The organism is Microbacterium halotolerans (genome assembly GCF_003569805.1).
GTDB classification, from domain to species: Bacteria; Actinomycetota; Actinomycetes; order Actinomycetales; family Microbacteriaceae; genus Microbacterium; species Microbacterium halotolerans.
In genome coordinates, this window is sequence record NZ_KZ984051.1 from 182760 (window position 1) to 297125 (window position 114366).

A 114366-nucleotide genomic window follows, 5' to 3' on the forward strand; every position below is an offset into this window, starting at 1 on the left:
AACGGCGCCTCGATCTCGGCGCGACCGAGCAGCTCGGTCATCCGGCGGCGGCGCTGACGCGGGATCAGCGTGACGACACGCCCCTCGTTGCCCGCGCGGCCGGTGCGGCCCGCCCTGTGCAGGTACGTCTTGAACTCATCCGGAGCATCGGCCTGCACGACCAGGTCGACGTCGTCGACGTGGATGCCGCGCGCGGCGACATCTGTGGCGACGAGCACCTGCGCCTTGCCCTTCGAGAAGCGCTCGATGTTGCGCGTGCGCTTGGCCTGGTTCAGGTCGCCGTGCAGCGCGATCGCGCGCAGCCCCGCGTCGTCGAACTGCTCGGCGAGCATCTCGGCGTAGGCGCGGGTGCGGGTGAACACGAGCGTCTTGCCGTCGCGATTGACGAGCTGCTCGAGGATCTCGGCCTTGCGGCGGTGCTCGACCACGATCACGCGGTGGTCGATCGTGCCGGTCTCCTGCGTCTCGCCGGCGACCTCGTAGACGGCGGGCTCGGTGAGGAACTCGTCGACGAGCGAGGCGACCTCGCGGTCGAGGGTCGCGGAGAACAGCAGCTTCTGGCCGCCGTCGGAGGTCAGGCGCAGGATGCGCTGCACCGGCTCGAGGAAGCCGAGCTCGCACATGTGGTCGGCCTCGTCGATCACGCTGGTGGTGATGCTCGACAGGTCGAGTTTGCGCTGCTTGTGCAGATCCTCGATCCGGCCGGGCGTTCCGATCACGATGTCGACGCCCTTCTTCAGCGCGCCGACCTGACGCCCCTGCGGAACGCCGCCGTAGATCTGCGTCGTGAACAGGCCCACGGCGCGGGCGATCGGCTGCACAGTGCGGTCGATCTGCAGCGCCAGCTCGCGGGTCGGAGCCAGGATGAGGGCGACGGGTGCGCGGCCGAACTCGCGCTTGGTGCCCTTCTGCGCGCGCAGGATGCGCTCGACCAGCGGTGCGCCGAACGCGATCGTCTTGCCGGAGCCGGTGCGGCCTCGGGCGAGCACATCGCGACCGTCGAGGATCGACGGGGCCGTCGACGCCTGGATCGGGAACGGAGCAGTCGCTCCCATCTCGGTGAGCACCCGCACGATGTTGTCGCCCAGGCCGAGGTCGGCGAAGGTCGCCTCGGCGACCTCGCCGGCGTCGACCGCCTGCGCGGTGAGCTTCTCATGCACGACGTCGATGCGGTCCTCCTGCGCACGGGTGCGCGGCGCCTGCTGCTGCTCGCGGTTCTCGCGCCATGCCCGCTCGCCCGCGTGCTCGGTGCGGCCGGATGCGTTATCGCTGCGGTCGGAGCGGGCACCGGATGATCGTGACCCGCGGTCGTCGCGCGTGCCGGGGCGACGGTCGTCGCGGTCGAAGCGCGAGCCTGCTCCGCGGTCGTCGCGCGAGGCGGCGCTTCGGTCATCGCGACCGAAGCGCGATCCGGATCGACGGTCGTCGCGGCCGAACGAGCGCTCGCCTCCGCGATCGGGGCGACGGTCGCCGGAGCGCCCCTCTCCGCCGAACCGGCTGTCGCGGTGCCCGTATCCGCCGCGGTCTGCGTCGCCGCGGGTGTCACGGCGACGGTCATCGTTCGATGCGCGGCCGCGCTGGAAGCGGTCGGCCCCGCGGGCATCGCCGAAGCGACGCTCCCCGGCGGAACGGTCGTCGCGGTGCCCGCGGCCGCCGCCGTCGAAGCCGCGATCAGCGCGGTCCGCATCGCGACGACGTGCATCCCGGTCCGCGCCGCGGCGATCGGCCTCGAAGCGGCCGTTCCCGCCCCGACGGTCACGGTCGAAGGAGTTCCCTCCGCGCTCAGCACGGTCGCCCCGACGCTCGTCGCCGAAGGTGCGTCCGCCGCGGCGGTCATCGCCCTGGCGACGGTCGCGGTTGTCGGCGTCGAAACGGCTGCCGTGGCGGGTGTCGTTCCCGCGGCGGTCTCCGTCGAAGGAGCGCCCGCCGCGCTCGAACCGGTCGCCTCCGCGTGCGTCGCGGTCGTTCCCGCGATGCCCGCGGTCGTCGCGCTCCGCACCGCGGGCGCCGCGACGGTCGTCGCCGAACCGATCGTTCCCACGGCCGCCGAAGCGGTCGCCGGCGCGCCCGCCGCGACGGTCTCCGTCGAATGATCGGCCGCCGCCATCCCGCGAAGACGGGCGCGACTCGTCACGGCCGCCGCGCACGGGGCGACTCGACCCGCCGTTGTCGCGGGAGAAGGCGCGGGCATTGTCACGACCGGCGCGGTCCTCGTCCGTCCAGCGCTGCTTGCGCGCGCCGGGACGCTCGGTCGACTGGCCGCGGTGCGAGGACTTCTTCGCGTAGCGCGGATCGAAGTTCTTCGCGGGGCGCCCGCCTGCGGGCTTCTTGTTCTTAGGCATGCTGAATCAGCACCTTCCAGGTGTTCTGCGGCCTCATGCGGACCACAACCACACCCGTGCACCGTGCACGGCATCCCAAAGCCGACCCTTCAGGATACCGCCCCGCCCTGAGAAACGTCTCTGCCCCATCCGGATCCGCACCGTACGCCAAGATGGAGACAGCAGAGCTCACGAAGGAGGACGTCATGTCGACGCACGCCCCGGTCGATCCCACCGGCCAGCAGATCAGGCTCTCCCGCGGAGCCGTGACCGCCCGCATCGCCCAGGTGGGTGCGGCGCTGCGCGGGCTCACCGTCGACGGCGCCGACCTCGTCGCCGGCTACCCCGACGGCGTCAAGGCGCCAGGGGCATCCGGGATCGTGCTCGTGCCGTGGCCGAACCGCGTGCGCGACGGGCGATGGAACCATGACGGGGCGGAGCAGCAGCTGCCGATCAGCGAGCCGAAGTTCCGCAACGCCAGCCACGGCCTGCTGCGCTTCACCCCGTACGACATCGAGCAGACCGATGCCGCGGCGACGCTGCGCGCGCGGATCTTCCCGCAGAACGGGTACCCGTTCGCGCTCGACACCGCGGTCACGTACGCGCTGACGGATGACGGCATCCGGGTGACCCACTCCATCCGGAACATCGGCGCCGATCCGGCACCGGTCGCCGTCGGCGCGCACCCCTACCTCGCAGTCGGCGACGCCGATCCTGCGGAGGTCACCGTGACCGGCACCGGAACGACCTGGCTCGAGACCGATGAGCGCATGCTGCCGATCGCCGAGCACCCCGTGGGCGAGGCGACCGACCTCCGCGCGGGGCGCGCGCTCGGCGCGGGGTTCATGGACCGCTGCTACGCGAACCTCACCCGCGATGCCGACGGGCTCGCGCGCACGACGCTGACGGCCCCGGACGGCCGGGCCACCACGCTGTGGCAGGGCGAAGGGCTCGACTACACCCACATCTTCATCACAGACGGCTACCCCGGCCGCAGCCACGCGGTCGCGATCGAGCCGATGAGCGCCCCGGCCGATGCGCTCAACTCGGGCCGCGGGCTGCGCAGCCTCGCCCCGGGCGAAGAGCTGACGTTCGAGTGGGGCGTGGTCCGCACCGCCTGACGCGCGGGGCTCGGAGCGCTTCCACTGCTCGCGAGATGCGCACGTCTTCGACATCCGGGCGTCCAGAACGGCGCATCTCGGCGAAGAGTGCGCATCTCGGCAGCAGGGCATGCGTCAGCGGGGGCGGAGAACCTCGCGCAGTTCGGCGCGGCGGGTGACGCCGAGCTTGCGGTAGATGGCGGCCAGCTGGTTGTTCACCGTGTGGGGCGATACGCCGTGCCGCTCGGCGATCTCCTTCGTCGTGAAGCGTTCAGCGGCCAGTCGAGCGACCTCGCGCTCCCGTTCGGTCAGCTGCGCCGAACGATCGGGCTGCCCCGCCCACAACGGCATCCCCGGCGCACCCGTCAGCAGCTCCGCCGCGCGCACCGAGCACCTCCTCGCCTGCAGCTCCGCTGTCGCGTCCTGCGTCGGCCGGATGGACAGCCCCATCCAGATGTCGGCGGCCGTTGAGACGAGCCCGAGTTCGGCGGCCTCCTCGGCGAGCGCATCGAGCGCGTCCGCATCCCCTGACATCACTGCCTCAGCGTGCTGGACGAACAGCTCGAGCATGCCGCCCCCGGCCAGCGACGCCGCATGCCGCAGCACGGCCGCGGCGGCAGGCACGTCGTGTCCGAGCCTCGCGGCGCAATGAGCCAGCATGCCGCCGAAGTACGTGTGCTGCGCGGCCAGCAGCCCTTCGGCGGTCGCCAGAAGCGTCTCCCCCGCCTCACCGCGGCGCCCCTCGAGGTACGAACCGCGCGCACGGACCCAGCCGCCCAGCATCACCACCTTCGGGTCGTCGACCGCGGCATCCGGAACCTGTTCGAACGCCTGCGCCGACTGTGCGGCGCGGCCTGCGGCCGATGCCGCCGCCCCGGTGAGCGCGTGTGCGGCGGGAAGGAGCCCTGCCGTATCCCGCCAGTCGAGATGAGCGGTCGCGGACTGCGCCGCCCGAAGCGCGGCATCCGCGCCGGCGGAGAACAGCTCGAGCACGCCGAGCGCATACTCCCAGGCCCCGAGACTCTCCGGCGTCCGGGAGCCGGCCGAGGCGATCGCCTCGCGGATCCGGCGGCGCGTCGCGAGCACGTCGCCGCTGTACGACAGCGCCATCACCTCGGCGAGATCGATCAGCGAGGCGCCGCCAGGAACCAGGGCGAGCACCTCATCCGGAATGCGCCGCAGATCGGGCAGCAGCCGTTCCGCTTCGCCGAGCGGCCCGGAGATGAGCCCGCCCATCGCCGTCGTGATCAGCCCCAGCGCGGTCTCGGCACCCATAGCGCCGACGTCCGCCACAGGGCTCGCTTCGACGCGCTCGCTCTGCGTTCCGGCCACGGAGGCCCACCGCATCCGAGCCCGTGCCAGATGCGCAGCTGCGGTGTCGTCGTCGACGACGGCCGCCGCGTCCGTGAGCACCGCGAGCGCCGCAGCCGCGTCATGCCGACGGACCCCGAGATGCTGCGCCATGGCGAGCGCGACCGACACGCGCTCGGCATCGGTGCGGACGTGCATCTGCGCGGCGCGGAAGGCCGCATCCGCCTCGGATGTCTCGCCGAGAGCGGAGGCCGCCGACCCCACCACGCGGTGGGCCGCCGGGTTCGTCGGGTCGCCGGCGAGCGCCGCCTTCGCGGCCAGAAGCGCCAGGGGCTCGTCGAACGCTCCCAACGCGTGCTCGGCGAGCCCGACCGCCGCGTCGGGGTCGATCTCGTATCCGTACCGGACGGCGAGCGCATCGGCACGGCGCGCAGCATCCGGGCTGCCGCTCGCGGACGCATCACGAAGCGCCCTGATCGACTCTCCGGCCAGTTCCCGCCGCAGAGCAGCCGACCCGCGAGTTCGGAGGTGCTCGACGTCGAGCGGGTGGATCAGGCGAATCCATCCGGATGCCGTCGGTTCGATGAGCCCCGCATGTGCGAGCGCACGGCGATCAGCGGGGGCGATGGCCGCCGACGGATACTCGCCGGCGAGCGCAGCGCACGTGACGGCTTCGACGGCCGACAGGTCCAGAGCGGCGAGCTTCGCCTCCGCCCGCTCGGCCAGGCGCGGTGTCGGCATCGGGGCGTCGCGCAGCTCCCATCCGTGCTCGGATTCTACGAGCCGGTCGGAGTCGCGCGATCCGGCGATGAGCTCGGTCAGCTGCAGCGGACTGCCTCCGCTCGCGAGCGCGAGTTTCGATACGGCCGCGGGCGTCGCCGGGCCGCCGAGTTCGCGTTCGATGATCTCGGCGGCCTCGGCACTCGTCAGCGGAAGCACGCTGACCGGGGCCAGGTCACCGCTGTCGCAGAGCGCGCGCACGCCGTCGGGCACAGCCGCGATGTCGGTGGCGGTGAGGATCGCGGGGAGCCTGGTGGTCTGCACCAGCTTGAGGATCACGAACAGGGAGGCAGGATCGACGTGCTCGACGCCGTCGACCAGCAGCGCGCTGGTCGAGCGCCGACGGGCGAACGCATCGATGATCCCGGCGGGGCTGCTCGGCATGGTGACGGCGAGCTCGGCGACGCCGAGGAACAGTCCCAGCGGCACGTCGCCGCCGACGCTGTGGGCTGCGAGCACCGGGGCCGTCGAGCCGCGCCGCTGCAGCTTGGCGCTGGCGGCGCGCAGCATCCGGCTCTTCCCTGCACCGTGCGCGCCCGTGACAAGAAGCCCGCGTCCGGCCGCAGCGTGCTGCTCATCCAACAGGTCGAGCAGCTGCTCGCTCCCCATCGGTCCGACGGTCCACCCCATGGCCGTGCCTCCCTGCCTCCTCGCAACGATTCACTGCGGTCGGTGAGGGCTGCATAGTGCTTTTCTCACTATGGAGCCGAGTGTTCGGCTCAGCCTAGCGTGAGACCGCGCTTCCGCCCTCGGATGCGTCGGCGTTCGGCGCTCCGCCGCCGTCGCATCACCGAACGCGGCGGCAGGCATCGAAATCGTGCACGAAGGAGAGAACAATGACCGACTACGCGTCACCACAGCAGGAAGGGTCCGCCCCGCAGGCTGCGGGCATCGATCCCAAGGTCGGCGGCCTGCTCGCATACTTCACGTGGATCGGTGGGCTCATCATGCTGCTCACCCAGAAGCACTCTGAGGTCCGGTTCCACGGGGCCCAGTCGATTCTGTTCAACATCGCGCTGTTCGCGATCTACCTGGTGATCGGAGTCCTTCAGTTCATCGCCGGGCTGATCTTCTGGGCACTGGGCCTGGCCGTCGGCGTCCTCTATGCGCTTGCCGCCGTCGGCGGTCTGGTGCTCTGGATCGTGCTGGCCGTCAAGGGCTACGGGCTCGTCCACTACCGGCTGCCGGTGATCGGGAAGATCGCCGAGAAGTGGGCCGCCTCGTGAGACGTCGGCGGCTCCCCTCGATCGATGACGTTCCGCACGTGAAGAAGGACTAGGACATGCGCCGCACACCCGTGTTCGCACGAATCACAGGCATCGCACTCGGAGCCGCAGCCGTCTGCGCGCTCACCGGGTGCTTCAGCAACCCGCTCGACGACATGTCGGAGGGCCTCGCCCAGGGCGGCGCGGAGAAGATCGTCGAGGGCATCACGGAAGGCGAGACCGACGTCGAGTTCGGCGACATCCCCGACGACTTCCCCGATGAGATCACGCTCGTCTCGGACACCGTCGTGCAGGGCATGTCGATCAATTCGGATGACGGCACGGGCACGATGGTGATGGTGTCCGACTCCCGCAGCGTCGACGAGCTCGCGCAGCAGGTCAAGACGGATTTTGCGGACTGGGAGGAGACCGTGTGGAGCGACATGGGCGAGATGGTGACGGGGATATACACGCTCGACGAAACACTGTCGGTCACGGTCGGCATCGTCGAAGGCTCCGGTGACGAAGACACCATGGTCTCCTACACCGCCATCGTCACGGAACCCTGACCCGCTGAACGGCCGCCGGCGCGGTCGCCACACCCCGCCTGCCCCGCACCACCGGGCTGCCGAGATGCGCACTTTTTCGACATCCGGGGCGACCAAAGCGGCGCATCTCGGCGAAAGGTGCGCATCTCGGCAGCTGGGCGCGGGTCAGTTCTGGTGGCGGGCGCGGCGGGTCTGGACGGGTGAGGCCGCGGGGAGGGCGTGCGCCGACTCCTGGTCGTCCGGATGCTGCACGGTGACCGTCACGATCGGGGTCTCGCCCGGCACAGCGCCCGGGCGATGCACGTCGACGACCGTCTGGCCGCGCTGCTGCGCGCGGGTCATCGGCTCCGTCGGCGTCACGACCGTGCCGGTCGTGCGTTCGACGTCCGTACCCGGACGGGTCGTATGCGCATCTCCCCCGGTGCTGCGACTCCCGCCCGCCCCGGAGCCGATGGTGCCCGGTGAGGCGCCGTCACCTGCGGCACGGCCGTCGCCTGACGCCGCATCGCCGCCGGAGAGCACAGGGATCTGGGCGTCCGCGGGGCCTGCGGGCTCCGCGCGGTCGTCGTCCTGGCTGATGCCGTGCCCGCCATGGCCGCCGCTAGGTGCATCCGGAGCCTGGCTGCCTCCGCCATCCGGCCCCTCGCCGCGTCGGGCCCGGCGACGCTCGCGCGCGCCCTCGACGAGGTTGTACAGCGTGGGCAGCACGATCAGTGTCAGGAACGTCGACGAGACGAGGCCGCCGATCACCACGATCGCGAGGGGCTGCGAGATGAATCCGCCGTGACCGGTGATCCCGAGCGCCATCGGTGTGAGGGCGAAGATCGTCGCCAGCGCCGTCATCAGAATGGGGCGCAGACGCATCGACGACCCGGCGAGCGTGGCGTCGTGAGCGCTCAGCCCGTGCCGGTCGCGGTACTGGTTGACGAGGTCGACGAGCACGATCGCGTTGGTGACCACGATGCCGATCAGCATCAGCACGCCGATGAGCGAGGCGACACCGAGCGGCACGCCGGTGACCACCTGCAGGATGATGGCGCCCGTCGCCGCGAACGGCACGGAGACCAGCAGCAGCAGCGGCTGGCGCAGCGACTTGAAGGTCGCCACCATCACGACGTAGATGATCAGGATCGCCGCGAGCATCGCGATGCCGAGCTGTGTGAACGAGTCCTGCTGCTCGGTGGCGACACCGCCGATGTCGGCGCTGGCGCCCTCCGGCAGGTCGGCCGCGTCGATCGCCTGCTGCACCGACGTCGTCGCAACGGTGAGGTCGTCGCTGGACGGCGGCACCGTGATCGTCGCGGTCAGCCGCCCCTCGACGGTCGTGATCGACGCGGGCGAGGAGCTCTCGGTCACCTCTGCGATGTCGTCCAGCGCGATGACGCCAGTCGCCGTGGGCACGTCGAGCTCCTGCAGCTCGGAGATCGTCATCGGCGGCTCGTCGCTGGCGAGGTAGATCGTGACGGATCGGTCGTCGAGCTCGATCGTGCCTGCCTGCTGAGGCTGCATCGCCTGGTCGACCAGGTTGCCGACGGCGGCCTCGCTCAGCCCGCGCTCGGCTGCCGCTTCGCGGTCGACCTGCACCTGGATGAACGGCAGCGCCGCCTGGAGGTTGTGGGTGACCTCGCCGATTCCGTCCTTGCCGTCGATCTCCCCGACGAGGGTCTCGGTCGCCTCGCGCACCTCGTCCGACGTACCGGCGGAGACCTCGACGGTGATATCGGACGACCCCATGCCAGCGGAGGCCGCGACGGTGAGCTCTCCCGCATCGTCGCCGAGCTCGTCGAGCGCGGTCTGCACGTCGTCGCGCAGCTGCTCCTGGTCGGCATCCGGATCGGTCATCACCGAGAACGTGATGCCGCCGCCTCCCATCAGGGGCGAGCCGCTCGAACCGATCGACACCTGCACGTCGTCGACGCCGTCGACGGTCTGCAGCTGCTCCTCGACCTGCTGCGCGGCGGCATCCTGCTCATCGAGGCTGGCGGCGTCGCCGACCTCCTGCGAAACCGTCAGCGTGTTCTGGCCGGAGTCGCCGAGGAACGAGATCTTCATCATCGGAGCGAGCATCACGGTGCCGATCATCACGATCGCGGCGAGGCCGAGCGTCGACCACGAGTGCCGCAGCGTCCACCGCAGGATCGGCGCGTATGCCTTCTGCAGTCGCGACGGCGGCGCAGCCGGATCCTCCGGGTCGATCGCGCGGCCGTGCTCGTCGAGGAGCGGTCTGCCCGGCTTCATGAACCAGTACGCGAGCACCGGCACGATCGTGAGCGCGACCAGCAGCGAGGCGAGCATCGCGATCGTCACCGTCATCGCGAACGGCCGGAACAGCTCGCCCACCATGTCGCCGACGAAGGCGATCGGGAGGAAGACGGCCACGGTGGTGATCGTCGATGCGGTGATCGCGCCTGCCACCTCCTTGACCGCGAGCCGGATCGCCGCGCCCTTGTCCGCACCTTGGACGTAGTGGCGCTTGATGTTCTCGATCACCACGATCGAGTCGTCGACGACGCGGCCGATCGAGATCGTGAGCGCGCCGAGCGTCAGCATGTTGAGCGAGTAGCCGAAGGCCTGCATGCTCGCGAACGAGATCAGCACGCTCGTCGGGATCGAGATCGCCGTGACGAGGGTGGAGCGGATCGAGAGCAGGAACACCAGGATGACCAGCACCGCGAACACGAGGCCGAGCAGTCCCTCGACAGCGAGGGTCTCGATCGAGTCGGTGATGAACGGGGCCTGGTCGAAGACGACCGTATATTCCGCTCCGGGAATCTGACTGATCACGTCATCGAGAGCCGCCGTCACACCGTCGGACACATCAACCGTGTTGCCGTCGGGGAGCTTCGTGATCGAGATCGAGATCGCGTCCTCGCCGTTGACGCGCGAGACAGATGAGACGGGATCGTTCTCGAGTGCCACGTCGGCGACGTCGCCGATCGTCCTGGCATCCGGTGCCGTCTGCTCGCCCGTGAGCGGGTCGGTCTGCGGCTGGCCGACCAGCGGCAGCGCCCTGATGGCGTCGACCGATGTGAGACGGTCGCCGGTCTGCACGGTGAGCGTCTCACCGTCCTGCGTGATCTCGCCGCCGGGAAACAGCGAACCGTTCTGCTGCAGCGCGTCGGTGATGGCCTGCTGGCTGTATCCGCTCGAAGCGAGTTCGTCGGCATCCGGAGTGATCGTGATCCGTTCGCCCGTCGCACCGACGAGCGAGGCCGATGCGACGCCGTCGACGTCCTCGATCTCGGGGATCACGATGGTGTCGAGGCGGTCCTGGATCGTGCCGTCGTCGTCGTAGCCGCTGATGGCGACCTGCACGACGGGCAGATCGTCGATCGAGATCGCCAGCACGCGCGGATCGACGTCTTGCGGCAGGGTGTCTGCGATGCCGTTGATCGCCCGCTGCACATCCTGCTCGGCTGTGGCCATGTTCGTGCCGTAATCGAACATCGCCTGCACCGTCGACGCATTGGTCGAACTGGTGGCGCTGGTCGCGTCGATGCCGTCGACTGCCTGGAGCGCCTCCTCGATCGGCGTCGAGATGTCTTCCTCCACGACGTCGGGCGATGCGCCTGGATAGGTCGTGGTGACCATCAGGGAAGGCAGCTCGATCGAAGGGATCAGCTCCTGCTTGAGGTTGGTCAGGCTCAAGCCGCCGAAGATGGCGGCACAGATGGTGATGAGCGCGATCAGGGCGCGGTTCTTCAGGCTGAGGACGGCAAGTTTCGACACAGAAAGAGCTCTCGGTCGGGGTGCGAAGAAGCCGGAACGAACCAATACAGTCTTGTATCCAGCGCTCTCAGTCTGGCATACCAGGGCGCACGCCACCCTGTGGCTTTCCCCCGGATCGCGGGCGCAGCGGGACTCCCACGCGACCCTCGCGTCACGGCACCGGCGGCGCTCCCGCTACGAGGTACCCGAGCATCGACGCGGCCACGCACGCCGCAAGCGTGCCGACGGCGTTGCCGATCGCGCCGCCGCGCCGGCCGGCGAGCCACAGCCCCACCGCGTCGGCGTTCACCGTGCTGAACGTCGTATACCCACCGAGGAATCCGGCGGACGCCATCGCCGCGAACGGAGCGACGGGTTCGACCAGCGCGTGCACCAGCGCCATCGCGAAGCACCCGGTGACGTTGACGAGCATGATCGCCCAGGGGAACCCGCGCGGGGTCCGCAGCGACTGATCGACGATCCATCGCACACCGGCGCCGATGCCCCCGCCGACGGCAACGCACACGATCGCCCACACGGTCACTCCCGGCCTCCTCGTTCGCGGGATATCCGGCGCCCGAGCAGCACCCCTGCGAGCGCCGCCGCGAACGGCAGAGCGATCACCACGATCAGCCCGATCAGGCCGGTGAACGCCGCCGCCCCGGGTGAGTCACCGGCCGCCCTCAGCGGCCAGACGCCGAGCAGCGGCGCCAGCGCGCTGTACGAGGTGAAGCCGCCGAGCATGCCTGTGCCGAGGAACGCGCGAAGGCGCACACGGTCGCCGACGGCGCCGTTGACGAGGCCGAGCAGTGCGCTGCCGAGGGTGTTGACCGACAGCAGCATGACCAGCCCGGAGACGGACGCATCGGGCGGGTCGAACGGCAGCGTCAGCAGCCCGCGCGCGAGGGCGCCGATCGCGCCGCCGAGCACGATGAGCGGAAGCAGCCCCCAGCGGATCGGGGTTCGCTCGAATCGCACGGTCACGACGGCAACGCTACCGCGCAGGGCGGACCCCGTCTGCGCTGCTCGCCGGCCGCCCGCGGCACGGCGAGCACGATCGACACCTGCACGCGCGCGGAACCACTGGCACCGTCGGCGCGCGACGCGTCTAGCGCCAGAACAGCGCCACCGCGACGTTGGCCATGGCCACGATGCCGGTGACCAGCAGAATCGGCCTGAGCGACGCGTCGTCCTGCCCCTTCCTGGTGAGCGAACGCGAGCGTCCCCAGCCCACGGCGGCGAGCGCGAGCACGATGACAGCGATCGAGAGCTTGACGGTGAACTTCCATCGGTCGACGTCGAGGTCGCCGACCTCGCGCACGGCGACGAGGGCGAACCCGCTCACGAGCGAGACGATCGACCCGATCAGGAGCGGACGGAAGTCGAACCCGCGCCGCCACGGCATCTGCAGGATGTAGGAGCCGATGATCGCCGCCAGGCCGATGATGTGGACGAAGATCAGGGAGTAGCGCAGGAGCTCGATGGGTGACACGGTCGACCTTTCAGGGTGAGTGAGCGTTTACTTACCCATAGACTGATGCTCACCCGATGTGTTGTCAACCCGAAGGTGGTGCGCGTGAGTGCGAGGGAACGAATCCTGGACGCGGCGGCCGAGCTCATGCGGACGAGAGGCCTGGCCGAGACGACGACGCGCGCGATCGCTCAGGAAGCGGGCTGCTCCGAAGCCCTGCTCTATAAGAACTTCAGCGACAAGCAGCACATCTTCACCGCCGTGCTGAAGGAGCGGATGCCGCGCCTGAGCGCACCGGATGCCCTCATCGGCGAGGCGACGGTCGCCGCGAACCTCACGTCCATGGTCGCCGAGCTCATCGCGTTCTACCGCGAGAGCTTCCCGATCGCCGCCTCGATGCTGGGCAGCGCCTCCCTGCGCGCGGCGCACCGGGAGAGCGTCGGGCGTCTCGGCAGCGGTCCGGACGTGCCGGCGCAGATCGTGCAGCGGTACATCGACGGAGAGCTCGCAGCCGGTCGCATCCGGGAGAGCACGGACTCCATCGCCATCGCCCGCCTGCTCACGGGCGCGGCGCTGTTCGAAGCGCTCCAGGCCGCCTACAGCGACGATCCGCTCGACGACCCGCAGGACCTCGCGCACCCGATCGTCGCCGCCGCGCTCCGCGGACTGCAGTAGCCGGTTCGAGGCTTTGCCGCCTCGTGGGCGGCAGAGCCCCCGCCCGTCGCCGGCGCTCTCGCACCAGCAGCACGGCACGAGGGCGGGGCCTGTACATCCGACCCCGCCCTCGTTCGCTCTACAGGTTCGCCTCCGCGTAGATGCGCAGGGCATCGCGCACGAACGTCGCGCCGGCGGTGCCGCCGTAGTTCGCGGCGAAGCGGTCGTCGGCGACGTACATGTCACCGAGGCCGATCACGTAGCCCTTCACGTCTCCGCCGTGTGCGGCGGGCGTTCCGGGCACGCCGGTCAGCCACTCGACGTGGCGTCGCGCGAGCGCCTGCGCCTCCGCAGAGCTCGAGTCGATGCCCGCCTCAGCGGCGGACGCCCAGTCGCGGCCGAGCCGCGCGATGCGCTCCTGCCAAGCCGCCTTGTCTTCGGCCGACATCCCGCGCCACCAGCGGTCGCCCGCGGCGTACGCGTCGGCTCCCCAGCGCGACTCGACCTCGTCGCGATACTGCGTGTGGTCGAAGCCGTCGAACATCTTGTCTGCCATGAGTTCCTCTCCTTTCTCGCGCGCCTGGATTGTCGTCTCCACGGCGGCGATCTGCCGCCCGATCCGGTCGCGCTCCTGCTCCAGCCACCCGAGATGCGCCTTCAGCGCCCGCTTCTCATCCGCCTCGTTCTCGAGAACGTCGCGGATGCGCGGAAGCGACAGCCCGAGCTCGCGCAGCAGCAGAATGCGCTGCAGACGCACGAGCGCCGACTCGTCGTAGTACCGATAGCCGTTGCTTCCGATACGGGTGGCGGGAAGCAGCCCCTCGTCGCCGTAGTGACGAAGCGCGCGGCTCGTCGTGCCCGCGGCTCTCGCGATCTGCTGGATCGACCACTCCATGACTGCTCCTCTCCTCTTTCCCTCAGGTGAAGACAACGCTAAATGTTGACGCAACGTCAAGGTCAACCTCCAACTGCGATTCCTTCCTGCGAGCTTTCTGAGCAGTGTTGCATCTCGCGCTATATCGTGTTTCACTCGTTCATATCGAGATATATCTCGAATTTCGCGTGATCCGGTCGAACCGGATCACGAAGACGATGGGAGAGAACATGGCAGTGGAGAAGTGGCTCATCCACCCCGGCGACACGAGGGTGATCGATGTCGAGGGCGTGCTCTCCCTCAAGGTCGGGCTCGTGGGCGGACAGGTCGATCTGATCGCGCACGATGACCCGGAGACAAGGGTCGAGGTGCGCGGCGTGACCGTGAAGGACCTCCGGATCGAGATGGCCGGCGGCACGCTCGAGATCGACCACGCCCAACTCGGCTGGGACAACTTCCTCGAGGTGTTCCGCAACTTCGGCTCCGGCGGGCCGCGCGCCGAAGTGAGCATTGCCGCTCCCCGTGACGTCCTCGTCACACTCGGAGTGGTCAGCGCGGGTGCGCTGGTCGCCGGTTTCCACCGCGACGCGACCGTGAACACCGTTTCCGGCGACCTGCTCGTCGACGGCCACGTCGGCGACCTGAAGGCGAACGCCGTCTCGGGCGATGTGCAGGTGCGCGGGCTCGCCGGCAGCCTCTCGGCCAACACCGTCTCCGGCGACCTGACGGTTGCCGGCGATCTGGTGCGCACCGACGTCGACACGGTGTCGAGCACGACGTTCATCGACGCTTCCGGCCCTGTCGAGTCCATCTCGCACAACGGCGTCTCCGGCGCCGCGACGTTCCGGCTCGACGACGGCTACCCGGCGAACTACGCACTGCGTTCGGTGAGCGGGAACATGGTCGTCGACGGCGTCTCGCGCGGCGGACACGGGCCGTCGAGCTACGCCGGATCAGCCGGAACGCTGTCCGGCTCATTCGTCGATGTGAAGGTCCGCACGGTCGCCGGTGACATCACCGTGCTGCGGCGCAGCGGCTTCGCTCCCGAACCGACCAGGAGCGCCGATGCCGGTGCTGCGGCGGACAGCGCGGCCGGTGACGCCGATACGACATCCGGTTCCTCCGATGAGAAGGGAGCGCGCTGATGCCACCCGTCTTCTCGCACGGCGACCTGCGACTGTATCTGCTCCACCTGCTCGACGAGTCGCCGCGCCACGGCTACGACATCATGCAGGCGCTGTCCGAACGCACGGGTGGCACGTACACCCCCAGCGCCGGCACGATCTACCCACGCCTGGCGAAGCTCGCCGATGAGGGCCTCGTGACGAAGACGGCGGACGGCCGCAAGAGCGTGTATGCGGTCACGGATGCCGGGCGCGCCGAGGTGCACGGGCGTGCCGACGACGTCGCAGCCATCGAACGAGGCCTGTCCGATTCCGTCCGGCTGATCGCCGACGAGGTCCGTTCCAACGTGCAGGCCGCGATGAAGAGCCTGCGCGCCGACCTCGCCGCGGCCACCGCCGCGGAGAACAGGGCACCTCGCCAGCCGCGCAATCAGGACTCGCACATCGTCTCGCGCGAGCAGCTTCAGCGCGCAGAGGCCGTCATCGCGGAGTTCCGCGGCCGCATGCGAGCGGAGCTGCGCACGCATGTCGCCCGTGGGGGCGAGCTGTCGCCGCTCGTCGTCGACGACCTCTCCGCCGCACTCGACGCCGCGGCGGCCTCGGCGACCGGGGCACTCGAGCCGGCGGAGAGGATCTGAGGCTCAGTCCTCGGGGAACTCGTCGGCGTCGTCGAGCGGCTCGCCCTGCGGCACGACCAGCAGGGGCAGGTTCTGCCGATGCGAGAGGCGCGCCGCCACCGAGCCGGTGAAGAACTCGCGGATCGACTCACCGAAGCCGCGGTTGCGCGTGCCGACGACGATCAGCTTCGCATCGACCTTCTCCGTGAAGTGCTTGAGCGCGAGCGCCGGATCGCCGACGAGCTGGCGGGCTTCCCAGGTGACGCCGGAACCGACGAGCATCTCCGCCGCCTCGCGCTTGACGACGTCGAACTCCTCGGCGCCCGCGTCGACGTTGATGTCGATCGGCGCGGAATGCACGTATCCATCCGGATCCTCATACGTCACGAACCGTGTCACATCGACATGCACGACCACGAGCGTGGCTCCGAGAAGGCGCGCATAATGCGCCGCTTCCTTCACCACACGCGGATTCTGCCCGGGTGTCGCGCCGACGACAACCGCCCCGGCAAGTGCCGCGTCTTCCGCGGAGTTCTGGGGCTGCTCGCCCCCTTGTGCAGAGTTCTCCGACATCTGATTCGCCTCCTTCAGGTCGCCCGTCAGGCCGGTGCTTCCCGCCCTCGTGGTATCCTGAAGCCTACTCTTTCCGGCGGCATACGCTGGGTAACGTGAACGCATCGGGACAGTAACCCGTCAGCTTGATAGAGGGGGTCTCGCGCATGGGGCGTGGCCGTCAGAAGGCGAAGCACACAAAGATCGCCCGCGAACTCAAGTCGTATAGCCCTTCCGTGGACTACGACGCGCTCGAGCGCGAGCTCGCCAGCAAGAACGACGATGATCTGTACGTCGACCGCTGGGCAGATGAGTACGCGGACGAAGACGAAGACGAGGACTCCAAGGCCAACTACGCCTGAGACTTCGCCTTATGGCCGCGGGGTTCGCCCCGCGGCCATTTCGTGTGCCCATCCGCCTGCTGACGAACGCCACCGGATCCGACCCGGATGTCCGCAGCCGACCGGCATCAGCGCAAGCGCATCGTCCGCTTTGCCCTGACGACGCTCGAAGATCCGACCAGCCAGCGCCGGGCCGTGGTGATGCCGCGCGGCGGTCGACAGCCGCCCGCGTGCCAGGATGGTGACGTGAGCGCGCAGACGTCGGAATGGACCCCCACCGGGACCGGTTTCGCCATCGAGTTCACGAGCATCCGGATGTCGATGGCCCGGCTGACACTGGGGATCATCGGTGTCATCCTGATCGCCGCCGCGGTGCCGACGGTGCTGCTGATCCTGCTCGATCTGGTCGACGTGCTCACGGCGCATCGACGCGTGCTGGTTCTCGTGCTGTACGGGTTCGGCGTCGTCGCGGCGTTCGTGTTCATCCTGCTGTTCCGCCGCAGCGGGCGGGTGCGTCGCGTCGAGTTCTCGCAAGCGGGCATCGCGATCACCGACGGCACCGATCGGCTCGAGCATCCGTGGCACGAAGTGTCGCGCCTGACCATCCGAACCGACAGCGACTACGCCCGCATCGGCATCAGGTCGGCGCGCGGTCCGCTGACGCTGATGGCCGCCGTGCACACCATGTCGCTCAGCGCGGCAAGCGATCGCCCCGTGCTGCCGCCGGTTCCCGATGAGCTGCGCGCGCTCATCCGCGGCGCCGGTTTCGCGGAGACCGCCCCGCCGATGCGCGCACCCGGCTGCTGGCGCTACGGCCGCTGACGGGCGGACTTCGCCTCGCGCCTGCGCGCGCGAGATCTCCTCCACCACGCCCACGCCTTGGCGAGCTGACGTCTCAACCAGCGCGCCAGACGCTTCGCCCACGCGAATTCCGTGGCGAGGATGGCGAGCCCGCCGAAGACGATCAGCCATCCCGGCCCTGGAAGCGGCACGATGATCAGCCCGATCACGATGACGACGGCGCCGAGCAGCGCGATCAGCACGCGATAGGCGATCCGGATGACCGGATGGCGCCTGGCCAGCCATGTCCGGAATCGGTGCGTGCGGTGACGGGCCGCGCGCTCCAGCTCGTCGATCTCGGCGTCTGACACGCCCTGCGCGGTGGTGGTCACACTTCCATGACAGCATGCCGAGGCGATCCGCGCGCTGGAGATACCCCGCAAGTTCGATGAACGCGAGCCTGCAGATGGCCGCGATGCCGGGCCTGACGACAACGCCGCCAGGTGCCGCCCGCGGGTGCCGGGTGCGTGCATGGCAAGGCGAAGGAAGGAGGGGCACCGAATGTGCCCCGACTGACGACAACGCCGCCAGGTGCCGCCCGCGGGTGCCGGGTGCGTGCATGGCAAGGCGGAGGAGGAAGGGGCACCGAATGTGCCCCGCCTGACGACAACGCCGCCAGGTGCGCGCTCGGGGCCCGCGGGTCAGGACTCCTGGGAGGCTTCTACCCAGGCGAGGTACTCCTGCGTCACCGTCTCGGTGACGTACTCGCCGTTGAAGCAGCTCAGGTCCATGTCGTCGAAGCGGGCGCGCTCCTCGTCGGACTTGCACCCCTCGAGGATGGCGTCGCGGAGGTCCTCGACCTCTTGGTACACCAGGCGGTCGCAGCCGAGCTCCTCGGCGATCTCGGGGATCGTGCGGCCATGGGCGATGAGCTCGTGGCGGGAGGGCATGTTGATGCCGTACACGTGCGGGTAGCGCACGGGGGGCGCTGCGGAGGCGAACGTCACGCTCTTGGCGCCGGCCGCGCGTGCCATCTCGATGATCTGACGGCTCGTCGTGCCGCGCACGATCGAGTCATCGATCAGCAGCACGTTCTTGCCCTGGAACTCGCTCGACATCGCGTTGAGCTTCTGACGCACGCTCTTCTTGCGCACGGCCTGGCCGGGCATGATGAAGGTGCGGCCGACGTAGCGGTTCTTGTAGAAGCCCTCGCGGTACTCGATACCGAGCACGCGCGCGACCTCCATCGCCGAGGGCCGCGCCGAATCCGGGATCGGCATGACCACGTCGATCGAGCCCTCCCGCGTGTGCTTGGCGATCGTCCTGGCGAGCTTCTCCCCCATCCGGAGCCGCGACTCGTAGACGGAGATGCCGTTCATCACCGAGTCGGGGCGCGCGAGGTAGACGTACTCGAACGAGCACGGGCGCAGCCGCGGGTCTGCGGCGCACTGCCGCGTGTGCAGGGTGCCGTCGCCCGCGATGAACACGGCCTCGCCCGGTTCGACGTCGCGGACGACGTCGTAGTCGGCGTTCTCGAGCACGAGCGATTCGCTCGCGACCACCCACTCGTCGGTGCCGTCCCTGCTCGTCCGGTGCCCGAGGATCAGGGGGCGCACGCCGAACGGGTCACGGAAGGCGAGCAGGCCGTAGCCGGCGATCAGCGCGATCGCGGCATAGGCGCCCTCGACGCGCTCGTGCACGCGTGCCACGGCGTCGAAGACGCGATCCGGCTCGAGGTCGACGCTCGAGCGGGTGGACTGGAGCTCGTTGGCGAGCACGTTCACGAGCAGCTCGGTGTCGGACGACGAGTTCAGGTGGCGCCTGTCGCGCTTGGCCATGTCACCGGTGAGCTCGCGCGTATTGGTGAGGTTGCCGTTGTGGATCAGCGTGATGCCGTATGGCGCGTTCACGTAGAAGGGCTGGGCCTCTTCCTCGCTCGACGCGGTGCCCTTGGTCGCGTAGCGCACGTGGCCGAGCCCGACGTTTCCGAGCAGCGAGCGCATATCGCGGGTGCGGAACGCCTCGCGCACCATGCCGCCCGCTTTGTGCATGTGCATGACGCCGCTCGGTTCCACCGTGGCGATGCCCGTCGCGTCCTGACCGCGATGCTGCAGAAGGAGGAGGGAGTCGTAGATCCCCTGGTTGACCGGACCGCTTCCGACCATTCCGACGATGCCGCACATGGGGTGGTTATTTCGCTCCGTCTCGATATGTGCCGATGAGGCGGACCGCGCCGCCGTCGACGCCCTTGGCGCCGGATTCGAAGTCTCCGGATGGGCGTGAGCCCGTGCCGACCGTTCCGACCTGCCAGGCCGGGATGCCGTCTTCCGCGAGCGTCGCGATCGCCTCGCCCGCGACATCCGGTGACACGACCGCGAGGAATCCGATGCCGAGGTTCCAGGTGCCCTCGCTCGACTCCAGCGACGTGCCCGCGATGTCGTTCAGCACGCGGAACACGGGGGAAGGGCTCCATGTCGAGCGGTCGATCTCGCTCCAGCTGCCGACGGGCAGCACACGCGCGAGGTTCGCCGCGATGCCGCCGCCGGTCACGTGGCTGAGCGAGTGCACGCCGCCTGGCAGCCTCTCGACGAGTCGCAGCAGCGGAGCGGTGTACAGGCGCGTGGGCTCGAGCAGCGCCTCACCCCATGTGGCGCCGAGATCCTCGGAGCGGTCGCCGTAGCCGAGGCCGGCACCGGAGAGGATGTGCCGCACCAGCGAGTAGCCGTTGGAGTGCAGACCGGATGAGCCGAGCGCCAGCACGACGTCGCCGTCGCGCACCAGCTCGGCGCCGAGCACGCCGTCCGCCTCGACGACTCCGGTCGCCGCTCCGGCGACGTCGTAGTCGTCGACGCCCAGCAGGCCGGGGTGCTCCGCGGTCTCGCCGCCGACGAGTGCGGTGCCCGTCGCCGAGCATGCGTCGGCGATGCCGCGCACGATGTCGGCGATGCGGTTCGGGACGACCTTGCCGCAGGCGATGTAGTCGGTCATGAAGAGCGGCTTCGCGCCCACCACGGCGATGTCGTCGACGACCATGCCGACCAGATCCTGGCCGATTGTGTCGTGCTTGTCGATCGCCTGTGCGATCGCGACCTTCGTGCCGACGCCGTCGGTGCTCGTCGCCAGCAGCGGACGCCGGTAGTCCAGCAGGAAGCTCGCGTCGTGCAGGCCGGCGAAACCGCCGACTCCGCCCATGACCTCTGGTCCGTGGGTCGCCTTCACCGACGACTTCATCAGCTCGACCGCGAGGTCGCCCGCCGCGGTGTCGACGCCGGCCGCCGAGTACGTCGAACTACTGGCGCTGGTGCGCTGGCTGGTGGGCTCGGGTTCCACCAGAACAGCTTACGTCACCACCACCGCAGCGCCGCACCACCGCTGGGACGCCGTCCGGTCGTCGTTCTCGCGCCTGACGCCGCGCTCGAACAGCGCGCGCATAGAGTAGAGACATGCACACGGCAGGCTCCTGGCGGGTCGACGAGGGGACGGACTCCGCGGTGCTCGCCGCGCTCTATCTGCGTTCCGCTCTGGGCATTCGGGTTCCACCCGAGCTGCCGCCGCTGCGTGAGGCGCCGACGTCGATGGAACCCGCGGGCGAGGAGCTCGAAGCGCAGTGGCACCAGTTCTGGCAGATGACGGTGGAGCCGGAGGCGCATCCCGCCGACGTGCCGCTCGACCTGGTCGACGGCTTCGGCACGCTCATCGCGCTGCCCCGCACGGCGGAGGTGCTGCGCCGTGCGTCCGCACCGCTCGCCGCGGACGTGCTCGCGTTCGTCGAACGCACCCAGCGACGGCTGCAAGCGGCGGATCAGGCGACCGACCTGACCTGGACCAACGCGGTGCAGGCCGAGGAGCAGCGCAGGGGCCGTGCGGCGAGTCCGTTCCTGCTGCGGGTGCAGATCCTCCCGTTCGCCCAGCGGGGCGCGTGGTGGATCGGCCGACTCACGATCGCCGTCTCCGACGGGCTGCGAGGAGACGTCGTCGCATTCGGCGCCGCCATCCGGCCCGTCGTCGCCGACGTGTTCTGAGGGCTCGGTCGCGCTCCGGTCGGCGACGTCGCCTGCCTGGCGGTGCGGACATCGTGCCGGGCAGGACGGTCAGGCAGCCGCTCTCACGTGGAGGTCCGTCTTCGTCGCTCGCGGGACGGTCCGGTCATCCGGAGTTCAGTCCTCCGGATCCTCCGTGACCTCGTGCACGGCCCTGATCTGCTGGGTCCTGCGACCGATCGTGCGGTCGAGGACGAGCGCGACGAGCATGCCGAGGGCGATCCCGGCCGGCACGCACCAGAGCAGCACGAACCCGAACACCTGGCTGGTCGAGTACTCGACCTCGGTGTAGCGACTGGGCTCATCCGTGCCGTTGAAGACCGTCGTGAGGACGAGCGCGGCGACGATGCCCGCCATCGCCCCGAGCGCGGCGAAGACGCCGTACCTGGGAGCCCGCCGCGCGCGGACGACGGATTCGTCAGAACGCGACTCGGGCGTGGGGGAATCCATATCCCCATTGAAGCACCGTGCGGCTGGGAGATCGACGACCGGATGCTGCCGTGGGCACCGCTGGTCAGGGGCGAAGCGGGAGGAGGGGGGACAGGTCGGCCCTGGTGCCCGAAACGCTGACGGCGCCGGATGCGACGGCCTCGTCCCAGCCGAGCTCGCCCGTGGCGAGCGCGACCCAGGTCTCGGCGTCGGTCTCGATGACGTTGGGCGGGGTGCCTCTGGTGTGCTGCGGGCCCTGCACCACCTGCACGGCGCCGAACGGCGGCACCCTCACCTCGACGCTCTTGCCCGGCGCGCGCTCCTCGAGCAGCTGCAGCAGATAGCGAACCGCCGTCGCGGTCTCCGCTCTGCCTGCTCCGCCGCCGCGCACGGCGTCGACTCCCGCGCGCCCCTCCCCCATCTGGATCTTCCGCACCATCCGATGCCCCTTTCCTCAGTCACGCGGCGCGTGAGCGTGCACCTCGTATCCGAGCGTGCCGAGTTGTTGTCGCGAACAAGTGGCACGCTCAGCGGCACGTGACACGCTCGGCGGTCAGGAGGACAGCCGCGGCAGGTCGAACGCCTCGACGCGCGGGGGTTCGGCGGCGTAGCGCTCGACCTCGACGCGCGCGGTCTGCGCTGTGGGGCCCTGTGCGAGCTTCGAAGTGCCGCGGTCGGCGGTGAGCACGTTCGGGTTGCCGTGCCGCTCCAACCCCGAATCTCCGTCGAGGTCGAGCCATGCGCCGGTCGGCAGCGCGACGACGCCAGGCATCACATCAGCGGTGACGACGACGCCCGCCAGACAGGCGCCGCGATCGTTGAACAGCCGGATGACATCGCCGTCGGCGATGCCGCGCGCGGCAGCGTCATCCGGGTTCATGCGACACGCTTCGCGCCCGGCGACCTTCGCGGCACGGCTGAGCGCACCGACGTCCATCTGGGAGTGCAGCCGCGTCGACGGCTGGTGCGAGATCAGGTGCAGCGGGTATGCGGCGCCTGCGACGTCCTCGTGCTTGTCGAACCAGGCCGGATGCCCGATGCAGTCGTCGTAGCCGAACGAGTCGATGGTCTCGGAGAAGATCTCGATCCTCCCGCTCGGCGTGGGCAGCGGCGCGCCCTCGACGAACTCGCGCATCAGGCTGCGCGGCGGGCGAACGGGAACGCGTGCGTACCCCTGCTCCCAGAACGCGTCGAAGTCGGGAAGCTCGATGCCGTGCGCATCGGCGTCGGCGCGCGACGTCTCGTATACGCTCCGCAGCGTCGCACCCTCGTCGAACACGTCAGCGCACCCGAGCCTCGACGCGATCCGGTGCAGGATATCCCGATCGTCGAGCGCCTCGCCGACCGGGTCGATGGCTCGCTTCATCGCGAGGATCCAGGTGTCGTTCGACTTCGCACCGATGTCGTCGCGCTCGAGTGAGGTCGTCGCGGGAAGCACGATGTCAGCGCGCTTCGCCGTCGACGTCCACCACGGCTCCTGCACGATCACGGTGTCGGGCCGCTGCCACGCGGCCTGCATGCGCGTCAGGTCCTGATGATGGTGGAAGGGGTTGCCGCCCGCCCAGTAGATGAGGCGGATGTCCGGATAGGTGCGCCGCTCGCCGTTGAAGTCGTATTCGGCACCGGGGTTCTCCAGTGCGTCGACGATGCGGGCGACCGGGATCTCCTTCCCGGCGAGCGGATTGCGCAGCTTCGGCGCCTGCGGCACGGCGAAGGGCTGGCGCGTCGACCCGACGCCGTCCTCCGACCCGAATCCGATGCCGAAGCCCTCGCCGGGGCGCCCGAGACGACCGAGCATCGAGGCGAGGACGACCGTCATCCAGTGCGGCTGCTCGCCGTGCTCCGCGCGCTGCAGCGACCAGGTCGCGGTGATGAGCGTGCGCGTTCCGGCGAGATCACGCGCAAGTGCCCGAATGTCATCGGCCGGCACGCCGGTGATCGCGCTCGCCCAATCGGCGGTCTTCTCTTCCCCGTCTGTCTCGCCGCGCAGGTATGCGGCGAACCGGTCGAAGCCGACGGTGTGGGCGTCGAGGAAGGCACGGTCGGCGCGCTCTTCGTCGAGCAGTGTGTGCGCGAGGCCGATGAGGAGAGCGGTATCGGTTCCCGGCCGGATCGGCAGCCACTCGACTGCGTCGCCGCCGGGGGATTCGCCTCTGATCGGGTTGACGCTGATCGCACGCACGCCGGAGCGGAGCACCTTCTCGAAGCCGGGGACGCCGCGGTGGGCGCCCATGCCGCCCGACTCGACCTTCATGCTGCGCGTCGGCACGCCGCCGAGCATCAGCCAGGTCTCGGTGTTCTCGGCGATCTCGTCCCAGGTGTGCGAATCGGCGACGTTGGCGTCATAGCCGATCACCCGCGGCAGGATCACGCTCGAAGCGCCGTGGCTGTACGTTCCGGTCGATCCCGTGTACCCGCCGCTCGCTGCGAGCAGGCGCTTCAGCTGGCTCTGCGCGTGGTGGAAGCGCCCGGCGCTCGACCAGCCGTAGCTGCCGCCGTACACCGACGCCGGGCCGTGCTCGTCGTGCACGCGGGCGATCTCGCGGGCGACCAGGTCTGTCGCGGTGTTCCAGTCGACCTCGACGAACTCGTCGTCGCCGCGCGGAGCCTCGTCTCGGGAGCGGCCCTCGAGCCAGCCGCGCCGGACCGCCGGCCGCAGCACGCGGTTGTCCGCGTGCACGGCGCCCGGCATGTTCTCCAGCAGATCGGCCGGGAGCCCGTCTGCTTCGAAGGGCACGGCCTCGACGAACCTGCCGTCCTCGACGCGCGCGCGGAACGCGCCCCAGTGGGAGCTGTGGATCACGCCGACGTCTGCCATACAGCGATTTTCGCACGGACGGGCATCCGGGCGTCCTGACACAACGCAGTCGATCCGCGTGCACGGATTCTCCGAGGCGCGGCTTCTCGCCCCTCTCGGCTACCTGTCCCGCTGCCCCTCCTGCGTTGTGCTCGGTGCCGAGACGGGATGCCCGACACGTCGCCGACGCTACGGCCAGCTGGCACCGCAACGCCCCGAACACAACGCAGTCGATCCGGATGCTGACCGCAGCCGACCCACGGCATTCCGCAGGAACCGAGTCGCTGACCCGCCGATTCTCCTGCGTTGCGCTCAGGAGTGTTAGGTGCCCGTGGCGGGAAGTACCCTGGGAGGCGTGAAGATCCTGGTTCTCGGCTCCGGTGCACGCGAGCACGCCATCATCCTTGCCCTCGCAGGCGAAGGCGCAGGCCACGAGGTGTTCGCCGCTTCCGGCAACGCCGGCATCGCGCGCGACGCGACGATCGTCGACGTCGACATGCTCGACGGTGCGGCCGTGTCCTCGTTCGCGAATGAGAACGGCATCGGCCTCGTGGTCATCGGGCCCGAGGCGCCGCTGGTCGCGGGCGTCGCCGATGAGCTGCGCGAACGCGGCATCCCGGTGTTCGGTCCTGGGAAGGCTGCCGCGCAGCTCGAGGGTTCGAAGGGCTTCGCCAAGCGCATCATGGACGAGGCGAACGTGCCCACGGGCCGCGCGGCCCGTGCGGCGAGCGCCGATGAGGTCGCCGCGGCGCTCGATGAGTTCGGCGCGCCCTACGTGGTCAAGGCCGACGGGCTCGCCGCAGGCAAGGGCGTCATCGTGACCGAGGACCGCGCGGCCGCCCTCGCGCACGCCGAGGAGTACCTGCCAGGCGGCCCCGTGCTGATCGAAGAGTTCCTCTCCGGCCCGGAGGTGTCGCTGTTCTTCCTCAGCGACGGCGACACGGTGCGCGCGCTCAGCCCCGCGCAGGACTTCAAGCGTGCGCTCGACGGCGACGAGGGCCCCAACACCGGCGGCATGGGCGCCTACTCGCCGCTGCCATGGCTCGCCGACAGCTTCGGCGACGAGGCCGCGTTCGTCGACGAGGTGACGAACACGATCGCGATGCCGGTCATCCGGCAGCTCGACGCGGAGGGCACGCCCTTCATCGGCCTGCTGTACGCGGGCCTGATCATCACCGACGACGGCGTGAAGGTCATCGAGTTCAACGCGCGCTTCGGCGACCCCGAGACCCAGATCGTGCTGCCGCGCCTTGAGACGCCGCTGTCGCAGCTGCTGCTCGCCGCTGCCAACGGCACGCTCGAGGACCAGCCGGCGCCGACGTTCTCCGACGAGGTCGCCGTCACGGTCGTGCTGGCCAGTGAGGGCTACCCGGAGGCGCCCGTGAAGGGGCGCGAGATCACCGGCCTCGCCGATGCCGAGGCTGTCGAGGGAGTGCATATCGCGCACGCGGCGACGGCCGAGCGCGACGGCGCGCTGACCGCCACCGGCGGCCGAGTGCTGAACGTGGTCGCCCGCGGCGCCGACATCGCCCAGGCCCGCGCCCGCGCGTACGAGGCGATGGAGCGCATCGGGCTCGAGGGCGGTCAGTTCCGCACCGACATCGCGGCGAAGGCCGCATAGCACCGCACCCACGACGCGATCAGCCGCCTCGTGCTCGAACGCGGTCGCTTCCGCACCGATATCGCGGCGAAGGCCGCGCAGCGCCGCCGGATGGAGATCCGGCGTACGCTGACGGCCATGGAATTCACCGGCGTGGAAGACTGCGGCAACTCTCCGAAGAACCTGCGGCTCGCGCGGTGGGAGCATTCGCTCGCGCTCGGCGAGTGGGACGAGGTCGCCGCGATGCTCACCGACGAGACGCGGCTCGAGGTCGCCTCGCGGGGAGCACTCGACGCGACGACCGGCTCCGACGTTCTCGACCGGCTCCGCGACATCCGGGACGAGCTCACCGGAGGTGCCGTAGAGGCAGCCCTCACGCACGGCAGGGAGGGCGCGACCTGGGGCTCGTGGCAGCGTCCGGATGGGCAGGTGCAGTTCGCGCACGCGTTCCGGTTCGCAACTGTCAAGGCCGACCGGTTCGCGCTGATCCGATTCGTGCACTCCTGAAGCCCGCCGGTCCGCGTCGTCCGACGCCGGACGATCGACGGCGCACGCGGGCGGATGATGGGGAGTTCTGCCAGTTGCCTGCTCCGGCCGCATTCGCCACAATCGGAGACATGAGCGCGAACTCACCGACCTCACCGCATCAGGGCCAGCTGGCCGCGCTTCGCATGATCGCCGGCGCTTTGACGACAGCCGTCGTGCTGTTCGGGCTCGTAGTCTCGTTCATCGTGCCGAGCGGCAGCTGGTTCGAACTGCCCGGCGCTGCGGGGCTCGCCCTCCCGGTCGTCGTGGGCGTCGCGGCGGCGGGTGCCATCGCAACCGTGGGGCACAACGTACCTGCGATCCCGCAGGCCACGCCAGCCGAGACGGCCACCGCGAGGGGCGTGGCCGGCTTCCGGAGCAGCTTCTTCATCCGGCTTGCGTTCGCCGAGGTTCCAGCGCTCGTCGGTCTGGCTGCCGTGTTCATCGCTGAAACGCCCAGCATGATTCCGTACCTGATCGGCGGCGCGGTCTCTCTCGTACTGCTCGGGCTGTACGTCTTCCCGACCCGCGCCAGCGTGCAGCGCATCGAGCGAAAGCTGGATCGCGACGGCGGCCGTTCGCGCCTCGCCGAGGCGTTCGGATTCCGCTCCGTCCCCGGCGCCGGCTACACCGGCAGCGCGACCGTGCACTGACACCGGCGGTGCCGTTGCCTGGGCGCCATCCCGACGGGGCTGCTTGCTCGCTCTGCCCCTTCCCCTTCCGGTCTGCCGAACTGCGCCATTGCCTGCATCCGGGCCACTCCGGTGTGCGAAACCGCTCCGCCTCTCGCACGGAACCGCGATGCGCCACGCCCGCATCGGCGCCCGCCGCGCCCGACCCGACCACCGCCATCCGGAAGGCGCATTCGGCGCACCGGATCCGTGCCGCGATAATGAGGGCATGAGCGACGCCCCACAGATCCCCGGCTGGACGCACTTCTACTCTGGCAAGGTGCGCAATCTGTACCGCCCGGCTGACGGCACCAACGAGAAGATGCTCGTCGTCGCCTCGGATCGGGTGAGCGCGTTCGACTTCGTGCTGGAGCCTGCGATCACCGGCAAGGGCACGCTGCTCACCGAGCTGAGCATGTGGTGGTTCGATCAGCTCGCGGGTGCAGACGGCGGACCCGCCGTACCGAACCACCTCACAGGTGAGGAACCGCCGGCCGAGGTCACCGGCCGCGCAATGGTGGTGCGCAGCCTCGACATGCTGCCGATCGAAGCGGTCGTGCGCGGCTACCTCACGGGTTCCGGGTGGCTGGAGTACTCCGAGCGCGGCACGGTGTGCGACATCGCGCTGCCCGCCGGCCTGCACGACGGCGACCGGCTGCCCGAGCCGATCTACACGCCCGCCTACAAGGCGCCGCTCGGCGAGCACGACGAGAACATCTCGTACGAGCGCACGGTCGAGCTCATCGGCGCCGCGCGCGCGGCCCAGCTGCGCGACCAGTCACTGGCGATCTACTCCCGCGCCGCGGCGACCGCCGAGGCCAAGGGACTGATCCTCGCCGACACGAAGTTCGAGTTCGGCCTCGACGAAGACGGGGTGATGCGCCTGGCGGACGAGGTGCTCACCAGCGATTCCTCGCGCTACTGGGATCGCACCGCGTGGGAGACCGGCACGACGCCGACTGAGCGGATGGCGAGCTTCGACAAGCAGATCGTGCGCAACTGGCTCGCCGACAACTGGAACAAGCAGGGCACTCCTCCGCAGCTTCCCGTCGAAATCGTCGACCGCACCGTCGCCCGCTACCGCGAGCTGCTGGAGACGATGACGGCATAGGCGTCGTCGCGGGTCAGTCTCCGCCCCGGAACGACATGCCCCGTTCGGCCAGCGCCGCAGCCAGGATGCGAACCGCTTTCGGCCCGACGCCGTGAATGGCGAGCAGCTCCTTCTCCGTGTGCTCGCTGACCTTCGACAGCGAGTCGATGCCGGCGGACTGCAGCTCCCTTGGCGCAGTCTTGCCCATCTCGTTCGGGAGGTCGCCCACCGGCCGTACATCTGGTGTGCTCATCGCCGCTCCTCTCTGTGAGCCAGCGTGCCACGGGCATCCGACACCGCGCCGGTTCAGACGAACCGGAACCGGATGCGGGCGCCCGGTGGTGCCTGCGCCGCCCGACCGAGGTGCGCGCGAGTGACGACGCCGACGACCGGGTAGCCGCCCGTGAGCGGTCGGTCAGCGGTGAACAGGATCGGCTGGCCGTCGGGCGGTACCTGCAGCGCACCCGTGACGGTGCCCTCGCTGGGCAGCTCGCCCTCACGCACCCGTTCGAGCCGCTGCTCGCCCTCGAGCCGCAGCCCGACGCGGTTCGAGCGAGCGGAGACGAGCCAGTCCTGATCGCAGAACGCGGCGAGAGCGGCTGCTGAGAACCAGTCCTCGCGCGGGCCGGGAACGACGTCGAGCCAGACGTCGTCGCCGGATGTCGCCAGCGGAACAGCAGGGGCGGCCCACGGATCGACGGCGCCGGCGATCCGCGAACCGACGGGCAGGATGCTCCCCGCGGCAAGCGGTTCGGGTCCGAGGCCTGCAAGCACGTCGCGTGAAGAGCTGCCGAGAACCACATCCGCTTCGAGCCCGCCGCGGACGGCGACGTACGAGTAGACGCCGCGCTCAGCCGCGCCGACGACAAGTTCTTCTCCGTCCGACAGCGCGAACGGGGCGTCGAACGTCGCCGCGCGTTCCTCGTCGCTCCGGATGATCGTCAGCGGCACTGGCGCCCCGGCAACCGCGAGCGTGAGGTGCCCATGGGCGAGAAGACGCAGGCCGCCGAGCGCCGTCTCGATCACGGCGGCGTCGGTGGGATCGCCGACGAACCCGTTCGCTCGGCGGAGCGCGCCGCGATCCATCGCGCCAGACGGGGCGACCCCGAGGTCCGCGTGTCCCGGGCGCCCGAGGTCCTCGATCAGCGCGTGCGGCCCGACGGAGACGATTTCGACGGCAGGGGCGCGGGACGGTTCCGGCGCTTCGCCCCCGGGACTCCCCGCTGGCGCCGCCCCAGCGCCTGACGCGGCGTGCTCGTGGTCCGCGCGGGTGCTCCCGTCCGGACACGGCGTCGATCCCCGCCGTCTCTCGCGCCCGGCGCGTGCATCCGGTGCGATCCCATCGATCCGCCGAGCCGCCGGCGCTCCGAGTCGCGCGTCGGCCTGTGTCCGCCGCGGGGAAGTCGTGCCTTGAACTCGATCCGGTGTGCTCGCGTCTCCTGCCTCATCCGGAGCAGCTTCGGCATCGTGGACGTCAGTCTCGGACCCCGACACGACGGCGCCGTCACCGCTGTGACCCGCGTCAGCTGCGGCGGCACGATCACCGCGCACTGGGATCTCGCCCCCGTCATCCGGAGCCAGCGGCAGGAAGCGCACGCGCATACCGGGGCGGAGCAGCGCGGGCGGGGTGCGGTCGATGTCCCACATCGCGTCGGGAGTGCGGCCCAGCAGGCGCCATCCGCCGGGGCTCGAACGCGGGTAGACGCCGGAGAACTCGCCGGCGATCGCGACAGCCCCTGCCGGAATGCGCTGGCGAGGCGTCTCTCGGCGCGGCACGTGCAGTGCCGGATCGAGACCCGACAGGTACGCGAACCCCGGTGCGAAGCCGGTGAACGCCACCTCGTAGACGGCCGCGGCGTGGCGTTCGACGACCTCCGCGGGAGTGAGGCCGGTCAGCTCGGCGACCTCGTCGAGGTCCTCGCCGTCGTAGAGGACCCCGACCTCGACGGTCTCCGCGTCGTCCGGTGCGTGGGTCGATCCGGCGCGGGTGAGCAGGTCGCCGTGCACCGCGTCGCGGTCGGCGTGCGGTGCGAGCTGCACGAGCACGGTGCGCGCGCCGGGCACGGCGTCGATCATGCCGGGCACGGGCCGCGCCGCAAGGGACCGTGCGAGCGCGACCGCCGCGGCGAGGTCGGGCAGCTCGACCAGCACCGCGTCGTCACCACAGGGCAGGAACCGCATCATGACCCCGCATCGCCCGCTGTGGGTGAACCGCCCGGCTCCCCCGTGCGCCGGCGGGTCGCCCTCGGCTCACAGTGCTCCGAGACGCGGCATCTTCCCCGAGTCACTGCAGAAAGCACCCGATTCTGCCGCATCTCAGCGGTTCCGCCGTGTCTCGGAGCCTTGCGCTGCGCCGCCGCTGACCGCGCACCACGCCCGCCACCCTCACCAAGGCGACCCCAGCCGCGGCATTCTCCCCGAGACACTGAAGAACCCACCTGACTCTGCCGCATCTCAGCAACTCCGCCGTGTCTCGGAGCCGATAGCGCCCCGCGCCCCGCGCCACTCATCCGGCACCGCCTAATGGGCGAACGCCCGCACCTCGACGCCTGCGCCCTCGACGGTGGCGCGCACGGTGCGGGCCATCTCGACGGCGCCGGGGGTGTCGCCGTGCACGCAGATGGAATCGGCCTCGCACATCACGATGCGCCCGTTGACCGCGACGATCTCGCGGTCCGTGATCAGCCGCAGCATCCGGTCGGCGATCTCCTGCGGATCGGTCAGCACAGCACCGGGCTCGCGCCTATCGACCAGCGTTCCCGACGGCGTGTACGCACGGTCGGCGAATGCCTCGCCGATGGTGCGCAGGCCCGCCTCCTCCGCCCGCTGCACGAACCGCGAACGGGCGAGCCCCACGACGGCCAGCGTCTCATCGAAGTCGCCGACCGCGTCGATCACGGCCGGAGCGTGCTCGTCGTCGCTGGCGACCGTGCTGTAGAGGGCGCCGTGCGGCTTCACGTACCGGATGCGCGCGCCGACCGACCGCGCGATCGCGTCGAGCGCACCGAGCTGGTAGAGCACGTCACCGTAGACTTCGCGACCGGATGCCCCGAGCGGGCGCCTGCCGAATCCCGCCAGGTCGCGGTAGCCGGGCTGCGCGCCCACCACGACGCCGCGCTCGGCCGCGGCGCGCACCGTGTCGAGCAGGGTGACCGGGTCTCCGGCATGGAATCCGCACGCGACGTTCGCGCTCGTGACGATGTCGAGCATCGCCTCATCGTCGCCGAGCCGCCAGCGACCGAAGCTCTCGCCCATGTCGGAGTTCACGTCGATCGTCGCCATGAGCACACGGTACCGGAGCGGCCGGGGCTGGGGACTGGACGTGCAGCTGCGACACAGCGCAGTCGATCCGGATGAGCCGGACCAGTCGACAGGACGTGCGGCCCACGACACAACGCAGTCGATCTGGAAGAGTCGGGGCAGCTCTCCCGCGATGGCTCGGGCGGCCCACGCGGTGCGGAGCGCGGATCGACTGCGTTGTGTATCGCGGTCCTTCCGCATCGCCGCCCCGCGCCATCGCAACGGCGTCTGCCTCCGGCTTGTGCGAAAGAGACGCTGCCTATTGAATGATCGGATGGCCGGCGAACACCACAACCACGGAATCACCGACGCGCGCGACCACCTGCGCGCCCACAGCGACCTGGTGCTGCCGAGCGTCGATCCGCGGTCGACGCCGGGCTACGACGGCGACAAGGAGTCCGGTGCTGCCGACCTCATCGCGGGCCTCGCCGAGCTCTCCGAGTTCCAGGAGCGGCTGTTCGCGGCGGGGCAGAAGGGTGCGCAGGACTCGGTTCTGCTCGTGCTGCAGGCGATGGACTCGGCAGGCAAGGGCGGCATCGTGCGCCATGTCGTGGGCGGCGTCGATCCGCAGGGCGTCGAGCTGGCGGCGTTCAAGGCGCCGACTGAGGAGGAGCTCGCGCACGACTTCCTCTGGCGCGTGCAGAAGCGGGTGCCGAGGCCCGGCTTCATCGGCGTGTTCGACCGGTCGCACTACGAGGACGTGCTGATCGGGCGCGTACGAGAACTCGCAGAACCGGATGAGCTCGAGCGCCGCTATGGTGCGATCGTCGACTTCGAGCGACGGCTCGTCGCGCAGGGCACCCGCGTGGTGAAGGTGATGCTGCACATGTCGTACGAGGAGCAGGGCGAGCGCCTCATGGAGCGCCTCGAGCGGCCGGACAAGCATTGGAAGTTCAATTCCGCAGACGTGGACGAGCGGGCGATCTGGCCCGCCTACCAGTACGCGTATCAAGAGGCGATCCAGCGCACCTCAACCGACGAGGCACCCTGGTTCGTCGTTCCCGCCGATCGCAAGTGGTACGCACGGCTCGCGGTTCAGGCGATCCTGATCGAGACTCTCGAGGACATCGATCCGCAGTGGCCGCGGGCTGAATTCGACGTCGAAGAACAGATGGCGCGCCTTCGCGCCACGATGTGACCGCTGCCTATCGCGCAGAAGATACGATCGACCCGGAGGCTACGGCGATGCGCCGGACCACGAACCGATGGAGGAGCAACGTGTTCGAAGATCTCAAGGGCCGTGTGGCCGTCGTCACAGGAGGCGCCGGAGGAATCGGCTACTCGATCGCGACCGCATATGCCGATCAGGGCATGAACGTCGCGCTGCTCGATCTGTCGCCGAGCGTCGCAGAGTCCGCAGCGAAGCTCGCGGCGGACTACGGCGTGAAGACCACGGGACAGGTCGTGGACGTCACCGACCCTGACAACGTCGAGGCCGCCTTCGTCGCCGTCGACGCAGAGCTCGGCACGCCCACCGTGCTGCTCGCCGCGGCGGGGCTGACGATCATCGGCGACAGCGTCGACTACCCGCAGTCGAAGTGGCGCACCGTCATGGGTGTGAACGTCGACGGCGTCTTCTACACGACCCAGTCGTTCGCCAAGCGCGCGCTGAAGGCCGGCCGTCCGGCGTCCGCCGTCCTGATCTCTTCGATGTCGGGCTTCGCTGTGAACGTGCCGCAGCGTCAGGCCGCGTACAACGCGTCGAAGGCCGCCGTGCACCAGCTGGCCGCCTCGCTCGGAGTCGAGTGGGCCGCCGAAGGCGTGCGCGTGAACACGATCGCCCCCGGATACGTCGCCACGGACCTCACCAAGGAGGTCATCGAGGCCGACCCCGTGCTGGCGAACGAGTGGATCAGCCGCATCCCGATGGGTCGAATGGCCACGCCAGAGGACCTGCACGGCCTCGCGGTCTACCTTGCCAGCGACGCCTCGAGCTATCTCACGGCGCAGAGCATCATCATCGACGGCGGCTACACCGCGATCTGATCGGCGCGACGGTCCGGCTTCCTTCAGGAGGTCAGGCCGTTCGGAACAGAGAGACTCCGTCGACCTCGATCGCCCGCACGCCGCGACGTCAGCGCTCTCCACCACCGTCAACGAGCATCTGACCGCACACTGCTCGAGCATCGCGGCTTCGTCGGTTCCGCCAGCTCAGCCGTCAGCCGAACGGCGAGGGCGCGATCGATGGGGCTCGTGAGTTCGCCTGCGAGCGCCGCGACCGGCACCCAGCGCACTCCGTCGACCTCGTCACCCGGAACGAACTCCTCCTCGATGACGACTCGCATGGTCCAGTACCGCGTGCGCTTGAGACCGCCTTCCGGGAGCTCGTACTCGACGTCTCCCAGGTCGACGCCGAGCGCGCAGCGCAGTGCGGTCTCCTCCCACACCTCACGCAGTGCGGTCTCGGCGAGCGTCTCGCCGAGGTCGACTTTGCCCTTCGGGAACGACCAGTCCGCGTGCCGGGGTCGATGGATGATGACTGCCTCGCAGCCTTCTGCTCCGTGGCGCAGAACCACCCCTCCCGCTGCGAGCACAAGTGGCCGCTCAGCCAAGGATGCCCTTCTTTCCCGCATGCTTCACTCGGTCGAACCGGGTGATGGTGTCGGCCACGGAGCGGACTCGCCGAGTCGCGCCTCGACCGGTCATGATCACGCTCGTTTCGGGTGCGCGTGCGGCGATCCCGCTCACGACGGCTCGCTCGTCGAGCCAGCCGGATGCCACGGCGTGCGTGATCTCGTCGAGCACGATGAGGCCGTACTGCGCTGAGACCATCGCGTCGCTCGCGACTGTCCACGCTTCACCGGCCAGACGCACCGGGTCGCCCTGCGCCCAGGTCAGCGAACGCGTGAACGACGGCCATTCGATCCCGAGTCGGCGACCGGCCGTTGAGTCGGCGGTGTTCCAAGCACTCCCCTTGAGGAACTGCACCACGAGAGTCGACCAGCCGCGTCCAGCGCTTCTGGTCGCGTATCCGAGAGCCGCGGCGCTCTTGCCCCAGCCGTCTCCCACGAAGAGCATCACGATGCTGCTCACGATGCGGCCCTGTCTCGGGCACCGAAGACCACGACGCCTGTGGGGTCGACGGCGAGTGAGACGGTCTGACCGTCGCGAACCCACTCGGTCGATCGCACGGCGACCTCACCGTTGCCTGGCAGCTGAACTCTCAATCGGTATCCGCGCCCCTCGAAGGTGCTTCCCAGCACCCTGCCTGCGATGCGCGACTCGTCGCTGGTGGCAGCGTCGCACATGGTCATCCGCACCGAATCGGGATGGATGTAGGCCGCCAACGCTGCATCACGGTCGCCCGAGGCGCGTCCCTCGAGTTCGAATCCGTCGACACGTATCCGAGCACGGCCGGCATCTTGCGATGCCGAATCCGGTGCGATGCGGGTGCGGTATCCGGCCATCATGGCGACCCAGGGCGTCGCGGGGAGCTCCGAGATCTCGCGAGGCGATGCATGCTGAACCGCGACGCCCGAGTCCAGCACGAGCACGCTGTCGGCGAGTGCGAGCGCCTCGGAGACGTCATGTGTGACATAGACGGCGGTGGTGTCGAGCCTGCGGAGCAGCGACGCGAGTTCGGGGAGCATCGTCGTCCGCAACTGCACGTCGAGGTTCGACAGCGGCTCGTCGAAGAGCAGCACGGAGGGTTCCGTGGCGAGGGCGCGCGCGATCGCGACACGTTGCTGCTGCCCGCCCGACAGCTCGGCCGGTCGACGCTGTTCGAGCCCCTCCAGCTGCAGCATCGCCACGAGTTCGGCGACGCGTGCCTCGCGGCGGGCTCGACTCGTGCGATGACGACCGTGCGCCAGCCCGTACCCGATGATGTCGTACACCCGGAGGTGCGGCCACAGCGCGTAGTTCTGGAATACCATCCCCACGTCGCGACGATCCGCGTCGAGTGTGAAGCCGGAGCGGGAGAGCTCACGATCTCCCAGGCGGATACCGCCCCCGGAGATGGGCTCGATGCCGGCGACGGCCCGCAGGAGGGTCGACTTGCCGCAGCCCGACGGGCCGAGCACGGCGAGCGTCTCACCGTGCTGCACCTCGACGGAGAGCTCGTTCAACGCTGGCCGGCGCGAGCCCTCGTAGCGGCACGTCACACGGTCGATCGTGAGCCCGCTCCTGGCCACAGCTGCTGGGCGCGCGGCGTCGGCAGGTCGCGGCGGAGTCGCTTGCATGGTCATGGTGAGACCTCCGAAGGTGGGACGGATGCTCGCTGTTCGTAGGAACGGCGGATGAGGTGGCGCCCGACGACGGTGCCGATGGACGCGATCACGATGACGACCACAGCGGTGAGCATCGCCCCGGCGGTTGCGTACCCGTAGTCGCCGCGTTCGTACTCGAGAAGGATCTCCACGGGCAGCGTTGCGAAGCTCGGCGGCGCGAGCATGGTCGTAGCCGCGAGGTCGAAGACCCCTGATGCGAATACCGCGATCAGGGCGGAGAGCACCGCTGGTGCGACGATCGGCAGCAGGATGGTGCGCAGCCTCACCGCGAGGCCCGCGCCGGACAGCGCCGCCGAGTGCAGGAAGGCTGCGGGCACCTGTGCGAGTGCGCCCATCTGCAGACGCACGGCAACCGGCAGCGCCGTCGCGACGCCGGCGAGCACAAGGAGCGCTGGCTTGCCGTAGAGCGCGACGCCCCACTGAGCCAGCACGGGCTGATTCCAGACGAAGATGTAGCCGACAGCGAGCACGATGCCCGGCACTGCAAGGGCGACCACACCCGTGGCATCCAACAGCGCTCTCGCTCGGAAGCGCGTGAAAGTCAGCACGAACGCGATGAGGAACCCGAGCGCGGTTGTCATCAGCGCGACGACAAGGGCGATGACGAGGCTGTTGGCTGCTCCCTCGAGCATCGCTGAGCCCGAAGCGAGGATCGCAGCATAGTGCTCGAGCGTGAGGTTCGTTCCCGTGAGCCCGCCGGAGAGCGACTTCGACACCGAAACTTGGAGGGACGCCCCGAGCGGTAGGCCGATGGTGAACAGCACCGTGGCGAGTGACACTGCGGCCCACAGCCACGGCTGCTTCGCGCGCGGCCGTGGAGCGAGCGTCGCCTGCGCGGTGAGGAAGTCGTACTTGTTGCGCCGCAGGAGCCGCAGGTAGAAGAAGACCGCCACGGCGAGTATCACCACGAGGTAGAACGACAGCACGCCACCGAGTTCGAAGCTCACGGGACTCTGGCGCACAGAGGCGTAGATCGAATACGGCAGGGTGGGGAAGGAGTACGAAGCCGAGAGCGCCGCGGGCAGACCGAAGTCGCCGATCACGTCGACGAACACCAGGACCGCACCGGATGCCGCGGCCGGCAGCAGCAGCGGCATCCGGATGGTGCGCAGAACGGTCCATCCGCGTGCTCCGCTGAGTGCCGCCGCCTGCCGATAGACGGGGTCGTCCCAATGGAGCGCTGCGCTCACCGCAAGGTAGGCGAGCGGGTACTGGATGAGGCTCATGATGACGATGAGGCCGACCGGGCTGAAGACGACGTCACCCACCCACGCCATGCCGAACGTGTTGGCGGCGATACCCGACGGCGAGCCGAAGAGCACCCATCCCTGAGCGAGGATGAACGATGGTGTGACCAGGAGCGTCCATGCCGAGAGGTCGAGCAGCCGCGCTCCCGGAAATGCGACGCTGTGCCGGAGCACCGCGAGCACGAATCCGAGTCCGCCGCCGAGCAGCATCGAGCCGAACGCGAGCTCGAGCGAATTCACGAGGGAGCGCTGCCAGAGCGGTCGATCGAATATCTCGCCCAGGAGCTCCGGCTGGAATCCCCACGTCGCCGACAGTCCGACACCCGGGAACACCGACTGAAGCAGCACCAGGACCAGCGGCAGACCGATGAGTACGGCGAGCACCCCCACAAGTGCCCATCCGAGCACATCTCCAGCCGTGACGGCATGCAGGGGGCGCGATCGCGCAGGCGTCGCATACCTTGTCGTCGTCGCCATGTCCTGGTGCCTCACCCCGCCATCAGGTTGGCGAACCAGTCCTTGATCGGCGCTTCGTTCTCAGCCGCGAAATCGGCGTCGGTCAGGAGGAGCTCCCCGTCAGCAGGGCGGTCGGCCGGCAGCGACGACGTGTCGACGCCCTCGACGAACGGTGTGATGATGCCGTCGTCGCCGCCCTCAGCCATCAGGTGCGCGACGTTCTCGGCGTCGAGCATCCAATCGATGAGCTTGAGCGCAGCACACGGACGCGGCGACTCGGCGCTGATCGCCATCGCACGCACCACACCGGGCGCTCCGTCTTCTGGCCAGACGAAGCTCACCGGCTCTCCTGCCTCGATGAGGCCGTACACGTTCTGCTCCTGCAGCGCTGCGACTGGGACCTCGCCGGAGACGAGCGCCTCGCCGACCGGGCCGTTCTTCGCATAGGCGTTGAGACCATTGCCGTAGAGGGTCGAGAAGTAGTCCTCTGCGGCCTCCTGTCCGAGATCCTGGAAGAACGACGAGACGATCGGGTATGCCGGTGCAGCGACCGCGGGATCGGCCATGCCGACGGGTGCGTAGGAGGCATCCGTGAGGTCGCCCCAGGATGTCGGCGCTTCTGCCTCGGAGATCGCGTCGGTGTTGTACGCGATGAGCGCTGCAGCGTGTTCGCTGAACGGGATCCACGAGCGATCGGACGGCGTCAGCGCGAGGCCCTCTGTGCTGAGGTTCGCGAGCCCCGCCGGCTCCTGCCCCGTGAGGAGCTGGCCCTGGTCGGCCAGGGCCTGCAGGCTTCCGTGCCCGTCGAAGACCACGACATCCCACTGCGGGTTGTTGGCCTCCGCGGCGATCCGCGCGAGGATCTCGCCTCCGCCCAGATCGGCGATCTCCGTCTCGATGCCGGTGTCTGCGGAGAAGGCGCTGCTGAGCGTCTCGCCGTAGGGGTTGAGGTAGATGCGCAGAGCACCGTCTTCGGGCGTGCAGGTCGTGGAGTCGATGGGACCGGCATCGGCTGCTTCGGTGCTCGCGGAAGGCGCCGCGCAGGCGGTGAGCGCGAGTGCCGCTGCGCCGAGGCCGACGAACAGGAACGGTCGAAGGGAACGAGACATCGGTGTGATCTCCAGGGTCGGGGTCGCGGAACACCACAAGCTTCACGTTCGGCGGTGAACGCGGGGCCAGGCCAGTGCGCACCTCTCACTGAACGAAGAGTGAAGCCTGGCGCAATGCTCGCGCTTCGAAGACATCATCCGTCCGACCACACGTCGCAGACTCTTCACCCGCAGTTCGCGCCGCGTTCATGTTTCGCACGCGGCGAGCCTGCTCGGTGCATATGACGCAGCCCGAGACGTGGCATCGCGACTTCGGACGTCTGCAGAGCCGCCGCGATCGTGCTGGCGCTCGAACTCGACCTGCCGCTGCTGGGCGCCAGTAGCAGCGATAGGCGATGAGGATGCGCGCACTGACGGCGCGCCGCTACGTCGAGTCGCGCACCACGAGCTCGGTGGGCAGCGTGGTCACGCGGGGCGGGTCCTCGCCGCGCAGGCGGGCGAGCAGCACGTCGGTCATCGTCACGCCCTGCAGGTGCGAGGGCTGGCGCACCGTGGTCAGGTGCGGGGTCGCGCTCGTGGCCATGGGCGAGTCGTCGAAGCCGATCAGCTTCAGGTCGTCCGGCACGCGCAGGCCGGCCTCGCGGAAGACGCCGATCGTTCCCCTGGCCATCAGGTCGCTTGCGACGAACAGCGCGTCGAAATCCTCGCCCAGTGCCAGCAGCCGCCTGGCCGCGTCTCCGCCGCCGGCGAGCGTGAAGTCGCCCTCGACGACGGGGCCCGGTTCCAGCCCCGCTGCCGCGATGGCGCTGCGGAAGCCCTCCAGACGGTCGATGCCCGCCGGCATGTCGCGGGGGCCCGCGATCATCGCGATGCGGCGCGCGCCGCGCGAGATCAGGTGCGTCGTCGCGCCCCTTCCTCCCGCGACGTTGTCGACGTCGATGTAGTAGTCGTCGGAGCGTGAAACCACGGGCCTGCCGCCGAACACCAGCGGCACGGCCTCCGCGATCCGGTCGATGTACGAGTCGCTGGTGTGGTGCGATACGACGATCGCACCGTCGACATTCCCCGCCCTGAGGTACCTGGTCGTCTTGTCACCGACATCGTCGGATGCGATGAACAGGTTCAGCACGTGATCCGTCGTCGACAGCCTCGCGTTGATGCCCGACACGATGGCGGCGAAGAACGGGTCGCCGAAGAACCGCGTGGTGTCCTCGGGAACGACCAGAGCGATCGCATGCGTCTGCTTCGTGGCGAGCGATCGCGCAGCCCGATTGGGCACGTAGCTGAGCTCCTCGATCGCCTCGTGCACAGCGTCGAGCGCCGCGGGACTCACCCGGGAGCCGCCGCCGAGCACGCGCGAGACCGTCGATCTGGACACGCCGGCACGGGCAGCGACCTGTTCGATCGTTGCCTGCGCTGCTCGCGTGCCGTCAGCGGCCGTCCGGTCCGTCACGTTCATCCGCCTTCAGTATGCCCGCTTCGCCTGCCGCGACCGGCACTCGAGGCACAGCGGCGAGCGCGCGGTCCCGGATGATCCGCTGGTACTCGCGCCCGCTGGCCTTGACCGTGCGCACCTGGGTGCCGTAGTCGACGTGCACCATGCCGAACCGCTTCTCGTACCCCCACGCCCACTCGAAGTTGTCGAACAGCGACCAGTAGAAGTACCCGCGCACGTCGACGCCGTTCCCGATCGCGTCGAGCACGGCGCCGAGGTGGCCGCGCAGGTATTCTGCGCGATCGACGTCGTCGACCTCCCCCGCGACGAGCTCGTCGTCTGCCGCCATGCCGTTCTCGGTGACGTACAGCGGAACGCCCGGGCAATCCCCTGCGACGCGCTCGAGCAGACGCGTCAGTCCATCCGGTTGCACCTCCCACCCCATGTTGGTGCGCGCCAGACCGCGATCGTGCCAGTGGATGTTCTGGTGCGACGGGAACGGCGACGAGGTCGCCCTGTCCGTGGGGGCGTGCCCGCCCGGCACGGGGACCTCGGGCTCGCGCCCCGCGACGTACTCGCCGTGGTAGTAGTTCACGCCGAGGAAGTCGAGCCTCGCGGAGATCGTCTCCAGATCCCCAGGATGCACCGCATCCTCGAAGTCCGCGACCGCACCGGCGTCGACCGCGGCGAAGTCGGCCACGATGTCCTCTGGGTACGCGCCCTTCGCGATCGGGTCGAGGAACCAGCGGTTGAACTGACCGTCGATGCGGCGTGCGGCGTCGGCGTCGGCCGGGTCATCCGGATCGACGGCATCGGCCACCGTGAGGTTGAGCGTCACGCCCAGCTGCAGCGACGCATCGCGCCGCCGCAGCTCGCGCACCGTCTCACCGTGGGCGAGCAGCAGGTGGTGACCGGCGAGGATGCCCTCGTCCACACGCTGACGCCCCGGCGCGTGAGCGCCCGCTGTGTACGACAGAAATGACGAGCACCACGGCTCGTTCAGCGTCGTCCAGATGTTCACCCTGTCACCGAGCGCGTCGTGCATGGTCGCGGCATACTCCACGAAGCGCGCCACGGTGTCGCGGTTCGTCCAGCCGCCGCGCTCCTCAAGCGCCTGCGGCAGGTCCCAGTGGTACAGGGTCAGCCACGGCGTGATGCCCGAAGCGAGCAGCTCGTCGACAAGGCGGGAGTAGAAGTCGACGCCGGCAGGGTTCACCGCCCCGCCGTCGGGGCGCACCCGCGACCACGACGTCGAGAACCGGTAGCTCCCGAGGCCCAGCTCGCGCATCAGCGCGACGTCGTCGCGGTAGCGGTGATAGTGGTCGCAGGCGACGTCGCCGTTGTCTGCGTTGATCACCGCACCCGGATGCCGGCTGAAGGCGTCCCAGATCGAGGCAGTGCGTCCGTCCTCGAATGCGGCGCCCTCGACCTGGTAGGCCGCAGTGGCCGCACCGAAGAGGAAGTCGGACGGAAACGAACGGGTCATGCTCATCCCTTCACCGCACCGGCCATGATGCCGCTGACCAGCTGCTTGCCCGCCACCACGAACAGCAGCAGCAGGGGCAGGGTCGCGAGCACGACGCCGGCGAGAACGATCGAGTAGTCGACGAAATAGTTGGACTGCAGCAGGCTCAGCGCGACCGGAAGCGTCGGGTTCTGCCTGTCGAGCACGATGAACGGCCAGAAGAAGTTGTTCCACGCGGTCACGAAGGTGAACAGGAACAGCATCGCCGCAGCAGGGCGGGCGGCGGTGACGCCGACCGTCCAGAAGGTGCGGATCATGCTGGCACCGTCCACTCGCGCCGCCTCGATGAGCTCATCCGGAACCGCCTGGCGCAGGTACTGCGTCATCCAGAACACTCCGAACGCCGTGACGAGCATCGGCACGATGACCGCACCGACCTTGCCCGTCCAGCCCACCTCGGAGAACAGGATGTACAGCGGCACGACGCCGAGCTGCTGCGGCACGGCCATGGTCGCCACCACGAAGGCCAGCAGCACGCCGGAGCCGCGGAAGCGAAGCTTCGCGAACGCCCAGCCTGCCAGGGTGGAGAACACCACGACGCTGATCGCGATGAGCGTCGAGCTCCACACACTGTTCCACAGTGCCGGCCAGAAGTTCACCGACGGATCGCTGATGACCGAGATCGCGTTGTCGACGAAGTTCGCGCCGGGTATCCACGACTTGTTCGGGTCGCGCAGCGTGGTCGAGTCTCCCGAGCCGATCAGGAAGGAGAAGTACAGCGGGAACAGGCTCGCCGCGAGCACGACCCCGAGCGACGCGTACGTCCAGATCCCGGGGCGAGTGCCCCTGATGCGCGTGGCGCGCCCACCGCGACGGCCGGGCTTCGTGGTGAGGGTGTGGGTGTCGATCGTCGCCGTCATCGCCGCGCCTCCTTTCGTGCCGCCTTCTGCTTCGCCCGCCGCTGGGCGCGCGTCGGCTGCGCGCCTCTGGCACCTTCGTCTCTCACGAGCGAGCGGGTGACGAACAGGTTGATCAGACCGATGACCAGGATGATGATGAACAGCAGCCATGCCAGAGCGGATGCCCGCCCGAAGTTCCACTGCCCCCAGCCGATCTCGTACAGGTACAGGGTGATGGTGAGCCACTGCGCACCTGGGCCGCCCTGCCCGTACTGGTCGAACATCCGGGGTTCCTCGAAGACCTGCAGCCCGCCGATCGTGGCCGTGATGATCACGAAGATCAGCGTGGGCTTCAGCGAGGGCAGCGTGATGCTCCAGAACTGCCGGAACGCCCCCGCACCGTCGACGCGCGCGGCCTCGTAGTAGTCGCGCGGAATCGCCTGCATCGCGGCGAGCAGGATGAGCGCGTTGTAGCCCATCCAGCGGTAGTTCACCATCGTGGCGATGGCGACGTGGCTCCAGAATGCGTCGACGTGCCACCGGATCTCCGGCAGGCCGACGAAGGTGATCACCTGATTGATGACTCCCGACTTGTCGGCGAAGAGCGCGTTGAAGATCAGGCCGACCGCGACGGGCGCCACCACGTAGGGCAGCAGGGTGCTCATCCGCCAGAACGTCTTGGCCCGGATGTTCCGATCGAGCGCGGCCGCGACGTACATCGCCAGGATCATCTGCGGGATCGCCGACAGCAGGAAGATGCTGAAGGTGTTGCGCAGCGCGATCCAGAACTTCGCCTGACCGAGGATCCACACGTACTGGTCGAAGCCGATGAACTCGCCGGAACCGCGGACCTGATCCCAGTCCATGAACGAGATCACGGCCGTGTAGCCGATCGGGAACAGCCCGACGAGCGCGAAGATGATGAAGAACGGCGAGACGTACAGGTACGGCGAGAACTTCAGATCCCACCGGCTGAGCTTGTGCGAGAACGAGATCACCCTGACGGGGCGCTCGGGCTTGGGCGGCCGGGAGGACGACGAGCGCCCTCCCGGCCGAGTGGACTGAATGGTCATCCGATCGACGAGACCTCGTTGGCCCAGGTGTCCCATGCCTTGTCAGCGGACTCGGTGCCGTTGAACACCCGGGTGACCGCGTCGTTGAGTGCGTCGCGGATCTGGAAGTAGTTCGACCCCTTGTACGGCTCGACGCTCACAGCCTCGGCACGTTCGATGCCGATCTCGCCGAGCGCAGCGCCGCCGAAGTAGTCGTTCGTGTAGCCGAGCAGCTCGTCCGACTCGTAGGCGTCTGGCTGGCTCGGGAAGGTGCCGGCGTTCTTGAACGCCTTGATCTGGGTCTCAGGCGAAGTCAGCCAGTCGGCGAGCTCCTGGGCCGCCTCGACGTTCTCGCCCTGGGTGGGCACGGTCAGGTACGACCCACCCCAGTTGCCGCCGCCACCGGGGAATGCGTTCGCGATCCGCCAGTCGTCGACATCCGGTGCCTCACCCTCGATGATGCCGAGCATCCACGGCGGGCACATCATCGCGGCGAACTCGCCGTTGGCCATGGCCGCATACCAGTCCTCGCTCCACTGGTCAGGGTAGGCCGCGATGTCGTTGGCGTTCTCGACCGTGGTGTCGAACACTTCGCGCACCGCCGGGTTGTCGGTGGCGATGATCGAGTTGTCGGTGTCCTCGAAGGTCTTCTCCTGCTGATTGATCAGCGCCTGGAACACGGAGCTGGCCGAGTCGAGGAACGGCTCGCCCGTCGCGTCGACGTATTCCTGACCGGTCTGGAACAGGTCGTCCCAGGTGCCGAAGAGACCGGCGACCTCATCCGGGTCGGTCGGCAGACCTGCATCGGCGAAGAGGCCTTCGCGGTAGCAGACGGCCTCCGGCCCGATGTCGGTGCCGTAGGCGATCAGGTTGTCGTCGGCGTCGGTTGCAGCCGCTTCCTTCCAGTCGAGCCAGCGGCCCTTGAGGCCATCCGGCACCGGGGTGAGCATGTCGGAGTACTCCATCACCTCGGGCAGCCAGTCGACCTCGATCGCCTCGATGTCGCTGAGCCCGCCGCTGCCGAGCTTCTGGAAGAAGTTGGCGCGAGCGTCGTCGGTCGTCGCCGCCTTGTTGTGCACGATCTTCACGTCGTGCTCGGCCTCGTACTCGGCGAGCAGCTCGTCGCTGTACCCGAAGTCGTTGAAGGTGGCGATGCTGAGCTCGATCGGGCCATCCGAATCGGCATTCGATCCGCCGTCGTCGCTTCCGCAGGCACTGAGCGCAAGGGCTCCGGCCGCGAGAACGGCCACGCCACTGGCGGCGCGGCGGGTTGCAGGTGTGATCACGTTTCCACTCCTTCGTGGTGGTTTCCGCGGCTCCGGGCATCCGGAGCCGCGTCTTCTGTGGTGTTGGGAGGGTGCGTCGGGAGGTCCGGCGCGGCGTGGGAGCGCTCCCACTGCTGAGGCACCACGTTATGGGAGCGCTCCCATGATTGTCAAGGGAGTCGGCGGATCGAGATCGGGTCGGCCCCGATTCGGGTGCGCCCGGTGCTAACGGCCGGGGAACAGGTCGGGGCCGAACCCTGCTTTGGCGATGATCTGCGCCGCGATCGTGCGGTTGTTCGCGCCGAGCTTCGCGAGCACCTCGCCCTGATGGCTGCGCACCGTCGTGACGCTGATATCGAGCAGATCGGCGATCTCGGGAAGTTTGAGCCCCAGCGCCAATTGCTGCGCCACCTCGCTCTCGCGCGGGCTGAGCCGCTCATACAACCGGCGGGCCGCCGTCTGTTCATCGTTCGCCGCACCACTCGCCGATTCGGCGATCATCCGGGTGACCTCGGCACGCGGGCCGACGAAGCTCTCCCCTGCTGCGGCGATCCGGATCGTCTGCTCGATCTCGTCCGCGACCCTCACCTTGGGCAGGAACCCCAGCGCACCCGCTTCGACCATGCTGCCGACGTACTCGTCGACTGCGAGCCCCGTCATCGCGACGACCCGCACGTCGGGCGCGACTCTGGCGACCTCACGCGTGGCACGGATGCCGTCGAGCTCCGGCATCCTCACGTCCATGAGCAGCACGTCGGGAGCGTACGCGCGGGCGGCCTCCACCGCCTCCCGACCGTTGCCCGCCTCGGCCACGACCTCGATGCCGTCGGCATGCGCCAGCTTGTCTGCGATGAACCCACGGACCATCACCTCGTCGTCGGCGATCACCACCCGTATCGGGCGCGCGGTCTGGTCGGTCACGTCGTCAGTCTACGAACCGCCTCCGACGTCGAGTCACCGAGGGATCCGCTCCCACGGCGCCGCCGGTCGCAACCGGGTCGCTCGCGCCTCGATGCATCCCCGCTTCGATGCACGAAGTCCGCGCCATCCGGGCGTCCGCCGCGCAGCCGCGGCGCTGCACACTGGTCAGCTCGCATCAGGCGTCAGCCATGGCAGCGTCGCATCGACGATGAACCGCCCCTCGTGTTCGCCGATCCAGATCTCACCGCCGATCTGATCCACGCGCTCGCGCATTCCCGTCGCCCCGAGGCCCGCGCCGTGCGTGGACAGCGCGCCGGGTGCTGCGGCGAGATCGTTCTCGATGCGCAGTCGCACGCCGTCGATCGGTGTGCCATCGAGGAAGATCCGGATGACGCACCCCGGCGCATGCCTGACCGCATTGCTCAGCCCCTCCTGCACAAGGCGGTACACGTTCTGGTGCAGCAGATCGCTCGCACCGTCGAGCCCCTCGAGCAGGATCATCGTCTCGAGCCGCACGCCGGCCGCGCGGTGGGAGCGCACGATGTCGGCGATGCCGCGCATCGTGGGCGCAGGGGCGGACGGCGCATGCCCCAGCGGAGTGCGCAGATCGTTGACGAGTGCGCCGAGATCGTCGGCCGCACGCACCGTCTCGGCGCGCAGCGAGCGAGCGAAGTCGACGACGCGCGGATCGCCCGCGGCGGCGGCCGTCTCGATCTCATCGCTGCGGAAGGAGATCATCGTGAGCCTCTGCCCGAGGGAATCATGCAGCTCGCGCGCGACCTGTTCGCGCACCCTGGTGCGCTCGAGCTCGTCGCCCAGCATGTCGGCCCTGGCGCGCTCGTGCTCCGCCCGATGGGTGGCGGTGTCGGTGCGGCGATACGCACGTGAGAGGGCAAGAGCGCCGTAGTACGCGCCGAGCGAGAGGGTCGCGATCACGAATGGGGCGACGACCTCGAGCACCGGTGACTCACGGTTGTCAGCCAGCGCCCACACCACGGCGCCGCCCCACGGGCCGAAGGCCTCACGCAGCGCGAAACCGACCACGGCCGCCGGCACGCCCCAGCGCACCCACCGCACGAGCCGACCGGGCCGGCGCGTGGCCACGGCGAAGCCGCCGATCAGCAGAAGCAGGTACTCCGAGCCGAGCACGGTGAGAACCGCGCCAGCCGCGAGCACCAGGACCGGCACACGGTGCCGCCAGAACACCGTGACCCATGCCGCCGTGATGACGACGCCTCCGAGCGCTCCGAGACCCGTGAGCTGCTGGGTGCTTGTGACGGCGCCTGGCACGTTGAAGAGTTCAATGAACCCGACGAACCATCCGAACGCGAACAGCACGATCGTGCCGACGATCGATGCGGTGATCACGACGACGCGCGACGGGCTGGCTCCGGACGGCTGCACGCCATGAGGCTATTCGACACCTGCGACGTCCGAATCATCGGTTCGTCGGGAGCACCCCTCGAATTCGAGGACACGGACGATCGAATATGAGGATTCTGCGAACCTCGGATGTGCCGGACACTTTGTGAAGAACCGATATTCGGCGAGATTCGAGCGGCGATGCCGCACTCTGCGCCCACCCTTCGGTCTTCGTCCGTGGGCGCGCGGCGCCGTGTCGCACGCCCACTCGCACAGAAAGCACAGCATGTCTCAGAACGCCACCCCTCCCACGTCCCCGATGGCGCCGGCACCGGTGCCGCCCGCCCCCAAGCAGAAGAACACCGTCGGTCTGATCGCACTCGTCGTCGGCGTCGCCGGCTTCGTCTTCGCCTGCATCCCCGGCGCGCTCATCGTAGGCTGGCTGCTGCTTCCCATCGCGTTCGTCCTGGGCATCGTCGCGCTCTGCCTGCGCGGGAAGAGCAGGTGGGCCGGTCTCGTCGGCCTCATCCTGTCGGTCGTCGGTTCGATCGTCGGCGCGATCGTGTTCTTCACCGTGGTCGCCACGGCGGTGGACGACGCCTTCGACGAGGCATCCGGGGGCGACACCGTGATCACCGAAGACGAAAGCACCTCAGAGGAGGAGCCCGCCGCGACCGAGGACGACGGCGACGCCGCGGAGGCGGAGAAGGGCACCCGTGAGAACCCGGTGTCGTTCGACGCCACTATCGAGAACAACGACTGGACCATCACGCTCGCCGACTTCAACCCGGATGCGAACGCTGAGGTTGCCGATGGCAATCCCTTCAACGATGAACCGGGTGATGGCGAAGTGTGGATCACCGTTACTCCCACCGCCACATACCACGGCTCCGACTCCGGCCTCGCGGCGGAGCTCCAGTTCGCGTTCGTGAGCGCAGACGGCACAGTCACCAACGGCTATGACTCGATCGCCGTACTGGACGATTCCTTCGACAGCGCTGCCGAGCTCTACGACGGCGGCACCACAACGGGCACGGTCACACTGCTCGTGCCAGCCGATCTGGATGGCGGCCTGCTCCGCATCGCTCCCGGCTTCCTCGCCGACGAGGTGTTCGTCAGCCTGCCGTAACGCCCGACCTCTGCGCGATGGCCCGCTCCCTTCGCGGGGCCGGGCCATCGCGCGGACCTGACCATCCGTGCGGACGGCGTGCTCACACCGTTCCTTCTCACCCGCGGCCCCGAACACGCGCCGACTCAACGCCAACCTCGTGAGACGATTGCGACCGGACGAGATCCGACCATCCGGTCAACAGGGCGAAGAACCCACTCACCCCGGCGGTCGCACTCTTGTCCGAGCACGCGTCCGACAGCGACCGAGCGGCAGAGCTACGCCTCCAGCCCCTTCTCACGGCGCCTGCGGTCGATCTCGGCGCGCAGGCGCTCCTCCTTCTCCTCGCGCTCGAGATCGGCGAGCTGCTGCTCGGTCGAGCGACGGCGCGAAGGCGGCGGAGCGGGCCTGGTGCGGTCCACGACGCGGGTGGGGAACGCACTCGATGCCGGTTCCGCCACCGAGTAGTCGCGTCCCACCGCCCACCAGAGCACGCTGCCGAGCAGCGGGATCAGGATGACGACGAACACCCAGGCGATCTTCGGCAGGAACTTCACCTGGGGTTCGGGGCGCCGGATGACGTCGACGAGTGTGATCACGAAGAAGACGAAGGCGACGGCGGTCAGGACGACGTACATGCCGCATATCGTACCGGCGTTCCGCGGCGACGCGTCACGACAGCCACGGTCGCGCGGATAGAATGAACCCGCACACCCTGCCCGCGACATCCGGAGCTCCTCAATGCCCACCATCGTCGTCGACGTCATGCCCAAGGCCGAGCTCCTGGACCCCCAGGGCAAAGCGGTCACCGGTTCCCTCGCCCGTCTCGGGCACGGATCGTTCCAGAACGTCCGCATCGGCAAGCGGGTCGAACTGACTGTCGAAGGCGAGGTCACCGACGAGGTGCTCGCCGAGGCGAAGCAGGTCGCGGAGGACGTGCTGTCGAACCAGGTGATCGAGGACGTTGTGGGCATCGAGGTCGTCGAATGACCCGGATCGGCGTCATCACCTTCCCCGGCTCGCTCGACGACGGCGATGCACGCCGCGCCGTGCGCGCCGCGGGAGCCGAGCCGGTCGCGCTGTGGCACGGATCGCACGACCTCGACGGGGTCGACGCCGTGATCCTGCCGGGCGGATTCTCGTACGGCGACTACCTGCGCGCCGGCGCGATCGCCGCGCACGCGCCGATCATGGCCGAGGTGAAGGACGCCGCCGCGAAGGGTGTGCCGGTGCTCGGCATCTGCAACGGGTTCCAGATGCTCGTCGAGGCGCACCTGCTGCCCGGAGGCCTGATCCGCAACGCGCACCAGCAGTTCATCCGGCGCGACCAGAAGCTGCGCATCGAGAACGCGTCGACCGCGTGGACGAGCGAGTTCTCCGCCGGTCAGGAGATCATCATCCCGCTGAAGAACGCCGACGGCGGCTACACCGCGGATGCCGAGACGCTGAAGCGGCTCGAGGGCGACAGTCGCGTGGCGTTCCGCTACGTGGGCGTGAACCCGAACGGTTCGCTGAACGACATCGCTGGCGTCTCCAACGAGGCCGGCAACGTCGTCGGCCTGATGCCGCACCCCGAGCACGCCGTCGAGCCCGGCTTCGGACCTGGAACCCCCGCCGCGATGCGCTCCGGCGTCGACGGCCTGGCGTTCTTCACCAGCGCCATCAGCGCCACGCTCGCCGCCACGTAGGGCGCATGCCGCAGCATCCGGTGCGATGCGAAAGGTCCGCTTCGCAGTCAAGGCGTGGGAGGTCGCGTGCTGACGGCTGGTCAGCGTCGACGCAGCCCGTCGAGGATCAGGTCGAGCAGATGTCGGGCGCGCGCGTCCCACTCTTCCTCATCGATGCGCGCGAGATAGCCGATGAGCAGCGTCACATCGCGAGCGTCCACGTCGTCGCGCACCTCTCCCGCATGACGACCCGCCTGCAGCAGCTCGTCGATGGCTGAGGTGATGCGGGTGATGCTGGCGTCGGTGAGTTCACGCCACACGGTCGTCTCGACGGCGGCGATGAGTCCTCGCTTGACTCGTGCGTAGTCTGCCACCTCACCCAGCCACAGCCGCAGGGCGGCGAGCGGCGCGTGGCCCTCGATCAGCCGTGGCGCAGCAGATGCCAGTTCGTCGACCTCGCGTGCGTAGGCCGCGGCCAGCACGTCTTCGCGTGTCGGGAAGTGTCGATAGAGCGTGCCCTGCCCGACGCCGGCCTCGCGGGCGATCGCACTGAGGCGCACCTCCTCGTCCGACGCAAGTGCAGCGCGGGCGGCGACCAATATGCGTTCGCGATTCTGTGCGGCGTCTGCGCGTGGAGACATCGAGGCATCCTTCCCAGTCGGCTAAACGGACAGTTGTCTGCTACCGTTTCTTTCGGACAACTGTCCACTTTACTGGAGGAGGAAGCGTGATCAAGGGAAAGACAGTCGCAATCACCGGTGCCAGCAGTGGGATCGGGGAGGCAACCGCTCGGCTGCTCGCCCACCAAGGTGCAGCGGTGGCGCTCGGAGCGCGCCGTACAGAGAGACTGGCGACGATCGCCGAGGAGATCACGCAGGCGGGCGGGCGCGCGTTGGCGTGCGAGGTGGATGTCACGCGAGGCGAGGACATGCAGCGCTTCGTCAGGCGCGCCGTAGAGGAGTTCGGGGCTCTGGACGTCTTGATCTCCAATGCCGGGATCAGTCGTATCGGCCCGATGAGCGATCTCGACGTCGAGGGGTGGGACGCCATGATCGATGTCAACCTGCGTGGGGTTCTCAACGGCATCGCTGCAGCGCTGCCGTTGTTTCGCACCCAAGGACACGGTCACGTGGTCACCACAGTCTCGACCTCAGGGCTCAAGATCGTTCCGACCCAGGCGGTCTATGCGGGCACGAAGAACGCCGTCCGGACCACCCTCGAAGCACTGCGCCAGGAATCCACCGACGGAACCCTGCGCACGACCACGATCTCGCCTGGATTCGTGCAGACCGAACTCGTGGACAACGTCGCCGACGATGCCACACGAGAAGAGGCGCAGCGGCGCATGGCCGAAATGGGGATCCCTGCTGAAGCGGTCGCCCGAGCCATCGCATTCGCCATCGACACGCCCGAGGACGTCGAGATCGGCGATCTCACCATCCGTCCGACACGGCAGAACTGATCCCCGCAGTCGAGCCAGCCAGTGGGTTCAGACCGCAGTCACCCCCCCCCCCCCCCCGACTGCGACGACCTCGAAAAGCACCCGGATGGAACGACGCAAGTCGTTCGTCTGTGCAGTGCGCAGCGTTCGCCGCACTATCGCCGACGACGACGCAGACGAGCGTGCGGGATAGAACGTCGCGCCATGGACGCAGCGTTCAGCGGCGCCGGGCGAAGAGCGCGTGCAGGAGCGGGAGGGCCGAGGCCGACATCAGCACGATGCCCGGCACGGGTTCCACCGCCTGCAGCACGGCGCCGCCCACCAGCAGCCCGGCGAACAGCACCGCCGATATCGTGCGCCTGACAGCGGACTCGAGACGCGACAGCCGGCGCTCGACCTGCGGCGTCGACACCGCGACGTCGCCGTCCTCGATCCGGCCGATCAGCGCGTCCAGCCGCTTCGGCATCCGCCACGCGATCCTCAGGCTGTCGAGACCGTCGCTCAGGAGGTCCCGCGCGAACCCCGCGCTCTCATCACGCACGAGCCTGTCCGCGTACGGCTCGACGGAGTCCCAGATGTTGAATTCCGGATCGAGCGCGGTTGCGACGCCCGACGTGAGCGAAGCGGCCCGGATGACCAGCAGCAGGTGCTCGGGGAGCTGGATCGGCAGGGTGCGCACCACTTCGCCGAACTCGTTCGCGAACTCGCGGAACTCCCGCGGGTCGACGTCGCGCAGTTCGGAGAACCCCATCCCGCCGAAGCGGTCGAAGAGCCTCGCGAGCGCCCGCTCCAGCTCCGTGGTGTCGGCGGTCGGCAGCAGCACTCCGATCTCCCTCGCCGCCGCGACGAGGCCAGAGCCGTCGCGCGCCGCCATCGCGATGACGAGCCGCCGCAGCCCCCTGCGTGTCGCCTGGGGCACCTCGCCCATCATCCCGAAGTCGACGAACATCAGTCGCCAGGATCCGCCGTCGCCCGGAACGACGAAGATGTTGCCGGGGTGCGGATCTGCGTGGAAGTAGCCGTGGGAGAACAGCTGGTCGAACATCACGGCCGCGAACACGGGCGCGACCTCGGTCGGGTCGATGCCCGCCGACCGCAGAGCGTCGACATCCGTGATCTTGATCGCTGTGACGTCCTCCAGAGTGAGGACGCGACGGGTCGTGCGCTCCCAGGCGATCTCCGGCACGCCGACCCGTTCGTCGTCGGCGAGCTCCTCAGCGAAGCGCTCGCATCCGGCGGCCTCGTGCAGGTAGTCGATCTCGTCGCGGCACACCTGGGCGAACTCGTCGACGAGGGCAGGCGGATCGACCCGATCGGACACGGCCCTGAACCGGTTCAGCCATCCCGCCACCTTCCGCAGCGCCCTCAGGTCGGTTTCGACGATGCCGTCGATGCCCGGCCGCTGGACCTTCACGACGACGTCCGCGAAGCCCGCCGCCTCCGCGTCCTGGGGCCTCAGTCGCGCGCGATGCGCCTGCCCGAGGGATGCCGCGGCGACCGGAGTCTCGTCCATCCCCGCGTACGCCCGCTCGAGCGGCATGCCCAGCTCCGCCTCAGCAAGAGCCCGGATGTCGTCGAAGGACTCGGCGGGCACCTCGTCCTGCAGCCCCTCGAGCTCACGGGTCAGCTCGGGCGGGAGCACGTCCAGACGCGACGACATGAACTGCCCGACCTTGATCATCAGGCCGCCGAGGCCGATCGCCATCTCACGGAACCCGCGCGCGAAGCGCGTCATCCGACGCGCTCTCGTCCGTTCCGTGATGCGCCCCAGACCGACCTTGGGCAGCAGGATCTCGTGCCACCACTCGTTCGCGAGCTGCCGTGCGGCGAAACGCACGATGCGTCGATACCTCGCGCGCGAGTCCTTCGCGCCGCCCGGAGCGCGACCTGTCGACGCCACCTGCTCAGTCCTCGGCGAGGATCGCGTAGACGCGCTTGCGCGCGTCGGAGAGCACGGTGACGACGCGCTCCGCCTGCTCCGGGGTGCCTGTGCGCGCAACCTGGCCGACGGCTCCTGCCAGGTCGATTCCCGCCTTCGCCAGCGCGGGGATCCGCCCCCCGTCGCCCGCCGCGGCATCGTCCCACGGCACGTCGGCGCGCTCCGCCTCCTCGCGACCGGCATCGGTCAGCGCGTAGACCTTGCGCCCACCCGACTCCTCGACGCTGACGAGGCCCTCATCGGCGAACAGCTGCAGCGTCGGGTACACCGACCCTGCGCTCGGCTTCCACACGCCGCCGCTGCGCGATTCGATCTCGCGGATGATCTGGTAGCCGTGCATCGGCTCCTCCGCGAGCAGCACGAGCACCGCGGCACGGACATCGCCTCGCGCCTTGCGCGGCCCGCCCATCCGCGGGTCGAAGGAGCCGCGCAGCTGCTCCATCGCCCGCCAGAGTCCGTCCGTGTGACCTGTTCCGAAGGAGCCGGCCGAATGCGATCCGTGCATGTTGACCTCCTGTATCGATGAACGATACTCAACGATATGTCGTCGACCCATCGTGCACAAGAGATCAGGACACGCAAGGACGCAGTGCATGCAACGTCACGAAACGCGGATGTCCTCTGAATTCTTCATTTCTGGCACATCTCCGATGCTGTGCACACCAGATTCGTGCCAGAAATGAAGAGATACCTCGCGGAGTGGGCGCAGGGCTACTTCACCGCGCCGGCGGTGAAGCCGCCGACGATGTACTTCTGCAGGAACAGGAACAGCAGCGGCAGCTTGATCAGCCGGAGCACCTGGAACGGCTTCGCGCCGTCGACGGTCGCCGCTTCCTGCAGCTCATCCGGAATCGACTGCAGTGCGCCCGTGCAGACGAGGAACATGTACGGGAAGCCGAGCCAGATGTTCACGATCAGCACGGAGACCTTCGCCATCCACGGATCCGTCAGCCAGGGGATCTCGGCCCCGCCGAAGATCACCTCGTTCAGGAATCCGAAGCTCTGGTTCATCATGCCGGCCCACACCAGCGCCGACAGGAACGACGGGATCGCGTACGGCAGGATCAGCAGCGAGCGGTAGATGCGGCGCCCGCGCATCCTGGCGTTGTTGAACGTGATCGCCAGGAACAGCCCGACGGCGAACGTGGCGCCCACGGTGATCAGGGCGAACGCGAACGTCCACAGCGTGACGAAGACGAGCGGGCCGGCGAGTCTGGTGTCGGTGACCGCCTTGACGAAGCTCTCCAGGCCGACGGCGACCTTCCACCCCGGCAGCAGCTCCTCGCCGCTGTCCGAAGTGAAGGCTCCGGTGCCGACATCCCTGTAGACGGCACCGAAAATGAAAACGTTTCCGTATCTGCCTCGAAGAAGGCGCGCGCACTTTGCTCGCTCTCTCCATCCGGGTCTGAGTCACAAGCATGCACACATTCGGAATGGAATGCAAACGTTTCCACTTTTCGTGATCATCCCGTACTCTGATGCCATGACAAGCCGATGGTGGCGCTCTGCCGTGATCTATCAGATCTATCCGCGATCCTTCGCCGATGCTTCAGGCGACGGCGTCGGCGATCTCATCGGCATCACGAATCGGCTCGATTCGCTGCGCGACCTCGGCGTCGACGTCGTATGGCTCTCGCCGTTCATGACCTCGCCGCAGAAGGACGCCGGCTACGACATCGCCGACTACTGCGACGTCGACCCGATCTTCGGCACGCTCGCAGACTTCGACGCGATGCTGGCGCGTGCCAAGCAGCTCGATCTGCGGGTGATCGTCGACCTGGTGCCGAACCACTCCTCCGATCAGCATCCGTGGTTCCAGAAGGCGCTCGCCTCGATGCCGGGCAGCGCCGAGCGCTCCCGCTACCTGTTCCGTGCGGGCAGGGGCGAGAACGGTGAGGCGCCTCCGAACAACTGGAAGTCGATCTTCGGCGGCCCTGCCTGGACGCGGGTGACCGAAGCCGACGGCGCGCCTGGCCAGTGGTACCTGCACCTGTTCGACGCGTCGCAGCCCGACTTCGACTGGTCGAACGAGGAGGTGCGTGCGGAGTTCCGCCGCATTCTGCGGTTCTGGCTCGACCGCGGCGTGGACGGCTTCCGTGTCGACGTGGCGCACGGTCTGGTCAAGCGCGAGGGCCTTCCCGACTACACCCCACCGGAGGACGGCGATTCGATGGGCGGCATCGAGCCCGCCCCGTACTTCGGCCAGGACGGCGTGCACGACGTGTACCGCGACTGGCGGAGGGTGCTGGACGAGTACGACGGCGAGCGCGTGCTGTGCGCTGAGGCGTGGATGCCGACCGTCGACGAGATCGCCCTGTGGGTGCGCGACGACGAGATGCACCAGGCGTTCAACTTCGCCTACGCGATGACGAGGTGGAACCCGGCCGATCTGCGCGAGGTCATCGTGGACTCGCTGCGCGCGTTCTCCGCAGTGGGGGCGCCGTCGACCTGGGTGCTGTCGAACCACGACGTGATCCGGCACACCACGCGCCTCGCCCTGCCCGCCGATGTGCCGCAGGGCCACGGCATCGGTCCCAAGACCCCGGATCTCCCCGACACGGCGGTCGGCCTCCGCCGCGGACGCGCTGCCACGACGCTGATGCTCGCGCTGCCCGGCTCCGCGTACCTCTACCAGGGCGAGGAGCTCGGCCTGCCTGAGGCGATCGACCTTCCGGATGACGCGCGGCAGGATCCGACCTGGTTCCGGCACAACGGCGAGCGATACGGGCGCGACGGATGCCGCGTGCCGATTCCGTGGGAAGCCGATCTGCCGGCGTACGGGTTCAGCCAGACGGGAGAGGCGTGGCTGCCGCAGCCGGATGACTGGGCCGAGTACGCACGCGACCGTCAGGCGGGGGTCGAGGGATCTACTCTGGAGCTGTACCGCACGCTGCTCCGCCTCCGCCGCGAGCTCGGACTCGCAACCGGCGAGCTGGAGTGGGCGGAAGCGGCACAGGACGACGTGGTCGCGCTCCGCGTGGGCGAGGTCACGGTGATCGCCAACCTGGGCGAGCAGGCGGTGCCGCTGCCGGAGGGCGCGGAGGTGCTGGTCGCCAGCGGCGAGCTCGACGGCGGCGCCGTGCCCACCGACACCGCGGTCTGGCTGCGCGGGGCGTAACCGAAAGCCGGTGGCACGGCCCGCCGAACGGTGGAGCGGTCTGCTTGCTGACACAGCGCAGTCATCCCGGCACCCGCGGACCCGGCGGTCGGCGGGATTCCGACAGGACGAAGCGGTGTCGGCCAGAATCGACTGCGTTGTGTCAGTGTGACGACCACCGCGACGGCCTGAGAGGATGCGATCGTGAACATCGCCGAGGTGGCCCGCGCGGCCGGGGTGTCGAACGCCACCGTCTCACGTGCGCTGTCCGGCCGCGGTTCGGTCTCGCCCAAGACGCGTGAGCGGGTGCTGCAGGCCGCGGCCGAGCTGGGCTACGTCGTCTCGCAGGCGGCATCGACCCTTGCCAGCGGCCGCAACCGCAATGTCGGTCTGGTGCTGCCGTTCCTCGACAAGTGGTTCTTCACCCAGGTGCTCGCCGGCGCCCAGGAGCGCCTGATGCGCGCCGGCTACGACGTGACGCTGTACAACCTCGCCGGCCGCGGCTTCGAACGGCGCGAGGTGTTCGAGAACTTCCTGCTGCGCCGCCGCGTCGATGCGGTGATCGCGGTGTCGCTGGAGCTCACCGACGACGAGATCGAGCGCCTGCACGCACTCGACAAACCACTCGTCGGCGTCGGCGGGCCGATCGAGGGGGTGCGTACGTTGGCCATCGACGACGTGCTCGCCGCCCGCCTCGCCACCGAGCACCTGATCGGGCTCGGTCACACCCGCATCGCGCACATCGGCGGCGACGATGCCAACGACCTCGACTTCCATCTGCCCACCAAGCGCCGCCAGGGGTACGAGGATGCGCTCGTCTCCGCAGGCGCGACCCCGGATCACGCACTGCTCGCGGCGGCGGACTTCACACTCCCCGGTGGCTATCGCGCCGCGAAGCAGCTGCTCGGCGCTCCGGCCGGGCACCGGCCCACGGCGATCTTCGCCGCATCGGACGAGATGGCGATCGGCGCCGTCCTCGCGGCCAGGGATCTCGGACTCGTCGTACCGCACGACCTGTCGGTGATCGGTGTCGACGACCACGATCTCGCCGAGTTCTTCGGACTCACCACGATCGCGCAGTTCCCCTCTGACCAGGGCGCCCTCGCCGCCGAGTCGCTGCTGGCCGAGCTCGAACCGGAGACGCACGAACCGATCGACACGCTGCTGCCCTTCGAGCTCGTGGTGCGCTCGTCGACCGCGCGCCCTCGACCCGAGTAGGCCGTGCGCGGCGCCCGCCTCCGCGCACAACGCAACAGATCGCGCCTTCCCACACACCGTCATCCGGAACCGGTGTTGTCGAACGCGCATCCTGTTGCCGAACGCGCGCCGCGCCGTTCCATCCGGCTACTCGTCGTTCACCCGAGCGCTACGCGGTGCTCATAGCGTGCTCAGGGTCAGGCCGCTGTCGCGGCACCAGAGCCACCGGAAGACGCCATGCCCCACACGTCACGGCGAGGAGCGGCACGGTTCGCCGCCCTCGCGACCGCCGCTGCAGTTCTCGTTCCCATCATCGGCTTCGCCTCGCCCGCCGCCGCGGCCGAGGCGCCTGCGGTGTTCGTCTCGGAGATCGTGCCGGACAACCCCGGCTACGACGACTTCGAGTACTTCGAGGTGACGAACGCCTCGGATGCACCCGTTTCGCTCGCCGAGGACGGCATCGAGTTCTCGTACGCGTACGACGACTCCGGCGACACCGGCAGCCAGATCCCGCTCGCCGTGGAGCACGACGTGACACTGGCCGCAGGCGAATCGGTCGTGCTCTGGCTGAGCTACACGACCAGCACGGTCGACTCCTTCGCGCACACGGCAGACGACTTCCGCGAGTTCACGGGCGCGGCCGCTGAGACCCAGGTCGTGCGTGTGACCGGTCAGAACGGCTTCGCCAACGGCGGCTCCCGCACCGTGCGCGTGAACGACGCGTCGGGAAACCTGACCTGGTCGCACTACCCCGCAGACTCCGCCTCCGCGGATGCCGGTGTCGACTTCCACGTGCCGGAGGGTGCGGGCGCCGCCTCGGCGGTGTATCGAGAGCAGGCGCCGTATTCACCCGGCACCGTCGACGCGGAGCAGCTGGTCCCCGGCGACGCACCGGATGACGACATGCCTGAGGACATCGGCACGCTCGAGCCGAACCCCGACGCATCGGGTGCCGAGCTGCAGGTCACCGAGGTGCTGCCGGATTCGACGAACGTCGGCGGCAGCGACGGCTACGAATTCATCGAAGTGTTCAACGCCTCCGCTCACGATGTCGACTTCGGCGAGTACGCGATCAGCTACCTGTATCCGCAGGACTACGAGACCAACACGAACGAGGCGCTCTGGCCCGCCGACCCGGCTGACGTCACCATCCGCGCGGGCGAGACGCTGGTGCTGTGGATCAAGAACGGCCCCAACGACGCCCTCACCGACACCGACTTCAACGCGCAGTTCTCCAGCGACCTGACGCTCGGCGAAGACCTCGTCGAGATCCACGCGGCCGGAATGGCGAACGGTTCGGCGCGCGGCCTCGCGATCCGCACGAACACGGGCTTCGACGTCAACCGCGCGTACTACAACATGGAAGGTGCCGACGACACGAACCCGGATCAGGGCATCCGGTATGCCCCCACCGACGATGAGAAGCTGCAGGACCAGGTCGAGTCGTTCCCCGCCACTCCCGGCCGGGTGCAGGTGGATCAGGTCGGCGACGGCCTCGTCGTGCCCGCTCCGGATGAGGCGGAGCCGGTGATCGACGACCGCACGGCGGCCGAGATCGACCCGGCCGAGGACTTCCGCATCTCGCTCGGCGTGACCGACGACATCCGGATCAGCACCGTCAGGGTCGAGCTGCGCAACGACATCGACGGGTCCGCGCAGACGGTGAACCTGCTGCACGCAGGCGACGACGTCTACGAGCATTCCGTGGCTGCCGCAGATCTCACGGGCAAGGGCTGGTACGAGTACACGATCACGGCCAGCGACGGCACCCACGAGGTGACCACGGATCCCCGCCGGGCGACCGTCGCCGGTGCCGACCGCGATCCGGTGCGCCTCAACCTGGCCGACGGCGACCTCGTCGGCGGCACCGCCACCGTCTCGGCGAGCGGCGACGCCCACCCCTCGCCGCTCGAACTGACGATCGACGGCACAGCGGTCGACTCCTACCCGTCGCTCGAGAGCGAGCCGCAGTTCGTGTTCGAGACCTCGCAGACCGACTTCTACTTCCGCAACGGCGTGCGCATCGGCGAGGAGGTGCTGCACATCTTCGACGAGGGCACGTACGAGCGCACCGAGACGATCGCCGTGCCCGTGCCCCTCGGGCACATCGACGAGCGCGAACCCGTGACGGTGAGCATCTGGGCGGGCACGAAGGCCGGGCCGTGGATCGACGAGGACGAGAACAACGACGACTTCGTGATCTCCGGAATGCGCCTGGTGCTGCCGGACGGCCGCACGCTGCGCCCCGCCGGATACGACGACCCGACCGAGATCGTGGCGATGGGCGACAGCTCAGGCAAGCACGACTACTTCGACTCGACGTTCTCGCTGCCTGATGATGCGTTCACGGCGGTCGCGAACGACTGGGACACGACGGAGGTTCCGGATGGCGCGCACGAGATCGCCGCGACCGACGGGCAGCACGAGGCGACGGCCGAGGCGATCGTCGACAACACCGCGCCGTCGATCGCGCCCTCCGTCGCCGACGGCGAGGCCTACCAGGGCGAATTCTCGCTCGACGCCGAGATCATCGACGCCTCGCCGGTGGAGGCGCTGGCGTTCCTCGACGACGAGCGCATCGAGCTCGGGCACAGCACCAGCTCGACGGAGCTCGAAGCGGGCGAGCACTCCTTCCGCGTGGTCGCGAACGACGCCGTCGGAAACTCCGCTGAGGAAGAGGTGACGTTCCTGGTGCCGGAGGAGCAGCCCGGTTCCAACGGGTTCTCGCCCGACGACGGTGCAGAGGTCGAGGCGGGCGACGTCGTACTGCAGGCGACGCTGAGCGACCCGACGAACGACGTGCTCGACGCCTCGTTCCGCCGCGGCAGCGTGACGCGCCTGGGCGATGAGGGCGTGCGCGCGGGCGGTGGCACCACAACAGACGCCGACGCGCTGCTGGCCGCCGACACCGAGCTGGCCACGACGGACGGTCTGGAGCCGGTCGTCGCCGAGAACGGCCTGCCGTACCAGCTGTTCGAGGTCGACCTGCCGGAGCTCGACGATCCGGATGCCGCCGCTCGCGTGACGTGGCAGGGGTCGGCCGACGCGGATGCGCAGGTGATCCTCTACGCGCTGCGCGCGGATGGCGAGGAGTGGGTCGAGCTCGACCGGTTCCGCACCACCGGAGACGGCGAAGAGTTCGAGCTGTCCGGCACGGCCGCGCTGGCCGAGCACGCCGTCGACGGCACGATCACGGCGCTCGTGCAGCACTCGGAGGGCTTCGCCGGTGAGGATCTCTCGACCCGTGAGAGCGAGGTGACACCGGCCCATCCGGACGACACTCCGCGCTCGGAGTACGACTTCTCGATCGCGTGGGAGTCCGACACCCAGTACTACAACGAGGAGTTCTACGACCACCAGGTCGCGATCCACGACTACGTGCTGGATCAGCGCGAAGAGCAGAACATCCAGTATCTGATCCACACGGGCGACATCGTCGACGACTACGACCAGCCGTACCAGTGGGCCAACGCCGACCCGCAGTACCAGAGGCTCGACGACGCAGGCCTGCCGTACGGGGTGCTGGCGGGCAACCACGATGTGGGCAGCGGCGCCAGCGACTACTCGAAGTACGGCGAGTTCTTCGGGGAGGACCGCTACGCGGGCAACCCATGGTACGGCGAGAGCTTCGAGAACAACCGCGGGCACTACGACCTGTTCACGGCGGGCGGCATCGACTTCATCACGGTGTACATGGGGTGGGACCCGCAGCAGAACGCGATCGACTGGATGAACGACGTGCTCGCCCGCTACCCGGAGCGCGTCGCGATCGTGAACCTGCACGAGTTCATGCTGACCACGGGCGGGCTCGGCCCGGTGCCGCAGCAGATCATGGACGAGGTCGTCGCGACGAACCCGAACGTGAAGATGGTCTTCAGCGGTCACTACCACGACGCCTTCACCAGGGTCGACGAGTTCGACGACGACGGCGACGGCACGCCCGACCGCACGGTGCACTCGATGCTGTTCGACTACCAGGGCCTGCCGGAGGGCGGCCAGGGCTTCCTGCGCATGCTGCAGTTCGACAACGACGGCGAGCGGATGCGGGTGCGCACGTACTCGCCGTCGCTCGAGCAGTACAACTCGGAGGACGAGTCGCTGCTGGGCACGGACGACGATCCCTACGCATACCAGGACTTCGTGGTCTCCTATGCCGAGTTGGGCATCACGCCGAGCGACAAGCAGCTCGAGACGGAGTCGTTCACGGCGGAGGTGCTGGAGTCGACGGAGATCGGTGCGGACCACGGCGTGGCGGCGGGAGACGTCGCGACCGCGGTGTGGTCGCTGCAGGAGCCTGGCGACTACGGCTGGTACGTGCACACCAGCGACGAGCACGGCGGGGTCGACGACTCGGCCGTGCAGACCTTCGCGCTCGTCGAGGGCGAAGATCCGGATCAGCCGCAGACGCCGGAGCTCGCAATCGGCGCCGAGCGGGTGGCAGCGGGAGAATCGGTGCGGGTGAGCGTGACGGGATTCCCCGCTGGTGCGGAGATCGACTTCGCCCTCGTCTCGCCCGACGGCGTCCAGACGCGGGCTATGGTCGCCGCGGCCTTCGCGGCGAGCGCTCCGCTCGGGGTGCTGACCGCCGACGCGGACGGCGAGGCCACGGGTGGGCTGACCATCCCCGCCGGCACCTCGCCCGGCGCGTACGTGCTGCGGGCCGCGTCCGGTGATGTCAGCGCAGACGCGGCGATCGAGGTGGTCGCCGCCGATGACTCGGACGGCACAGGTGACGGTGACGGGACGGGTGGCGACGGCGGGACCGACGGCAGCGGAGGCGGATCGGGCGACGACGGCGGCGACGGTGCTGACGGAGACAGCACCGTCACGGACGGATCGGGCGACGGTTCCGGCACCGGGGCATCCGGAGACTCCCTCCCCGCAACGGGAAGCGCGATCGCCGTCGGGGCGCTCAGCCTTGCGGGCCTGGCGCTGCTCGCGCTCGGCGCGTGGTTCGTCGCGCGACGGCGGCGGCTGGGCCAGCCTCGCGCATAGCGCAGCAGATCGCGCGTTCCCGCACACGAGCATCCGGACTCCGTGTTGCGGAACGCGCGATCTGCTGCCGAACGCGCGGGCGCTGGGCGGTGGTCTAGCGTGGAGACATGGCTGAGCACGTCGTCGTCACCGTCCCCACCGAGCACCTCGTCGCGGACGTGCGCCGCGAGCTGGATCCGAGCCTCGACGTCGACGTCGTGCTGTGGAACCCGGACGACGCACCGCCCGTGGAGCGTGCCGACATGGTCGTGATGCCGTACATGGCGAAGCCCGACACGATGACGGAGCACCTCGCCGCACTCGCGCCGCGCCTGGTGCAGGGGCAGTCGATCGGGTACGACGACGTGCACGAATACCTGCCGGACGGGCTGCCGTTCGCGAACGCGTCGAGCGTGCACGAGACGGCGACCGCCGAGCTGGCGATCGGTCTCATCCTGATGGCGCAGCGCCAGCTCGCCGACTTCGTGCGCCAGCAGGACCGCGCGGAGTGGACCAAGTCGTGGTCGCGCGGCCTCGCCGACCGCCGCGTGCTGCTGCTCGGCTACGGCGGCGTGGGCAAGGCGATCGCCTCAAGGCTCGCGCCGTTCGAGGTCGAGGTCGTTCCCGTGGCATCCTCCGCCCGCGTCGAGGACGGAGTGCAGGTGCACGCGCTCGCCGAGCTGGGCGACCTCGCGCCCACCGCAGAGATCCTCGTCAACGCCCTGCCAGGGGGCGACGCGACCCGACACGTCATCGACGACTCCGTGCTCAGCGCCCTCCCCGACGACGCGCTCGTGGTCAACGTCGGCCGCGGCACCAGCGTCGACACCGAGGCGCTCGTCGACCACGTGCATCGGGGCCGCATCCGGTCCGCCAGCGACGTCTTCGATCCGGAGCCGCTGCCGACCGGCCACCCGCTGTGGTCGCTGCCCGGCTCGATCGTCGCTCCGCACGCCGGCGGCATCAGCCGCGCCATGTTCACGCGCATCGCCCGGCTCGTCGCCGCACAGGCCGGGCGCCTCGCACGCGGCGAGGCGCCGGCCAACGTGGTGCTGGGCGGCTGACGAGTGCCTCGTCGTCACACCGCGGTGTAGCCGCCGTCGATCAGGTAGTACGAACCGGTGACGAACGAGGCGTCGTCGGAGAGCAGGAACCGGATGACCGTGGCGATCTCCTCCGGGCGGCCGAGGCGACCGAGCGGGTGCTTGGCGACCAGACCCTGCTTCACCTCATCCGGAGCGCCGGCCAGCAGAGGGGTGTCGATGTAGCCGGGGCCGATCGCGTTGACGCGCAGACCCTGCGGGCCGTACTCCGCTGCGGCGTTCTTCGTCACGCCGACGACGGCGTGCTTCGTCGCCGTGTACGCGGCATTGCCGGGAGCGGCGACCGTGCCGTGGATCGACGCCATGTTCACAATCGCCGACTCCTCGGCACCCGCGGCGAGCATGGCGGGGATCTGGTGGCGCATGCCGTAGGCGACGCCGTTGAGGTTGATGCCGACGACCGTGTCCCAGCTGTCGAGGTCCATCTCGCCGACCGGTGCGCTGGCGCCCCCGATGCCGGCGTTGTTGACGGCGTAGTTGAGCTTGCCGTAGGTGTCGACCGCGAAGGCGACGGCCTTCTCACTGTCAGAGGCGACAGCGGTGTTCCCCTCGAACGCCGAAGCCTCACCGCCTGCCTCCCGGATCTCGTCGACCACGCGCTGTGCGGAGGCGAGCTTGATGTCGGTGACGACGACCTTCGCACCGTGCGAGGCGAGTTCCTTCGCCGTGGCCTCGCCGATGCCCGATCCTCCGCCGGTCACGAGTGCGACCCTGCCTTCGAATGCCATAATTGAACCTCCGGTTTCCCGCGTCTGAACTTCATGCGAACGCATGATTCTTCTTCTCCTCATGCTACGCCCGGCGCGGAGATCCGGCCTCTGTTCCGCGCATTCCTCTCGCGGTTCTCCCTCACCGATGGAACGATGACCTCATGACGACGACCTCAACGCGCCCGAACGCAATCGATCGCTTCTTCAGAATCTCGGAGCGCGGCTCCACGATCGGAACTGAGATCCGCGGCGGTCTCGTCACCTTCTTCGCGATGAGCTACATCATCGTGCTGAACCCGCTCATCATCGGCACCTCACCCGACAGCACGGGCGCCTTCCTCGGCGGCGGCGACGCCCCGAACCTCGGCATGATCGCCTCGGCGACGGCGCTCATCGCCGGCGTGATGTCCATCCTGATGGGCCTGCTCGCCAACTTTCCGCTGGCGATGGCCGCGGGCCTCGGCATCAACGCGATCGTGGCGTACTCGATCGCCACGATGCCGGATGTGACCTGGGCGGATGCGATGGGCGTCATCGTGATCGAGGGAGTGCTCATCCTGATCCTGGTGCTCACCGGGTTCCGGACCGCGGTCTTCCGCGCGGTGCCGGCGCCGCTGAAGACCGCGATCGGCGTAGGCATCGGTCTGTTCATCACACTGATCGGGCTCACCAACGCCGGCTTCGTGGTCGGTGACGGCGGTACGATCCTCTCCCTGGGCGATCTCGGCACGTGGCCGATCCTGGTGTTCGTGTTCGGCCTGGTTCTCGCGATCGTGCTGCACGTGCGCAAGGTGCGCGGCGCCATCCTGATCTCGATCCTCGCGGCGACCGTGCTCGCGGTGATCCTCGAGAACACCATGCACATCGGGGGCCGCGGCGAGGACAACCCCGGCGGCTTCAACTCCCCGCCGACCTTCGACGGGGTGTTCGCGCTGCCCGACTTCTCGCTGCTCGGCCAGTTCGACATCGTCGGGGCCTTCGTGCACATCGGGCCGGTCGCGCTGATCCTGCTCGTGTTCACGGTGATGCTCGCCGACTTCTTCGACACGATGGGAACGATGGTCGCCATCGGCGGTGAGGCGAAGCTGCTCGACAAGAACGGCAACCCGCCGCGCACGAAGCAGATCCTGATCGTCGACTCGGTCGGCGCGATCGCCGGAGGCGCCGGTTCGGTGTCGTCGAACACCGCCTTCGTCGAGTCGACCGCCGGTGTCGCAGAAGGCGCGCGCACGGGCCTCGCCGCCATCGTGACGGGCATCGCCTTCCTGCTGTCGACGCTGTTCGCCCCGCTCGTCGCGCTGGTGCCCTACGAGGCCGCGGCGCCAGCGCTGGTGCTGGTCGGGTTCCTGATGCTGACGCAGGTGTCGGGCATCGACTGGAAGTCGATCGACGTGTCGCTGCCCGCATTCCTCACGATCGCGATCATGCCGTTCACCTACTCGATCGCAGACGGCATCGGCGCGGGCTTCGTCGCGTACATCATCGTGAAGCTCGCCCGCGGCAGGGCGCGCGAGATCCACCCGCTGATGTGGGTGGTGGGCGCCCTCTTCGTGATCTACTTCACGATCGATCCGATCAGCGCCCTGCTCGGCGTCTGATGCAGGCTCTTTTCTTCAAGCCTCCGGTTTGAAGGGCTGCGCCGGATGCGCGGGGCGCGAGTCAGGTGTGAGACCGGATGGCTTGTCGGTGCGGGCGGGCTCGGCACGTGAGTCGACGGGGCGGGCACCGGAGACCAGGCCGGGCAGGCCGCCGCGGCCCGGCGTCGCGATCAGCGCGATCACCACGGCGAGCACGAACAGAGCGTCGAAGCCCGGCGCGAACGCCATCACGAGCTGCCACCCGCCGACTCCTCCCAGATAGCGCAGCAGGTTGCGCACGACCGCGGGGCGCGCTCCGCCCTGCCACCGGATGGCGATGGCAGCATCGCCGATGGTGCGGCCGGTGATCAGGGTGATCAGACCGAACAGGACCAGCGGAACCGCCGTGAAGGCGATATCTGCCAACCTCGACCCACCGTCGAGGTCACGGCCCAGCACGAAGAGCAGGAAGCCGTTCACTGCGACACCGGCGACAGTGCCGACCAGCCAGTACGCAAGCGCATCGCACAGCATGCCGAGCATCCGGCGCCAGAACGTCACAGGGCGCGCCGTCGGCGGCTCGTACGCCGCGTCTCGGCGCGCCAAGATCGGTCTCAGCGCGAGCGAGAGCACACCACCGGCGAGTGCTCCTGCCGTGTTCGCGATCAGGTCGTCGACGTCGAAGAGCCGGTACCCGCACGAGTAGATGCCCCACACACCGGTGTACTGCGTGCATTCGATGAGGAACGAGATCGCCAGCCCGGCGGCCGTCGTGACGACGATCCCGCGACGCCACACCATCCGGAGGAAGAAGCCCAGCGGGACGAACAGCGCCACGTTGAGCACGAACTGCATCACCGCGGGGTTGCGCGCGATCGCGCCGAGCGATCCGACCGGGTAGCTCAGGATGTCGTCGACGAACTGGAACGGCGTCGTCTGCGCGCTGACGCATCTGATCGCCTCGGGGCTCGGCAGCGGGAGGAGCGTGTAGGTCCACAGCGCGAGCCCGTAGATCAGGAAGCCCACCCAGACGAGGATCTGCACGAGCGACAGCCGCCCCGTGCGGCGGTACTGCACTGCGACGAACGGGATGAACAGGACGGCGGCCAGCCCGACACCGAGCATGATCGCGACGACGGCTGGATAGACCTGCGAGCTCACGGCACCACGCTACCCGGGCCCCGCTGAGTTCAGAATGCGGGCGCTGTGAACACCGTGCGCACGTCGCCGGCGTGCTCGCGGCCGCTGAGGCCGGTGAGCTCGAGGATGACGCCGGTTCCTGCCACGACGGCGCCGAGATCGCTCACCAGCTGCTGCGCCGCGGCGAGGGTGCCGCCCGTGGCGAGCACGTCGTCGAGCAGGAGCACGCGCTCTCCGGGCTTCAGGACGTCAGGGCCCTCGATCGTGGCCGTGCCGTATTCGAGGGAGTACGACACCGCGGCGGCGGGACGCGGGAGCTTGCCGGCTTTGCGGATCGGCAGCATGCCGACGCCTGTCTGCGCCGCGATGTATCCGGCGATCAGGAAGCCGCGCGCCTCGATGCCCGCGACGATGTCGAACGACCCGCGGAACGGTTCGACGATCGCGTCGCACACGGCGCGCATGGCTCCGCCGTCAGCGATCAGCGGCGAGATGTCGCGGAACAGCACCCCCGCCTCCGGGTAGTCCGGGATCTGGGCGATCAGCGATTCGGCACGTTCCAGCGCGGCGTTCGTCACCCCGCCAGATTACCCTCCGCGCCCGCTGCCGAGATGCGCACTTCTCGTCGAGATGCGCCGCTTCGGACGCCGATCCGTCGAATAAGTGCGCATCTCGCGAGCCGGTTCGCGCGGGCTCTAAGCTGAGGGCATGAGACTGACCGCCATCGCCGACGAGACGCACTGGGTGCCCGTCACGGGCTCCATGGGGTTCGCTGGACGCAGGCACCGCAAGGCGGCCATCCGGATGCTGATGACCCAGACGCGCAGACAGCTCGGGCTCGAGGGGAAAGCGGGGAAGTTCGGAGCGTGGCTGCTCAGCCAGGCCGCGCCCGCCCTGCTGAAGAAGGCCGACGGCCGGATGCTCGCATGGGTGTGGCGCGACGACGCGGAGCTGCTCGTGGCGATCGCGCAGACACAGGAGATGACGCCGAACCTGCGCGCGGCTCGTGCCATGGCACCGATGGAGTACGACGACACCGAGGACTTCCATAGTCCGTTCCTCGGAACGGGCGAGAAGCTGGTGCTCGATCTGCCGAGCGACCGCAACCAGCCGCCGACGGCGACCTACACCTGGGACACGGGCACGCACCTGATCACGCTGAGCGCGATGTGCTCCGACCGCGAGCGGTTCGGCACGGTGCTCGCACCCCTCGACGATCTGGCTCGCACCATCCGGATCGCGGGGGACGAGACCGTCGGCGAGTCGAACACGCTGCGCATCGACCCCGCCTGACGCCAGCGCCGCGCGCCCTGTTCGCGAAGTGCCCCGTTGTCGCCGAGATGCGCCGTTCTCGCCGTCGTTTCGGACGACAACGGCGCATCTCGGCGAACGGACTACGGCACGGTGACGAGAACCTTCACCTGTTCCGGATCGTCCGAGGCGCGGAACGCGTCGCCCGTCTGCGCAAGCGGGAAGGTCGCCGTGACCAGCTCGTCGATCGCGAATGTCTTGCGGCGCAGCAGGGCGATGGCGTGGTCGACGTCCTCGCGCACGTACATCAGGTTGCCGATCAGCTCGATCTCATGGTCCTGGATGAGGTCGAGCGGCACGAGCGTTCCGCCGGCCGGAACGCCCACGATCATCAGCCTGCCGCCCTTGTAGAGCAGGTCGATGCCGAGCGCCACCGTCGACTCGCGCGAGACGCCGTCGAACACCACGTGCGCGTCGCCGCCCAGCGCGGCCTTCGCGTCGGCGGCCGCCGTCGGCGATGTCGGATCGAATGTGCCCGTCGCCCCGAGCCGCTCCGCGCGCTCGCGCTTGCTCGCGACCAGGTCGGCCACCACAACGGCCTCGGCGCCCGCGTCCTTCGCCGCGATGGCGAGGAACAGCCCGATCGGGCCCGCACCGAACACGACGACGCGGCGGCCGGCCAGATCGCCGGCGCGACGCACGGCGTGCACCGGCGTCGCGAGCGGCTCGATGAGCGCGGCCCAGGCGTCGTCGAGGTCGTCCGGCAGCTCGATCACGCGGTCTGCGCCGATTACGAACTCATCGGCCAGGCCGCCGGGCGTCTGGCACCCGAACACGTCGAGCGTCGCGCAGATGTTGTAGCGCCCCTCGCGGCACGGTTCGCACTCACCGCACGCGAGGTTCGGCTCGATCACGACCCGCTTGCCGATGACATCCGGATCGACTCCCTCGCCTGCACCGGCGACGACGCCCACGATCTCGTGGCCCGGCCGGAACGGAAGGTCGATGAACGGATGGCGGCCGTGGGCCGCGTGCACGTCGGAGCCGCAGATGCCGACGACCGTGCTGCGAACCAGCACCTCGCCCGCCGCGGGCACCGGCGCAGGAACCGTCTCGACCGAGACCTCGTCGATGCCCTCGACAAGGATTCTCCTGATCTCCTTCATGATGTTCTCCCTGGTGATTCTGGTGCGACAACCGCTCGCGAGATGCGCACTTTTCGTTCAGATCGGCGTCAAAACTGGCGCATTTCGACGAAATGTGCGCATCTCGGCAGCTGGGCGCGGGGCTCAGACGGCGGTGTAGCCGCCGTCTGCGACGAGGACCGAGCCGGTGATGAAGGACGACGCGGGGCCGGCGAGGAACACCACGCTGGGGGCGATCTCCTCGGGAAGGGCGAACCGCTGCTGCGGGGTGTCCTCGACCCAGTACCGCTGGAACTCCGGCTTGTCGACCGGCGCCATCTCGGTCTTCACGTAGCCGGGGGCGACGGCGTTGACCCGGATGCCCAGGGGCGCCCACTCGACGGCGAGCGACTTGGTGAGGTGGTGCACCGCCGCCTTGGAGGCGTTGTACGCCGGCTGCATCTGCGGGCGGTTCACGATCAGCCCCGACATGCTGCCGATGTTCACGACCGAGCCGCTGCCGTTCTCGCGCATGTGCGCGCCGAAGGCGAGCGACGCCTTCCACAGTGCGCGCACGTTGAGCTGCCAGACGTCGTCCCACTCGCTGTCCGTGACGTCCCACGACTCATTGTGATAACAGGTTCCCGCGTTGTTGACAAGGATGTCGACGCGACCGCCGAGGCCTTCTACGGCCTCCGCTGTCATCCGTGCCACCTGCTCATCGTCGGTGATGTCGGCCGTGATCGCGAAGATCTCGTGACCGGCCTCACGAGCCTCGGCGACCATCTTCTCGTTGCGCTCGGCGTTGCGTGCGACGATCGCCACGCGTGCGCCGTTCTCAGCGAGCGCCAGCGCGAACGCCCTGCCGAGACCCTGATTCCCTCCGGTGACCACGGCGGTGAGTCCGGAGAGGCTGAACATCTGTGTCATGCGATTTCCTTCCGTGCGTTCGGGTAGACGACGGCCTTGAGGCTGTTGGGGTCCTTGTCGCTGTCGAGCGCCTCGGCGGCGTGCTCGAGGTCGAATCGTCCGGTCACGAGTGAGTCGAGGTCGACCTGACCGCTCGCCACCAGCTCGATGCCGACGCGCCAGGTGTCGGTGTAGCGGAAGATGCCCGTCACCGAGATCTCGAGGTTCTGGATGTGCTCTACGGGCAGGTTCATCTCGGAGTTGCCGAGGCCGACCAGCACGGCGTATCCGGCAGGACGGATCGCCTTGATGCCGTCGAACACCGCGCGGGGTGCGCCGCTGGCGTCGATGAACGCGTCGACCTCGAGGCCCGCGTTCGCGATGTCGACCTGGGTCGGGTCGATCGTCTTCGTCGCCCCGTAGCCGAGTGCGCGCTCGCGCCGCTCGGCGACGAGGTCGCTGATGATGATCTCGGTCGCGCCGAACGCCCGCGCGATCTGCGCGCAGATGATGCCGATGGGCCCGGCACCGGCGATGAGCACGCGCGAGCCCGGCACGATGTGCGCCTTGCGGGCCGTGGTGATGGCGACCGACAGCGGCTCGAGCAGCGCGGCAGCCTCGTCGGAGATCTCATCCGGAATCGCATGGGCGAAGATCGACTCGATCGTCACGTAGCCGCAGAAGGCACCGTCGATCGGCGGCGTCGCGTAGAACTCCATGTGCGGGCAGAGGTTGTAGCGGCCTGCGAGGCACTCGCGGCAGGTGTGGCACGGCTTCTGCGGCTCGACCGCGACGCGCTGGCCGACGCGGGCGGGGTCGACGCCGTCGCCGACCGCGACGATGCGCCCCGACAGTTCGTGCCCGAGAACGAGCGGGTCGGTGACGACGAAGTCGCCGATGCGGCCGTGTCGGAAATAGTGCGTGTCGGAACCGCACACGCCGACAGCTGCGACCTCGACGACGACGTCGCCGTGGCCGGCCTGGGGAACTGGGCGCTCCTGGATCTCGAGCGACTGCGTGCCGGTGAGCACGCTGGCGCGCATGGTGTCTGGCAGTGCGGTGGTCATGACTGTTCCTCTCCTGTGCGTGCGGCGGCGAACAGCGCTCGCCCCGCAACGATGGTGGTGGCGCCGGCGGCGATGCACCGCTCGGCGAGCTCTTCCGTCACGCCTCCGTCGACGCCGACGGCGCGACGCCCGCTCAGCTCGGCGACCCGGTCGACGAGAGCGGGGTCCGCGATATCGATTGTGCCCGGTTCGATCAGCATCACAAGGGCACCGTCTGCATCGGCGGGCACGACGGCCGCATCGTGCGGACCGATCGCAGCCCACACGGCGATGCCGGTGCTCCGCAACGCCGTCACGAGGGCACCGGGCTCGGCCCACAGCTCGGGCGGCAGCATGACGACGGCCGCTCGCGTCTCGATCGCCGCGGCGATCGTCTCGCCGACTGCGCGATCGGCACAGGCGTCGATCTCTGCGCCGTCGACGATCAGGTGCACCTCGAGCCGCGCATCCGGTGCGGCCTCGCGCGCGGCGCGCATCTCATCCGGTGTGAGCCCGCGGTGGCGGCCGGTCGGATCGATGACCACGTCGACGTGCACGTGCAGCCCTCGGGCGGCGAGCGCCGATGCAGCGGCCGCACGCTCGGCGGGAGCAACCGCATAGAGGCTCCCCGATGCACGAGGTCCGTCGGGCGCGTCAGCGGAGATCGCGACGGCCCACTCTGCGATCTCCACGGCTTCGGCCGGGCGGACGGCGCTCACGCGTCGTCCAGCGTCCGGATGGCCGCGGTTGCGGCGTAGGCGGCGGCCGGATCTCGGTCGATCTCGCGCGGCGAGGCGATGATCTCGCGGGCCGGTGCCCACGCGGTGCGCACCTCTGCGACCGAGCGACCCGTCGCGACGGCGGCTGCCTGCACGGCCGCGCCGCGCGCCGTGGCCTCGCCGGCATCGGTGCGATGCACAGGACGGCCGAGAAGGTCGGCGAGGAGCTGCGGGTACGACGCGGAGCGGGCTCCTCCGCCGAGCGCGATCACGTCGGCCGAGGTGTCGACGCCCTCGCGTGCGATGGCGCGATGGGCGGCGATGAGGCCGAGCACGACGCCCTCGTACGCGGCGCGCGCGACCTCCTCACGGGTCGAGTCGGTGCGGATGCCGCCGAGGATGCCGACCGCGTTCGGCAGATTCGGGGTGCGCTCGCCGTCGAGGTACGCCGCCAGCACGGGGCCGCTGCGGTCGAGCGGGGCCGACATCGCGAGCTCGTCGAGCTCCGCGTGACCGACACCGAGGATGCGGGCGAAGGCGTCGGTGACCTTCGCGGCGTTGAGCGTCGAGGAGATCGGCAGGTAGCCGCCGGTCATGTCGGAGACGCCGTCGACGTCGCCCGACAGGTCGAAGGTGGGGTCGGCGCTGAGCGCCGAGACGACCCCGGATGTGCCGAACGAGTAGGCGACGTCGCCGGGCTGGAGCCCGAGCCCGAGGGCTGCGGCGTGCTGATCGCCGCCGCCGGAGCCGACGGAGACGGGGCCGGCGATGCCGAGTGCCTCGAGTGCCTGCGCGTGCACGGTGCCCACGGCTTCATCCGGATGGGCGACGCGCGGAAGCATGGCATCCCACGCACGATCCGGATCGATGTGCGCGAGGAACTCGGGCAGGTATCGTCCGTGGGCGGCGTCGAAGTAGCCGGTGCCCGAGGCCTCGGAGCGGTCTGTGACGCGCTCGCCGGTCAGGCGGAAGGTCAGATAGTCGTGCGGCAGCAGCACGGTGCTGGTGCGCGCGAAGTTCTCCGGCTCGTGCTCGGCGAGCCAGGCCAGCTTGCTGATCGTGAAGGCGGCCGTCGGCAGCGTGCCCGTCGCGCGCACGAAGCGCTCGCGCCCTATGGTGTCGAGCAGGCGCGTCATCTGCTCGGCACTCGTGGTGTCGTTCCAGAGCTTGGCGGCTCGCACGGGCTCGCCCGCATCGTCGAGCGCAACGAGGCCGTGGCACTGCGCCGCGATCGAGATCGCGATGACGCGATCGCCGGGCGCCGCGTCCGAGCGCGCCTCGCGGAACGCCGCGACGAACGCGTCCCACCATGCCCGCGGGTCCTGCTCGCTCGCCGGCGGTGTCACGGGCGGGTGCGCCGCCGAACCGGTCGCGACGAACTCGCCCGTCGCCGCGTCGCACAGCTCTACCTTGCACGACTGCGTCGAGGAGTCCACGCCCGCGACGAGCTCGCGGGCGGGTGCGGTGGGGTGGGTCACATCACGTCCTGTATGAGGAGGGGCTTCTGGTGTCCGTGGCCCGGGCCGAACCCGCACTGCGGATCCGGCCCAGGCAACGCTTGCGCCGCGGGGACGCGCTGGGCCGCAGCGAGGCGCGTACTCACTCCCAGCGCACCGCGCTCAGCTCACCCGTTCCGGACAGGAGTGAGTGCGTGCCTCGCAAGGCGGAGGAGGGAGTCGTACTGCGTACGGCGACTGACGACAACGCAGCGAGGCGCGTGGTCACTCCTGTCCGGGCAGGCCTTCGTAGGCGACGTCGCCGGACTCGAGGTTCCGCTCGGTCAGCTCGGTGAGGCCGTCGAGGAACGCGTCGCGCTCGGTGACGACGTGGCCGATCGCGTCATCGACGTTCTCGGTCGTGACGGCGGGCATCGTGTAGACGAGGTGGTTGTCCGCGACGTCGTCGCCGCGGGCGATCTTGCCGGCCAGTGCGACGCCTGCGGCGAGCTGCACGGTGCCGTTCTGCAGCGAGGTGCCGATGAAGTCACCGTTCTTGACGGCGTTCAGGCCGTCCTCGATGCCGTCGATGCCGACGACCGGAACGTCGCCCATGCCGGCCTCGTCGAGTGCCTGCTTGGCGCCGATCCCCATGTCGTCGTTCTGCGAGATGACGCCGTCGATGTCGTCGCCGAAGGCCGAGATCCAGTTGCTCATCTTGTTGATGGCCTCTTCACGGCTCCAGTTGGCGGTGTCCTTGGCGAGCACCTCCATGTCGGGGTTCTCCTCGAGCACCTGGTCGATGCCGGCGCCGCGGTTGATCTCGCCCGAGCCGCCGAGCGGACCCTGCAGCACGACCACGTTGCCCTCGCCGCCGAGCTCGTCGACCATCATCTGCGCCTCCTGGGCGCCGGCGGCCACGTCATCCGGCTGCACGGAACCGGCGACCTCGTCGTTGTTCAGCGTCGCGTTGACGTCGAGAAGCGGGATCTCGGCGGCTGCCGCTGCAGTGACCTGCGGCTGCAGGGTGTCCTGCTGCACGGGAACGACCACGATGGCGTCGACGCCTGCGTTGATGTACTGGTCGATCTGGTCGGCCTGGGTCGGCACGTCCATCGACGCCGAGTTCCAGAGGATCTCGATGTCGTTCTCCTCGGCGTAGCGGTCGATGCCCTCCTTGCCCTCGGTGATGAACGAGGACATCTCGTAGACGCTGACGCCGATCGTGATGGTGTCGTCGCCACCGGCGTTCGGGTCTCCTGCGCCGCAGGCGGTGAGTGCGACGGCGGTGGTGGCCACGGCGCCGACGCCGATGGTGCCACGGATGAGGCTGCGGAACTTCATTGTGTTTCTCCTTGGTTGCGGGTCAGGTGAAGGGAGGGGTGGTCAGCTTCTGCGTTTCGCTGCCCAGACGTCGACGGAGACGGCCGCGACGATCAGCAGACCCTTGACGACGTCCTGCCAGTAGGCGGGTACGGTGAGGATGTCGAGGCCGTTGTTCAGCGTCTGGATCATCAGCAGGCCGAGCGCCGTGCCCCAGATGGTGCCGCGGCCGCCCATCAGGCTGGCGCCGCCGATCACGACGGCTGCGATCGCGTCGAGCTCGTACCCGACGCCGAGGCTGGGCGAGCCGTTGATCGTGCGCGAGGCCAGCATGATGCCGGAGACGCCTGCGAGCGCGCCGCTGATCGTGTAGACGAGGAACTTCACGCGCCCGGTCTTGATGCCGGCGATGCGTGAGGCCTGCTCGTTGCCGCCGACGGCGTACACGTGCATGCCGAACTTGGTGCGGCGCATCATGATGCCGAAGCCGACGATGCCGATGATCATCAGGATGACCGGGATGGTGAGGCCGAGGACCTCGGTGTTCGCGAACTGGCTGAAGTTCTGGGGCAGGCCGTTGATCGGGGCGCCGCCGCCGATCACATAGGCGAGTCCGGATGCCAGTGTCAGCATTCCCAGCGTGGCGATGAACGGTGGAACGTCGAGCACTGAGACCACGAAGCCGTTCACTGCTCCCGCCACTGCTCCGACCAGGATCGCGACGGCGAGTGCGAGGAACAGCTGATCGGGCAGCGACTTCGCAGTGTAGGCACCGGCCATCGCGCTGAGGGCGATGACGCTGCCGACCGAGAGGTCGATGCCACCGGTCAGGATGACGAGGGTCTGCCCGAGCGCGATCAGGGCGAACGGTGCGGCGGCGATCAGGATCGTGACCACGTTGTCCGGCGTGGCGAATCGCGCGCTGCGGTAGGCGAAGAATGCGATCACGACGATCAGCACGAGAACCATGGCGTAGCGGATCGCCATGTCCTGCAGCCACTTGGCGCTGAATGCGCGCCGCTTCTCGACGGCGGTGTCGGTGCTCATCGTTCCGTTTCCTCCTGGGTTTCTGCGGTGGTGGCGGTGCCCTCCAGGAGGCCACTCGCATAGCGGAAGATGCGGTCCTGCGCATCCTCCTGCTGAAGTTCTTCCTTGCTGAGTTCGGCGACCACGCCGCCGTCGCGCATCACCAGCGCGCGGTGCGAGAGACTGAGGATCTCCGGCATGTCGCTGGAGGCCATCAGCACGGCCATTCCCTTGGCCGCGAGGTCGACGATGATCCGGTAGATCTCGCTGCGCGCCCCGACGTCCACGCCGCGGGTCGGCTCATCGAGCAGCAGCACATCGACGTCGCCGACGAGCCAGCGCGCGAATACGACCTTCTGCTGGTTGCCGCCCGAGAGCGTCTCCATCGGCTGGTTCAGTCCGCGGCTCTTCAGGCGCACCGACTCCGTCGCCGCCCCGACGTCCTCACGGCGCTTGCGCTGGCGCAGCCATCCGGCGATGTTGAACTGCTCGATCCGCGGCAGCGTGGCGTTGTCGAGCACGTCCATCTGCAGCACCCCGCCCGCGCCCTTGCGGTCCTCCGGCACGAAGGCGACGTTCGCGACGATCGACGCGCCGGGGTCGTTGCGGCGCACCTTCTTGCCGGCGATGCGCACCTCGCCCGACTCGACCCTGCGGATGCCGAAGATGCCCTCCATCAGCTCGGAGCGCCCCGCGCCGACGAGGCCGGACAGGCCGACGATCTCGCCCCGGCGCACCGAGAGGTCGACGGTGTTGTGCGCGTCCTCGATCTGAAGCTTCGTCACCTCGAGCACGACCTCGTCTGCCGGCTCTGCGACATCCGGGAAGAGGTCCTCGAGCTCACGACCGATCATCGCCGTGACGATGTCGTCGTCGGAGACGTCGCGCATCGGCGCGTCCATCACGAGACCGCCGTCGCGGAGCACGACCACTTTGTCGGCGAGCTCGCGCATCTCCTCCATCTTGTGCGTCGTGAACAGCAGCGCCACGCCCTGGTCGCGCAGCTTGCGCATCACCTCGACCAGGCGAGCGACCTCGCGCGCGGCGATCGCGCTCGACGGCTCGTCGAGCAGAATCGCGCGGGCGCCGGTGTTGGTGGCCTTGATGATCTCGATCATCTGCCTGACGCCGACGGGGAGCGTGCCCATCCGGGTGCTCGGGTCGATCGTCAGATCGAACTCCGCAAGGTTCCTGCGGGCCTCCTCGATCATCTCGCGTCGGCGAAGCCCCATCGGTCCGCGCAGCTCGCGGCCGATGAAGATGTTCTCGTAGACCGTCATGTCGGGCAGCGACGCGAGCTCCTGCGGAACGATCGCCACTCCCGCCTTGGCCGCGGCCTGTGTGCTTCCCGTCGGCAGCTCGGCGCCGCGCGCGAGCACGATGCCGCTGTCTGCCTTGTACTGCCCCGACGCGATCTTCATCAGCGTCGACTTTCCCGCGCCGTTCTCCCCGGCGAGGGCCGTGATCGTGCCCGGTTCGAGCGCGAGGCTGATTCCCTTCAGCACCGGCACCCCGCCGAACCCCTTGTAGATGTCACGCACCTCGAGCGCGACCGGAGCTTCGGTCGCGCCCGACGGCACGGGCGTCGTCTGCATCGTTGCCACAACTGGTCCTTCCGCGAGCACGCGCACGGTGCGTGCTCAGATCGACGGATCGACTGTACATGAAATCGCTCTTGTGTGCATATGGGGCGCTCAGATGAGCGGCGATGCTGTACGGTGGGTGCACGGTTGCGCACGGGAGCGCGGCACGAGGAAGCGAAGATGATCATGGGCCCAGACGAACTCATCCGGATCGCACACGCGGCACGCCGGTACTATCTGCAGGACCGCAGCAGGGTCGACATCGCAGCCGAACTGGGCGTGTCGCGGTTCAAGGTCGCCCGGATGCTCGAGAAGGCGCGAGAGCTCGCCATCGTCACCATCGATGTGCAGCTGCCCGACGCGATCGATCCCGAGCTCTCCATCGGCCTGAAGAACGAGTTCGGGCTCGTCCACTCGATCGCCGTGACCTCGCCGAGTCAGACGCCAGAGGCCATTCGGCAGGCGCTCGGAGAGGCGACGGCCACCCTGCTGCAGGAGATCGTGACACCGGCCGACACGCTGGGGTTCACGGCGGGGCGCACCCTCGACGAGGCGACCAAGCTGCTCGTCGATCTCCCCCACTGCGACGTCGTAGCGCTCGGCGGCATCGCCGGGCCGGTTCGAGAGCACGGCATCGAGATCGTCCGCCGCGTCGCGCGAGCCTCTGGCGGCGAGAGCTATCCGATCTTCGCCCCGCTGCTCGTGCAGGACGACGCGACGGCCGAGGCGCTGAAGGCCGATCCGCTCATCCGGGACGCCTATTCGCGCTTCGGGCAGGTCACGAAGGGCGTCGTCGCGATCGGCAGCTGGAACCCGCCGGACTCGCAGCTGTACGACTCGGCGAATCAGGGCGCGATCGCTCAGGAACTCGTCGATCGCGGCGTCGTCGGAGAGGTCGTCGCCACACTGTACGACCGCAACGGCACCGTCGATTCGACCCTCGATCACCGTTCGCTGGCCATCACGGCGGACGAGCTGCGCCGTGTGCCTGAGGTCATCGGCGTCGCCGGCGGCGCGACGAAGGTCGAAGCGATCCGGGCCGCCCTGCTCGGCGGCCTGATCACCTCGCTCATCACCGACACGGTGACGGCCCGAGCCCTCCTCGACGCCTCATAGCCGTCAGTTCTTCATTTCTGGCACATCTCCGGGTGGGCACCCCACCGGAGATGTGCCAGAAATGAAGAGATAGGGCAGGTCGGCGCGGGTCAGCGTGCCTCGCTGCCGCGGAGGACGAGGTCGGGCTCGAGGAGCACGTCGGGTGGCGTGACGCCGTCGAGCAGAGAGAAGGCCGCTTCGGCGGCGGCGCGGCCGAGCACCGCCGGTGCGGCGTTCGCAACGGAGACGGGCGGGCTTGCGAGCTTCGCGGCCTCGAACTCGTCGAAGCCGATCATGGGCACTCGCCGCCCTGCGGCGGCGAACGCCAGCAGCGCGCCGACGGACGCGCGGTTATTGGCCGTGAACAGGGCGTCGACACCTGCGTCGAGCAGCTCGGCCGCGGCGGTCTGAGCATCCTCCATGGTGTGCGCGCTGTGCCGCACGATCTCCTCATCGACTGCACCGACGGCCTCCGCGTAGCCGCGGAACCGCTCGCTCATCGTCCACATTCCCGTCGTGTCGCCGACATACCCCACCCTGCCGTGCTCCCGCAGGATCTCGACCGCCGCCCGAGCGCCGTGGGCGTTGTCGTAGAGCACGTTGCATGCCGCATGCTCGCTCGGGCGGTCGATGGCCACGACGGGCACGTCGCCCGCCGCCCGATCGAGAGCCGGAAGCTCCTCGCCGGGCGGTCGCACGACCATGAGCGCGTCGACGCGCTGCTCGACCAGGCGGTCGATCAGTCGCGCGAAGCGATCCGGATCCTCCTCGCTGCTCGCCGTGAGCAGAAGCCAGCGCCGCTCGGCGCAGACCCGCTCAGCTGCGCGCGCCATCCCCGACCAGAACGGGTTGCCCAGGTCGCCGATGATCAGCCCGAGAACGCGCGACTGCTGACCCGGTCGGATGCTCGCGGCCGCCAGATTTCGCCGATACCCGAGGTCTGCGATGGCCCGTGCGATGCGATCGGCGAGCTGCGGCCGGATGTTGGTCTCACCGTTGACGAAGCGCGAGACGGTCTTGAGCCCCACATCCGCGCGCTCGGCGACGTCGCGCATCGTCGGCACGCGCCCTGCCCGCTCGTCCGCGGCCGCTCCGGTCTCGCTCATGACCCCTCCCGCGTCAATATTCCCATATCGGCATGGTCGGTCGAGCCGTCTCCTTCGCGTGCCCATTGGCGGTCACGGTGCTCCTCCGGTGGGAACCATGCGCGGCCCCGCGTCCGCGCGCTCACCGGACGGTCCTTATCCCGTTGTCCGCGCTTTCTGGCGGGCCGGCTCGCCGATGCGCACGAGTCGAGCCCAGTGCCCTGCTCCCCCGTTTCTGGTGCACCGGCCAGCCTTCGCTGCCAGGAGGCGAGCGGCCAGCCGTCCCTGAGCGACAGCAGCTCCGAACTCATCCCCGCGCCCACGGTGCGACCCCCGCCGCTCGCGCCGCGATGCGGGCGCCGCTGCACGAGGACGACTCGATCCAGTCAGCCGCCGCCCAAGCGGCGAGCCTCACCGCGTCGCCGGGCGGAGCAGCCCGCAGCAGCCCCGCCAGAAGCCCCGCAGTCGCCGCATCCCCCGCACCGTTGGTCGTACCGAGTCGGTCGACGGGCACGGGTTCGACGCGCACTCGCGCGTGGGCCCATTCAGCACCGAGTGCGCGCAGCACCGGCCCGCCCCGCGCCAGCCGCTCGGCTCCCGCAGCGCGCAGGAGCAGCCCTTCCTCTCCTGCCGAGATCGCGACGATGCCCGCCCCGCGGGCGAGCAGATCCTCCGCGAGCTCATCGGCGAGGCCTGTGCGCGGTGCGAGTCGCAGCGCCGAGGTGAGGTCGTCGAGCGACGGAGTCAGCACGTCGGTGTGCGGCAGCACCTCGGTCAGAATCGCATTCCAGTCGTATCCGCCCGCGGGGGACGCCTCATCGACGACCGCCAGATCGAGCGACGTGGTCGCATTCGCGTCCTTGACCCTTGCGAGGGTCGCCGCCAGCGGGGCTCCGCCGTCGGCCGCGATGCCCGGCAGCAGCGGTGGGTAGCCCAGATGCACGAGCCGTGCACCCGCGGGGTCGAGCGTCGTGCCGTCGAAGGCGTCGTTGGCGCCGGTGTGGTGCCAGAACGAACGGTCCTCGCCGCGCGGCTGCACGACGATCGAGTACGAGGTGGCGTGATCCCGCGTCGTGACCAGATCCGCCCGCACCCCGTCGATCGCGGAGAGCCGGTCGCGCGCGATCGCACCGAGCGCGTCGTCGCCGACCAGTCCGTGCGCCCGCACGGGAATCCCGAGACCGGCCAGCGCGGATCCGGTGTTGGCGATGCTGCCGCCGACGCGCATGCCGAGCGCTCCGACGTTGAACAGCGCGCCGGGTTCGACCCGCGCCTCGCCGGGGAAGTCCGGAACGAGGTCGACGCATACATGCCCGGCGACCAGAACGTCGCCCACCCCGCGAACCTGCATGATGCTCCTCTCGCGGTCCTCTTCGACCGACATTAGACAACGTTGTCTTTATCCCCCTATCCTGGCACCTGATTGAGTGAGTCACAATAACGCCTGCGTTCTTGAGACGAACGATTGAAGGTCGTAGGCGCACAGCGCCGAGCACCTGATTGAGTGAGTCACAACAACGCCTGCGTTCTTGAGACGAACGATCGAAGGTCGCAGGCGCACAGCGCCGAACACCACGCGACGACACGCACAAGCGAAGCAAAGGAGCAGCGCCATGCATCCGTACCGCCTCAACCGACTCTTCGACCCCGATTCCGGCAAGGCCCTCGACGTGGCGATCGACCACGGATTCTTCGGCGAGCGCAGCTTCCTCGACGGTATCGAGGACATCCGTGCATCGGTGCAGACGCTGGTCGATGCCGGCCCCGACGCCGTTCAGATGACACTGGGCCAGGCGCACCACCTGCAGGAGGTGCCGGGCAAGCATAAGCCGGGGCTGGTGATGCGCACCGACGTCGCCAACGTCTACAACTCCCCCCTCGACGAGGAGCTCTACAGTCACCACGTGCCGTTCGCGGTCGAAGAGGCCGTGCGCCTGGACGCCGTCGCGATATGCGTCAACCTGATGCAGCTGCCTGGCCATCCCGGCATCAGGGGCGAGAACATCCGGTCGATCCTCGCCCTGCGCGAGCAGGCGACGAAGTACGGCATGCCGCTGATGGTCGAGCCGCTCGTGATGCAGGACAACTCGGTCGCCGGCGGCTACATGGTCGACGGCGACCTCGACAAGATCATGGCCCTCGTTCGCCAGGGCGTCGAGCTCGGCGCCGATCTGATCAAGGCCGACCCCTGCGACGACCCGAGCGAGTACCACCGCGTGATCAGGGTCGCCGGCTCCGTGCCCGTGCTGGTGCGCGGCGGCGGACGCGTCGACGACCGCACCTTGCTCGAACGCACCGTTGCGGTGCTCGACGCGGGCGCCGCCGGCATCGTCTACGGCCGCAACGTCGTGCAGCACCGCAACCCCTACGGCATCACGGCGGCGCTGATGGCCGTGCTGCACCGCGGCGTCGGCGTCGACGAGGCGCTGAAGCTCGTCGACGAGGTGCGCTCGTGACCGCGCAGAAGCGGGTCGGCGTCGCGATCATCGGCGGCGGCCTGATGGGCCGCGAGATGGCCGCCGCGATCGCCCGCTGGCCCGCGCTCATCGATCACCCGGTCACACCGGAGGTGCGTGCCGTGTGCGACATCAACCCTGACGCCCTTGGCTGGTTCTCCGAGCTGCCCACCGTCGAGCTGACCACGACCGACTACCGCGACCTGCTCGCGGACGACCGCGTCGACGTGGTCTACGTGGCCGTGCGGCACGACCTGCACGCGCAGATCTACTCCGATGTGATCAGGGCGGGCAAGTCGCTGTTCGCCGAGAAGCCGTTCGGGATCGACGGCTCCGCGTCCGACGAGATCATGGCGGCCGTCTCCGAGCATCCGGAGTCGTTCGTGCGCTGTTCGAGCGAGATGCCGTTCCTGCCAGGCGCTCAGGCCGCGATCGACCACGTGCGTTCCGGCGCACTGGGCGAGATCGTCGAGGCGCGGTGCGGCTTCCTGCACGCCAGTGACACCGATCGCTCCAAGCCCGTCAACTGGAAGCGGCAGGCGCGCTTCTGCGGCGAGGCGGGCGTGATGAACGATCTCGGTCTGCACGCGTGGCACGTGCCGCTGCGGCTGGGCTGGAACCCGGATCGTGTGCTCGGCATGCTGCAGAACATCGTCACAGAACGACCGGGCCCGGACGGGACGCCCGTGCCGTGCGACACCTGGGACAACGCGGTCGTGCACGCGCGCATCGCGCAGCAGGGCGGGGCCGACTTCCCGCTCGCGATCGAGACGAAGCGCATCGCGCCTGGCCAGAAGAACACGTGGTTCTTCGAGGCGATCGGCATGTCGGGCGGCGTGCGGTTCTCGACGAAGAACCCGAAGGCGATCGAGGTGTTCCAGATGCCGGATGTTCCGGGCATCGGCCGCGAACAGGCGTGGGCCACCATCGACGCGGGCAGTCAGTCGGTGTGGCCGACCGTGACGGGCGGGATCTTCGAGGCCGGGTTCTCCGATGCGATCCTGCAGATGTGGGCGGCGTTCCTCGCCGAGCGCGAGGGCGTGCTGGGTGAGCGCTTCGGCGCCGTGCGCCCGGATGAGGCGGCCCGCACCCATGCGATCTACGCCGCGGCCATCGCGTCGAACGATTCCGACGCCTTCGAGGCGGTGTGACCCGGGCCGTCTCAGAGTGACCGCCCTTGCACAACGCAGTCGATCTCGCACCGCACGTCGGTATCCGCCGCCGATCCGCGCGGGTCGGCCGAGCCGCAGAGTACGGGCCGACTGCGTTGTGCATGCCGTCAACCCGAGTGGCTACTGCGCCGTGTAGCCGCCGTCGATCGGGAGATGCGCGCCGGAGATCATGCTGGCATCGTCGCTGAGCAGGAACGCGATGGGGCCGGCGATCTCGTCCTCGGTCGCCCACCGCCCCAGGGGCATCGCCTTCAGGAACGGGCCCTCGACATCCGGACGCCCCCAGTACCAGGCGGACATCTCGGTCATCACCACGGTCGGGTGCACGCTGTTGACCCGGATGCCGTGCGGCCCGAGTTCGAGTGCCGAGACGCGAGTGATGTTGTCGAGCGCCGCCTTCGACGAGCCGTAGGCGATGTGACCGTGCAGGGCGACGAGGCTGGCCTGGCTGGAGACGTTCACGATCGCGCCGCCGCCGAGCCGGATCATCTCGCGCGAGGCGTACTTCGTCACGAGCAGCGAGCCGCGTGTGTTGATCGCCATGACCTTGTCGAACACGTCGATGTCGGCTTCCTGCGGCGTCTCGATCGCGCCGCCCCATCCGCCGCAGTTCACCACGCCCCAGATATCGCGCCCCTCGATCGCGGTGCGCACCTCTTCCTCGCTGGTGAGGTCGAAGGCCAGCGGCGTCGCGCCGGTCTCTTCGGCAAGTGCGGCCAGCTCATCGAGGTCGCGTCCACCGGCGAGCACCGTGGCGCCGTCACGCACCAGCCGTCGCACCGTCGTGCCGCCGATGCCTCCCGACGCTCCCGTCACGAGAACCGTGCGCCCGTCGAATCCAGCCATCAGCCGCCGCCCTCTCTTCGCCCGCGTCTTCGCGAGTCGTCCGCACTCACAATGACATCGATGACATGCCGGGCGCAAGTCCGCGGTTCCTGTGCCTTGCGGCACGGGAGACGCCTCCCCTTTTCCGAGGCGCGCACGACCGGCAGAGGCGCGCACGGTCCGCGCCGAAACGGGCGGCTCCTGCGCGGTCGGACTCGCCCGACGCACCAGGGCGAGCGACAGGGCGAGGCTCAGCGCGACTGCGAAGTGAGCCGCTCCACCACGAACCGCACCTGATCGGCCGTGGGGGCTGCGGCGTCCACGGCGATGTGCGCGACCGCGGGCGACGAACCGCCGTCGACGATGTGCGCGTCACGGTCGAGTCCGCGGTTCTCGCGCCGCCTGGCGAGCAGCTCGCTGCCTGCTCTCAGCCACACGACGAACGGTTCGCCGCCCAGCGAATCGACGAGCACGCGCCATTCCTCGCCGCCTGCGAGCTCGGCCGTCCACGGCGCGACCGCCACGGTCGACACGGTCTGCGCAGCCATGGTGTCGCGCAGCGCCGCGTATCTGGCCGGGCGGAGCAGCGGCCGCAGCGATGCGTCGTTCCAGTGCCTGTCCCCGAACAGTCTTTCCGCCTGCAGTCGATCGAGCACCGGGTTCGTCACGACGTCGAGGTCGAGCAGCGCGGCGCCGAGATCGGCGGCCAGCGCTCCCCCCAACGTCGATTTGCCGCTTCCCGCGGGGCCGGCCACGAGAACGACGCTGGCGGAGTGTTCGTGTGTCATAGCTCTGCACGATCCCCGCGCGGCTCGTGGTTGTCAAGTCACCGAGGCGGAGGCGGCGCGGCACTCGGCCCGCCCGCATCGCACAGCCCCAGCACACGACGGGCGTTGTCTGCGTACACGCCGGGCAGCAGGCGTCGCGGCAGATCGGCGGCCGAGATCGACCAGCGGCCCTGCGGCGGCACGTCGGACCCCGGTGCGTAGTCGAAGCTCTCGTCGTCGGTCTCGAGGAAGCGGAAGTGGGTTGTCAGGTCGCCCCTGTGCAGCGGGAACGCATCGGTGCCGAACAGCACCCGGTCCGGATGCCGCTCAACGAGCCGTCGGAACCGACGAGGCTGACGGCCGAGCTCGGCGAGGCGCCCCGCGATGTCGATCGACAGGTTCGGCGCCGCATCCAGCATCCGCTCGACGCGATCGAGATCCTCCGCGACGCAGCCCATGTGCGCACCGATGTACTGCGTGCGAGGGGTCGCCGCAAGCAGCCGTTCGAACGACGTGAGCAGGTCGTCGAAGGAGGGGAACCTCGAGCGGTCGGCGAACGACCACTGCGGCTGCTCCGACAGCTCGTCGAACCGTTCGTTGCGGTGATCGAGCGGTTCGAAGAACGCCCTGGGGTCGGCGACGTGGATCAGCACGGGAAGGCCGAGCTCCCCCGCCGCTCCGAGGATGTCCACCACCTCGGGGGCGTCCGGTCGCACGAGTGCATCGTCACGCCCACGAACGGAGAGCCCGAGGTTCTTCCACACCTTCACGCCGCGCGCGCCCCGGTCCGCCGATTCGCGCAGCTGGCGCTCCAGCACGGCCGCGCCGCCCGACGTGCCGAGCAGATCCCAGTCCAGCTGGCAGAAGGTGAGGAATCGGTCCGGATGCGCACGGTCGTATCGGTCGAGGTTCGCTTCGAGCTCCTCTTCCCAGCGCCCGTCGAGGTTGACGATCGTCCCGACAGCCGTCTCGTCCATCAGGTCGATGAGCGCACCGACATCCGGCGCACACCAATCGTCGGTGAGCCACCTGCCGAGATGGTTGTGCACATCGATCGCGGGTGCGGCCGGTCGTTCCACCGCCGTCGTCGGCAGCTCCAGCTGCGCGCGGGGCTGCCAATCGGCCAGCTTCAGGCTCAGCACGGGCGGGAGGTCCTCCCCACCGTCGATGAGCGGATCATGCATGGCGGTTCACCGGATCCGAGTCGTCGCTTCGCCCTAGCATGCTCGATACACATAGTCGTCCTCGCCCGCCGCGACAAGGTCGAGGTCGCGCAGGATCGTCAGCGGCGCGCGATCCGGAAGCGCGCAGACGCCGTCGAACGTCATGCCCTCTTCCTCCAGCGCGCCCGGGTACTCGATCTGGAGCACATGGTCGCCGTACACGTCGGTGTACGACGCGCATTCCTGCCACACCCCGCATTCCTCCGTCACGGCGAAGTCGAACCCGAGGTCATCGTGCGCGAACTCCGTGATCTCCGCGGCGTTCTTCTGGGCGATCGCCATCCCCGCGTCGTGCGCACGGGAGACGTACGCGGCGGCGAGCGCATGGGCACCGTCCGCATCGATCTCGTCGAAGCGCGTCCAGGTGTCGAGGTTGTCGATCTCGACGGCGTCGAAGCCGTCCGCCGCACAGCCGTCGATCACCGGGCCGATGATGCCGATGATGCCGTCGCGCTGCCCGCTCGTACCGGGATCGAGGACGAACTCATCCGGCCACTCCGGATCGATGATGAGCTCGCCGTCCGAGTCGTGGAGCAGAAGCTCCTCGTGCTCCGACCACAGATCGGCATCATCCGGCTGCGTCTGGAAACCGTTGACGTAGCAGACGCTGTAGGCGCCGGCCAGCGGTTCCGCCGTCGAATCGCGCACGACGACGTCGATCCCGACCGGCCCGTCCCCCAGGTCGAGCTCGTCGTACGCACCGCCGAGCTGATAGTCGAACACGCCGCTCGTCGGCGGCAGCGCCATGTCAGTCGCTGCCGGGATCGGATCATCGGCCGGTTCGCCGCTCTGCGGTGCTGAGGCGCACGCCGACACAGCGGCCATGGCGACGGCCGCCCCCGCAAGAATCATCGTCCTGTTCATCCCTCTGCCTCTCCTACGTCGTCGTTCCTTCGTGCGGGCCGTCACCGCGACAGCACCGAGGTGCTCACGGCGGCGACGGACTCGGCGACGGCGTCGCGCGCCGGCGCCAGGTAGGTGCGCGGATCGGTCACGGCGAGATCCGCCTCCAGCGTCTCCCGCACGCGGCGGGTGAAGTCGACGTTGAGCGCCGTGCCGATGTTGATCTTGCGGATCCCGCGCGCAACGGCGGTGCGCAGCGTCTCGATAGGAACGCCGGATGATCCGTGCAGCACGAGGGGCACCGTCACTTCGGCGGCGATGCGCCCGATCAGGTCGAGGTCGAGCTGCGCGGTCGCCGAGGTCATCGCGTGGGTGCTGCCGACCGCGACGGCGAGTCCGTCGACGCCCGTCGACGCCACGAACGCCGCCGCCTCGCGCGGGTCCGTCCTCACGCCTGGCGCATGCGCGCCGTCCTTCCCGCCGATCTCGCCGAGTTCCGCCTCCACCCACAGCGATGCGCCGTGGGCCTCGTGCGCGAGCGCCGCAGTGGTGCGCACGTTGTCGTCGTAGTCGAGATGCGCCGCATCCACCATGATCGAGGATGTTCCGCGCTGCCGCGCTTCGGCGATGACGGTGTGCGCGAGACCGGCGTCCTGCACATGATCGAGATGGATCGACACCGAGCACGACGACGCCGCAGCGAGTTCGCGGCAGGCCGCGACGAGAGGGCCGTGCAGGCCGCCACGATGGCGCACGGCGTTCTCGCTGATCTGCAGAATGCCCGGCGCGCCCGCCCGCTCGAGCCCGGCCACGATCCCTTCTGCATGCTCGAGGCCGATCACGTTGAACGCCAGCACGGCGCCGCCGTCGCGCACGGCCGCATCGACGAGTGCCCCGGTATCCGCGAGACTCACAGTGCGCTCGTCCGCACGCCGGCACGCAGAGCCGGAGGGAGCAGCAGCCCGTGGGCCTCGGTCAGCTCGTCGCAGAGCCGCCAGATCTGCTCCGGGGTCAGCGTCGACTGCGCATTCGGGTCCATCAGCACGGCCTGCCTGACGAGGGAGGGGTCTCCGGTGCGAGCGGCCTCGACGGTCAGGCGCCCGACCGACACGTACGGCTGATTCACCGCGGCGCACTGCACGGGCAGGGAGCCCATCGGCACGGGCGAGACGCCGGTTCCGTCGACCGTCGCCGGCACTTCCACGACGCAGTCATCAGGCAGATTGTCGATCAGACCGCGGTTGGGCACGTTCACGTGCACCTCGCTCGGCGTGCCGGTGACGAGGGAATGGATGATCTGCGGAGCGTACTCGCTCGCCCCGTCCGGGAGCTCGAGATCGCGCCCCGCAGCGAGCGCGTCGCGCGTCGCTTCGAACTCCGCGACGTTCTCACGGCTGATGTCGACGTATTCGAGGGGCTGCAGGCGGAAGCGCTCGACCTGCTCGTCCGACCGCAGGAACCACGAAAGGTACTCCGCCGAGTGCTCGCTCGTCTCCGTCGGATACCGGCCGAGGCGGCGGAACATCTCGACCCGCACCCGGCGGGCGAGTTCGTCGTCGCCGCGGATGCGCTCGCTCAGCCGCGGATAGAGGTCCTGCCCGTGGTGCGTCCACTCGAGCAGCCACGCCTGGTGGTTGACTCCTGCCGCACGGTATCGGGTCTCCTCGAACGGGACGCCGATGAGTTCGGCGAGGTCGTGCGCGGTCCAGTGCACGCTGTGGCAGAGGCCTGCGACCTTGATGTCCGGGGCGGTGACGGACAGCCACCAGACGTTCATGGCCATCGGGTTCGTGTAGTTGAGCAGCCAGGCGTCAGGGCAGAGATCGCGCATATCCGCGGCCAGATCGCTCAGCACGGGGAACGTGCGCAGCGCACGGAAGACTCCGCCGATGCCCGTCGTGTCGCCGATCGTCTGGCGCAGCCCATGCCGTGCCGGGATCTCCAGATCGGCGAGCGTCGCGTCGATGCCGCCGACCTGGATCATGTTGATGACGAAGTCGGCTCCGTCCAGCGCGGCACGCCTGTCGGTGGTTCCGACGACGACGGCGCGCGCGCCGAGCCGGTCGCTGACGTGGCTCACCGTCGCCTCCGCCACGGAGAGCCTCGCCGGATCGATGTCGTGCAGCACGAAGCGCGCATCGGCGAGCTCGGGGAAGCGCAGGATGTCCGCGACGAGCTGCCGGGTGAACACGACGCTTCCCGCGCCGATGAATGCGATGTTGACCATGCGTCGATCATCCTCGAGTACGCACGTAACGTGCAATAATCAAGGCACAGTTTGCGTGATTCGCTCATTTTTTTGACTGTTTCGATTGTATGCATCGCTGAGGCACGAACACAGGAGGCGTCGACATGTCCATCGCACAGGCGCAGGCACCGCACGCGACGTCTCGTCGGCGCTCCGACCGGATGGCCCGGATCCTCAGCTATGTGAACGAACGCGGGTCCGCACGACTCACGGAGATCGCGGACGCCCTCGCCGTGTCGACGGCGACCATGCGCCGCGACCTCACCGACATGGACGAGCAGGGCCTGCTGATCCGTTCGCACGGCGGCGCGCGCGCCCTCGACCCGGCAACCGAGGTCCCCGTCCAGCTGCGCGACTCCCGTTTCAGGGAGGCCAAGCTGCGCATCGCGGAGCACGCGGCACGCCTGCTTCCCGACGGCCAGTACTCCGTCGCGATCAGCGGCGGCACGACGGCCGCAGCGGTCGCCAGAGCGCTGACGGTGCGTGACGATCTCTCCGTCGCGACCAACGCACTCACCACGGCGACGGAGCTGGCCTCCCGCAGCAGACTGACGGTCATCATGACCGGCGGGTTCGTCCGGTCCAGCTCGCTGGAGGCCGTCGGGGTGCTCGCGGAGAAGACGTTCTCGGCGATCAACGTCGGTACCGCGTTCCTCGGCACGGACGGCATCAGCGCCCGTGGCGGTGCGACCACGCACAACGAGACCGAGGCGCGCACCAATCATGCGATGGTGACGCAGGCCGATCGGGTCGTGGTGGTGGCGGACGGGTCGAAGATCGGGCGGGCGACGCTGGCGAAGGTCGCAGAGCTGTCGGAGATCGATGTGCTCGTCACCGACTCGTCCGCCGACCAGCGCGAGCTCGAGGCCATCGCGGCGGCCGGCGTCGATGTTCAGGTCGTGGCGGACGCGCAGGAAGGCTGATCCGTCAGCGCGGACGCGCCGGAGAACGAGTCCACCCGGATGTCCGCCGCGAGCCGGCGCGCCATGGCGGCGTCCAGCCGCGCGGCGCCGGGGAGCTGAGCGTTGGCCGCACCGGCGGCTGTGCCCAACGGGAGCGCTTCCCGCAGCGAGAGCGACGCTTCGAATGCGACCATCAGCCCGCCGAGGAAGGAGTCGCCGCTGCCGACGGGGAATGCTCCCACAGGGCCGCTTCTGCGCGCCCTGAGCACCTCTCCCCCGTCGGATCCCCATGCCCCGTCCTCGCCGTCCGTGACCACGACGCACGATGAGCGCCCCACGCCGGAGACGAACCCGTGCAGACGGGAGACCAGAAGGTCACCCGGAGCGTCAGGGGCGCAGCCGAGCAGCTCCACCGCTTCGGCACGGTTCACCTTGACGAGATCGGGCCCTGCCTCTGCACCCGCTCGCAGGGCGGGCCCGTGGGTGTCGAGTGCGATCCGGCCGCCGGCGCCGCGCACGCGCCGCACCACTTCGGCGACCGTCTCAGGGGCGAGGTTCTGCGGAAGGCCTCCGGAGAGCAGGAACCAGTCGCCGGCCGCATCCCGCCCTCCCAGAGCGGTGTCCAGCACGAGGTCGACCTCGGCGGCGGATACCGCGACCGGCCTCTCGTAGATCTCGGTGAGCTCGCCCGCGCCGACATCGAAGATCGACACGCAGGTGCGCGTCGGCGTCGCCCCGTCGATCGCGGTCAGTGAGACGCCGTCGCCGCGAGCGGCATCCGCCACGTCCGCGCCTGCTCCGCCGGCGAGGACGGCGACGGCGGCGACGTCCCGTGCGCCGAGTGCCACGGCCGCGCGCGCAGCGTTGAGCGACTTCCCACCGGCGACCCTCACCACTTCGCGGGGGCGCTGGATCCCCTGCAGGCGGTCGACGACATAGGTCACGTCGAGCGCCGGACTCAGCGCGAGCGCAGTGATCACGATGCCACCGCCGCGCGCAGCTCGGCCAGGTCCGCTTGTCCGGCGGTTCCGCCCGGTCGTCCCGTCGACATCGATCCGGCCGTCGTCGCCCAGCGCAGCCGGTCGCGCTCGAGTTCGACGCCGTGCGCGAGCGCCGCCAGATATCCCGCGTCGAAGCTGTCCCCCGCTCCCGTCGTGTCGACGACCTGGACGGTGAGGCCCGGTGCGCTCTCCCGCGCCTCGTCGGCGCGCACGGACCAGCCTCCACGGGCGCCGTCCTTCACGACGACCCGCGGCCCGCGGTGCGAGATCCTGCGTGCGAGGTCCTCGTCGCGCTCGCCCGTGTCGCCGAGCGACCGAGCGATCGCCTGCAGCTCGTTCCGATTGGGCAGCAGCAGATCGAGGTGAGGCAGTGCGCGTTCGACACCGTGCCAGTTCTCGCTCGGATCCCAGTTGGTATCGAGGGATGTCGTCCATCCGGCGGCGCGTGCGGCTGCGAGCACAGAAGGCAGTTCGACCGCCAGAGACGGCTGCAGGAAGTAGCTCGCGACGTGCAGGATGCCCGGCGCCCCTCGCCACGCTTCGAGGCCGGAGATCACATCGTCCGCGGCGAGCAGCGGGATCGCACCGGGCGCCGTCAGGATCGCGCGATCCTCCGGCGCGGACAGGATGACCGACACTCCCGTCGCAGCGGTGGCCGTGGCGGCGACCCCTGCCACGTCGACTCCGTTTCCGCGAAGCGCATCGAGAGCGAATCTGCCGAAGGCGTCGTCCCCCACTCGCGCCATCAGGGCAGTCGGCGCTCCGAGTCTCGCCGTGCCGCTGGCGACGATGCTGGCAGACCCTCCCAGCACCAGGTCCGCACGATCGAGCAGCTGCTCGGCCTGGCCGAACCGCGGCACGACATCGCCGCGGAGCACCAGGTCGACGTTCGCATCCCCGACGACGAGGATCGGACGCGCGTCCGGAGTCGAACGGCTCATCCCTTCACCCCCGAGAACGACATGGTCGCGATGAACTGTCGCTGTGCGACCACGAAGAAGACGATGAGTGGGAGCGTGGCGACCACGTTCGCCGCCATCAGCAGCGACCAGTCGGTGCGCCGCGCTCCCTGGAAGTTCGTGATGCCCAGCTGCACGGTGAACGCGCCGGGGTCGTTGATCGCGATGAGCGGCCACACCAGATCGTTCCACGACCCCAGCAGCGTGAAGATCGCGAGAGTGGCGAGGGCCGGCCGCGCCAGCGGAAAGATGATCCGCCAGAACGTGCCGAACTTCGAGCAGCCGTCCAGCAGCGCGGCCTCCTCGAGCTCCGCCGGCAGCGATAGGAAGAACTGCCGCATCAGGAAGATGCCGAAGGTCGTCGCCAGCCACGGCACGATCGCGGCCATCAGTGTGTCGATGATGCCCACGGAGGCGAACATCACGTAGGTGGGGACCATCAGCAGCTGCGTCGGGATCATGATCGTCGCCACGATCATCATGAAGCTCACGTCTCGGCCGGCGAATCGCAGTCGAGCGAACCCGTACCCCGCCAGGGAGCAGAGCACGATGTGCGAGGCGATTCCGGCGGCGGAGACGATCACGGAGTTGCCCAGCCACAGCAGGATGTCCGACTGCTGGAACAGCTTCGCATAGCCGTCGAACGTCAGCGCCGAAGGGATGAAGCTCGGCGGGAACCGGTTGATCTCGGATTCGGGCGTGAGAGATGTGATGAACATCTGAAGGAACGGAATCGCGAAGACGAGCGAGACCGGGATGAGCAGCAGGTGCGCCCAGGAACGGCGACGGCGACGCTTCCTCTGCACGATGACCGCGCGCGTCGTCGTCGGAGCCGTGCTCGGGCTCGAGCTCTGCGGCAGACCTCTGTCGATGAGCGTCGTCATACGGACTCTCCCTTCGCCGTGCGCCGCTGCGCGATGACCACGATGAGTGTGATGCCGAGCGTCAGCGCGAACAGGCCATATGCGACGGCCGACGCGTATCCGAACTCGAGCTCCCGGAACGCGGCGTTCCAGAGGTAGTAGACGATGGTCTCCGTCGCGCCGAGCGGGCCGCCGCGGGTGGTCGTGTACACGACGTCGAAGAGCTGGATCGCCTGGATGCCCTGCCAGATCGTGACGAAGACGGTGACGGGAGCGAGCTGCGGGAAGATCACGCGCCAGAACGTCTGCCAGCGACTCGCACCGTCGACCCTGGCCGCCTCCGACAGCTCGGCGGGGATATCCTGCAGCGCCGCGAGGTAGATCACCGTCGTCAGCGCCGCCTGGCCCCACACCGACATGATCGCGATGACGAGCATCGCCTGCGCCGGGTCTTCGAGCCATCCCTGCTGCGGGAGCCCGAGGGTCCTGAGCAGGTTGTTGACGAGCCCGAACTGGGGGTTGAACAGGTAGGTGGTGAGGATTCCCGTCGCAGCGGCCGACACGACGAAGGGCAGGAAGATGAGCGTGCGATACAGCCCGACGAGGATGATCCGTCGGTTCAGCGCGACGGCCAGGCCGAGGCCGAGCAGCACGGAGGCCGGCACGAACATCGCCGAGTACACGAGCGTGTGCATCACGGCGGCACCGAGATCGGCGTCTGCGGCCATGTCGGCGTAGTTTCCGCCGCCCACCCACTCGGGTTCGGAGAATCCGTTCCACTCCTGCAGCGACAGCAGGAACGCCCACACTGCGGGGAAGATCGACAGGCCGAGCACGATCAGGGTCGCCGGCCCGACGAACCCCCAGCCCGTCGCGGTGTCGCGCGCGCGGCGCAGCCGGATGCCCGGCCGCCGCGCTGGGGCGCTCACCGTCATTCGTCCTCCAGAGCGGCGGTGGCGTCATCCGCTGCGTCTTCCAGAGCCTGCTGAGGCTCTGCCTGCCCCTGCAGGACCTGCGAGATCGCCGTGCCGATCGCCTCGGACAGGTTGACGTAGCCGGGGACGGTCGGCCGCGGAATCGTCGCGTTCTCGCTGTTCGCAGCCATCACGTCGAGACCGGGCATCTGTTCGACCTGCTCCTGGAACTCCGGAGTCTCCGTCTCGCTCTCGCGCAGCGGCAGGTTCCCGTAGACCACGTTCCAGCGCACATCCTGCTCCGCAGCCGTCAGCCACTTCATGAACTCGTACGACCAGTGCTCGCGGTTCGGGTCCTCGTGGTCGAACATCACCCAGATGTCCGCACCGGAGATCGTGGTGTGGTCACCGTCCGTGCCGGGCAGCGGAACGACGCCGTAGTCCGTGCCCGCGGTCTGCAGGTCGTAGAGCGTCCACGGTCCCGACGTGATCATGCCGATCTGGTCGCTGGCGAAGAACTGCCCGAACTTCGTGTCGGTCTGATCCAGGTACACGGATTCGTCGTCGACGGCCATCTCCTGCAGGAAGGTGAGCGCGTCGACGCCCTCCTGAGAGTCGAACGTCGCCTCGGCGTCGTCGAGGATCTGTCCGCCTCGCTGCCACAGGTGGGGCCAGAACTGCCACGTCGTCTCCTCGGAACCCGACACGGAGTATCCGTACCCGTAGGTCTTGGTGGCGGGGTCGGTGAGCTCGGCCGCGGCCTCGCGGAAGTCCTGCCACGTCCAGTCCTCGGTCGGGTAGTCGACGCCCGCAGCGTCGAAGACCGTCTTGTTGTAGATCAGGGAGATGTTGTCCACGACGGCGGGGAAGCCGATCGTGGCGCCGCCCTCCGGCTGAGCGGTCGCCTGTGCCGCACCGGAGAACTCCTCCCATCCCACCTCGGAGTCCTCACTCAGCCGGTCCGTGATGTCGAGGGTCCGGTCGGAGCCGGCGAGTTCGCTCGCCCACGATCCGAACGCGTACGAGATGTCTGGGTAGGTGCCTCCCGCGAACGACGACGACAGCTTCTGCAGCAGATCTTCGGTCGACGGAGCGCCCGAGGACATCTCGATCGTGACGTTCGGGTGCTCCTGCTCGAATTCGTCCGCGAGGCCCTCCAGGATCGTCTGGGCCTGATCCGCCTGCCCCGTCCACCATGTCAGGGTGACGTCGGCATCCGGATCGAGGCTCGTCGCCGGCTGCGCTCCGGATGAGCAGGCGGCGAGTCCCAGGGCGGCGGATGCGGCGATCGCGACGGCCGCGGTACGGCGGCGGATCGTGCGGCTGTGACGGAATGCGCTGTGGTGGTGGCGAATCATGATTGCTTCCTCTGCGGGTTGTGCTTCCTCTGCGGACTGCTCATCGACCGGTCTGCGGCGGGTCGCCGGAGCTCCCGCCGTCAGAGTCTCATCTCAGCTCAGAACGACGGATCGCGTCAGGTGTCGGGGCGAATCGGGGTCGAGCCCCCGCTCCTCGGCCAAGCGGATGGCGAGGGTCTGGGCGAGAGCCAGTTGGATCAAGGGGTCGACGTCGTGGTGCAGGACCTCGGCGCCCGTGCGCCGCACGTCGTCCGCGAGCGCGGAGTCGAGGTCGCCGAAGAGCGTGACGAGCGACCCCGTACCGGCGACGGCGATCGGGCCGTGACGGTAGTCGAGCGCGGGGTAGGCTTCCGACCACGCCTGCGCCGCCTCACGGATCTTCAGCGCCGCTTCCTGCGCCAGCCCTCTGGTCCACGCGCGACCGAGGAAGACGAAGTGCGAGTGATCGGCGACGCGCACGGGCAGCGGGCGCGCCAGCGCGGCCTCGCACTGCGCGGCCAGATCCGTGAGCTCCTCGCCGAATGCGCGGCGCGCGAGCACCAGCACGGTGCTCGGGAATCGGGTCTGCACGACGGAGCTCTCGTCGGCGAAGTCGAGAACCAGCGCCTGATCGACGGCGGCTGCGACGGGTGAGCCCTCGACGCCGACGATCGCAGTGGTCGCCGTCCCCGACGGCACCTGGTCGAGCACGGCGAGCACTTCGCTCGTCGTGCCGGACCTGCTGATCACGACGATCCGGTCGTAGGTGCGCCCCGGCAGCCATTCCGATGCGTATCCCGCGTCGGTCACCCCGTGCCCCGCGGTCTCGCGCAGCATCGCAATCGACTCGGACACGTAGGCGCTGGTACCGCACCCGAGGAAGAGCACGCGCTCTCCCCGCCTTCCGAAGGCGGGGATGCTGATGTCGAGTTCCAGCGCCTGCCGCCACACCGCAGGCTGGCTCAGAATCTCACGTTCGGTCACGTTGCTCGTGCGCAATTGGGGCCTTGTCCTTCCGGCCGAGAGGGCCTCGTCTGGGCGGTCCTCCTATGAGCGGAACCGCTGTGCCCCCATATTGCGCATTCACAACATTGTTGTCATCAGAACTGCGTGATTCACTCAGTTTTTATGACTGAATAGATGCCGCCTCCGAACTCGTACGGCCCTGACTCCTGCGGACGTTCGGAGCACCTCATCTCAGATTGCCCCCGATATGGTCTTGACAACGTTGTCTGATGCGCCCATGCTTGGTCATCAGAAGTCGGAAAGGCAGAGAGGCCCTTCCAGATGACATCGATGTCATGACCGGAGACGAACGTGGACCCACAGCTGCACCCGCGCACGATGGCGCCGAACCTGATCGACCACTTCTACCGTGGCGGCGACAGGATCGCGGCGCTGCGCGGGATCGAGCAGTCGAACCCGTTCCAGCCGGAGGAATGGCTGGCGGCGACCGTGCCGCGCGCAGGCGAAGGCGAGATCGGTCTGGCCAGCACGACCGACGGCGAACTGCTGCGCGACCTCGTCGCCGCCGATCCAGAGGCCTGGATCGGCCCCGGCCACTCGCTGGCTGCCCGGCCCAGCGACACCGGCGTGCTCGTGAAGCTCCTCGACGCACGCCAGCGACTCCCCGTTCACGTGCACCCCGCCCGTGCATTCGCGCTGTCGCATCTCGACTGCCCCTACGGCAAGACCGAGTCGTGGCTCGTGCTCGACGCCGAACCGGGTTCGGCCTTCCACCTCGGGTGGAGCGAGGCCGTCGATCCGGATGAGCTCGACCGTCGGCGCGACGCACAGGACTCCGAATGGATGCTCGCCCGCATGAACCGCTTCGAGGCGCGACGCGGCATGGGCGTGCTGGTTCCGGCAGGCACGGTGCACGCCGTCGATGCCGGTATCTTCGTCGCCGAAGTGCAGGAGCCCACCGACTTCTCGCTGCTGCTGGAGTGGTCGGTCACGACGTCGACGCGTGACGAATCGCACCTCGATCTCGGCTTCGATACCGCGATGGGCGCCGTGAGCACCTCCGCCCTCACCGACATCGACGCTCTTGTGCGCTCGAACGACCTCGATTCCCCGGCATCCGGTGCCGCCCGCCTGCTCCCGCCGACGGCAGACGCCTACTTCCGGCTCGACCGAGCCGGTGCAGGAGCCGAGTTCGACGCTGGATTCGCCGTCGTCCTGGCTCTGGCCGACACAGTGCTGCACGGCGCCAGCGGCGAGACGGTCTCCGCAGCACGCGGAGACGTGCTCGCGGTGCCCGCGGCCTTCGGCCCGTGGCGGACCGAAGGCACCGAGGCGAACCTCATCGTGCATCGACCGGGCTCCGGATGGCCCCAGACACTCGGCGACAGCGACGTCGCCTGATCGGAAGGAACCCATGACGACCCCCATCCTGAAAGCACGCGGCCTGAACCGTCAGTTCGGTCACGTGCGCGCGCTCGACGATGCCGACTTCGAGGTGTATCCCGGCGAGGTCACCGCCCTCATCGGCGACAACGGAGCGGGCAAGTCCACGCTCGTGAAGGCCCTCAGCGGGAACCTCGCCGTCGACAGCGGCACGATCGAGTTCGAGGGACGCCCCATAGATCTTTCCACTCCTGCCGCCGCGAGCGAGCTCGGCATGGAGACGGTGCATCAGGACCTCGCGCTCGCCCCTCATCTGAATCCAGTGCAGAACATGTATCTGGGCCGCGAGGTGATGCGCAGCGGGCTGGCCGGCGCTCTCGGGTTCATGAACGACGGGGAGATGCGGCGCCAGTCGCGCCGTGCGTTCGACGACCTCGGCGCCACGGTGCGCTCGATGACCAGTCAGGTCGGGTCGATGTCGGGCGGCCAGCGCCAGGCGATCGCGATCGCGCGCGCCGTGCACTGGGCGAAGAAGCTCGTCTTCCTCGATGAGCCGACCGCGGCGCTCGGCGTGCGTCAGACGAAGAACGTGCTCGACCTCATCCGGCGCGTCAGCGACACCGGCATCGCCGTCGTCTTCATCAGCCACTCGATGCCGCACGTGATCGACGTGGCTGACCGGGTGCAGGTGCTCCGTCTCGGACATCGCGTCGCCACACTCGACGCCGAGAAGACCAGCATGGAGGAGCTCGTCGGCCTGATGACCGGCGCGAACGTGGGAGACGCGGCAGCATGAGCATCGACGCCAGAACACCGAAGATGGGCCCGGAGACCACCGCGATCGCCGAGGTCGATGCGAAGGAGACCCTGTTCGCGCGGCTCGCCCGCACCCAGTGGCTGCAGATCCTGATCGTGCTGATCGCGATCGTCGCGGTCTTCTCGGTCATGGCGCCCGACACGTTCCCGCACTGGGGCAATGTGCGCCTGATCATCCAGAATGCGTCGATCCTCGCGGTCCTCGCCGTCGGGATCACGTTCGTGATCATCACCAGCGGCATCGACCTGTCGATCGGCTCCGTCCTGGTCTTCTCCGGCGTCGCCGCGGCGATCGCCATGCGCACGATCGGCGGCGACGGCTGGGGAACCGCCATCGTCGGGATCGTGGTCTCAATCGCCGCCGGCCTGTTCTGGGGCTTCTTCAACGGCTTCGTGATCGCGAAGCTGAAGGTGCCGCCGCTGATCGTGACGCTCGGCACGATGGGGATCGCGCTCGGCCTCGCGCAGATCCTCACCGGCGGGGTCGACATCCGAGAGGTGCCTGAGGTGCTCACGAACTCCATCGGCTACGGAAACGTGTTCGGCACGATCCCGATCATCTCGGTCATCGCACTCGTCGTGATCGTCATCGGCGCAATCGTGCTGCATCGGACGCGATTCGGCCTGCACACCTATGCCGTCGGCTCGAACGAGGAGTCGGCCAGGCGGGTCGGCGTCAAGGTCGACCGTCGGCTGATCGCGGTGTACGCCCTCACCGGTGGCCTCGCGGGCCTGGCCGGGATCATGTCGCTGGCGCAGTTCTCCACGACGGCGATCGCCGGCCAGACCGAGACCAACCTGAACGTGATCACCGCGGTGGTCATCGGAGGCACCTCGCTGTTCGGCGGCATCGGCACGATCATCGGTTCGATCGTCGGCCTGTTCATCCCCGCCGTGCTGCAGAACGGCTTCGTCATCCTCGGCGTGCAGCCGTTCTGGCAGCAGGTCGCCGTCGGCGCCGTGCTCATCGTCGCCGTGTACGTCGACCAGGTGCGCCGTGCCCAGGCATCCCGCGGCGGTGACGTCAGCGTCTGGAAGCACCTGTTCGCCCGCAGACGCGGATGAGCCGAGCGGAGCGGTCGCCGCGAACGCGTCCGCCCGCCACAGACACCAACAGCCCATATCCCTCACCTTTCACCAACAAGGAGGACACGATGAAGTGGTCCAAGGCACTGTCCATCACAGCCATCGGGGCGGTCGGCGCTCTCGCCCTCGCCGGATGTTCGTCGGGCGACGGCGGATCCGGCGGCGACTCCGGCGGATCCGGCGGATCCGGCGATGGCGACTACAGCCTCGCCTTCGTACAAGGCGTCGCCGGCGACGAGTTCTACATCTCGATGCAGTGCGGCATCGAGGCCAAGGCCGAAGAGCTCGGCGTCTCGGTCAAGACGCAGGGCGCGAAGCAGTTCGACCCCGCCCTGCAGAAGCCGCTCGTAGATTCGGTCGTGGCATCGAGCCCCGACGCGCTGCTCATCGCCGCGACGGACCAGTCGGCCATGCAGGCGCCCATCGAAGCTGCGGCGAACTCGGGCATCGAGGTCGTGCTCGTCGACACCACGGTGGAGGACCCGTCGTTCGCGGCGTCCGCCATCGCGAGCGACAACTACGGCGGGGGCGAGGCCGCCTTCGAGGCGATCGAGGAGGCCCATCCCGAGGGCGGAAAGGTGCTCGTCGTCTCCATCGACCCCGGCATCACCACATCGGACGCTCGTGCCGAGGGCTTCGAGGCCGCGGTCGCCGAGAACGACAAGTTCGAGTCGGTCGGGATCGAGTACAGCCACAATCAGCCTGATGAGGCCGCCCGCATCGTGACGGCCGCGCTGCAGCGGGACAAGGACCTCGTCGGCATCTTCGCCGCGAACCTGTTCGCGGCCGAGGGCACGGCGACCGGTGTGCAGCAGGCCGGCCGCGATGATGTCACCGTCGTCGGCTTCGACGCGGGCCCCGCCCAGGTGGAGCAGCTGCGCGACGGCATCGTGCAGGCGCTCGTCGCCCAGGAGCCCGCATCGATCGGCGAGCAGGCCGTCGAGCAGGCCGTCGCCGCTCTCAACGGCGAGGACACGACGGCGGAGATCCAGACCGGCTTCACCGTCATCACGCAGGACAACATCGATGGCGAAGGCGGCGAGGCCGTCTACCAGTCGAGCTGCTGATCGTTCCGACTCCGGTGGGCGTCGCCTGCGCCTCGCGCGGCGCCCACCGGGCCCACCTCACTTCGAAGGAGAAGCCATGACGACCGACGAACAGGTCGCGATCATCACCGGCGCCGGTTCTGGCATCGGGCGCGCCACCGCGCGCCGGCTCGCGGACCGCGGCGTGCGCACGGTTCTGGTCGGCCGCTCGGCCGCACGCCTCGAATCGGTCGCGGCCTCCCTCGCATCCGAGTCGGTGGTCATCGAGGGCGATGTCGCAGACGGCGCCGCGATCGAACTCGCGGTCCGCACCGCCACCGAGCGGTTCGGCCGCCTCGACATCGTGCTCGCCAACGCCGGCCTGTACCTCGGCGGCGACTTCCTCACCGCGGGCTACGACGAGATCGCCGCAACCGTGCAGGCGAACGTCACCGGTGTGATGACCACCGTGCGCGGGGCGCTGCCTCACCTCGTCGCCCAGGGCACGGGCGACGTCGTCGTCACCAGCTCGGTCGCCGGCCACATCGACGTGCAGTGGGAGCCGGTGTACTCCCCGACAAAGCACGCCGTGCAGGCGTTCACCCACGCAGTGCGCCAGCAGCTCGTCGGCACGGGAGTCCGGATGGGCGCGATCGCGCCGGGCGTCGTGCTCAACGAGCTGTGGGGCTATCAGGAGAGCGAGACCGACCGCGTCGCGGAGAAGGTCGCCGATCGCACGGGCATCACCAGCGACGACGTCGCCGACGCGATCGAGTACATGCTCACCCGGCCGCGTCACGTCACTCTGCGCGACGTCGTGATCCTGCCCACCGACCAGGACATCTGAGCGATGCTGACCCGCGACTCGCTCGCTTCTGCCCGCATGTCATCGATGACATACCTGAGCTCCGCCCGTGCCGATGCATCCGGATCGATGGTGATCCCGTGAGCCTCGTCGCCGGTCTCGACATCGGCAGCACCGGCATCAAGGTGCTCGTCACCACGGCGGATGCGCCGGATGACGAGGTGCTGCGCGAGCAGGTTCCGACGCCGTGGGCGCCCGGGCCGGACGGCACGACCGATCTGGAGCCGATAGCCCTGCACGCCGCGCTCGAGGAGCTGCTGAGGCGCGCGTCAGCCCGTCTCGCCGAGCTGCGCCCAGGCGAGCGCGTCGACGCGATCGCAGCGACGGGAATGGGCGAGTCCGGGTTCCTGGTCGGACCCGCCGGCGCACCCCTTGCGCCGGCGCCGGCGTGGTTCGACCCGCGCGGAGCCGAGCAGCTCGACCGCGTGCCCGCCACGATCGCAGCGGAGTTCGCCGGCAGATGCGGCATCCCCCTCGGGGTTCAGGTGACCACGACCAAGATCGCCGTTCGCCGCGACGAGGGGATCCCGCTCGCCGGTGCGCGCTTCTCGAGTGTGCCGGAGTGGGCGGCGCACCTGCTCGGCGGAGAGCTCGTCGCCGAGCGCTCGCTGCTCGGCCGGACCGGACTGATCGACCAGGACACCGGTCGCGCGTGGCCGGAGATGCTCGCACACCTCGGCACGGATGAGTCGCTGATCCCGCCCGTCGTCGACGCCGGCACACCATCCGGCGCAGCGGGGGCCGCGTGGGTGCCCGCTGCTTTCCGCGACGCGGTCGTCACGGTGGCGGGGCACGATCACCTCGTCGCCTCCGCCGGTGCGGGTGTCGCCGATGACCGCTACGACGTGTCGCTCGGCACAGCCGAAGTGCTGCTGCGCGTGCTCGACACTCCACTCGATCTGACGGCGCGCGCTCGGCTCGCCGAGCGCCTGATCAACGTCGTCCCGCACGTGATCCCCGGCCGATGGGCGCTGGTCGCCGGTGTCAAGACGGGGCTGCTGCTGCGCCGCGCGCTGCGGCTGTTCGGCGTTGCGGGCACGCAGGCCCGCGACGCGCTCGACGCCGAGGTGATGCGCATCGACGGCGACCTGCCTGCCGTCGACGTCTCGGGTGCGCGCAACGACGACGGCGCTCTGCGCCTGAGCGTGCTCGCCGACGACGCCGCGCCGGCGGCCGTGTTCGAGGCGATCCTGCGCCACAGCAACGACGAGATCCGGCTGCTCATCGACGCGATCGACCGGGAGGTGCAGCCGGCGACGTCGGCGCTGCTCACCGGCGGCTGGTCATCGATGCGCAGCGTGCGTCGCGCCCGCAGCGCCGTTCTGCCTGATCTGCGCGTGAGCGAGCGCGAACAGGACACCGCATACGGAGCGGCGCTGACCGCCGCTCGAGCCCTCCGATCAACCCTCACACCTTGACGACCCACGTGCACCGCACATCCGGACTCGCCCGAACCACCCCATGAGAAGGAGCCCCATGAACGAGCTGACCACACTGGAACGCCGCGCACTGAGCAGGTTGACCACGCCGGGCGGCGGCATGCTGATCGTCGCCGCCGACCAGCGCAACAGCATGAAGAAGGTGATGACCGACGACCCGCAGACGGTCGACCGGGCGGGCCTCGCCGCCGCCAAGGCCGATCTGGTGAGCCATCTCGGCAACCGGGCACCGGCGATCCTGCTCGATCCTGAGACTGCGCTGCCCGAGATCGTCGACGACGGCGTGATCGCGCCGGAGACCGGCCTGGTCGTCGCGCTCGACGCGAGCGGATTCGCCGAGACGGACGAGGGGCTGCGCCGCACCCGCTACATCGACGGCATGTCACCGCGGCGCGTGCGCGAACTCGGCGGCGACGCGGCCAAGATGCTCTTCTACCTTCGCCCCGACCAGGGCGCCGCTGAGGACGAGGTCATCACGGCCATCCGGGATCTCGTCGCCGCCGCGAACGACGAGGGCGTGCTGCTGATCGTCGAGATCCTCACCTACCGACTGCCCGGTGAGAGCGAGGACGAGTACGCCGCTGCGTTCGGCGGGCTGATCGAGCAGGCGACGAGGATCTGCGTCGAGCAGGGCGTGAAGGTGCTGAAGATCCCGTACCCCGGGTCGGCCGAGGCGTCGGATGCCGTGCATGCAGCCGCGCAGGGCGTGCCGTGGGCGGTGCTGTCGGCCGGCGTCGATCACGCCACCTTCGTCGGGCAGGTGCGCACCGCCGTCCGCCACGGCAGCGCGGGCGCGATGGCCGGTCGCTCGCTGTGGAAGGACTGCCTGTCGACGTCGGCCGACGAGCGCGAGCAGCGACTCACCGGCGTCGCCGCCGTGCGCGCCGCAGAGCTGGCCGAGGTGATCGACGAGGAGCTGGCGGCGCGGTGACGGGGTGACGCGAGCGGAGACGTCACTTCACACTGCCCTGCGTGAGGCCGCCGATCAGCCAGCGCTGTGCGAAAAGCGCCAGCAGATAGACGGGGACCATGCCCGTCAGACTCGCCGCCGCCATCTGGCCGAACATCACCTCACGACCGCCCTGCATGAGCGCGATGCCGACCGGCAGGGTCTGCGCGTCGCCGCTCTGCGTGAGCAGCAGCGGGACGAGGAAGTCATTGTAGACCAGGATGAAGACGATGATGCCGACGGCGACCAGTCCTGGAACGATGAGCGGCATGAGAACGGACACCAGTGTTCTCACGGGGCCGCAGCCGTCGAGCTGCGCTGCTTCGTCGATCTCCTCCGGGATGGCCCGGAAGAAGCCGTCGAGGAGCCACACGGCGACCGGTGTCAGCATCAGCCCCTCGACAAGACCGAGACCGAGCGGCGAGTTCATCAGCCCGGCCGTTCGCACCAGAAGGAAGAGGGGAACGATCGCGACGACGGGCGGCGCGATGTACGCCGACACGATGAGCAGCAGCGTCTGACTTCCGCCGACGCCGAGCCGGGCGATCGCGTAGTTCGCGGGCACCGCGATGACGAGCGCGACCACGACGGCGACGGCGGCCACGAGCAGAGAGTTGCCGAGGTAGGTGAAGATCGGCCAGTTCGCCATCGCGGAGACCCAGTTCTCCACGGCCAGGCGGGCCGGGAGCATCCGCGTCGACAGTATGTCGTCCGGGGACTTGAACGATGTCGCGAGGAGGTACAGAATCGGCGCGACGGCGACCGCGACGGCGATGACGAGCACGGCCCACTTGATCGCGGCGGTCGAACGCGTCGAACCGCTCCGAGTACGCGCGGTCGACGGTCGCGATCCGGGAAGGACGACCGCGCGCGTCGCATCCGGACGATCGGCTGTTCCGATGACAGAGGTCACGATGCACCTTTCTCCGCATGCCGCCGCGCCGCGTTGAGCGGGACGATCACAATGGTCACGAGGACGAGGAACACGACGGTCTGCGCGGCGGCCGCCCCGATGTCGAATGTCTGGAACCCCGTCCGGTAGATCTCGTAGCTCGACACCGTGGTGTCGAATCCGGGACCGCCTCCGGTCATCAGGAACACGAGGTCGAAGACCTTGAATGAGAGCACCGCTTTCAGCAGCAGCGTCGTGAGCAGAGACGGCAGGATGAGCGGGAAGGTGATGCGGCGGAAGACCTGCAGCACACCGGCACCGTCCACCTGCGCGGCTTCGTAGACCTCCGATGGAAGGGTCTGCAGCGCGGCGAAGACCAGCAGCGCGCAGAACGGAGCCCACTGCCACGCGTCGACGACGATCACCGAGACCATCGCTGCCGGACTCGATCCGAGGAACAGGACGGGCTCGGCGTCCGGGGCGACGGCCTGGAGGATGTTGTTGAACAGACCGCCGGTGGGTGCCAGCATGAGACGCCAGATCACGCCCGCCATCACGGGAGGTGTCATCAGCGGCAGCAGGAGCAGGACTCTCAGAACGCGTCCCGATCTCACTGCCACGTCAAGACACAATGCGACGACGGCGCCGCCGACGAGTGCGAGCATCGCCGATGCGAGCGCGAACACCACGGATCGCGCGAGCGATGGCACGGTGACACCGTCGGCGAACATGGCGCCGTAGTTCGCACCACCGACCCATTCGGTGAACTGCCTGCCCAGATCCGACTCGGAGAACGACGCGGCCACGCTGAAGATCAGCGGATACAGCGCGATGACGCAGACGGCGGCAACGGCCGGGACGAGCATCGCCCGCCCCGTCCAGGCCGTCCGGCTCGTGCGTCGCCGGACGACCTGTCGGGTGATCGCAGTCATGAGCACTCCCGGAGTCGAGGCCTCAGCCTGCCAACGGCTGCCACGCGTCCCAGGTATCGGAGACGGCATCCTCAGCGCTGACGTTTCCCTGCAGCATCAGCGCGAGGTTGTCGCCGAGCACCTGGATCATCTCCGGCGCCGATGGGCTCGTCGGCCAGGACTGCGCGTTCGGCAGCACCTGTTCGTTCACGTCGGCCACTTCGGGAACGAGTTCCGCGTAGTCCTCGCTCTCGAGAGTCGACGTGCGCGTGGGGTCGATACCGGACCCGGTGGTGGTGATGAGCATCTCATTCGTCTCCGCCGACGAGGCGAATGCCACGAACTCCTTCGCGAGATCCTCGTCCGCGGCGTTCGGGCTGATCCCCATCGCCCATCCGGCGTTCAGCGCACCCGAGACTGAGCCCTCCGGCCCGACGGGCAGCGGGGCCACGCCCCACCCGTCGACGATCTGCGACTGCTCGGGATCCTGCGCGAACACGCCGAGATCGGTCCAGAACTCGATCATGCCGACCTTTCCCGACAGGAACTGCGGCAGTGCCTGTTCGAAACCGATCTCCAGCGGACTCGGCAGGGCGTACTCGGAGACGTCGAGCATCGCCTGCGCTGCCTGGACGGCGACATCGCCGTCCAGCTGCGGCAGCGCCGGGTCGATGGGGTTGCCCGCCATCGTCGCCATCCGATTGAAGAACGACGACCCGATGTTGAACGCGCTCTTCGATCCGAGCAGCGCCGTGCCGTACACGCCGTCGCCGCTCTCGTTCTCCGTGATGGTGCGAGCGACGTCGACGTACTCCTCCCAGGTGGCGGGGGGCTGGACATCGTTCCGCTCGAAGATCTCCTTGTTGTAGAACAGCACGTGCGTATCGCCGTCGATCGGGACACCGTACGTGCCGCCGTCGTACTGCGTGTACGGCTGGTAGACGGCGTCGATGAAGTCAGCCTGATCGATGTCCTCGCTCTCCGACACCCAGTCCGTGATGTCCGCCAGCGCTCCGGCTTCGGCGAGCGCGCCGACCGTCGGGTACCAGTACTGGATGACGTCATAGGCGCTCGTGCCGGACTGCACGTCGAGGGTGACCTTCGACTGGATCTGGTCGTACGGCACGACCTCGACCTCGACGTCGACGTCATGCGTCGCTTCGAACTCCTTCTCCAGGATCTTTCCCGCCCCTTCCTGGGGAGCCGCGATGAGCACGCTGAGGGTGCCCGCTCCTTCGCTCCCCGATGGAGTTCCGGAGCATCCCGCGGTGACGATGACGCCCGCAGCGATCACGGAGGCGGTGATCATGCGACGCGACGACCTGCTTCGTTGCGCAGCCATCATGTGTCCTTTCATTGTGCTCGGTGAGACCTGCGCCTGTCGGCGCTCTCACCCTTTCCGGTGATCGACGACGCGAGTCGGCTCGATGTCGATCGCATGCCCGCTTCCGCTCTCGATGACGACGCCGAGCTCCGGCCGGGCATCGAGGTAGTAGAACTCGATGCTGTCGGCGGTGCGTCCGCCCATCACCTTCGGTGCGCCGAGCTCCTCGACCAGTTCCTCGGCTTCGCTCGCATCGTGCTTCATGACGGCGATGTGCTGCACACCCTCGCCGTGCTCGTCGAGGAACTCCTGGTAGATCGATGCTCCTCCCGTCGGCTGGATCAGTTCGAATCCGAGATCGCCGACCATCGTCTCGGCCGCGATCATCGTGAACTCCGCATCTTCGCCGCGCAGGTGCGTGTGGTGAAGGAACGGCGCCTTGTATTCGAAGACCTTCCACGGGCCCCAACCCAGACGCTCGCTGTACTCCTTCATCGATCGCTCGAGGTCGCGTACGACGATGCAGATCTGGCTGATGGTGTGCTTCGATTCGGTGCTTTCGGTCATTTTCTCTCCTTGTCGAGTGGGGTGATGGCGTTCAGACCATGAGGGCTACAACGGCTTCTTCGCTGGCAGGGTGCTCTTTGGGTGAAGGGATCTCACCGGTGACCGCTCCGTCGTGCATGAGAAGGATCCGGTCGGACAGGCCGATCAGCTCGAGCAGGTCGTCGCTGACGAGCAGAACGGCTGCACCCTGATCGGTGAGATCTCGGAGGAGCCCGTAGATCTCTTCCTTCGCTCCTGCGTCGACGCCTCGGGTGGGGTTGTCCGCCAGGATCACCTCGGCTCCCTGCGACAGCCATTTGGCGAAGACGACTTTCTGCTGATTGCCGCCGGACAGAGTCCGCACACGCTGCTCCACGGACCGCATCCGCACACGAAGCCTCTCGGCCCATGCGCGCGCTTCGGCGATCTCCCGCTGACGATGACGAACCCCGAGACCAGGTCGGCGACCGAGGCTCACCTCGTTGACGTTCTCGGCGATCGACAGACCGAGGCTCGCCCCCTCCGCATGACGGTGCAGAGGGATGTAGCCCATTCGCGATCTCACACGCGAAGCGACGCTGCGACGCACCTCGGCACCGTCGACCGCAATCGAGCCCGTCGACTCAGCGGCGCCGAACAGGGCCGCTGCGAGTTGGTTCTTGCCCGATCCGAGCAGCCCGCCGACGCCGACGATCTCACCGGCGTGCACACGCAGGTCCGTCGGCTGCAGGCCTGCCGCGGCTACCCCGGAAGCAGCCAGCCGCACGGCGCCGGACGGGCCGGTCTGGCGCGACTTCTGGTACACGTCGTCCGCGCGCTCGCGCCCCACCATCAGCCTGTGCAGTTCGGCCTCAGACGTCTCGGGCGACACCTCGTCGACCAACGCGCCGTCTTTGAGCACGTACAGCCGATCGGAGTACTTCAGCAACTCGGGAAGCCGATGCGAGACGAACACGAATCCCGCGCCCGCCGCGCGGAGACGGACGAGCAGCTCGAAGAAGATCTCGAGTTCGGCGCCCGACAGCGCGGCCGTCGGCTCGTCCATGAGGATCACCGGATGCGACGTGCGGAAGATGCGCGACAACGAGACGGCGCGGGCGATCTCGAGGAGCTGTCGTTCGCCGAACGAGTAGTCGCCCACTGGTCGATCGACGTCGTACTCGAGCCCCAGTTCGGTCAGCAGCGAACGGGCATGCTCCCGTGCGCGTGAAGCGCGGAACACGCCTGCGGTGCTGAACCGGTCCTCGGCTCCCAGACACAGGTTCACTGCAACGGGGAGTCGCGCAACGAGGCTCTGCTCCTGGAAGACGCGGAAGATGCCTCGCACAGCGCCATCGACGAGCGTCTCGAGCTCGACGTCGTCGCCGTCGACCCGCAGGACGCCATCGGTGGGCTTGAGCACGCCGCACATGATGTCCATGAGGGTCGACTTCCCCGCGCCGTTCTCGCCGATGAGCCCGACGATCTCGCCCGCGGACACATCGATCGAGACGTCGTCGAGCACTCGCGTCGTATCGAACACCTTCCCGACGCCGGCCGTCGACAGACGAGGCTCTCGCGCTGCGTGCGCAGTGGTCTCCAAGCGAGGCATGACGCGTCCCTACTTCTGACCGAACGAGGACTCGCCGGCGCGCGTCAGCCCGATCGCGCTGCCCAGCGGATTCGACACCGCATGTTCGAGATGCGCCCCTGCGACCGACTCGATCGAACCGTCGGCGAGCTCCGATCCGAGATCATCCGGAAGCGCATACCCGTCCGGTGCGGGCTGGTCGATCCGGCCCCAGTACTCGTCCGGATCGATCGGCCGCAGCGGGAGCTGCGTGTCCCAGTCGTCACCGGAGACAGCGCGCGACATCGCCGCCCAGTCGAACGGAAGCGGGTCGGCGTCGTACACCACCGACTGGTACTCGTCCGCCGCGTCGCCGGTATCGATCGTCAGCGAGTCCTGGAACATCATCGACTCGGATGCGGAGTATTCGGCCCCCTCGAACGCGTCGTACAGGCGGACCACGTTGTAGCCTCCGAACCAGGCGCCGTGGATCGCAACCGTCGCAGCCGCATTTCCACCCGCGCTCATGTCATCGAGGAACTCCTCGATGGCGTCGATGCCGCCGACCTTGACCTCGGACATGCTCCGTTCGCGCAGCGCGTTGATGACGGCGATCGCCGAGTCGTCGTTGTGGCAGATGACGGCCTTCACATCCGGGTGCGCCGTCAGCAGGTCCTCGATCACGGGCTGTGTATCCACACGGCTCTCTCCGCCGCTCTCCCGCCCGACGAGTTCGACATCCGGGAACTCCGCGAGCGCACGGTCGACACCCAGCTGCCGTTCATCTGAGGTGGTGTTGCCCGGCGTTCCGGTGATGTGCAGGACTTCGCCTTCTCCGCCGATCTGATCGAGCACCGACGCAGCCATGTTGTACGAGTCCTGCACGTTGTCCGGCAGGAAGTAGCCGACGTAGTGATCGTCGTACTCCGCTTCGCGCGGAGTGGACCACGGCTGGTTCGAGAAGACGTTCGTGATGTAGACGCCCTGATCCGTCGCCGCTCGGATGAGCGTCGGCGACGATGCCTGGTCCTGAGCGAAGACCATCGCCATGTCGATGCCCTTCGAGCCGGCCTGCTGGATCTGGCTGAGCTGGGTGTCGATGGACTGGCCGTAGACCTGCACGTCCGAATTGATACCGAGCTCGTCAGCGGCGGCCTCTGCGCCCTTGATGACATCTGCCCAGTACGAGTTGTCGAGCGACGGCACCTGGATCATGACGGTCGGCGCATCGGGATCGGCCGCGGGTTCTGAGCCATCGGACGCGCAGCCGACGATCGAAGTCGTCAGAGCGGCGGCCGCAGCGAGTGCGACGGCGGTACGACGGAATGACTTGTTCATATGACACTTCCTTGTGTGCGAGTGAGGGAGGGGAAAGCGAACTCTGCCGCTCAGAGGCGACGGTCTATTTGACGCTCGAGAGCTCGCGACGGTTGAGAGTGACGGCGACGGCCGCGATGAGCACGGCGCCCTTGATCGTCTGCTGCAGGAACGGATCGACGCTGGCGAGGTTCATTCCGTTGCTGAGCACGGAGATGACGAGCACGCCGAGCACGGTGCGCGACGGACCGCCCACTCCGCCCATCAGGGATGTTCCGCCGAGCAGGATCGCCGCGAGCGCCTCCATCAGGAAGGGCTCGCCCATGCTGCCCGATGCCGAGTTCGTGCGGACCATGAGGAGCAGTCCGGCGAACGAGGCGAACACCCCGGAGAGCACGAAAGCGAGCAGCTTCACCCGTTGCACGTCTATGCCCGACAGCTTCGCGACCGTCTCGTTGTCGCCGACGGCGCGCGCCCGATACCCGAAGACGAGCAGTCGTTCGACGACCACGGCCACGACGAGCGCAAGTAGCGCCCACAGTGCGATCTTCGGCACCACGCCGAACAGCGTGCCTCCGAAGAGTGCGCCGAGCTCCGGCGAGCGCAGTGCCTGCGGCCGCCCGCCGGTCACGATGAGGGCGAGGCCGGCGAAGACGAACATCGTCCCGAGAGTGACGATGAAGCTCGGCACCTTCAGGTGCACGTGCACAACACCGTTGACGAGGCCGCACAACAGGCCGACGACGAATCCGAGAACGGCACCCCACGGCCCCAACGCGGTCGTCAGCATCGCGGCGCTCACGCCCGTGAGCGTCACGATCGACCCGATCGACAGATCGATGCTGCCGATGAGCACGACGTATGTTGCGCCGAGGGCGACGACGAGCAGCACGGCCATCTGCCTGACGAGGTTCTGGAAGTTCGCCGCGGTGAGGAACGTCGGCGTGGTGATCGCGAAGAACACGATCAGGACGAGGAGCGCGACGATCGGAGCGAGGAGCACCAGCTGCGACCGCAGCCTCCCGCCTCTCTCCGCCCGGCTGCGCTGCGTCGTGACACGCGCAGTCAGCGATGTTCCCGTCGTCCCGCTCATCAGTCGTCCTCCGGCTGCCACGGGCGCTCGACCTTGTCGCCGTCGACCCAGGGGGTCTTGACGAACACGGCTCGGAACAGCTGCCCCGCGACGTTCCGCAGGAAGTGCTCTTCGCCGGGTTCTGCGTGCAGCACCTCACCCGCGCGCAGCGTTGCGCGGCGGGTGCGGTCTATCCACACCTCTGCTTCTCCCTCGAGTGCGACGAACGACTCGGTGTGCCGCTCATGCAGGTGATTGTCGAATGCGTCGCCCGGTCTGAGCACCACCGTGCCGAACGCCGCGGCTTCGGCCTTCGACAGATACGCAGGGCCCCACTCGCCGAAGCGCAGTTCGGCGTCAGCGGGTCGCAGCACCTCCGCCGTCATGATGCATCTCCTGCGGCTTCGCGGAAGATCTCGTATGCTTCCTCCGGTTGCGCGTCGCTGTGCACAACGGCGCGCACTGCGGCCAGCATCGCCGACGGGCTGCTGCTCTGGAAGATGTTCCTCCCCATGTCGACTCCGGCGGCACCAGCGCGGACTGCGCGGCTCGCCATCGTCAGCGCCTCCAGCTCGGGAAGCTTCTTGCCCCCGGCCATGATGACGGGCACGGGACAGCCGGCCACGACGTCTTCGAAATCCTCCTCGCAGTAATAGGTCTTCACGATCTGCGCGCCCAGCTCCGCGATGATGCGTGTCGCGAGGCCCAGGTAGCGAGCGTCGCGAGTGAGCTCCTTGCCGACGGCCGTGACGCCGAGTACGGGGATGCCCGCGTCGTATCCGGAATCCACGAGAGAGGTGAGGTTCTTCACGCTGCGAGATTCGTGTTCTCCGCCGATGAACACCTGCACGGCGACTGCATCGGCGTCGACGCGGATCGCGTCGCGCATCGACATCGCAGGGTGCTCGTCGGATAGCTCCTTCAGGATCGACGGGCCGCCGGATGCGCGGAGCACGAGACCCGCCTGGGTTGCGGGCGGGATCGATGTGCGCAGCGCACCGCGCGTGCACATCAGCGCGTCCGCTTGTGCTTCGAGCGGCGCGATGTTGAGGTCGACGCGCTCGAGACCGCGGGTCGGACCCTGGAAGTATCCGTGGTCGAATGCGAGCATCACGGTGCGTCCGGTATCGGGACTCAGGATCCGAGAGAGCCGGTGCTGCATCCCCCAGTCGAGGTTCGATGCGCCGCGCACGGCGTGAGAGAACGTCGCGAGCGGGGTCTGTGGGGCGAACGTCTTCGCGTCGCGGTTTCCTTCGAGGTCAGCCATGAGACGGGTCTCCTTCCGTAGCTGTCAGCGTCCTGCGCCGACGATGGTTGTTGCGGAGCGGGTCGCTCCCGCCGCTCGGGCGGCGCCCGGCGGCACGAACAGGGGGTCGACGCCGGCCGAGGAGATCCCTCGGGATGCGTCGTAGGCGCGCCGCCATTTCGCGGAGGCACGGTTGTACTGGGCGATGTCGTACTCGCTCGCGGTGATCGTGCGCTGAGGCGTCGACATCGGTGCGAGATCGGCCCCGACGCCCCTGGCCGCGAGACGTGCGGCGCCGTACGACGTCGCTTCCGGCGCAGGCGTCACCCGCACGTCGAGTCCTGTGGTGCCTGCGATGATCTCAGGCCATAGTCGTCCGGCGCTCGATCCCCCGGTGAACGTGACCTCACCCGTTGCCGTTGCCGCGCCGGACGTGATCTCGGAGAGGATCCGCACGTGGTCGCGGGCGATGTACGCCGCAGCCTCTTCGATGGCTCGGATGAACGCGCCGCGACCGGTTGCGCCCTGATCGGTGATGTCGAACCCGGTGAACGTGGGGGCGGTGTGGTGCCAGGCATCCGCCTGCATCGTGTCGGCGAGAAGTGCGAGCACGCCGTTCGCACCAGGCGGGATCTCTGCGGCCCACTCCTCCATCACGGCGAACGCCGATGCCTCTCCGTCGCGCGCCGCGGCGACGGCGTCGCCGCAGAAGGCGTCCCTGAACCATCGCATGGCCAGCCCGCTGAGGAAGCCGATGCCCTCGATCATCCACTGCCCCGGTTCGACGTGGCACAGTGTGCGCAGACGACGTTCAGGGTCGACGAGCGGTCTGTCGATCACGCTCGTCGTCTGCCAGAAGGTGCCGCCGACGATCGTGGGGCGACCTCGCTGCGCCCCGATGCCGTGCAGGGCGAGCTGCGTGTCCGCACCGCCCGCGACGACGGGCGTTCCGACGGGGAGCCCGGTCGCCGCGGCCGCCGTCGGTGTGACCGAGCCGATGCGCTCCCCGCACTCGACGACGTCCGGCAGTATCGCCGAGTCGATGCCGACGCGGTCGGCGAGCGCGCCCGACCAGTCGCGCTCCGACAGGTCGAACAGTGCGGAGCTGGAGCCACAGGTCGGCTCCGTGGTGAACTCACCGGTCAGCCGCGTCGCGACCCAGTCGCTGAGCATGCCGAGATGCGCGGCGCGCGTGAGCAGCTCCGGCTCATGGCGTGCGATCCAGCGAATGCGCGCGGGCGCGGTGATCGAGACCCAGTCGCCGGCGATGCGGTATATGTCGTCCGCCGTTCCGTCGACGACCAGTTCGTCGGCTTCACGACGCGCTCGCCCGTCGGTGTTGGGGCAGGCCCAGAGCTCGACTCCCGCGCGGTCGTAGAGCACGAACCCCTCACGCATGCTTGATGCGGCGACGCTCGCGACGGAGTATGCGCCGGCGAGGGCATCTGCGACATCTCGTACGGCACCGGATACCGCGTGCCACCCCTCGTCCGTGTCGAACACGGTGCCGCCTGGATGCCCCTCGACGGCCGCGTGCGACCACTCGCGATGGGCGTGCGCGACGAGCCGTCCGTCCGCGTCGAAGGCCAGCGCTCGAGCGGATCCGGTGCCCGCATCGATCGCGAGGAAGACGGGAGTCGTCATCGTTCCCACCGCAGTTCGTCGCCGGCCAGGAAGGCGTCGACCTCGGAAGCGAGCATCT

107 protein-coding genes (1 of these 107 cut by a window edge) are annotated in these 114366 nt (G+C 68.9%); 37 read left to right on the forward strand and 70 right to left on the reverse strand.

Annotation, left to right across the window (positions count from 1 at the left end; all coding sequences use genetic code 11):
• Positions 1–2342 (reverse strand): DEAD/DEAH box helicase (locus DZG09_RS00790; RefSeq protein ID WP_119695847.1); only part of this gene is annotated, 2342 nt, incomplete at its 3' end.
• 185 nt (positions 2343–2527) lie between these two features.
• On the opposite strand from DZG09_RS00790, the gene DZG09_RS00795 reads away from it, so the two are divergent.
• A complete protein-coding gene (locus DZG09_RS00795; RefSeq protein ID WP_119697301.1) occupies positions 2528–3442 on the forward strand; it encodes an aldose 1-epimerase family protein in 915 nt (304 codons plus the stop codon).
• 114 nt (positions 3443–3556) lie between these two features.
• On the opposite strand, the gene DZG09_RS00800 is transcribed toward DZG09_RS00795, so the two are convergent.
• Entirely contained in the window at positions 3557–6142 is a 2586-nt protein-coding gene (locus DZG09_RS00800; protein ID WP_119695848.1) for a LuxR family transcriptional regulator, read from the reverse strand.
• Between the two features lie 206 nt (positions 6143–6348).
• Here DZG09_RS00800 and DZG09_RS00805 point away from each other — a divergent pair, with 206 nt between their 5' ends.
• Together DZG09_RS00805 and DZG09_RS00810 are read left to right on the forward strand one after the other, a co-directional pair.
• Positions 6349–6738 (forward strand): DUF4870 domain-containing protein, encoded by a 390-nt coding sequence (locus tag DZG09_RS00805; RefSeq protein WP_119695849.1) that lies wholly within the window; start codon positions 6349–6351, stop codon positions 6736–6738.
• A 56-nt stretch (positions 6739–6794) separates the two neighbouring features.
• The gene (locus DZG09_RS00810; protein ID WP_119695850.1) at positions 6795–7286 is read left to right on the forward strand and encodes a hypothetical protein; all 492 of its coding nucleotides are present in this window, start codon (positions 6795–6797) and stop codon (positions 7284–7286) included.
• Between the two features lie 144 nt (positions 7287–7430).
• Here DZG09_RS00810 and DZG09_RS00815 read toward each other — a convergent pair whose 3' ends face one another.
• The 4 genes from DZG09_RS00815 to DZG09_RS16470 all read right to left on the reverse strand — a co-directional run bounded on the left by DZG09_RS00815 (position 7431) and on the right by DZG09_RS16470 (position 12465).
• Complete coding sequence (locus tag DZG09_RS00815) at positions 7431–10994, reverse strand: efflux RND transporter permease subunit (RefSeq protein WP_205529016.1); 3564 nt, start codon at positions 10992–10994, stop codon at positions 7431–7433.
• Between the two features lie 151 nt (positions 10995–11145).
• Positions 11146–11517: a fluoride efflux transporter FluC gene (locus tag DZG09_RS00820; RefSeq protein WP_240423576.1), complete on the reverse strand. Its 372-nt coding sequence runs from the start codon at positions 11515–11517 to the stop codon at positions 11146–11148.
• Positions 11514–11957, reverse strand: coding sequence for a fluoride efflux transporter FluC (locus DZG09_RS16465; protein ID WP_162893076.1), 444 nt, complete (start codon positions 11955–11957; stop codon positions 11514–11516). Before DZG09_RS16465 ends, DZG09_RS00820 begins: the two co-directional genes overlap by 4 nt.
• Positions 11958–12081: 124 nt before the next feature.
• On the reverse strand, positions 12082–12465 hold the full coding sequence (locus tag DZG09_RS16470) for a hypothetical protein (RefSeq protein ID WP_162893077.1): 384 nt from the start codon (positions 12463–12465) through the stop codon (positions 12082–12084).
• Between the two features lie 84 nt (positions 12466–12549).
• Here DZG09_RS16470 and DZG09_RS00830 point away from each other — a divergent pair, with 84 nt between their 5' ends.
• The gene (locus DZG09_RS00830) at positions 12550–13119 is read left to right on the forward strand and encodes a TetR/AcrR family transcriptional regulator (protein ID WP_162893078.1); all 570 of its coding nucleotides are present in this window, start codon (positions 12550–12552) and stop codon (positions 13117–13119) included.
• A gap of 118 nt (positions 13120–13237) precedes the next feature.
• On the opposite strand, the gene DZG09_RS00835 is transcribed toward DZG09_RS00830, so the two are convergent.
• Positions 13238–13993, reverse strand: a complete 756-nt coding sequence (locus DZG09_RS00835) for a MerR family transcriptional regulator (protein ID WP_119695853.1) — start codon at positions 13991–13993, stop codon at positions 13238–13240.
• A 209-nt stretch (positions 13994–14202) separates the two neighbouring features.
• Here DZG09_RS00835 and DZG09_RS00840 point away from each other — a divergent pair, with 209 nt between their 5' ends.
• Positions 14203–15117 (forward strand): DUF4097 family beta strand repeat-containing protein, encoded by a 915-nt coding sequence (locus tag DZG09_RS00840; RefSeq protein ID WP_119697303.1) that lies wholly within the window; start codon positions 14203–14205, stop codon positions 15115–15117.
• Positions 15117–15734, forward strand: a complete 618-nt coding sequence (locus DZG09_RS00845; RefSeq protein WP_119695854.1) for a PadR family transcriptional regulator — start codon at positions 15117–15119, stop codon at positions 15732–15734. The genes DZG09_RS00840 and DZG09_RS00845 overlap by 1 nt, the downstream gene beginning before the upstream one ends.
• A gap of 3 nt (positions 15735–15737) precedes the next feature.
• On the opposite strand, the gene DZG09_RS00850 is transcribed toward DZG09_RS00845, so the two are convergent.
• Positions 15738–16286 carry a universal stress protein gene (locus tag DZG09_RS00850; protein ID WP_119695855.1) on the reverse strand — a complete coding sequence of 183 codons (549 nt, stop codon included), beginning with the start codon at positions 16284–16286 and terminating at the stop codon, positions 15738–15740.
• Positions 16287–16432: 146 nt separating this feature from the next.
• Between DZG09_RS00850 and DZG09_RS00855 the strand changes: the two genes are divergently transcribed.
• Both DZG09_RS00855 and DZG09_RS00860 read left to right on the forward strand, forming a co-directional pair.
• Positions 16433–16627, forward strand: a complete 195-nt coding sequence (locus DZG09_RS00855; RefSeq protein WP_087054124.1) for a DUF3073 domain-containing protein — start codon at positions 16433–16435, stop codon at positions 16625–16627.
• A 225-nt stretch (positions 16628–16852) separates the two neighbouring features.
• Positions 16853–17428, forward strand: coding sequence for a hypothetical protein (locus DZG09_RS00860; RefSeq protein WP_162893079.1), 576 nt, complete (start codon positions 16853–16855; stop codon positions 17426–17428).
• On the opposite strand, the gene DZG09_RS00865 is transcribed toward DZG09_RS00860, so the two are convergent.
• The 3 genes from DZG09_RS00865 to purM form a co-directional block, all read right to left on the reverse strand.
• A complete protein-coding gene (locus tag DZG09_RS00865) occupies positions 17416–17778 on the reverse strand; it encodes a TIGR02611 family protein (RefSeq protein ID WP_240423578.1) in 363 nt (120 codons plus the stop codon). The genes DZG09_RS00860 and DZG09_RS00865 overlap by 13 nt on opposite strands.
• Before the next feature lie 309 nt (positions 17779–18087).
• Complete coding sequence (gene purF, locus DZG09_RS00870) at positions 18088–19569, reverse strand: amidophosphoribosyltransferase (protein WP_119695858.1); 1482 nt, start codon at positions 19567–19569, stop codon at positions 18088–18090.
• Between the two features lie 7 nt (positions 19570–19576).
• Positions 19577–20716, reverse strand: a complete 1140-nt coding sequence (gene purM / locus DZG09_RS00875) for a phosphoribosylformylglycinamidine cyclo-ligase (protein WP_119695859.1) — start codon at positions 20714–20716, stop codon at positions 19577–19579.
• 113 nt (positions 20717–20829) lie between these two features.
• Between purM and DZG09_RS00880 the strand changes: the two genes are divergently transcribed.
• Complete coding sequence (locus DZG09_RS00880; RefSeq protein ID WP_119695860.1) at positions 20830–21408, forward strand: zinc-binding alcohol dehydrogenase; 579 nt, start codon at positions 20830–20832, stop codon at positions 21406–21408.
• A 135-nt stretch (positions 21409–21543) separates the two neighbouring features.
• Here DZG09_RS00880 and DZG09_RS00885 read toward each other — a convergent pair whose 3' ends face one another.
• The 3 genes from DZG09_RS00885 to DZG09_RS00895 all read right to left on the reverse strand — a co-directional run bounded on the left by DZG09_RS00885 (position 21544) and on the right by DZG09_RS00895 (position 24673).
• Positions 21544–21876, reverse strand: coding sequence for a potassium transporter Trk (locus DZG09_RS00885; RefSeq protein WP_119695861.1), 333 nt, complete (start codon positions 21874–21876; stop codon positions 21544–21546).
• 64 nt (positions 21877–21940) lie between these two features.
• Complete coding sequence (locus DZG09_RS00890; RefSeq protein WP_119695862.1) at positions 21941–22294, reverse strand: sterol carrier family protein; 354 nt, start codon at positions 22292–22294, stop codon at positions 21941–21943.
• Positions 22295–22408: 114 nt separating this feature from the next.
• Positions 22409–24673, reverse strand: coding sequence for a molybdopterin-dependent oxidoreductase (locus DZG09_RS00895; protein WP_119695863.1), 2265 nt, complete (start codon positions 24671–24673; stop codon positions 22409–22411).
• Between the two features lie 334 nt (positions 24674–25007).
• Between DZG09_RS00895 and purD the strand changes: the two genes are divergently transcribed.
• The 4 genes from purD (at position 25008) to DZG09_RS00915 (ending at position 28559) form a co-directional block, all read left to right on the forward strand.
• Positions 25008–26273, forward strand: coding sequence for a phosphoribosylamine--glycine ligase (gene purD / locus DZG09_RS00900; protein WP_119695864.1), 1266 nt, complete (start codon positions 25008–25010; stop codon positions 26271–26273).
• A gap of 117 nt (positions 26274–26390) precedes the next feature.
• Entirely contained in the window at positions 26391–26759 is a 369-nt protein-coding gene (locus DZG09_RS00905; RefSeq protein WP_162893080.1) for a hypothetical protein, read from the forward strand.
• 110 nt (positions 26760–26869) lie between these two features.
• A complete protein-coding gene (locus DZG09_RS00910) occupies positions 26870–27430 on the forward strand; it encodes a hypothetical protein (protein ID WP_119695866.1) in 561 nt (186 codons plus the stop codon).
• Positions 27431–27677: 247 nt separating this feature from the next.
• Positions 27678–28559, forward strand: a complete 882-nt coding sequence (locus DZG09_RS00915) for a phosphoribosylaminoimidazolesuccinocarboxamide synthase (RefSeq protein WP_119697304.1) — start codon at positions 27678–27680, stop codon at positions 28557–28559.
• A 13-nt stretch (positions 28560–28572) separates the two neighbouring features.
• Here the strand turns inward: DZG09_RS00915 and DZG09_RS00920 are convergent, their stop codons facing one another.
• The 3 genes from DZG09_RS00920 to DZG09_RS00930 all read right to left on the reverse strand — a co-directional run bounded on the left by DZG09_RS00920 (position 28573) and on the right by DZG09_RS00930 (position 31820).
• Positions 28573–28791: a helix-hairpin-helix domain-containing protein gene (locus tag DZG09_RS00920; RefSeq protein ID WP_119695867.1), complete on the reverse strand. Its 219-nt coding sequence runs from the start codon at positions 28789–28791 to the stop codon at positions 28573–28575.
• Positions 28792–28844: 53 nt separating this feature from the next.
• Positions 28845–30722 (reverse strand): 5-oxoprolinase subunit B/C family protein, encoded by a 1878-nt coding sequence (locus DZG09_RS00925; RefSeq protein ID WP_119695868.1) that lies wholly within the window; start codon positions 30720–30722, stop codon positions 28845–28847.
• A gap of 336 nt (positions 30723–31058) precedes the next feature.
• Positions 31059–31820 (reverse strand): LamB/YcsF family protein, encoded by a 762-nt coding sequence (locus DZG09_RS00930; RefSeq protein WP_119697305.1) that lies wholly within the window; start codon positions 31818–31820, stop codon positions 31059–31061.
• Between the two features lie 292 nt (positions 31821–32112).
• On the opposite strand from DZG09_RS00930, the gene DZG09_RS00935 reads away from it, so the two are divergent.
• Together DZG09_RS00935 and DZG09_RS00940 are read left to right on the forward strand one after the other, a co-directional pair.
• On the forward strand, positions 32113–32976 hold the full coding sequence (locus DZG09_RS00935) for a PPK2 family polyphosphate kinase (RefSeq protein WP_119695869.1): 864 nt from the start codon (positions 32113–32115) through the stop codon (positions 32974–32976).
• Positions 32977–33056: 80 nt separating this feature from the next.
• Positions 33057–33824 (forward strand): SDR family oxidoreductase, encoded by a 768-nt coding sequence (locus DZG09_RS00940; protein WP_240423580.1) that lies wholly within the window; start codon positions 33057–33059, stop codon positions 33822–33824.
• Positions 33825–33931: 107 nt separating this feature from the next.
• On the opposite strand, the gene DZG09_RS00945 is transcribed toward DZG09_RS00940, so the two are convergent.
• The 12 genes from DZG09_RS00945 to DZG09_RS01000 all read right to left on the reverse strand — a co-directional run bounded on the left by DZG09_RS00945 (position 33932) and on the right by DZG09_RS01000 (position 47260).
• Positions 33932–34390 (reverse strand): NUDIX hydrolase, encoded by a 459-nt coding sequence (locus DZG09_RS00945; protein ID WP_205529017.1) that lies wholly within the window; start codon positions 34388–34390, stop codon positions 33932–33934.
• Positions 34383–34871, reverse strand: coding sequence for a cob(I)yrinic acid a,c-diamide adenosyltransferase (locus DZG09_RS00950; RefSeq protein ID WP_119695871.1), 489 nt, complete (start codon positions 34869–34871; stop codon positions 34383–34385). Before DZG09_RS00950 ends, DZG09_RS00945 begins: the two co-directional genes overlap by 8 nt.
• Positions 34868–36025: an ABC transporter ATP-binding protein gene (locus tag DZG09_RS00955; protein ID WP_119695872.1), complete on the reverse strand. Its 1158-nt coding sequence runs from the start codon at positions 36023–36025 to the stop codon at positions 34868–34870. Before DZG09_RS00955 ends, DZG09_RS00950 begins: the two co-directional genes overlap by 4 nt.
• The gene (locus DZG09_RS00960; RefSeq protein WP_162893081.1) at positions 36022–37791 is read right to left on the reverse strand and encodes an ABC transporter permease; all 1770 of its coding nucleotides are present in this window, start codon (positions 37789–37791) and stop codon (positions 36022–36024) included. The genes DZG09_RS00955 and DZG09_RS00960 overlap by 4 nt, the downstream gene beginning before the upstream one ends.
• A gap of 11 nt (positions 37792–37802) precedes the next feature.
• Positions 37803–38879, reverse strand: a complete 1077-nt coding sequence (locus DZG09_RS00965) for an ABC transporter substrate-binding protein (RefSeq protein WP_119695874.1) — start codon at positions 38877–38879, stop codon at positions 37803–37805.
• A 364-nt stretch (positions 38880–39243) separates the two neighbouring features.
• The gene (locus DZG09_RS00970) at positions 39244–40272 is read right to left on the reverse strand and encodes a LacI family DNA-binding transcriptional regulator (protein ID WP_240423582.1); all 1029 of its coding nucleotides are present in this window, start codon (positions 40270–40272) and stop codon (positions 39244–39246) included.
• The gene (locus DZG09_RS00975; protein ID WP_119695876.1) at positions 40250–41740 is read right to left on the reverse strand and encodes a GH1 family beta-glucosidase; all 1491 of its coding nucleotides are present in this window, start codon (positions 41738–41740) and stop codon (positions 40250–40252) included. Before DZG09_RS00975 ends, DZG09_RS00970 begins: the two co-directional genes overlap by 23 nt.
• Before the next feature lie 2 nt (positions 41741–41742).
• The gene (locus DZG09_RS00980) at positions 41743–42639 is read right to left on the reverse strand and encodes a carbohydrate ABC transporter permease (protein WP_119695877.1); all 897 of its coding nucleotides are present in this window, start codon (positions 42637–42639) and stop codon (positions 41743–41745) included.
• The gene (locus DZG09_RS00985) at positions 42636–43691 is read right to left on the reverse strand and encodes a carbohydrate ABC transporter permease (RefSeq protein WP_119695878.1); all 1056 of its coding nucleotides are present in this window, start codon (positions 43689–43691) and stop codon (positions 42636–42638) included. Before DZG09_RS00985 ends, DZG09_RS00980 begins: the two co-directional genes overlap by 4 nt.
• On the reverse strand, positions 43688–44956 hold the full coding sequence (locus DZG09_RS00990; RefSeq protein ID WP_119695879.1) for an ABC transporter substrate-binding protein: 1269 nt from the start codon (positions 44954–44956) through the stop codon (positions 43688–43690). Before DZG09_RS00990 ends, DZG09_RS00985 begins: the two co-directional genes overlap by 4 nt.
• Positions 44957–45160: 204 nt before the next feature.
• Positions 45161–45856 (reverse strand): response regulator transcription factor, encoded by a 696-nt coding sequence (locus DZG09_RS00995; protein ID WP_162893082.1) that lies wholly within the window; start codon positions 45854–45856, stop codon positions 45161–45163.
• A gap of 165 nt (positions 45857–46021) precedes the next feature.
• On the reverse strand, positions 46022–47260 hold the full coding sequence (locus tag DZG09_RS01000) for a sensor histidine kinase (RefSeq protein ID WP_119695881.1): 1239 nt from the start codon (positions 47258–47260) through the stop codon (positions 46022–46024).
• Between the two features lie 244 nt (positions 47261–47504).
• On the opposite strand from DZG09_RS01000, the gene DZG09_RS01005 reads away from it, so the two are divergent.
• Complete coding sequence (locus DZG09_RS01005) at positions 47505–48347, forward strand: DUF308 domain-containing protein (protein WP_162893083.1); 843 nt, start codon at positions 47505–47507, stop codon at positions 48345–48347.
• A gap of 257 nt (positions 48348–48604) precedes the next feature.
• On the opposite strand, the gene DZG09_RS01010 is transcribed toward DZG09_RS01005, so the two are convergent.
• On the reverse strand, positions 48605–48964 hold the full coding sequence (locus DZG09_RS01010; RefSeq protein ID WP_119695883.1) for a PLD nuclease N-terminal domain-containing protein: 360 nt from the start codon (positions 48962–48964) through the stop codon (positions 48605–48607).
• Between the two features lie 103 nt (positions 48965–49067).
• Here DZG09_RS01010 and purS point away from each other — a divergent pair, with 103 nt between their 5' ends.
• Both purS and purQ read left to right on the forward strand, forming a co-directional pair.
• Positions 49068–49316, forward strand: a complete 249-nt coding sequence (purS, locus tag DZG09_RS01015) for a phosphoribosylformylglycinamidine synthase subunit PurS (protein WP_119695884.1) — start codon at positions 49068–49070, stop codon at positions 49314–49316.
• Entirely contained in the window at positions 49313–50014 is a 702-nt protein-coding gene (purQ, locus tag DZG09_RS01020) for a phosphoribosylformylglycinamidine synthase subunit PurQ (RefSeq protein WP_119695885.1), read from the forward strand. Before purS ends, purQ begins: the two co-directional genes overlap by 4 nt.
• Positions 50015–50094: 80 nt before the next feature.
• Here purQ and DZG09_RS01025 read toward each other — a convergent pair whose 3' ends face one another.
• Complete coding sequence (locus tag DZG09_RS01025; protein WP_119695886.1) at positions 50095–50634, reverse strand: TetR/AcrR family transcriptional regulator; 540 nt, start codon at positions 50632–50634, stop codon at positions 50095–50097.
• On the opposite strand from DZG09_RS01025, the gene DZG09_RS01030 reads away from it, so the two are divergent.
• Positions 50625–51455, forward strand: coding sequence for an SDR family oxidoreductase (locus DZG09_RS01030; protein WP_240423585.1), 831 nt, complete (start codon positions 50625–50627; stop codon positions 51453–51455). The genes DZG09_RS01025 and DZG09_RS01030 overlap by 10 nt on opposite strands.
• A gap of 196 nt (positions 51456–51651) precedes the next feature.
• Here DZG09_RS01030 and DZG09_RS01035 read toward each other — a convergent pair whose 3' ends face one another.
• The 3 genes from DZG09_RS01035 to DZG09_RS01045 form a co-directional block, all read right to left on the reverse strand.
• On the reverse strand, positions 51652–53334 hold the full coding sequence (locus tag DZG09_RS01035; RefSeq protein WP_240423587.1) for an ABC1 kinase family protein: 1683 nt from the start codon (positions 53332–53334) through the stop codon (positions 51652–51654).
• Between the two features lie 4 nt (positions 53335–53338).
• Positions 53339–53878, reverse strand: a complete 540-nt coding sequence (locus DZG09_RS16825) for a PadR family transcriptional regulator (RefSeq protein ID WP_162893084.1) — start codon at positions 53876–53878, stop codon at positions 53339–53341.
• A 206-nt stretch (positions 53879–54084) separates the two neighbouring features.
• Entirely contained in the window at positions 54085–54528 is a 444-nt protein-coding gene (locus DZG09_RS01045; protein ID WP_420845865.1) for an ABC transporter permease subunit, read from the reverse strand.
• A gap of 31 nt (positions 54529–54559) precedes the next feature.
• On the opposite strand from DZG09_RS01045, the gene DZG09_RS17045 reads away from it, so the two are divergent.
• The 5 genes from DZG09_RS17045 to DZG09_RS01065 all read left to right on the forward strand — a co-directional run bounded on the left by DZG09_RS17045 (position 54560) and on the right by DZG09_RS01065 (position 63705).
• Complete coding sequence (locus tag DZG09_RS17045; RefSeq protein WP_420845866.1) at positions 54560–54700, forward strand: hypothetical protein; 141 nt, start codon at positions 54560–54562, stop codon at positions 54698–54700.
• Between the two features lie 111 nt (positions 54701–54811).
• Positions 54812–56491, forward strand: a complete 1680-nt coding sequence (locus DZG09_RS01050) for a glycoside hydrolase family 13 protein (protein ID WP_119695890.1) — start codon at positions 54812–54814, stop codon at positions 56489–56491.
• Between the two features lie 180 nt (positions 56492–56671).
• Positions 56672–57688 (forward strand): LacI family DNA-binding transcriptional regulator, encoded by a 1017-nt coding sequence (locus tag DZG09_RS01055; protein ID WP_119695891.1) that lies wholly within the window; start codon positions 56672–56674, stop codon positions 57686–57688.
• 216 nt (positions 57689–57904) lie between these two features.
• On the forward strand, positions 57905–62662 hold the full coding sequence (locus DZG09_RS01060) for a lamin tail domain-containing metallophosphoesterase family protein (RefSeq protein ID WP_119695892.1): 4758 nt from the start codon (positions 57905–57907) through the stop codon (positions 62660–62662).
• 107 nt (positions 62663–62769) lie between these two features.
• Positions 62770–63705 carry an NAD(P)-dependent oxidoreductase gene (locus tag DZG09_RS01065; RefSeq protein WP_119695893.1) on the forward strand — a complete coding sequence of 312 codons (936 nt, stop codon included), beginning with the start codon at positions 62770–62772 and terminating at the stop codon, positions 63703–63705.
• Positions 63706–63719: 14 nt separating this feature from the next.
• Here DZG09_RS01065 and DZG09_RS01070 read toward each other — a convergent pair whose 3' ends face one another.
• A complete protein-coding gene (locus DZG09_RS01070; RefSeq protein WP_205529018.1) occupies positions 63720–64472 on the reverse strand; it encodes an SDR family NAD(P)-dependent oxidoreductase in 753 nt (250 codons plus the stop codon).
• Between the two features lie 143 nt (positions 64473–64615).
• Between DZG09_RS01070 and DZG09_RS01075 the strand changes: the two genes are divergently transcribed.
• Positions 64616–66052 carry an NCS2 family permease gene (locus DZG09_RS01075; protein ID WP_119695894.1) on the forward strand — a complete coding sequence of 479 codons (1437 nt, stop codon included), beginning with the start codon at positions 64616–64618 and terminating at the stop codon, positions 66050–66052.
• Positions 66053–66067: 15 nt separating this feature from the next.
• Here DZG09_RS01075 and DZG09_RS01080 read toward each other — a convergent pair whose 3' ends face one another.
• On the reverse strand, positions 66068–67192 hold the full coding sequence (locus DZG09_RS01080) for a VanZ family protein (RefSeq protein ID WP_119695895.1): 1125 nt from the start codon (positions 67190–67192) through the stop codon (positions 66068–66070).
• Positions 67193–67221: 29 nt separating this feature from the next.
• Positions 67222–67749: an adenine phosphoribosyltransferase gene (locus DZG09_RS01085; RefSeq protein WP_119695896.1), complete on the reverse strand. Its 528-nt coding sequence runs from the start codon at positions 67747–67749 to the stop codon at positions 67222–67224.
• A gap of 130 nt (positions 67750–67879) precedes the next feature.
• Here DZG09_RS01085 and DZG09_RS01090 point away from each other — a divergent pair, with 130 nt between their 5' ends.
• A complete protein-coding gene (locus DZG09_RS01090; RefSeq protein WP_119695897.1) occupies positions 67880–68464 on the forward strand; it encodes a hypothetical protein in 585 nt (194 codons plus the stop codon).
• A gap of 101 nt (positions 68465–68565) precedes the next feature.
• On the opposite strand, the gene DZG09_RS01095 is transcribed toward DZG09_RS01090, so the two are convergent.
• The 8 genes from DZG09_RS01095 to DZG09_RS01130 form a co-directional block, all read right to left on the reverse strand.
• Positions 68566–69588 carry a zinc-dependent alcohol dehydrogenase gene (locus DZG09_RS01095; RefSeq protein ID WP_119695898.1) on the reverse strand — a complete coding sequence of 341 codons (1023 nt, stop codon included), beginning with the start codon at positions 69586–69588 and terminating at the stop codon, positions 68566–68568.
• 123 nt (positions 69589–69711) lie between these two features.
• A complete protein-coding gene (locus DZG09_RS01100) occupies positions 69712–70476 on the reverse strand; it encodes an SDR family NAD(P)-dependent oxidoreductase (protein ID WP_119695899.1) in 765 nt (254 codons plus the stop codon).
• The gene (locus DZG09_RS01105) at positions 70473–71522 is read right to left on the reverse strand and encodes an NAD(P)-dependent alcohol dehydrogenase (protein WP_119695900.1); all 1050 of its coding nucleotides are present in this window, start codon (positions 71520–71522) and stop codon (positions 70473–70475) included. Before DZG09_RS01105 ends, DZG09_RS01100 begins: the two co-directional genes overlap by 4 nt.
• A complete protein-coding gene (locus DZG09_RS01110) occupies positions 71519–72220 on the reverse strand; it encodes a beta/alpha barrel domain-containing protein (RefSeq protein ID WP_119695901.1) in 702 nt (233 codons plus the stop codon). The genes DZG09_RS01105 and DZG09_RS01110 overlap by 4 nt, the downstream gene beginning before the upstream one ends.
• Positions 72217–73698 carry a xylulokinase gene (gene xylB, locus DZG09_RS01115; protein ID WP_162893085.1) on the reverse strand — a complete coding sequence of 494 codons (1482 nt, stop codon included), beginning with the start codon at positions 73696–73698 and terminating at the stop codon, positions 72217–72219. The genes DZG09_RS01110 and xylB overlap by 4 nt, the downstream gene beginning before the upstream one ends.
• Before the next feature lie 243 nt (positions 73699–73941).
• Positions 73942–75000, reverse strand: coding sequence for a substrate-binding domain-containing protein (locus DZG09_RS01120; RefSeq protein WP_119695903.1), 1059 nt, complete (start codon positions 74998–75000; stop codon positions 73942–73944).
• Positions 75001–75042: 42 nt separating this feature from the next.
• Positions 75043–76026, reverse strand: coding sequence for an ABC transporter permease (locus DZG09_RS01125; protein WP_119695904.1), 984 nt, complete (start codon positions 76024–76026; stop codon positions 75043–75045).
• Positions 76023–77600 carry a sugar ABC transporter ATP-binding protein gene (locus DZG09_RS01130; RefSeq protein WP_119697309.1) on the reverse strand — a complete coding sequence of 526 codons (1578 nt, stop codon included), beginning with the start codon at positions 77598–77600 and terminating at the stop codon, positions 76023–76025. The genes DZG09_RS01125 and DZG09_RS01130 overlap by 4 nt, the downstream gene beginning before the upstream one ends.
• Positions 77601–77768: 168 nt before the next feature.
• On the opposite strand from DZG09_RS01130, the gene DZG09_RS01135 reads away from it, so the two are divergent.
• Entirely contained in the window at positions 77769–78704 is a 936-nt protein-coding gene (locus tag DZG09_RS01135; protein WP_162893086.1) for a sugar-binding transcriptional regulator, read from the forward strand.
• 89 nt (positions 78705–78793) lie between these two features.
• Here DZG09_RS01135 and DZG09_RS01140 read toward each other — a convergent pair whose 3' ends face one another.
• On the reverse strand, positions 78794–79789 hold the full coding sequence (locus tag DZG09_RS01140) for a LacI family DNA-binding transcriptional regulator (protein WP_119695906.1): 996 nt from the start codon (positions 79787–79789) through the stop codon (positions 78794–78796).
• Positions 79790–80075: 286 nt separating this feature from the next.
• Positions 80076–81119, reverse strand: a complete 1044-nt coding sequence (locus tag DZG09_RS01145; protein ID WP_205529019.1) for a carbohydrate kinase family protein — start codon at positions 81117–81119, stop codon at positions 80076–80078.
• A gap of 262 nt (positions 81120–81381) precedes the next feature.
• Between DZG09_RS01145 and DZG09_RS01150 the strand changes: the two genes are divergently transcribed.
• Both DZG09_RS01150 and DZG09_RS01155 read left to right on the forward strand, forming a co-directional pair.
• Positions 81382–82224: a class I fructose-bisphosphate aldolase gene (locus tag DZG09_RS01150; protein ID WP_119695908.1), complete on the forward strand. Its 843-nt coding sequence runs from the start codon at positions 81382–81384 to the stop codon at positions 82222–82224.
• Entirely contained in the window at positions 82221–83375 is a 1155-nt protein-coding gene (locus DZG09_RS01155) for a Gfo/Idh/MocA family protein (RefSeq protein ID WP_119695909.1), read from the forward strand. The genes DZG09_RS01150 and DZG09_RS01155 overlap by 4 nt, the downstream gene beginning before the upstream one ends.
• A gap of 141 nt (positions 83376–83516) precedes the next feature.
• Here DZG09_RS01155 and DZG09_RS01160 read toward each other — a convergent pair whose 3' ends face one another.
• From DZG09_RS01160 to melA, 6 genes are all read right to left on the reverse strand, one after another.
• Positions 83517–84242 (reverse strand): SDR family oxidoreductase, encoded by a 726-nt coding sequence (locus tag DZG09_RS01160; RefSeq protein WP_119695910.1) that lies wholly within the window; start codon positions 84240–84242, stop codon positions 83517–83519.
• Between the two features lie 230 nt (positions 84243–84472).
• Positions 84473–85009 carry an AAA family ATPase gene (locus tag DZG09_RS01165; protein WP_119695911.1) on the reverse strand — a complete coding sequence of 179 codons (537 nt, stop codon included), beginning with the start codon at positions 85007–85009 and terminating at the stop codon, positions 84473–84475.
• 38 nt (positions 85010–85047) lie between these two features.
• Positions 85048–86172, reverse strand: a complete 1125-nt coding sequence (locus DZG09_RS01170) for an amidohydrolase family protein (RefSeq protein ID WP_119695912.1) — start codon at positions 86170–86172, stop codon at positions 85048–85050.
• A 33-nt stretch (positions 86173–86205) separates the two neighbouring features.
• Complete coding sequence (locus DZG09_RS01175; protein ID WP_119695913.1) at positions 86206–87075, reverse strand: endo alpha-1,4 polygalactosaminidase; 870 nt, start codon at positions 87073–87075, stop codon at positions 86206–86208.
• Positions 87076–87116: 41 nt separating this feature from the next.
• Positions 87117–87968, reverse strand: a complete 852-nt coding sequence (locus DZG09_RS01180) for a class II fructose-bisphosphate aldolase (protein WP_119695914.1) — start codon at positions 87966–87968, stop codon at positions 87117–87119.
• Positions 87965–89281: an alpha-glucosidase/alpha-galactosidase gene (gene melA / locus DZG09_RS01185; RefSeq protein ID WP_119695915.1), complete on the reverse strand. Its 1317-nt coding sequence runs from the start codon at positions 89279–89281 to the stop codon at positions 87965–87967. Before melA ends, DZG09_RS01180 begins: the two co-directional genes overlap by 4 nt.
• Before the next feature lie 125 nt (positions 89282–89406).
• On the opposite strand from melA, the gene DZG09_RS01190 reads away from it, so the two are divergent.
• Positions 89407–90225 (forward strand): DeoR/GlpR family DNA-binding transcription regulator, encoded by an 819-nt coding sequence (locus DZG09_RS01190; protein ID WP_119695916.1) that lies wholly within the window; start codon positions 89407–89409, stop codon positions 90223–90225.
• Here the strand turns inward: DZG09_RS01190 and DZG09_RS01195 are convergent.
• The 6 genes from DZG09_RS01195 to DZG09_RS01220 all read right to left on the reverse strand — a co-directional run bounded on the left by DZG09_RS01195 (position 90195) and on the right by DZG09_RS01220 (position 96262).
• Positions 90195–91184 carry a 1-phosphofructokinase family hexose kinase gene (locus DZG09_RS01195; RefSeq protein WP_162893087.1) on the reverse strand — a complete coding sequence of 330 codons (990 nt, stop codon included), beginning with the start codon at positions 91182–91184 and terminating at the stop codon, positions 90195–90197. The genes DZG09_RS01190 and DZG09_RS01195 overlap by 31 nt on opposite strands.
• Complete coding sequence (locus DZG09_RS01200) at positions 91181–92146, reverse strand: carbohydrate kinase family protein (protein ID WP_119695917.1); 966 nt, start codon at positions 92144–92146, stop codon at positions 91181–91183. The genes DZG09_RS01195 and DZG09_RS01200 overlap by 4 nt, the downstream gene beginning before the upstream one ends.
• The gene (locus DZG09_RS01205; RefSeq protein ID WP_119695918.1) at positions 92143–93048 is read right to left on the reverse strand and encodes a carbohydrate ABC transporter permease; all 906 of its coding nucleotides are present in this window, start codon (positions 93046–93048) and stop codon (positions 92143–92145) included. The genes DZG09_RS01200 and DZG09_RS01205 overlap by 4 nt, the downstream gene beginning before the upstream one ends.
• Positions 93045–93956 carry a carbohydrate ABC transporter permease gene (locus DZG09_RS01210; RefSeq protein WP_240423592.1) on the reverse strand — a complete coding sequence of 304 codons (912 nt, stop codon included), beginning with the start codon at positions 93954–93956 and terminating at the stop codon, positions 93045–93047. Before DZG09_RS01210 ends, DZG09_RS01205 begins: the two co-directional genes overlap by 4 nt.
• A gap of 2 nt (positions 93957–93958) precedes the next feature.
• Positions 93959–95299 carry an ABC transporter substrate-binding protein gene (locus DZG09_RS01215; protein ID WP_119695920.1) on the reverse strand — a complete coding sequence of 447 codons (1341 nt, stop codon included), beginning with the start codon at positions 95297–95299 and terminating at the stop codon, positions 93959–93961.
• Between the two features lie 93 nt (positions 95300–95392).
• The gene (locus DZG09_RS01220) at positions 95393–96262 is read right to left on the reverse strand and encodes an SIS domain-containing protein (protein ID WP_119697311.1); all 870 of its coding nucleotides are present in this window, start codon (positions 96260–96262) and stop codon (positions 95393–95395) included.
• Positions 96263–96595: 333 nt separating this feature from the next.
• Here DZG09_RS01220 and DZG09_RS01225 point away from each other — a divergent pair, with 333 nt between their 5' ends.
• The 7 genes from DZG09_RS01225 to DZG09_RS01255 all read left to right on the forward strand — a co-directional run bounded on the left by DZG09_RS01225 (position 96596) and on the right by DZG09_RS01255 (position 103789).
• Complete coding sequence (locus DZG09_RS01225) at positions 96596–97645, forward strand: class I mannose-6-phosphate isomerase (protein ID WP_162893088.1); 1050 nt, start codon at positions 96596–96598, stop codon at positions 97643–97645.
• A gap of 13 nt (positions 97646–97658) precedes the next feature.
• Positions 97659–98423 carry an ATP-binding cassette domain-containing protein gene (locus DZG09_RS01230; protein WP_119695922.1) on the forward strand — a complete coding sequence of 255 codons (765 nt, stop codon included), beginning with the start codon at positions 97659–97661 and terminating at the stop codon, positions 98421–98423.
• Positions 98420–99508 carry an ABC transporter permease gene (locus DZG09_RS01235; RefSeq protein WP_119695923.1) on the forward strand — a complete coding sequence of 363 codons (1089 nt, stop codon included), beginning with the start codon at positions 98420–98422 and terminating at the stop codon, positions 99506–99508. Before DZG09_RS01230 ends, DZG09_RS01235 begins: the two co-directional genes overlap by 4 nt.
• Positions 99509–99597: 89 nt before the next feature.
• On the forward strand, positions 99598–100596 hold the full coding sequence (locus DZG09_RS01240; protein WP_119695924.1) for an ABC transporter substrate-binding protein: 999 nt from the start codon (positions 99598–99600) through the stop codon (positions 100594–100596).
• 76 nt (positions 100597–100672) lie between these two features.
• Positions 100673–101401, forward strand: a complete 729-nt coding sequence (locus tag DZG09_RS01245) for an SDR family oxidoreductase (RefSeq protein WP_119695925.1) — start codon at positions 100673–100675, stop codon at positions 101399–101401.
• Between the two features lie 98 nt (positions 101402–101499).
• The gene (locus tag DZG09_RS01250; protein WP_119695926.1) at positions 101500–102837 is read left to right on the forward strand and encodes an FGGY family carbohydrate kinase; all 1338 of its coding nucleotides are present in this window, start codon (positions 101500–101502) and stop codon (positions 102835–102837) included.
• Between the two features lie 58 nt (positions 102838–102895).
• Entirely contained in the window at positions 102896–103789 is an 894-nt protein-coding gene (locus DZG09_RS01255; protein WP_119695927.1) for a tagatose-bisphosphate aldolase, read from the forward strand.
• A 22-nt stretch (positions 103790–103811) separates the two neighbouring features.
• Here the strand turns inward: DZG09_RS01255 and DZG09_RS01260 are convergent, their stop codons facing one another.
• From DZG09_RS01260 to DZG09_RS01310, 11 genes are all read right to left on the reverse strand, one after another.
• A complete protein-coding gene (locus DZG09_RS01260; RefSeq protein ID WP_119695928.1) occupies positions 103812–104720 on the reverse strand; it encodes a carbohydrate ABC transporter permease in 909 nt (302 codons plus the stop codon).
• Positions 104717–105631, reverse strand: a complete 915-nt coding sequence (locus tag DZG09_RS01265; RefSeq protein WP_162893089.1) for a carbohydrate ABC transporter permease — start codon at positions 105629–105631, stop codon at positions 104717–104719. The genes DZG09_RS01260 and DZG09_RS01265 overlap by 4 nt, the downstream gene beginning before the upstream one ends.
• A 22-nt stretch (positions 105632–105653) precedes the next feature.
• Positions 105654–106919, reverse strand: coding sequence for an ABC transporter substrate-binding protein (locus tag DZG09_RS01270; protein ID WP_162893090.1), 1266 nt, complete (start codon positions 106917–106919; stop codon positions 105654–105656).
• An 81-nt stretch (positions 106920–107000) separates the two neighbouring features.
• Positions 107001–107501 carry a VOC family protein gene (locus DZG09_RS01275; RefSeq protein WP_119695931.1) on the reverse strand — a complete coding sequence of 167 codons (501 nt, stop codon included), beginning with the start codon at positions 107499–107501 and terminating at the stop codon, positions 107001–107003.
• Between the two features lie 31 nt (positions 107502–107532).
• The gene (locus DZG09_RS01280; RefSeq protein ID WP_119695932.1) at positions 107533–109071 is read right to left on the reverse strand and encodes a sugar ABC transporter ATP-binding protein; all 1539 of its coding nucleotides are present in this window, start codon (positions 109069–109071) and stop codon (positions 107533–107535) included.
• A 9-nt stretch (positions 109072–109080) separates the two neighbouring features.
• Positions 109081–110367, reverse strand: a complete 1287-nt coding sequence (locus tag DZG09_RS01285; protein WP_119695933.1) for a sugar ABC transporter substrate-binding protein — start codon at positions 110365–110367, stop codon at positions 109081–109083.
• 64 nt (positions 110368–110431) lie between these two features.
• Entirely contained in the window at positions 110432–111439 is a 1008-nt protein-coding gene (locus DZG09_RS01290) for an ABC transporter permease (RefSeq protein WP_119695934.1), read from the reverse strand.
• Positions 111439–111804, reverse strand: coding sequence for a cupin domain-containing protein (locus DZG09_RS01295; protein ID WP_119695935.1), 366 nt, complete (start codon positions 111802–111804; stop codon positions 111439–111441). Before DZG09_RS01295 ends, DZG09_RS01290 begins: the two co-directional genes overlap by 1 nt.
• A complete protein-coding gene (lsrF, locus tag DZG09_RS01300) occupies positions 111801–112685 on the reverse strand; it encodes a 3-hydroxy-5-phosphonooxypentane-2,4-dione thiolase (protein WP_119695936.1) in 885 nt (294 codons plus the stop codon). Before lsrF ends, DZG09_RS01295 begins: the two co-directional genes overlap by 4 nt.
• A 24-nt stretch (positions 112686–112709) precedes the next feature.
• The gene (locus DZG09_RS01305) at positions 112710–114308 is read right to left on the reverse strand and encodes an FGGY family carbohydrate kinase (RefSeq protein WP_162893091.1); all 1599 of its coding nucleotides are present in this window, start codon (positions 114306–114308) and stop codon (positions 112710–112712) included.
• A protein-coding gene (locus DZG09_RS01310) for an NAD(P)-dependent oxidoreductase (RefSeq protein ID WP_119695938.1) crosses the window boundary here: on the reverse strand, positions 114305–114366 show its end. The gene runs 958 nt beyond the window's last position; only the last 62 of its 1020 coding nucleotides appear in the window; its start codon lies beyond the right edge, outside the window; it ends in the stop codon at positions 114305–114307. The genes DZG09_RS01305 and DZG09_RS01310 overlap by 4 nt, the downstream gene beginning before the upstream one ends.

Excerpts from the sequence above, each read along its gene's own strand:
- DZG09_RS01265 (WP_162893089.1), bottom strand. The coding sequence starts at position 105,631 with ATGACTGCGATCACCCGACAGGTCGTCCGGCGACGCACGAGCCGGACG.
- DZG09_RS01025 (WP_119695886.1), bottom strand. The coding sequence starts at position 50,634 with ATGTCTCCACGCGCAGACGCCGCACAGAATCGCGAACGCATATTGGTC.
- DZG09_RS00935 (WP_119695869.1), top strand. The coding sequence starts at position 32,113 with ATGGCCGGCGAACACCACAACCACGGAATCACCGACGCGCGCGACCAC.
- purS (WP_119695884.1), top strand. The coding sequence starts at position 49,068 with ATGCCCACCATCGTCGTCGACGTCATGCCCAAGGCCGAGCTCCTGGAC.
- DZG09_RS01005 (WP_162893083.1), top strand. The coding sequence starts at position 47,505 with ATGTCTCAGAACGCCACCCCTCCCACGTCCCCGATGGCGCCGGCACCG.
- DZG09_RS00920 (WP_119695867.1), bottom strand. The coding sequence starts at position 28,791 with ATGAGCACACCAGATGTACGGCCGGTGGGCGACCTCCCGAACGAGATG.
- DZG09_RS01255 (WP_119695927.1), top strand. The coding sequence starts at position 102,896 with ATGAACGAGCTGACCACACTGGAACGCCGCGCACTGAGCAGGTTGACC.
- DZG09_RS01065 (WP_119695893.1), top strand. The coding sequence starts at position 62,770 with ATGGCTGAGCACGTCGTCGTCACCGTCCCCACCGAGCACCTCGTCGCG.
- DZG09_RS01200 (WP_119695917.1), bottom strand. The coding sequence starts at position 92,146 with ATGAGCCGTTCGACTCCGGACGCGCGTCCGATCCTCGTCGTCGGGGAT.
- DZG09_RS01215 (WP_119695920.1), bottom strand. The coding sequence starts at position 95,299 with ATGATTCGCCACCACCACAGCGCATTCCGTCACAGCCGCACGATCCGC.
- DZG09_RS00975 (WP_119695876.1), bottom strand. The coding sequence starts at position 41,740 with ATGACCCGTTCGTTTCCGTCCGACTTCCTCTTCGGTGCGGCCACTGCG.
- DZG09_RS01175 (WP_119695913.1), bottom strand. The coding sequence starts at position 87,075 with ATGAACAGGACGATGATTCTTGCGGGGGCGGCCGTCGCCATGGCCGCT.
- DZG09_RS01190 (WP_119695916.1), top strand. The coding sequence starts at position 89,407 with ATGTCCATCGCACAGGCGCAGGCACCGCACGCGACGTCTCGTCGGCGC.
- DZG09_RS00955 (WP_119695872.1), bottom strand. The coding sequence starts at position 36,025 with ATGACCATGCAAGCGACTCCGCCGCGACCTGCCGACGCCGCGCGCCCA.
- DZG09_RS00960 (WP_162893081.1), bottom strand. The coding sequence starts at position 37,791 with ATGGCGACGACGACAAGGTATGCGACGCCTGCGCGATCGCGCCCCCTG.
- DZG09_RS01070 (WP_205529018.1), bottom strand. The coding sequence starts at position 64,472 with ATGGCATTCGAAGGCAGGGTCGCACTCGTGACCGGCGGAGGATCGGGC.
- DZG09_RS01125 (WP_119695904.1), bottom strand. The coding sequence starts at position 76,026 with ATGAGCACCGACACCGCCGTCGAGAAGCGGCGCGCATTCAGCGCCAAG.
- DZG09_RS00800 (WP_119695848.1), bottom strand. The coding sequence starts at position 6,142 with ATGGGGTGGACCGTCGGACCGATGGGGAGCGAGCAGCTGCTCGACCTG.
- DZG09_RS01245 (WP_119695925.1), top strand. The coding sequence starts at position 100,673 with ATGACGACCGACGAACAGGTCGCGATCATCACCGGCGCCGGTTCTGGC.
- DZG09_RS01285 (WP_119695933.1), bottom strand. The coding sequence starts at position 110,367 with ATGAACAAGTCATTCCGTCGTACCGCCGTCGCACTCGCTGCGGCCGCC.
- DZG09_RS01280 (WP_119695932.1), bottom strand. The coding sequence starts at position 109,071 with ATGCCTCGCTTGGAGACCACTGCGCACGCAGCGCGAGAGCCTCGTCTG.
- DZG09_RS01135 (WP_162893086.1), top strand. The coding sequence starts at position 77,769 with ATGATCATGGGCCCAGACGAACTCATCCGGATCGCACACGCGGCACGC.
- DZG09_RS00850 (WP_119695855.1), bottom strand. The coding sequence starts at position 16,286 with ATGTCGGAGAACTCTGCACAAGGGGGCGAGCAGCCCCAGAACTCCGCG.
- DZG09_RS01095 (WP_119695898.1), bottom strand. The coding sequence starts at position 69,588 with ATGAAGGAGATCAGGAGAATCCTTGTCGAGGGCATCGACGAGGTCTCG.
- DZG09_RS01130 (WP_119697309.1), bottom strand. The coding sequence starts at position 77,600 with ATGCAGACGACGCCCGTGCCGTCGGGCGCGACCGAAGCTCCGGTCGCG.
- DZG09_RS01235 (WP_119695923.1), top strand. The coding sequence starts at position 98,420 with ATGAGCATCGACGCCAGAACACCGAAGATGGGCCCGGAGACCACCGCG.
- DZG09_RS16825 (WP_162893084.1), bottom strand. The coding sequence starts at position 53,878 with ATGCACGGATCGCATTCGGCCGGCTCCTTCGGAACAGGTCACACGGAC.
- DZG09_RS00845 (WP_119695854.1), top strand. The coding sequence starts at position 15,117 with ATGCCACCCGTCTTCTCGCACGGCGACCTGCGACTGTATCTGCTCCAC.
- DZG09_RS00795 (WP_119697301.1), top strand. The coding sequence starts at position 2,528 with ATGTCGACGCACGCCCCGGTCGATCCCACCGGCCAGCAGATCAGGCTC.
- DZG09_RS00965 (WP_119695874.1), bottom strand. The coding sequence starts at position 38,879 with ATGTCTCGTTCCCTTCGACCGTTCCTGTTCGTCGGCCTCGGCGCAGCG.
- DZG09_RS01075 (WP_119695894.1), top strand. The coding sequence starts at position 64,616 with ATGACGACGACCTCAACGCGCCCGAACGCAATCGATCGCTTCTTCAGA.
- DZG09_RS00890 (WP_119695862.1), bottom strand. The coding sequence starts at position 22,294 with ATGGTGCGGAAGATCCAGATGGGGGAGGGGCGCGCGGGAGTCGACGCC.
- DZG09_RS00880 (WP_119695860.1), top strand. The coding sequence starts at position 20,830 with ATGCACACGGCAGGCTCCTGGCGGGTCGACGAGGGGACGGACTCCGCG.
- DZG09_RS00855 (WP_087054124.1), top strand. The coding sequence starts at position 16,433 with ATGGGGCGTGGCCGTCAGAAGGCGAAGCACACAAAGATCGCCCGCGAA.
- DZG09_RS00985 (WP_119695878.1), bottom strand. The coding sequence starts at position 43,691 with ATGACCATTCAGTCCACTCGGCCGGGAGGGCGCTCGTCGTCCTCCCGG.
- DZG09_RS01165 (WP_119695911.1), bottom strand. The coding sequence starts at position 85,009 with ATGACACACGAACACTCCGCCAGCGTCGTTCTCGTGGCCGGCCCCGCG.
- DZG09_RS01290 (WP_119695934.1), bottom strand. The coding sequence starts at position 111,439 with ATGAGCGGGACGACGGGAACATCGCTGACTGCGCGTGTCACGACGCAG.
- DZG09_RS01145 (WP_205529019.1), bottom strand. The coding sequence starts at position 81,119 with ATGCAGGTTCGCGGGGTGGGCGACGTTCTGGTCGCCGGGCATGTATGC.
- DZG09_RS01060 (WP_119695892.1), top strand. The coding sequence starts at position 57,905 with ATGCCCCACACGTCACGGCGAGGAGCGGCACGGTTCGCCGCCCTCGCG.
- DZG09_RS00895 (WP_119695863.1), bottom strand. The coding sequence starts at position 24,673 with ATGGCAGACGTCGGCGTGATCCACAGCTCCCACTGGGGCGCGTTCCGC.
- lsrF (WP_119695936.1), bottom strand. The coding sequence starts at position 112,685 with ATGGCTGACCTCGAAGGAAACCGCGACGCGAAGACGTTCGCCCCACAG.
- DZG09_RS00810 (WP_119695850.1), top strand. The coding sequence starts at position 6,795 with ATGCGCCGCACACCCGTGTTCGCACGAATCACAGGCATCGCACTCGGA.
- DZG09_RS00840 (WP_119697303.1), top strand. The coding sequence starts at position 14,203 with ATGGCAGTGGAGAAGTGGCTCATCCACCCCGGCGACACGAGGGTGATC.
- DZG09_RS01170 (WP_119695912.1), bottom strand. The coding sequence starts at position 86,172 with ATGCATGATCCGCTCATCGACGGTGGGGAGGACCTCCCGCCCGTGCTG.
- DZG09_RS01230 (WP_119695922.1), top strand. The coding sequence starts at position 97,659 with ATGACGACCCCCATCCTGAAAGCACGCGGCCTGAACCGTCAGTTCGGT.
- DZG09_RS01140 (WP_119695906.1), bottom strand. The coding sequence starts at position 79,789 with ATGAGCGAGACCGGAGCGGCCGCGGACGAGCGGGCAGGGCGCGTGCCG.
- DZG09_RS01240 (WP_119695924.1), top strand. The coding sequence starts at position 99,598 with ATGAAGTGGTCCAAGGCACTGTCCATCACAGCCATCGGGGCGGTCGGC.
- DZG09_RS01010 (WP_119695883.1), bottom strand. The coding sequence starts at position 48,964 with ATGTACGTCGTCCTGACCGCCGTCGCCTTCGTCTTCTTCGTGATCACA.
- DZG09_RS00910 (WP_119695866.1), top strand. The coding sequence starts at position 26,870 with ATGAGCGCGAACTCACCGACCTCACCGCATCAGGGCCAGCTGGCCGCG.
- DZG09_RS00980 (WP_119695877.1), bottom strand. The coding sequence starts at position 42,639 with ATGACGGCGACGATCGACACCCACACCCTCACCACGAAGCCCGGCCGT.
- DZG09_RS01275 (WP_119695931.1), bottom strand. The coding sequence starts at position 107,501 with ATGACCGAAAGCACCGAATCGAAGCACACCATCAGCCAGATCTGCATC.
- DZG09_RS01100 (WP_119695899.1), bottom strand. The coding sequence starts at position 70,476 with ATGACACAGATGTTCAGCCTCTCCGGACTCACCGCCGTGGTCACCGGA.
- DZG09_RS01205 (WP_119695918.1), bottom strand. The coding sequence starts at position 93,048 with ATGACGACGCTCATCGACAGAGGTCTGCCGCAGAGCTCGAGCCCGAGC.
- DZG09_RS01120 (WP_119695903.1), bottom strand. The coding sequence starts at position 75,000 with ATGAAGTTCCGCAGCCTCATCCGTGGCACCATCGGCGTCGGCGCCGTG.
- DZG09_RS00915 (WP_119697304.1), top strand. The coding sequence starts at position 27,678 with ATGAGCGACGCCCCACAGATCCCCGGCTGGACGCACTTCTACTCTGGC.
- DZG09_RS00885 (WP_119695861.1), bottom strand. The coding sequence starts at position 21,876 with ATGGATTCCCCCACGCCCGAGTCGCGTTCTGACGAATCCGTCGTCCGC.
- DZG09_RS00930 (WP_119697305.1), bottom strand. The coding sequence starts at position 31,820 with ATGGCGACGATCGACGTGAACTCCGACATGGGCGAGAGCTTCGGTCGC.
- purQ (WP_119695885.1), top strand. The coding sequence starts at position 49,313 with ATGACCCGGATCGGCGTCATCACCTTCCCCGGCTCGCTCGACGACGGC.
- DZG09_RS00925 (WP_119695868.1), bottom strand. The coding sequence starts at position 30,722 with ATGATGCGGTTCCTGCCCTGTGGTGACGACGCGGTGCTGGTCGAGCTG.
- DZG09_RS01105 (WP_119695900.1), bottom strand. The coding sequence starts at position 71,522 with ATGACCACCGCACTGCCAGACACCATGCGCGCCAGCGTGCTCACCGGC.
- DZG09_RS01160 (WP_119695910.1), bottom strand. The coding sequence starts at position 84,242 with ATGGCTGGATTCGACGGGCGCACGGTTCTCGTGACGGGAGCGTCGGGA.
- DZG09_RS01295 (WP_119695935.1), bottom strand. The coding sequence starts at position 111,804 with ATGACGGCGGAGGTGCTGCGACCCGCTGACGCCGAACTGCGCTTCGGC.
- DZG09_RS01050 (WP_119695890.1), top strand. The coding sequence starts at position 54,812 with ATGCAAACGTTTCCACTTTTCGTGATCATCCCGTACTCTGATGCCATG.
- DZG09_RS00905 (WP_162893080.1), top strand. The coding sequence starts at position 26,391 with ATGGAATTCACCGGCGTGGAAGACTGCGGCAACTCTCCGAAGAACCTG.
- melA (WP_119695915.1), bottom strand. The coding sequence starts at position 89,281 with ATGGTCAACATCGCATTCATCGGCGCGGGAAGCGTCGTGTTCACCCGG.
- DZG09_RS00835 (WP_119695853.1), bottom strand. The coding sequence starts at position 13,993 with ATGGAGTGGTCGATCCAGCAGATCGCGAGAGCCGCGGGCACGACGAGC.
- purF (WP_119695858.1), bottom strand. The coding sequence starts at position 19,569 with ATGTGCGGCATCGTCGGAATGGTCGGAAGCGGTCCGGTCAACCAGGGG.
- DZG09_RS01150 (WP_119695908.1), top strand. The coding sequence starts at position 81,382 with ATGCATCCGTACCGCCTCAACCGACTCTTCGACCCCGATTCCGGCAAG.
- DZG09_RS00805 (WP_119695849.1), top strand. The coding sequence starts at position 6,349 with ATGACCGACTACGCGTCACCACAGCAGGAAGGGTCCGCCCCGCAGGCT.
- DZG09_RS01090 (WP_119695897.1), top strand. The coding sequence starts at position 67,880 with ATGAGACTGACCGCCATCGCCGACGAGACGCACTGGGTGCCCGTCACG.
- DZG09_RS01270 (WP_162893090.1), bottom strand. The coding sequence starts at position 106,919 with ATGATCACCGCCTCCGTGATCGCTGCGGGCGTCATCGTCACCGCGGGA.
- DZG09_RS01305 (WP_162893091.1), bottom strand. The coding sequence starts at position 114,308 with ATGACGACTCCCGTCTTCCTCGCGATCGATGCGGGCACCGGATCCGCT.